Source organism: Streptomyces sp. NBC_01410, from assembly GCF_045040195.1.
In the GTDB taxonomy this organism is placed as follows: Bacteria; Actinomycetota; Actinomycetes; order Streptomycetales; family Streptomycetaceae; genus Streptomyces.
The window spans coordinates 283,827-398,857 of record NZ_CP109530.1 but is presented as its reverse complement, the minus strand read 5'-3'; the positions used below and the strand labels follow the sequence as shown (position 1 = coordinate 398,857).

The window sequence follows — 115,031 nt, the reverse complement described above, 5'->3', positions numbered from 1 at the left end:
GGATAGCGGAGGGGAGGGTGTGGTGGAGTTCCCACCACGCCAGGTCAGGGCTGCCTGCGCGTTGGTTCTGCAGGAACGTTGCGAGGAAGACGAAGGTGTGGTGGGCCTGTTCGGCTGTCCAGCGGGGTGGGTGGGTCTGGTGGGGGGTGTAGGCGGCGGGGATGAAGGCCCGGAAGAGGTGGGTGTTGATGGCGTCGTGGTCGGGGTAAACGGCTGTGTCACACAGTTCGTCCGGGTGCGGTGCCGACGGGGATGCGGTGGGTGTGCCGGGGCGGGGGTTGTAGATGGTGCGGGCCAGAAACAGGCCCAGCGGGGTGGCGAGCGCTTGTCCGACGGGGCTGGGGGTGCCCAGATGGGTGATCACGGTGTTCCACCGGCTGGCTGCGGGAGTGTGCTGGCCGCCGGCGTCGCGGCGCAGGTAGTCGGCGGCATCCTGGGCCTTGAGGGGGAGGAGTTGGATGGCGGCGGCGCTGTTGAGGCGGACGGTGGTGCCCGGCCGGGTCAGGGCCGTGCGGTAGGGGGTGGTGCGGCTGGTCAGGACCAGGGGCTGTTGGGCGGGCAGTGCGAGGTTGAGCTTGTCGAGTGCGGGGGCGTGCTGGGATGGCGGCAGTTCGTCGAAGCCGTCGAACAGGGGCAGGATGTGGCCCGCGTTGAGCAGGTGCAGGGCCAGATCACTGGGCTCGGCGTCGGCGGTGTCCGTGCGGGCGACCAAAGGCGGAGCTGCCGAGGCTAGGCCGGGGTGGGCGCGGCGTAGCTGGTCGGCCATCCATGTCTTCAGTGGCTGGTCGGGATCCCAGGAAGCCAGGGAAAACAACACCGGCACCGGGTCGCCGTTTATGCGGCGTGCGATGAGGTCCTGCAGCAGCCGGACCAGCAGCACGCTCTTGCCGGCGCCGGGTTCGCCCAAGATGACCAGGCGCTGTGTGGGTACCCGATCGGAGAACACCTGTCCGATCTCCGCATCCTGGCCTGCCAGCCCGGCGGCATCTGTAGGCCACAGGGTGGGGTTGCCCGGGGGGCCGCCGGGCAAGGCGCGGGCCTGGCTGGTCAGCAGCGGCCAGTCTTCGGCGAGGTCGTTGCCGGTTGCCCGCCAGGCCACGGGCAGCGGGTAGGGGTCGTTGACCCGGCGCACGGCCGCTTCGTTGTCCCACTGGGTCCTGACAGCCACCACCAACTGCTCCAGGACCTTGTCCATATCCACAGGGTCCGCTTCGGTGCGATCGGCATGAAACGCCGCCCAGGCAAGGTAACCCGGCGCCAGGGTGGGAAGCACAGCCGCAGCGGTTTGGGCCACTCCGAGATCAAAGCGCCGGGCCAGAACGAGCGCTGCGATCAGCGCGATCACCGACAACAGCAGATACACCCTGCCCGCACGCTCCGTCCCCGGGCCGCGCCCCCAATGTCCCATAACAGGAAATCATGGCCTAACTCCCGCAGGACAAGTGGCCGTTTGGCCATGCGGCCAAGCACAGTTTGCTAGCCAGGCCGCCCACTAAACGCCCCCGCGCACTGGCTCCTTGCACGGCGCATAGCGCTTTGAACTGTGGAAAGGGGATGTGACACAGCTTCTGAGGCTGCGAATAACGGCATGCCCCTTCGATCAGCACTCCAATAGGCTCACGACGTGAGCGGCCGAATACAGAAGATCGTGACGCAGTTGCCCGACCTGAAGAGCGTGACCAAGGTGTGGGCCACGGCCGAACGACGCCTCGCCAAGGGCGATGCCGCGTTCGTGGCCGACCTTGGTATCGCCTTGGCGAACAGGTATGGCTCCTCCGCCGCTGAAGTCTGGCAATACCGCAGCGTGCTTGACTATCTGCTCCGTCTGCTGACCACCACCCCAGGCCATGAACATGTCGAGCAGGCGGTGCGGCTTGTGTCCGCGGCCGGGTCCACCAGGCGGAAGCTGGCCCGGTCTGCGGCGTCGTTGCTCGCTGCGGGCCAGGTCCCGGAGAACCTGACCGCCATTTTCGCGGGCGGCAGCTCACGTGCCGGTGCTTCGGAGGAGCTCCGGATGTGCCTCGTGCACGAGTTGGTGCTCAGAGGGGTGACGATCGGGGAGATGCCGGAAATCGAGGGATGGGCGACGTCACCGCACTGGCGACGTCATCCGCTCGCATGGCTGCCGCTGGAACTTTCCGTGATTGAGGCGACGCCGCCCCTGCCGAGTTACTCGGTGGGTGGGAGCAGCTATTCGATGCCATACGGGCCCCAGGACGGCCCTGGCGTCACGCTCGGCAACGTCACGCATGTTCCACTGGCGACCGAGACGACGACAGAGCAGTTCGGCGCGGCCGTCGCTGCGGCTGTGGCCAGGATCGAAGAGTCGAACGGACGCGTCGAGGCTGGAACGTATGACCTGGCTGAGCCGGTCGAGACGGGATGCCTCCCCGACCTGTTGGCGACTCTGGGCCTGGATTGCTTGAACGGGGTGGGGTCACGCAAACGCCTCGCGCTCGCCTCCTGTCAGCCGGATCAGGTCTGGCGCATGCTCTTCGCGGCGGCATCGACCGGCGGTGCGTACAACCATGGCGAGTACGGCGCATACGGGCGACTGGCCGCCTGGCGTTCCCTCGCCGCTCTGTCCGGTACAGCCTCGGAGGCGCCGGTTGGCGAGGTGGAACGCAACGCCCAGGCGTGCGACTGGTACAGCTTCGGTGCCGCCACGAAGTGGTTCGAGCGCGTCGCCTGGGACATAGGTCTGGTCTCTGTTGCCCCGGGCTATCGGCGGCTCGCCGTCCTGGCCGCCACGGACACGGACTGATCGCGGCAGGTGATCCGCGCCTTGCCCCACCAGACGCAGGGGAATGTCAGCGCTATGCCGCTGACATTCTGAAGTACAGAAATGCTGACTCAGGCCGTCGCGGGTACGGATACGAGGTGGTCGATGTCGACGTCGGAGGCGGCGTACCAGGTGGCGCCGTCGTAGGGGGAGTACTACACCAACTCCTACTCCTGGACCGTCGCCGATAGGATGCGGCTGTTCCTGGCCCGGCACAGTGACGGTGTGTGCACACGGAGTCGAAGCAGCAGTACGCCAAGGTCGGGGATGTGGTCTTCTTCAACTGGGGTGGCAGAGGGGTCTGGGACTTCGCCGGCGTCGTCACCAAGATGGCCAACGGAAAGGCCTACGTCACCGCACACAGCGAGCGGCACGTGGGCGGACATTGCCCAGGTCAAGCCGGGGTGGTACTGGTGCGCGGACTCCTTGGACGCAATTGGGTCATGGCGGCGGTCCTGGCCCTGTGCCTGGGGGCGGCAGGCTCCGCTTGGTGGGTGCTTCGCGAGACCGCGCCCTATGCACTGGCGGATACACCCGCGGTGGATGTGACGGTCCGGCCCGTGGAGTCCCGATACCCCGAGGCGGGGGAGGTCGCCCGCGAGGTCGAACTGCTCGTCACGGTGTACGTGCAACGCCTTCAAGCCGGTGACGCCTCGGCCCTCGCCCGTATCGGCGCCCCGTGGTACACCGACAAGGAGAGCGGGCCGCACAGGGCCTGATCTCCAGGTACGGCACACACGCCGACGAGCCGGTCGAAGCAGTCGTATCAGACCCGTCACACCGGGTCTGGCCGCCGTCGAACTTCGCTTCGGCGACGGGCGGCGACAGGAAATGGACCTCACCCAGGACGACGATGTGTGGTGGCTGGCACTGGGGACGGGTGATCCTGTGAGGCCGTAGGTACCGGCCTCCCATGCGTGAGTGCAACCGCTGCCCACAAGTGCACTTGTGGGCAGCGGTTGCTGCATGTCCTCGATGCCCGGAGTGAGCCGTCACCGTAGGGGAGCGGGAGAGCGGCTGTCGAACGAGTGGCCCGTCAGCTGCCCGCCCCCTGTGGGTAGTTCTGCGCGATGTACATCCAGCGCGCGGCCCCCAGCGCCAGGAATACCACCGGCGGCGCCAGCCACCACGGCCCCAGGGCTTTTCTGCGCAACGGCAGCAGGGACAGCAGTAGCGTGGCTGCACCGGCCGCGATGACCATGGCGCACGCGGCCTCAATGCCCGTGAGCGTGCTCTCGTCCCAGGTCCCCTGCGGCTGTGTCACGAGTGCCGCGTAGGCGAGCCAGGCGGTCACGAGATGGGCGAGGAGGAGCAGCACTCCCCAGGGGCTGCGCAGTTCACGGATCATTTCAGGGCGCTCCTTGCCTCGTCCAAGTTGGTGTCGAAACCACGGCCGTACCCCTGAGCCTGGTCGTTCTGCCAGTAGGGGCCGCCGTTGTAGCGGGCCGCCAGTTCCTTGCGCTGCTCCCGGGTCATTTCTTCCGCCGGCACATCGGCGAAGCCGGACTCCTCCTTGAGCATGGCCAGATACTCCGAGGCGATGAACATGTTCTGCCCCGGATCCTGGAGGGCCGTTTCGATCGTGTCGCGCTGGCTCTCGGTGAGATGCGCTGGATCGTATCCGAGCACCTCCGCGGCGCGGCGTACCTGGATGGCGATGGGGCCGAAGGATGTCTCGTCCGGGTTACCGCCGAGCCGGTCGGGGAGTGCCTCCGGAGCCATGGGCAGCCATCCGTCCTTGGCGAGGCCCCGGACGGTGTCGACGCCGTCGTCCATCCATCCCCACTGGCCGCCGACCTCCTGCCAGGCGATTCCCGCGACCATGTCGGCCGGGAGTCCCGACCGCTCCGCCGCGGCCTTGATGATCTCCTTGTTGGCCGCGATCCATTCCCGGCGCTCCTCTGCGTTCCTCGGCACCGCCCAGTAGGCATCGGTCGCCTCGGGCAGCGAGGTCAGCTTCAGACGGATGTCCATCAGGGACGCGGACACATCGTCCTTGCCGACCCGCTTGGTGAACTCCGCCTTGGCGCCGCTGCCCTCCAGCCGCGTCAGGGAATCGGCGCGGGCCTCGGTGACTTCGGCGCGGAGCGCGGGCATGGCGGAAAGGAGGTCCTTGGCGTCGGCGAAGCCGCCGCCGCGGTAGTCCGGGAGCGCCTTGTAGGCCTGGTCGAGCGACGTGGTGCACGCCTCGCGGGCTCGGCTCTCCGCCGATTTGGCGACGTCGTAGTTCGCGCTGGCGTTGTCGTGCGCGCGGTTCGCGTCGTCCTTGATGTCGTCGATGTCGACCGTGAGTTCGGCGGCCCAGTCGAGGAAGCCCGTTGTGCCGCGCAGATCCTCCCACTGCCGCATGGGCCCGGCCTGCTGTGCCGTACGTGTGACGGCGTCGGCGACCTGGGCTATGAGGTCGGCGAGAGTCTGCTCGTCCGCCTTTCCGTTCGAGTAGTGCGCCTTCGCGGTCCGCAGCGCGGAGGCGTAGTGCATGAGCGCGCCCTGTGCCTTGTCGTAACCGTCCGCGAGATGGGTGACCAGGTCGCGGGCCTCACGCAGCCGTTTGTCGTAGGGCTTGCGGCCCTCGCTGATCCAGTGGGTGTGGGTGGCCGCGCGCTGTACGCCGGGCTTCGCCTCCAGGAGCAGATCGCGCAGTCTGCGGAACTCCAGGGCGTTGCGCTCGATGAGTGCGGGATTGCAGTCCTCGAGGAACTCGACGTCGTCCCGGTACGTGTAGGCCATTGTCGTCACCTGTCTTCCGGGGACACGTACTTGCCGGTTTCGAGGACGGCGTTCAGCAGTCCGCCGGCGACCTCGCCGTCGTACGTCACATACGTGCCCTTCGTCTCCCGCAGCCGGGTGGAGAGGGCGGCGAGCAGCGCGGTCGCGTCCTGGTACTGGTCGTCGGCGAAGCGGGCGAACCGGTCGACCTTCGCCGCGACATCGGGGTGCGAGCGGGGTACCCGTGCGGTGGTGCAGAGATCGCCGTCGGGTCGGCCCTCGTAGAGCAGACCGGCCAGTTCGATCAGCAGGTTCGAGTTGCCGTTGAGTGAGCTGTGACTGACGTCGATGCCGTCGCCCCCGCCCTTGCCGCCGGAATGCGGGCTCCCGCCCTCACCGCGGTCGGCCGGCACCTGGTCGATCTGCATCCGTGTGGCATGACGCTGGGCGGCCTCAGCCTTCAGCTGTTCCCATTCGTCCCATGGCATGGGTGTACGTCCTCGCTTCCCCCGGGCAGTCGTACGTGCGCACGAGCATCCGTTCTCCATGATCATGACTGATGACCGTGGCGGATCGGTTCCGCCAGTGCGGAAGATCACGAAAAGAGCACAGCGCCTGCTCGCGCCCTGCTCCAGATCGCTCCCGTGATGGGAGGAGATCGGCGTGGACGACCCGTACTGTCGCAGGGAGCCGGAGCTGGCCAGCCGCTGACCCCGGCAGGCCGTTCCGGAGCCGCTGGGCCAGCTAACCGCCAGCCGGGCAAGCCGTCACCGGTGGGCGGCCCGCGTGTCCCGGACGGGAAGGGGAGACCGGAGTGCGGTCCTTCGATGTCGGCGAGACGGTTGTGCGGGCACCATGTGCCGTACCCGCCGACGGGGTTCGACGCGCGCGACCGTCCCGCAATCCGGCCCATCAGACCCTCGAAGGATTCCTGCCAGCGAACAGGGTCTACGCCCGAGACCGCTGCTTGATCATTGATTGTCACACAACAACCATGATCAACGGCGGTCTCTGCACGTGCTCCACTTGACCCGGTAGTCCACGCCATCGACCCGGTAGCGGGCGCCGTCGACGAAGCGATTCGGCAGCCAATCTCCGGGCCGTGGCTGGTGCCTGACGGTGCGGCGTGAGCAAGTCGGTCAACTCGTCGTACCGAGCATCGATCCCCCCGCCACCGGGATGGCTATCCAGCCGGACCGCACCCGCCTGGCGTCGTTGCTCCCACCTGACGTAGATCGCCCACTGTTCTCGTTCCAGCGCCAGAGCATCCTCGCTGGCAGGCCGCACGCTGTATTCGTCATCGCCATCGAGGTGGTCGTCGTCGGGGCACTGGAACTAGTGCGGCACTACGTCGACGTCGGCGAGTCCCGCCCGAGGCCCGTCGTACCACTCCAACTCGACGTAGACGCGCTCGAAGCCGTCAGCTATCAACTGCTGTTCATCCCAGATCTGAGCCACGCGAGCAAGCTACCTGCGACCGATCCTCAAGCGCATGATCACGATCTACAGCTGGAGTATTAGGTCAGGCCTTAGCCCAGCGCACGAAATCACCGTAGTTGACCGTTACTGTCCGTCCTGAGTGGTGCGAAGTGGTGCGCGATTCGACAGCGGAAGTCGCCTGCGGCCCATCGAGGTCGGCTTCGCCGACGGGCTGCAACACCCGAGCATGTTGCAGCCGGTCTGTAACCTCTGTTGCGAGTGTCCGGGTGGATCTCACAGGTCAGAGCCTTAGCCAGACAGCCGGATCGTCCTTCGGCGACGCCTATGATGCGTCGGCCGCGCACGTACGCGCGGTTGTCTTCCGGTCGTGGCCGGAGGGCGGGAGGGACATCATGGGAACGAACGCACGGATACCCGGGTGGAGAAGAGTCGCTACGGCGCTGTTGGGCGCTCTCGCGTTGCTGGTGTCGATGGTCGCCGGCGCGGGAACCGCCCGGGCGGCGGAAGAGAGTGCGCTGCCCGGCGGCAAGAGCAATTGGGTCGTGTCGGTCGGAGGGCTGGACACGCCGACGGACGCCAGCGACAACGACAGCTGGGTCCGGCTCGGCACCTACGTATTCGGCACGGACGGCAAGGTCACCACCAAATACTGGGCGTGGCACCAAAGCCAAGAGCCAATGCGCAAGAACGCCCTCAAGACGGACTGCGGGGGCGACTTGCCCGGCTGTTGGGTGCGGACCGTGGATGGCTACGAAGCCGGAAATGAACCCACCGAAGGCTTCCGTGGCATCTACTCCGTCCAGGGCGGAATACTCGACGTGACCTGGCAGGAGGACATCAACGGCACGAGGCTGGACCAGGACCTGACCGAGCGCTGGGCCATCGGGACCGGTCTCGCCAAGGACGGTGTGGCCCGTATCAGCAGCCCCACGTTCTACGAGTACAACGGCGCAACGTTCAACACCAACGTGACCGTTCCGCAGAAGGGCACTCCAGGCGCCTTCTCCAACTACAGCGCCACCTTCGGCATCGGCTACGGCAGCAACTACTCGCTGCAGTCCGACAGCCGGGTGCCAATGAGCACGCTGCTCTCCGACCAGGAGTACCGGAAGCAGAAGTACCGGGGCGCGTTCGTCCGGGTGAACGGCCTCGCCGTAGGACGGGAAGGTACCGGCGGCGACTGGACCTTCAGCGGTCAGGACACCGATGAAACCGGTGACCCCGAGACCAAGGCGGAGAATCCGGCCGATCCGTGGCGGAAGTGTACGAGCGCTGAGTGCATCGGCTTCCTGCAGACCGGCACGAGCTGCCACAAGCAGGAGGACGACGGCGACCGGGTCCGGTACATCGCAGAGCTCGGGTCGGGACGGCGCAATCTCGAAGAGTACTGGTGCCAGGGACTGGCCGGAGTCAACAACACCGAGTGCTACCAGTGGAACTCCCACGCCCGGCCGATGCTCCAGGTGATCGACGATTCGGGCAGATTCCAGGGCTGGGTCGGCGTCGAGCCGTTCACGCACGTCAGCACGCAGACGGGCACGGGGGACCAGGCCTGGACGTCTGGCTACTGGGGCGTCTTCGACATGGTGTCGATGTCCCAGCTGAAGCCGACCATCCCCCCGACCCTGCCGGCGCGGACCTTCTCGAAATTCGACATCCCGTACGGAAACAGCTACGCGTCGGGCCACCTGATTTGGGATGCACTCAACAGGAAGGTGTCCTGGCTCGGGCACAACCGCGTCTACAGCGACTGCCGGTACATGGAGTTCACCTCCTGGACCGCGGGTGGGACGAAGCAGGTCACAGCATCGCCGCGCTGGTGTATCGGCGATTCGGACACACCGCCGCTGCTGCCAAACGGCAAGCCAGACGGCAAACCGAACAACAACATCTGGAAGAGCAACGGTACGCATACGTTCCCGTCCGCCGCGCCCAACCGGGTCCAGGTGACCTATTGGGCAGCCGGAAGCAAGGAAGGTGTTGCCGTACCGGTGGGCACAATGGAGTGCACCCCGCAGCTCGGCCGCTGCGTGCCGGCGACGCGGGACGGATGGCCGATCACAGGGTTCCGGCTCACCCACGGCGCCAGCATCGGCGCGGGCGCGATCACCTGGTATAACGAGTCCGCCGACATCTCTGGCAACAACCACGTGGCCAGCGGCTGCCGCTACATCGAGTTGACCGGGAGAGCGGCCGACGGATCGGTGCAGCGGAAGACGACGAGCCCGTGGTGTTCCTCCAGCGGCGCGGATCGCGCTTTCGGACCGACCAAGGTTGATTTCAGCTCTCAGGGTGTCGCGCTCTCGAGCATCATGGTGACCTACTGGGCGTCGGACGAGGGCGACCACTCCTACGCCACGAAGATGACGCAGATATGCACGCGCGCGGGCTGCACCACTGACAACGACGCACGGTACCCGGAGACCCAGTTCCAGGTGGCTCACGGCGCCAGTGCCACGACGGGGTCAATCACCTGGTACTACCAGTCTGCCGATGTCTCGGGCAACAACCATGTGGCGAGCGGCTGTCGCTACGCGGAGATTGTCGCCACCGCGGCCGACGGGTCGGTGCAGAAGAGGACGACCAGTCCGCTCTGTTCCTCCACCGGAGGGAACCTCGCCTTCGGCCCGGAGAAGTTCGACTTCCCCGGGGTAGAGAGCGGAATCGCACGCTTCGTCATCACCTATTGGGCGTCGGAGGACGGCGGACTGACCTACGCCACGAAGGAGGTCCAACTGTGCACGCGCGGCGGCTGCGTCAGCGACAGCACGGCGCGTGACGGCGTGACGGAGTTCCGTGTGACGTATGGCGCCAGTGTCGGTTCGGGCTCGGTCACATGGGTCAACCGGTCCGTCACCGTCCAGGGCAACAACCATGTCGCCAGCGGCTGCCGCTACGTCGAGATCATCGGTACCGGGGCCGACGGATCGACCAGAAGGGTCACGTCCAGCCCCTACTGCTCCGCCGGCGACCGGCCGTTCGGTGGGACTCAGGCCTACGTCCTGGACTTCTCCCAGGTGGACAACGGGGCAAGCAGCGTCCGCGTCAACTACTGGGCGGACGACGGCGGCGGCTACACCGTGAAGGACACCGCCGTATGCACGCGCACCGGCGGCTGCGTGTAACGCGCCAATAGTGTGCCCCTCGGGCGCCCCTGCCGCGGGTCTGCGGGAGGGGCGCCCTGCCATGTCGGCAGGCCCGTCAGCCGAGGCGGCAGGAGCGCCACCGCCGCCCGCTCCGGCTGATCACTCCGACTTGTTCCATCCGGAGGAGTTGATACGCCTCCGAGGAGACGACGGAACACGGCCGTTGGCGTCGGCAGGCAACCGGTGGACCGGGCGACTCAGGTCTCGGGGCAGTCGAGACCGTGATCGACCAGACGAGTCTTAGGTCCTGTCCGGTGGATCATGTGACCGTCTGAAGGCTGGGTCGTTGTGCTCGGCATGGGGCGGGGTGATCTCACGAACGCGGAGTGGGTGCGGCTGGAGCCGCATCTGCCTGTTGTCGGGCGGCGTGGAGGACGCTGGAGCGATCACCGCAAGGTGATCAACGGAATCCTGTTCCGAGTCCGAACCGGCATACCGTGGCGAGACCTTCCCGAGCGTTTCGGCAGTTGGAAGACCGTCTACGAGCGCCACCGGCGGTGGTCCGCCGATGGCACGTGGGACCTTGTCCTGCGCGCCGTTCAGGCCGACGCCGACCTGGCAGGCCGGGTCGACTGGAGCATGGTCAGCGTCGACTCGACCTCCTGCCGAGCTCACCAGCACGCGGCCGGGGCACGCAAGAAGGCGCCACGCGTCCCGAAAAAGGAGCACGCCCCGGCATTACCGCCCCGACGAGGGACTTGGACGGTCCCGGGGCGGTCTGACCTGCAAGATCCACCTCGCCGGGGAAGGCGGCTGCCGCCCACTGGCCTTCCTGGTCACGCGGCCAGTGGGGCGACGCGCCGCAGATGATCGAGGTCCTCCAAAGGATTCGGGTGTCCCGGCCACAGGGCGGCCATCCACGAACCCGGCCGGACCACGTTGGTGGCGACAAGGCATACAGCTCACGCCGCAACCGCCGCTACCTGCGAAGACGCCAGTTCAAGCACACGATCCCCGAGCCGAAGACCAACGGGCCAACCGCAGACGCCTGGGCAGCAAGGGCGGCCGGCCCACCGGCTTCGACAAGGGGATCTACAAGCGCCGCAACGAAGTCGAGCGCACGATCAACCGACTCAAGAACTACCGGGCCGTCGCGACCCGTTACGACAAACGCGCCTGCGTCTTCCACGGCACAGTCACCACAGCAGCAATCCAACTATGGCTCCGCCAATGATCCGCCGGACAGGCTCTAGTCCTCCTGGCACTCAGTCAGCGATGCCATCACCGGCACCGCGTCTGCTCGTGCCTCCAGGTGGCGATTGTGTGGCATCGCGCAGGTGCGGCCCACAGAAATCGACGTTTGGATGTTGCCGGAGACCGGTGGTGGCGGTGAAGCTTTCGGGACCGTGGAACCGCGGGGACCAAGACTGCCTGGGTTCCCGTAATCTCACGGCTTGTGAGTTTCATGCGAATGGTGCGGGGCGGCTCGGGGCTCAGCTGGGCCGAGGGCGGGGTGTCCGGGGTGTCGCGTTGGCAGCGGAGGGAGCTCGACTGCCTCCGTGACCTGTTCGAGGCAGGCGAGTACGAGGAGGCCGAGGCCCGGGCGAGAGCTCTGGCGGCCGCGCCACGGCGCGTCTGGGGCCGGAGCCCCATGGTGGTGTGGCTGGCCAAGGCCTTTGCCACGGCGGCGGCGGCCGCTCATGGGCGCGGGACCGAGGTGCTGGCCGAGATGGAGACTCTGATCGCGGAGTTGGAGCGGGCCGTTGGCGCCGAGCGGACACTGCTGTTGGCGGTCCGGGAGAACCGTGTGTCGGTCCTCGTCGACCAGGAAAGGCATACGGAGGCGGAGGCCGAGGCGCAGGACATACTGCGCGGCGCAGCCCGTCTCGCGCTCCTCACCGAGGTGTGGAGGGTCGAGCTCTCCGCATTGGCCAATCTGGCAGCTGCTTTGTGCGGGCAGGATCGCTACGAAGAGGCCGAGGCCATCGCCCGCGGGAATCTGCCCCGTGCGGAGGGGAATACGGCTGCCACCCTGCACCGTGTCCTGGTGCGCAGCCTGAGCGGGCAGGGCCGACACGAGGAGGCTTTGGCCGAGGCAGGTCGGCTCACGCCGCTTTGGGTCCGTGCCCAAACCGGAACTCTGAGCATGGCTACCGCCGCAGCCCTGCATGGCGTAGGCCGCCGCAGTGAGGCAGAAGCTGCCGCCCGTCAGGCGCTGACCGCCTGTGAGCAGTTCCTGCATCCGGCCCACCCCCGCATCCAGGAAGCCCGCACACTGCTGGCGCGCATTACCGCGACCGAGGATCCGCTCGCCTCGTGAAACCCCACATGATCGTGGATGGTTGACGCCCAAGTCGCTCTATCCGGGCCGGGAGTGGCGCGTGCCGTCGGTGCAGTCGGCGGGATCATCTTCCGGGGACGTCACTCAGGGGGTGACGTCTCTGGTGGTGGATCGGTAACAGGTCCCAGGGGCTCGAAGGCGACGATCACGGCGGGGTCCAGGCCGCACTCCGGGCAGCGCTCTTTGTCGCAGATCCCTTCATCGGGCCGTGGACTCGACCGGATTCGGGTCGCCTCGATGACGTGTCCGCAGTACAAGCGCAGCCGCCACCGATGCAGTTTCCACGCCGGGACTGGCGGGCCGAGGAGTTGGCGCAGCCGTTCCCGGCTCTCTCCTGAGGCGGAGGTGGGGAATTTGGCAACTTGACGTTGGACCCACCCGTGAATTCGTACCTTCTCTTTCTGCCGGCGGTGGTCGGCCTTGGTCAGCTGGTAGTCCCCCAAGGGCAGCCCGTGGCTCAGGTATTCGACTCCCATCTGGATGAGGCTAAGAGGTTGTTCACGTGGCAAGTTTCGCGAGCTTCTTGTAGCAGGTCAGAGCGGCGCCCATGGCCAGGCCTCGGCTCTGCCAGTCGTTGCGGACCACGTACGGGATCTTGAGACCACGAGCAGCCCATGGCAGGCTCATGCAGCATGATCGATGAATTCGCGAAAGACAACCTGCACGGGAGACTGCGGCGGGACCGCAAGGCGCTGCTCTGGAAACTCGACGGCTTGTCCGAATACGACGCCCGCCGGCCTTTGACAGCGACCGGGACCAACCTCCTCGGCCTGGTCAAACACGTGGCCACCGTCGAGGCCAGGTACTTCGGCGAGGTCTTCGACCGCCCTTCCCCGGAACCGCTGCCCCGGTGGCAGGACTCCAACGGCAGCGATCTGTGGGCGACCGAGGACGAGACCCGCGAGCAGATCATCGGGTTCTACCGGCGCACGTGGGAACACTCTGACGCGACGATCAACGAGCTTCCCCTCGACGCCCCCGGCCACGTGCCGTGGTGGCCGGAGCCTTATGCCGACACGAACCTGTTCGCCATCATGGTCCATGTCCTCGGCGAGTCCATCCGGCATGCCGGGCACGCCGATATCCTGCGCGAGGGCCTCGACGGCCGGACCGGGTTGCGCGCCGAACTCGAGAAGCAGATCGACGAGGAAGCCCGTGCAGCCTACTGCGCGAAGATCGAGCAGGCCGCCAGGTCGGCCGCACCAATCAAGGCTTGGAGGTTGTCTCACGTGACTTGATGTTCGTGCGGCATGATGCCGGTCGTGGGTGCTGATCTATCGAAGCGTCTGGTTCCTGATGAACTCTGGGAGCTGGCCGCCCCGTTGCCGCCGTCGTTCGCTGCTCGTCCGCAAGGTGGGGGGACCGCTCCGTGTGACGAGCGGGCCGTGTTCACGGCAGTGGTGTACGCGCTGACCAGCGGCTGTGCCTGGCGGCATCTGCCGCCGACGTTCGGCACGTCGCCCGCCACCGCGCATCGCCGCTTCACGGTATGGACCGAGGCCGGCCTGTGGCGTCGGCTGCACCGGGCGGTGCTGGACGAACTCGGGGCCCGGGGCGAGGTGGACTGGACCTCGGCGATCGTCGACGCGGCCTCCGTTCGCGCCAAAAGGGGGGATCGCTGACCGGGCCGAACCGGTCGATCGCGGGTGAGCATGCCGTCAGGGCAGAGTCAGCAGCCGGGGCCGATCGGCGGAGACGATGTCAGGGCGAGCGCGGCGGTCCGCAGCTCGGCCGCCCAAGTCCGCTGGTCAAGCCCCAACGTGTACTCAATGCAGCACCCGCATTGCGGGATCAGCGACACGAACGATCGCTCCGCCGCGGTTTCGACCTCTGTCTCCCACCAGTCGTCCGTCGCCAGGTCGGCGGGAGCGATTTCTCCATCGATGAGTCTCGCGGCCAGCCGACGCAGAGCGTGGCGCCGTGCCAGGCTCGGATCAGGCAACTCGATTCCGGACTCGGAGAGTGCTTGCTCGAATGCGTCGCGGATATCGCGGGCATCTGCGTGGCGAGGCCAACCGGCGAGCTCGCACAGCGTCGGGGTGTCTACCCCGGCCGTGAGTGCCTCAGCAGCGATCATCGGCAGGTCCTCGGGGCGTATCTCATCCGCCTGATAACGGCACGCCACCTCACCCAGAGAGGTGAGGCCGCTCTGCATTGAGGCTTTCGGTTCCGGTTTCGTTCCTGCTGCTCCCATGACTCGTACGATGCCAGCACTGTTCCCAACGAGGGTGCCCAGGGGTGCGGCCCGATGGTTGTTGCCTGAGCCGTCCCTGGCCCTCGACCAGCATGCGGCGAGCGTTGTCAGTTGCTGAGGGCACACTGGCGGTATGAGCTCCTCCTCGTCCACCGCAGCCGATACGTCCCATGCCTCCCTTGTCTGGGTGGATTCGATGGGCGGACCTTTGATCGTCATCCCCGTCTCCGCGCTGGGTGCTTGGCGCGGGTCCACGGGGAGCGGGATGGTCGCGGGGGATGCGACCGATGCGGACGACTACGACAGGGCCTGTGCGGTGGACGATCTGGCCGGTGCAATCGCCGTTGGTGGGAGCGGTGTGCAGGCGTTGGTGTTGGGGGACGAGCCCGCCACCAGCTGCTATCTGCCCGAGCATCGAGCCTTCCTGCGCTGGCTTGCCGCCGACTCCGCGGATGGGCTGAAGGCCGCGGCCGAAGCTGTCCTCGCCGATCCCGCCACCCGGTGGGAGGAATGCGGCACATGGGTCACGGACGGCCCGGCTGTGCTCATGGATTCCGCTGAGGCGGGTGCTGAACTGAACGTCGAGTATCCGGGTGGGGGGATGCCTGCGCAGGCACCGGTTCCACTGCCCGCCGGCCGCTGGAGGGTCCGCGCCTTCCATACCGAGGCGGACGAAGAGAACTGGGTTGGCCTGGTTCAGATCGTGCCCGTCGAGGACTGAACGGCAGATTCCGTGCTGGGGTGCTGTGTCAGGTGGTCGGGTTCCACCACAGACGCCGCTCGTCGAGGGTCCCGAACCGTACGCCTCCGCGAACAAGGCCAACGAGTATGGGCCAGCAGTCCAGTAGCCGTTGCCTCTCATCACGCGAGGCGAGGTACTGCACACACTTGTAAGGCACGATCAGGAGCCCGTTACTCTCGCGGACACGTTCTGTGTCGATGGCAAGGGCGGCTCGTCGTCGCGTTGGCTGCGTGCAAGGAACTCGACCGCGATTCGTAGGGCTTCTTGCTGTTCCATGATACGTCTCCAGTCCGTCGGCGGAACGCGCGGACAGCAGCACCATCTGGGCCCGCCGCCAGGTCGCCACCGAGCCGGTGCCTCTGCCGATGATCCGCAGCAGGCGCTTCCCTTCATCGCTGTCGATTTGACGGACGTGTACTGGTTCTGCCACCCGCGCAGTCTGGTGCGATGAGAGGAAGTGTGGGGGCAGACCCGGGAGACGGTGATTTCGATCGGTGTGTGGCGTCCACAGCAAGACCTCGGCGTGCCAGTGGCGTCGGGCGCTCGACGAGGCTCTCCGGAAACAGCAGAAGCCGACTCGGGATCGGCGCCCGCCCTGGCCGGACCTGAGGTGTTGGTCCGGCCAGGGCGGGAGTGACGCCGCGCTATCGATGACGGGCGACCCCACGTGGGGTGCGACGCGTCCGGAGAAGCACGATGCCTGCGATCAGCAGCACGGCTCCGGCCGCAGAAGGCCACAGCTGGGCGCCGGTAGCGGCAAGTCCTCCCTCTCCGGCCTGCTGCTCGCCGCCGCCGTCAGGTACCAGGTCGTTCTTGCCGACGGCCGGAGTCCTTTGCGCGCTCGGTGCGTTGGCACCGGGTCCAGTCGCATTCTTGGGCTGTTGGACGTCACCCGCGGTGTTGGGAGTGCCGTGCGGGTGCGGTGTGGTGGTACCCGGCCCGGCTGCATCCTTGGGCTGCTGCACCTCACCCGCGGTATTGGGAGTGCCTCGCGCGTTCGGTGTGCCGATACCCGACCCAGCCGCATCCTCGGGCTTCTGCACGTTGTCGACGGGAGGGGCGCCGGGGTCGCCGGGGCCGCACTCTTGTCCGTCGTTGATGCAGCTCACGATGTTCCGCATGAGGTCGTCGTCGAAGACATTGATGAAGTCGCCGTGATCGGTCACCGGCTTGTGCAGCTGCCCGGGGAAGGAATCGACCGCGAACACCGCCCGGTTGTCCCCCTCGAACACCGGCGACGGCACGTCGTAGACGATCCGCTGCACGACCTGCGGAATGGTCCGGAAGCCGTTGGGGCAGCTGCCGTTCTGGTCGGTGAAGGCCACGTGTGTGCGGTGGTTGGCACTGTCGGTGTTCTGACCGTCCCAGCAGCTCTGGAACTTGAAGGTCCGTACGACCTTGCTACCCCCGGGGCAGATCGGGTACTTGTCCTTCAGCTGGCGGTCCTCGAAACCGGTGCAGCTCCAGGAGGCATTGGCGTTCGCGTTGCCGTTGACGAACGCCTTGGCATCACCCGTGATGATCCGCAGAAAACGGGGCATGGCCGTGAGCTTGCCGACCGGACTTCCCACGAAATTCAGCGTGACCCGGGCGGGAGTCTGGATCTCGCCGACGTTCTTGTCCTTGCCGCCGCCGTCGGCCTGGGCGTCGTTCTCGTTCTGCCCGTTCTGCAGGCGCAGCACGGGCCAGTAGTAGGTCGACTTGTCACCCGGGTTGCGGCACGTGGTCTGACCGTTGGCGCGATCGTCGTCGCTCGCGAACGCGTCGTTGGCCTGGTTGCCCACGTAGTCGTGCATATGGTGCGCGCCATTGCTCACGCCGGGTGCAACGATCACGTTGTCGGGATTGAATTTACCATTCGCGTTTACACCGCAGTCGGTCCAGAAGGTACCGCGGGAGGCGTCGCGGACCGTGCGGGGAACCTGAACGCTGGCTGGACGGACTGGATATCGACGAAGTCCGAGGCCTCCGGCCCGTTGCCCGCCTCGCCGCCGCTGCCGTTCTCCTGTTGGCCGTTGCCCTGCTCGCCGTTGCCGTTGTTCTGGCCGCCGTCGCCTTTCTGGGCGTCGCCCTGGTCCTGCCCCTGGCCGTTGCCCCCATCGGTGTCGGCCTCGTCTGCGTCATCGACTTGCAGAGTGCAAGGGGCCATTGACTCCAGTCCCTGCGGATGCTGCCCGGTCACACGGCTGATGGCTATGGCTATGCGGTCGATGCTCGCGGCGCGCTTGTCCTTCAGCGGCCCGAGGACAGCGTTCTGGGCGAACAGCGGATCCCGCTCTACTTGTTCCTTCTCGTCGGCGAAACGCTGGTAGGCCTCGGTGATCTGGCTGTCCAGCGTGGCAAGTTCGCGGTCGACTTCCGCCCTGGCTCCATCCGGCACCTCGGGCAGCCCGTTGGCAACCTCAGGACACTTGATGGTGGACGCAGAGGGGCCGGCGCTCTGGGTCTGACTCTGCTGTTGCTCGTTCTGTTCTCCCGGCCATTGCCCCCATCCTTCGCTCGCGGAGGCGTACGAGTTGGTGGCGATGAGGCCACCCCCGCCCAGCATGAGCGCGATCGAGGCAGCGACGACTCTGTTGCCCTTTTTTGAGCGTCTTCGGGCTGTATATCTCAATGGGACTCCTATGCTGCGTTGCCGGTCGACCGCCAGGGTGAGCCGACTGTGAGGGAAGAGCCGTGCTACATACGGAAGAGACCCGCGGAATGTTCAATGCGAACAGCAATTCGTCGCATCCCTCAGCAAGGGGGGCACGGGGCAGGAATCAAGGGCTGTGCGCGGGCGCGCGCGAGACCCCACTCACGCCCAAAGCGGCCCGCCATGCGCCAGACGCTCGTCCGCGCCTTCTGGTGCTCTCGGGCCGGCCAGGCATGCGGCGTGGCAATGCCGTGATCAACGATGAACACATGACCGGTTGGCATTCACCCGCACTCTCGCGTTGGTCTGGGAGAAGATGACGGCGGCAGACCGAGTCAGGCCAGGAGGACTTCGATCTCATGCTTGGCGAGGAACTGCAGGATCTGCTCGAAGGTTGGGGATGCGTCGTGTGTGAGGGGGCGCGGACCGAGGCAGGTGCGGGCGATGTGGTGGTCGTCCCAGACGAGAGTGAACGGCCGCTGGAGTCCGCGGTTTTCCTCGAAGCAGTACTCGATGGTGCCGAAGCACGAGCCGAAGTACCCGCGTGGTCCGTGCATGGCCTCGCCGAGGGCAAGGCTGAAGGCCAGTACGTCGGTGACGTGCCTGCCGTCCAGGTGGTACGTGGCGCCCGATAGCGCCTCGGGCGTAGGTCGGGCCGAGAGATTTCTCTGCGCGGCTCTGGACCATGCGGCGCGGCCGGCCGTGCCAAGTGCGGCCCAGAGGTTGGGTTCGGTCGGCGGTCCGGCCGTCCAGAGCTCATGGGCTTCGCGAGCCCCTGCAGTCCGGAAGTCGTCGCACGAGACATTCAGCGTGAGGTCGACCTGTCCGGTTCCGGGAGTGGAGTAAGACCACGACTCGACATGCAGGCATGTCCGGTGTTCCTCGATGGCGCGGCCCATGCCGTCGAGCGGGCACAGATAGGCCCCGCCCAGGTCGAACTGGTCGTCACCTGATTCCAGTGCGGCGAGTAGTCGCCCGCTCGGCTCGCACCTCAGCAGCCGCAGCGGTATCGGGTCGGGCTCAGGCTGCTTGTCGATCAAGGCCACCTGCCTGCACGACCCCCAGGGCTCCTGGTTTCTGCTGTAGAGGTGGAAACCCTGGAACAGTGGGGGCACCTCCGGAATCTCCGGCTGCTCGTTCACTCCAGCCGCCACATTGTCCTGGCGTCCCTCGACAGTGATGTCGACCCGGGTCGGGTCGCCGAAGCTCGGGCGAACGTTCAGCACCCGCGCATCCCCGAGGCACCACACATCCCAGATGGGCTCGACGGGCCTTGCGTTCCGGTCCAGGGCATGCACCGTCAGCAGACCGAGCGGCGCAGAACCGTCGTTCTGTGCCTGAGCCGCCGCACTCGCCAGCTGTCCCTCAGGAGCGCAGTCCCGAAGTTCGTAGTGGTGGCGGGCGGGAGGCGGCGAGTCCACGTAGTACCCTTTGGCCTCTGCGCAGAGGGCCAACGTCTCCTCGGACTCGTCCCCGTTCTCGATCTCGCCGGTTATCCGGAACTGCACTTGCGGGCTCACCTCGCTGCGAAGGGCGTGAACGTCGGGACGATCTCCCTGCCGAACGGCAGAATCGAGACGCAATCAGCATGAAGTCGGCGATCCCCAACGAGACTTGGGATGATCGTAGTGCCCGGAAGCCAGCGGGATGCCGAGTGTCGGGTGTGTGCTCGAACGACACTGCGTGGGCAGCGAGGAAAACGGCCCGACACGCATTGACGAGCGACCACAACTCGGGCGTGGTTCCTCACCGAACTGAAGCGGACCGCCATGCGCATCGAAGCAGCCGTGCGGCCGCAGGCACCGGGTGTCGGCTTCGGCCCTTCCCCTTGAGGTCGCGGGTTTCGTGGACCCGGCCGTCGTTGGTCCACTGGCCGCCGAGGGGTCAGCCGCTCCAGTGGCCCGACGTGAAGGTCACCGCGAGCACCACGGCCAGCGGGGCCACCGCGCCGACATATGCCTCCTTTACCCAGCCGCGTCGCAGGCTCCAGTGGGCCAGGCCGGTCCACAGGGGCCACCAGAGCAGGGTGGCGCGGGGGATGGACAGATACCAGTACGACGTCCCCAGGGCCCAGAGGGTGAGCACGATGTAGACGGCCTCCGGCCAGCGGCGGCGGTACAGCAGCCAGGCCATCAGCAGGAGCCCGGTCGCCATCGCGGCCAGCTCCAGTTGGAACTCCCAGGCGTAGCCGGTGGTCTGGAGATGATCGAAGGCGTTGTGCCAGGTGTTCCGGAACGCTTCGGCGGGGGTGTGGAAGTTTCGGTTCCAGCCGCGTTCCTGGGCGTGCTTCCAGGCCATCCAGTCGCCGGTGTGCGCGTACAGGTAGGCGGTGTAGGCCGCGGCGGGCAGGACGGGCAGCGCGCACCAGAACAGGGAGCGCAGGCGGCGGTGCACGCGGCGGTCGTCCTGGGCCAACAGGAATTCGACCGTGATCGCGGCGGCCAGGAACAGACCGCTGACCCGGGCGGTGGTGGCCGCGGCGGTGAGGAGACCAGCGAGGGGCCACTTGCGGTTCTTCGCCGCGAGCCAGGCCGGCAGCGCGAACGCGAGGAAGAGGGATTCGGTGTATCCGACGGCCAGGAACACCGCGGCCGGCGACAACAGCAGGAAACCCGTGGCCCGTTGGCCGGCCAGGGCGCTGTCCGGTCGGCCGAGTCCGGCGATCCGGGCCAGGGCAACGACGGCCACCGCACCGCTCACCAGGGAGATCAGCAGGCCGGCCACGGTCCAGTCGGTGATGACGGTGTGTACGGCGCGCAAGGTGAGCGGGAAGCCCGGGAAGAACGCCACCAGGTTGTCGGATGCGCCTTCGTCCCTCGTGAAGGCGTCGAAGTATCCGTACTCGGCTATGTGTTGATAGTGCGCCCAGTCCCACTGCTCCCAGCGGGACAGCCAGCGGGCGGGTGTCTCGGCGTCGGATCCGGCGGGCGACAGCCAGGAAGTGCAGTAGGCGACGAGCCACAGCCCGAGGCGCGTGAACAGATAGAGCCGTAGCACCCTGAGGTCCGCGGGGGTCAACCGGTCGAGCAGCCGTCGCTGCACCGGAGCAACCGGGGGCTTCTTCCCTGTGGGGCTTAAAGGGTTCCGTTCGGCGACGGGCAGGGTCGTGGTCATCGGGCATCCATTCCTGAGTCCGTGTCCGTCGGCTACGGGACGCCGAGTTCGAAGAGGGCATAGCCCGCGTACGAGCCGGAGGCCAGAGCCGCGATGCCGAGCAGCGTGAACTGGCGGATTGCGCTGAGGCGGCGCAGGGCGAGGGCGAGCGGGAGGAAGAGCGGGAAGACGGGGAGCAGATAGCGGGAGACGTTGCCGAATATCTGCTGGCTGCCCAGAACGAGGACGAGGGTCAGGACGGTGTACACCACCAGTACGGCCGGGGGACGCAGCCGGATCAGCAGTGGGAGCAGCGCGAGTGCGAGCAGGACGACACCGACGCCGATCAGGTCCGCGAAGGGCCATGCGGAGAGGTAGTCGGAGTGGCCCACCGGGACGGACGTGAGGACGTCGAGGGTGTGCCTGCCGTAGTCGAACTCGTGGGCCCAGGCGCCGGACTGGAGCTTGAAGTAGCCTCCGTAGTCACCCATTTGGTGACCCACCCAGCCCAGGTAGGAGATGAGGCCGAGCGGTGCGACGGCCATCGCGGCCAGCGGGCGCAGGACGCCGTCCCGGTCCCGGTGCCGGTGGAGTGCGAGCAGGGCGGCGACAGCCAGGGCGGCGATCAGCGCCACGGCGGTGGGTCGGTTGAGCCCGGCCGCGCAGGTGAGGAGACCCGCGGCGAGCCAGCGGCGGCTCATGACGGCATGGCAGGCCCAAACGGCAAGGGCCACGTAGAGGGAGTCGGAGTAGACCGCCCACTCCACACCGGAACCGGGCCAGACGGCCCACAGTCCGGCCGCTGCCAGCCCGGCCCGCCTGCCTCCGAACCGCGCAGTGACGGCGTAGATTCCGAGGGCGGCGAAGATGGAGGCGACCACGGAGACCAGCAGGCCGGCGCCGTACAGGCCGAGGCCGGTGACCTCGGAGACCAGCCGAATCAGGGCCGGGTAGAGCGGGAAGAACGCGGCCGAGTTGCCCTTGAGGGTGATCAGGCCGGTGGCTCCGGGGATCTGGACGAGTTCGGGGTGGTACCCGTGCTCGGCGATCTGCTGGTACCACCAGCCGTCCCAGGTGGCCAGTACGTCCCAAGGGTGGTCGCCGCCGCCGAAACGCGGGTGCTTCTCCCGGTAGTCCCCGGCGGAGTCCAGCAGGTACATGAAGACGGAGAAGCCGATGAGTTTCAGCGTGCCGTACATGGCCAGGACGGGGCCGTAGCGCCTGGCTGCACGGCGCAGCAGCCCCCACCGGTCGGGAGGGCGATGGCCAAGGGGCTCGTCCGACAGCCTCGGGTTCAGGGCACTCGTGTGGGGGGTGGGCGGGTGAGTGGCGGTCGTCCGGGCGGCGGTCGCATCCATGCCGGTGGTCTTCATCAGGCCACGGACCCCGTCCGGTCACGACGTGGTCCGGCGCGGAACACCCACGCCCGGAAGAGCAGAAACCGCAGCAGTGTCCCAGCCAGGTTGGCGACGACCAGTACGGCGAGTTCGCTGCGGGGCGCGGCCGAAGGCACCACGTGGTGCAGAGCGGCGAGCGATCCACTGGTGAGCGCCAGTCCGGCCAGGAAGACCACCAGCCCCCTGCCCTGGTGGCGCAGCGCACCGCCGCGGCCGCGGAGCCCGAAGGTGAGCCGCCTGTTCGCGGCCGTGTTCGCGACGGCACAGACCAGCAGCGCGAGCGCGTTGGCGGCCTGGGATCCCGCCGCCGGGCGCAACGCCGCGTACAGCAGCAGGTGTCCGAGGGTGCTCACCGCTCCTACGGCGGCGAAGCGCGCGAGTTGGGTGACCAGGCCGCCCGGCGGCTCGCCGCCCCCGCCGCTGCGGTGCAGCGTGATCGGCAGGAGTGTGCCGCGGGCCAGCGCCGCGCCGATCCTGGCGATGCCGCGCAGGTCGCCCAGTGCCGTGGTGAGGATGTCGACCCGGCTGTCGGGATCGTCCACCCAGTCGACAGGCACCTCGTGGATACGCAGCCCAGCCCGCTCGGCGATCACCAGCAGTTCGGTGTCGAAGAACCACCCGGAGTCCCGCACCAGAGGCAGCAGCCGCTCGGCCACATCACGCCGCACCGCCTTGAAACCGCACTGCGCGTCGGAGAATCCCACGGCGAGGGTGGAGCGCAGGAGGGTGTTGTAGCAGCGGGAAGTGATCTCCCGCTTGAGGCCGCGCACCACCCGGGAACCGGGGGCCAGGCGGGTGCCGATGGCAACGTCGGAGTGCCCGGAGATCAGTGGGGCGACGAGCGGCAGCAGCGCGGCCAGTTCCGTGGACAGGTCCACGTCCACGTATGCGAGCACCGGGGCCCGCGACTGCGACCAGGCGGCGCGCAGCGCCCGGCCGCGCCCCTTCTCAGCGAGCCGCAGCCACTGCGCTTCGGGTAGTTCGTCGGCCAGCCGGGCGGCGATCTGCGGGGTCCGGTCCGTGCTGGCGTTGTCCGCGACGGTGATGCGGAACGGATAGGGGAAGGTCTCGCGCAGGTGTGCGTGGAGCCGCCGCACGCTCGACTCCAGATCCGTCTCCTCGTTGAACACCGGGACGACCACGTCCAGGACGGGCTCCGGGTGGTGCGTCGGCACCGGTGCGCGTTGCGGCAGACGGTTCAGATCCTGAACCGCGACCTGGTTCTTGTCCTTGAGGGCGAACAGCCCTTCATTTTCCATGATTTGTCCTTGTTGTGCTCTGATGCAGGGCATGCCGAAGGCACTCGGGGCAGTGCTCCGGGGAGCAGGGGTTACGGATTGCGGATGACGGCCGCGCGTTACGGGGTGTGGGTCGCGGGCTACGCATTCGGGGGGCGGGTTCGGCGCCCCGCCGGACCCGCTATCCGGACCCCGGCGACGGCGGCGGGCTCTGCGTGGTCGCCGTGCCCGAAGGCGGGGGTGGCGTCGAGAACGGTGGCGTGGTGACCGCGCTGCCGGACGGAGTGCCAGAGGTCGCGGTCGAACTGCCGGTAGTGGCAGGCGGTGTGGCCGTGGTCAGATCCGGGAGCGCGGGGGCGGTAGAGGTGGCCGAGGAGGAGGGCGCGCTCGGCGACACCTCCGGCGTCGCATCCGGCGCGGAGGGCGAGGGGCTCGTCGCGGGCTGTGGACGGGGACCGCTGGGCTCGACCCGGTCCGAGGCGTGGGGCAGAAGGAGCAGCCCGACGGCGAGTCCGGCGACAGCCAGGGCCGAGCCGGCGGCCCGCTGTGCGGTCCGGGTGCGACGGCGTGCCGAAATGCCTGCCTGGAGACGTTCCCCGTGCTTCGGCTCGAAGGATGCGGGTTCCTGGGTGTCGCGCATCATCTGCGCCAGCCGCCGCTCGAAGTGATCCATGGTTCCCCCTTCACCACACCGGGTCGATGACATCGGCCAGGATCTGCCGCAGTCGCGCCACTCCACGTGCGGCATGAGACCGAGCCGTGCCCACCGGGCACCCCAGCACCTCCGCCACATGCCGCTCGGGCAGATCCTGGTAATAGCGCAGCACCACAGCCACCCGCTGCCTCGGCGGCAACTGAGCCAGCGCGGCCTCCAGTCGAGAGCGCTCCGCCACGTCCGCGGACAGATCACCCACCATCGCCTCCTCGGGCAGCCGTTCGACGGGGCGTTCACCCCACCAACGCCGCAGGCCCGAGCGTGCCGCCGCGCGCACCATCACTTTGCGGACGTACGCCTCCGGCGCGTCCTCCGCGACCTTCGGCCAGACGAACCAGAGCTTGACCAAGGACTCCTGCAACAGATCCTCGGCCCGATGCCGATCGCCCCCGACGAGCAGACGGGCGAGGTGGACCAACGCCGACCAGCGGGCCGCCACGAACTCGTCGAACTCACCGGCCCGAGCCTGCTCCATTCGCACCCCCCACTCTCGCCAGTTGCCTACACCATGGGAAAGGCACTGGCACGCGCCTCGCTATGCACCCACTGCCCGTGATCTGGATCACGCAATTGCCGCACAAGGCCGCGGGCCCACGCCTGCACCGCACCTGTGGCAGCGCTTCGCCACCCCGGGTGTGACCCTCCTGGGACTGGTGGAGGCCTCCGCGCAGGCACAGGCGGACGTTGCTGACGTTTGTCCGGCCGCTTGCGCGGCCTGCCCAGCCCGATCCGGAGCACGCGGATCTTCTCCACCGGCGAGAACTGGATGCAATGAGCCCGCTGACCCGTCGTAATGACCAGCGACAACGGACGACACCCTCCGTCCGCGCTCAGGTGGACCTTGGTGGTGAACCGGACGCGGGAGCGGCCGAGTCCTTCACGTGCCGAACCACCTCCGCCAGGCGGGCGAGCAGGGTCGACCAACCGGTTCGCCCTGTTGGCCCGGCAGCGGGGCCCCTGTGACGCGGTGCCCGGCAGCGCAGGCGCCGCTACGCGAGCGCCGGGCGCGTGCTGATGGGCACTACTGAGCTTGAATTCGTGATGTCGTGCGAGCTCAGCCAGATGTGGTTGTCCATGCGCGGCCATGTCCGTCGTGGCGATCATCCCGCTCCACCGACAGCCGAGAATCGTCGTGTACCGGCAGTCCGCGTGCGGCGGCCGGAGGATCACGGCGAGCCGCCACGGGTGTGAGGAGGCACTCCGCGTGCGCCCTCAAGGACCTCCAGCTTCGCGCCCGACAGCTTTGCCCCGGTCAAGTCTGCGTTGCTCAGGTCTGCATGGGTCAGGTCTGCGCCGGTCAGGTCCGCGTCAGTCAAGTCCGCGTCGATCAGAATGACGCCGCGCAGGTCCGCGGTGCGCAGGTTCGCTCCGCCGAGGTCCGCGCCGGTCATGTCGGCCGCGCCCAAGCGCGCGTTGGTCAAATTGGCGCCCCCGAGAAATGCGTGCCGCAGGTCCGCATTTGGCAGCTTCACGCCGGACATGTTCGCGTTGTCGAGGGACGCGCCTGAGAGGTCGAAATTCTCGAGGCCTGCGTCTCGGAGATCCGCGCCGGTGAAGAACGCGAAGCGGAAGTTGCTGTGTCTGGGCATGCCGCCTTCTGTGAGCCCCACTTCGCGCTCCAGACCGCGCAGATCGACACTGCTCAGATCAGCTCGGCACAGCGGCTTCCCGTCCTGGGTCACCTCACGGTCGGCGGACCGGTTGCCCAGCACGGAAACTACAGCCGCTACGTCGGTAGGGGGTCTGTACTCCTCTGCCGGCTTGAAGCCACTGACCAGACCCTCCAGGCGCCGGGCAGGGCTGAGCGATGTCCGGGCGATCTTGTTTGGGCCCGAGACGCTGGGGGGAGTCTGGCTTCCTCCGTCCCGGCTGCGGGTTCAGCCGCTCTGGCTGAGGCTGCTCATGACGTCCTTCATGTCCTTGATCAGGAGTGGTTCGAGTTCCTTGGGAGTGGGAGGCAGGGACACGTCTCCCCTGGCCATGACGGTCAGCTCCAGCGTGAACTCGGCTCTGCCGTCGAGCACATTCAGTTGCATCCAGTGGAAGCCGTCCCCGAGTTCGTTGGTCACCAGATAGGCATGGTCCGCGAGGCCGGGCACACGGTGTACATCGGTCTTTCCCTCACCCCCGCCCGCCGCGAACCGCTTCCTGGTGCCTGCCCGCCTGGCCTCGAACTCGGCTGCCAGGTCAGTCTGTTTGTGCAGGACGACCGAGAGCTTAATCCGGCCGCGGTGCAGGTCCTTTCCGCTGGCCTGCAGCCCACCGAAGCAGTCCGCCGTGTCCATGGCGGTGTGCCTCGTCACCGAGGACGTCCAGTCCGTGTCCTTGGCGAACCGGGTACTCAGCCCCGGCAGGAGAGCCTCGTCGCACAGCCGGTCTGCGACGCGATAGTCGACCGTGTCGGGTGTACCGGGAAGCCCGAATGCGTAGAGCCCCGAACCCCACACGACCGACGCCGCCACGACGCCTCCCAGCCCGCCCAATATCCAGGCCTTGACCCGGGGTGTGCGGGGCGCTGATGGGGCTTCGTCGTCCGCGGTGTCCGGAGCGGGCGATTCCGGGAAGCCTCCAATGACCTCGGGCTCGCTGATTGCGTTCTGCTGTGGGCTGTCCATGGTCGTGAACCTATGTTGACCAGCGGCTTCCCAGGAGAGATCGCTGATAACGATGTGAAACGCCGAACATGATCGCCCGGACAAGTCCTACGCGCTGCCGCCAGATCGGCGACCTGCGGGTCGCCTGGGCTGGGAAGCCGTCCTTGTGCGGCTCAGTGGGGAGGGTTGACGAAGTCCAGGGCCTCACGGGCCAGTCCGTCCCAGCTGAGCTCCGAGCCGGGGTCCAGGCTGAGCCACTCGCGCATGAGCCGCCCGTGCCCCGGGTCGAAGCGCTCGCCCTCACCGGCATCCACCAGCTCGTCGACCCGGGCCCGCGGGAGCTTCACCACCAGACGGCCCTGCGCGAGCATCGCGAAAATCTTTCCGCCGACCTTGAGCGCAGCAGCGCCGAACTTTCCCTCCCGTCCCGGCTCGTCGCCAGGGATGGTCACCCCGTCCAGCTCCGCGAACTGCGCGACCAGCTGCTCGTACCGCTTTTCAGGAGAGACTGCCCGTCGTCGCTGCATCGGCTCCTCGACTCATTCCGGCCGGTGCGGGGTCTCCTGCCGACCTCCGCCATCTCGGCGTCCGGCAGCCTACTGTTGTGACCAGGCAGATCATAAAGAACAAGCTGAGACTGAAGTCGGCTTGCGTTGGCGACGTACCGCCGAACCCGCGCCCGAAGTGGATCTCCCGGGCATGCTTGGGCGGGAACGCGCTGAAGCCGGACCTGTCAGATGCCGCGTCGGCGTCGGGCGACCGTGTAGCCAATGGCTCCTACGGAGCAGAGGGCGAGACTGAGGCCGCTGCCTGTCTGAAGACCGGTGGGACCTGACGCTCCGCCGAGGCCGCCCTGGGCTCCGCGACTAGGACGTGTTTTAGAAGTCTCTGGCTTGGCGGGCCGTCCGGGGAAGTCGCGGGCGGCCATCCAGATGGTGAGGTCGCGGGCGATTCGGTCGATGCTGGTTTCGGCGGCGACGTCGTGTTCGCGTCGGGTGGTGTCGCGGCGGACTACCTCGTAGCCGCCGTCCTCCAGGACCGCGACGGATGTGAACCAGGCGGGGTCCTCCTCGTCGGGCTGGATGACGACGAACGTGTTGTCCCAGTCGTTGAGGTCGTCGATCAGCATGAACAGCGCGTCTTCAGACGGGTCGTCGATGTGATCGCCGTTCTCACTGTCGGCGCAGTAGTACGCGGCCCCCATCGAACCCGTCTCCCCTCGCCCCGCTGACCTGATCGCGATCAGGATGACACGCAGGGCCGACTCGTCCAGCAGGTCACAGCCATTCATTGATCGCGGCTATCTGGACGGTTGCCTCGAAGCGGACGGCGAGCTTGTCGAACCGGGTGGCCACCGCCCGGTTCCGCTTCAACCGGTTGATGCCGCGCTCGACAGCGTGCCGGGCCTTGTAGTCCTCGCGGTCAAAGGCCGGATGCCGCCCACCAGTCGTCCCCCGACGTCTGCGATGGCTGGCCTGATCGGCAGGTTCCGGGATCGTGCACCGGATTCCCCGCCGACGCAGATACGCGCGGTTCGCGCGGGACGAGTACGCCTTGTCGGCCCGCACCCGCAGTGGGCGGACGCGGGGCCGGCCCAGCCCGAGCCTGGGAACCGGGATAGCTTCCAGAACTGCCATGAACTGTGGGCTGTCTCCACGCTGTCCGGCTGTGACCAGCAGTGATAACGGTCGCTGCCCTTGTTCACAGGCGAGATGAATCTTCGTGGTCCAGCCTCCCCGAGACCGGCCCAGGCCGTGGTCGTTGGGTTCAGTACGGCTTCCGCCCGGCGGCTCCTTCTGGCCCTGCCCGTCCCGGCGAGCGCCAGCCGCGTGCTGATGAGCTCGGCAGATCGTGGAGTCGACGTTCACCTCCCAGGTGATTAACCCGGCTGCATCCGCCCGGGCTTGCAATCCGGTCAAGACCCATGACCAGACACCGTCCCGCTGCCAGCGGCGGAAGAGCCCGTAGACCGTCTGCCAAGGTCCGTACTCCGGTGGCAGGTCACGCCACGGGGCGCCAGTCCGCACCCGCCAGCGAATGCCATCGATCAACCGCCGCCGGCTCACCGACGGCCTGCCCATCACCGCGACCGGTAACAACGGTTCCAGTACCGCCCACTGGCCATCTGAAAGATCCCCTCGCCCCACACCGAGATCATCACCCCCGCAAGACGATCCACGGACCCACTTCTAAAACACGTCCTAGGCGCCACGAAAGCACCGAGGGCGAAATTTGCTGGGCCCCGGAGCTGGCGCGCCAGGTTCGGCAGAAGTCAGCGGTGTCCAGGTCGCTGAGACGTTGTGCTGAAGGGGCCGGTGGCGGTGTCGCAGGCCTCATCAGGTCTTGACGTGGCTGCCCAGGACACTGCTGATGGCCTACCAGTCGATCAGCATCACGCCGCCACTGGCGCCGCTGGCCATGCCGAACAAAGCCACCTGCATCCCTGGACGCAGCCGGCCCTCCTCGATGGCGAGGGCCAACTGGAGGGGGAGGGTGGCGGCGCCCATGTTCCCGGTGCGGTGGAAAGTGGGCACGATGGCGTCGGGATGGACACCGAGGCGTTCGCAGAATGTGCGGACGAAGGGGACGGACGGCTGGTGGACGCAGGCGAGGCGAAGTTGTTCCGGATCGGTGTGCTGTTCCTTCATCCACTGTGCGGCGCGGGTGTCCAGACCGAGGAAGGAGGCGAGCAGCTGGTCGGAGTCGATGTGCAGTCCTGCCGGCTTGCCGGGGGCCTGGTGGGGGTTGAACAGGGTGGCCGCGGGCCAGCCCGCGGAGTTCGCCATGAAGGTGCTGCCGGTGATCCCGGGTTGGGCGGAGGCTTCGAGAAGCAGGGCGGCGCCCATGTCTCCGCCGGTCAGGGAGGCGAGTCCGGTGCGTAGTGCGGTGGGGCTGGGCAGTGTCCATCGGCTGAGCCGGCTGAGCGTTTCTCCGCATGCGACGACGATGCGCCGGTAGCGGCCGCCGCGGATGAAGGCATCGGCAACCTCCAGGGCGTTCAGGACGCTGTTGCAGGCGTTGGAGATGTCGAAGACCGGGCAGCTCAGTCCGGTCCGGGCAGCGACGATGTGGCTGTTGGCGGGTTCCTGGACATCGGCGCTGACGGCGGCGAACAGCAGCAGGTCGATCTCGCCCGGGGCGAGGGCCGCCTGCTCCAGTGCGCGGTGGACGGCGCGGGAGGCGAGGTCGGACGGCAGGTCGCCTTCGACCGCGACGATGCGCTCGTCCAGTCCGTACAGCCTCCGCAGCAAGCCGGGCGGAATCCGCATGCCGGGGCTGTGCTCGCGCAGCCGGTCCTCGATGGCTTGCGAGCTCTCGCGGCCAGCGGGCAGGTGGACGGCGACCTGCGTGATACGGCTGTAGAGGCTCATGCCGCCCTCTTCCCAGCGCTGGCGCGCTGTGGGGCCCTGGGGGGCAGACCGGTGATCGTGTGTTTGACCCTGTCCGACAGCCACAGCGGTGACACCTCGTGCAGCGGTACGAGGAGGCGGGCGTCGAGACCGACGGAGTAACGGGCTTTGGGGCGGCGGGAGGACAGGGCCTTCTCGATGGTCCGGGCGACCGGCTGCGGGCCGGGGACGCGTTGGTTGACAGCCGTGAACAGAGCCCGCGACCGTTCGTAGCCGGCCCCGCCGCGATCCGCCCCGGCGAGATCGTCGACCGCCCGGTCCAGCATCGCGGTGGCAAACGCCCCGGGCTCCACCAAAGACACCCGGACACCCGCATGCGCCATCTCCATGCGCAGGCAGTGGGTGAGCGCGCTCAACGCGTGCTTGCTCGCGCTGTACCAGCCGCCCAACGGCCAGGGCACCCGCCCCAGACCGGACGACACATTCACGATCCGGCCCTCGCCCCGAAGGCGCATCCCCGGCAGGGCGAGGCGACAGATCCGCATGGCCCCCAGCAGGTTCACCTCCAGCAGATGACGCGCCTGCTCATCGGTCACGTCCTCCAACGACCCCGCCTGCGGCACACCGGCGTTGTTCACCACCGCCCACGCACCACCACCCGTCATGTCCACGATGCGCCCCATCGCCTCTACGCAGGAAGACGGCTCGGCGACATCCAGCACCACAGTCCTCAGCGACCGCCCGCGCGCCGCCGCAGCAGCGATCAGTACATCCGCCTTCTCCTGACTGCGCGCCGTGGCGATCACATCAAAACCACTACCGGCCAGCCGCAGCGCCGTCGCCGCACCGATGCCTCCGGTCGCCCCTGTGACCACCACACTGCGCTGTACCTGACGCCCCACTGAGCCATCCACCGCCACCCCTGATCCGCAGACGGCTCGCGCCCCTGTGCGCCACCGCACGGTGAGCAACGACCAGGAAGAAGCACAGTTGTGGCCCCGGCTACGGATTCGTCGGCGATCCCTGGCCCCCTGCACGGCGACCCATACGACGGACACAAGTCGGACCCGTTCGACAACAACGGCTTTCGCGACGACTACCAGGAACTGCAGCAGCAGCCGCGCACAGCCCGCGTCAGGCGCCCGGGGCTAAGGCGCCATCGCATGCCGCCGTTCGTGATGACGAAAGTGCACGACCGCTGCCCCGGGACGGCATGGCGCTGGTGTCTTCGATCGGGTGACAAGGCGGGGGAATCAGCGTGGTGCCGTGACGTGCCCGCGAGGCTCGGAGCATGCATATCGCGGTGCTGGATGTGGACGGGACCCTGATCGCCGGCACGCTGGCCGGTCCGTTGCCAACGATCCTGGCCGAGGCAGGGCTCGTTCCCCGCGATCGGCTCGAGCGGCTGCGCCGGGCACAGCTGACCTTGGATGCGGAGGACCCGCAGGCGGCGGCGCGGTTGAACGAGTTGTTCGCCGCGATGCTGACCGATGTGCCGTGCAGGGCGGTGTCCGCGGTGACGGCCCGGCTGTGGCAGCGGCAACGTGAGCGGCTGTTCGCCTTCGCCAGGCCGCTGACCGCGACGTTGAAGGAGGCCGGCCATGTGCCCCTGCTGATCTCGGGTGGCCCGCAGGAGATGCTGGCTCACCTTGCCCGTGAGCTGGGCGTGACCCACTACCGCGGCACACAGTTCGAGGCGGCTGACGGGCTGTTCACCGGCCGGGTTGCCTCCACGGTCGCCGACGGGAAGGACAGGGCTGCACAGGACCTGGTGGGCGCCGGGCGCATCGATTGGCCGGGTTCGCTGGCGGTGGGCAACTCCCTGGGCGACGTCTCGTCGATGAGCCGGGTCGGCCGGCCCGTGGCGTTCGAGCCCTCCCCCGCTCTCAGGATGCTGGCCCGCCACCACTCATGGCCCGTGTGTGACCGCACCAGCCTGCTCACCCACCTGCGCGACCAGGCCGCCCTGCCGGTATCCCCACCAGCCCCGGCCCGCGACCTGCCGCCGGCCCACCGCGCGGCGCTCGCACCGTCGGTGGGCAGCGCGTCCCGGCGGCTGACCGAACGGCTGCTTGCCCAGGTGGGCGGCCAGGGAGCCATTACGGGCGAGTGCTATAGCCGGGTCACCGAGTCGGCCCTGATGCTGACCCTGCTGCGCCGTCAAAAGGCCCTGCCCGGTGTGCAGAACCGACTGCACACCTACCTGTCACGCAACCGTACGGCCGCAGACGCCTTCGATGCCGCGGTCATCGACGCCACCCTGAACGGCATCGCGCCGACGGACCGGCACCGGCTCATCGAGCAGACCTTTGCCGGCGCCGCCCAACACTCCTCCGACCGAAAGAAGCTCGCCCTGGAGGCGATCCTCGCCGTCGTGGGACCCGAACCCTTCCACGTCGACGCCCCCTCCCACGCGTTCGAGCACCACAACGAGGCAACCTGGACCCGCCTGCGGCAAATCGCCATCCACCACCTGCACGTGCCGGACCCCGTCGCCCCGGAACTGACCACGCGCCTGCTGCGGCTGACCGAGCGCAGCCAGAGCCGCGGGATCATCGAGGGCAACGTGTTCGCGCACCTGTTCGCGCTGCTGTCGCTGCAACGGACCGTGCCCGACCACCGGGTCATCCACCACGGCATCACGGCCCTGACCAAAGCCCTCCGCGATGACGGCGGCATGCCGTTCATCGCCAGCGAGGAGATCTTCTCCACCGCCACCGCGGGCCTCGCCCTGGCGCGCGCAGGCGCCGACAGGCAGGTACTGCTCGCGATGGGCGACTACCTCGCCGCCCAGCAGGCCGACAACGGCGGCTGGGCATACGCCCAGGACGTCGTACAGACCGACGTGGACACCACCACCCACGTCCTGCCCTTCCTGCACACCCTCGACCCCGAGCGGTACCGGGCACCTATCACCCTCGCCCGGCAGTCGCTCACCGCGTACCTGGGCCAGGACGGCGGGATGCCCACCTACCTGCCCGGCCAGCCCTCCGAGCCGACCATGACCGCCAACACCCTCACCGCCTTACAGCCCTACCACTTCACCCACGCCCCCCTGCTGGAGCGGGCAACCGCCTATCTCCTCAACACGCAGAAACCCGACGGCACCTTCGAACGCAGCTGGAGCCTGAGCGAAGCCAACGCCATGCTCCGCGCCCTGAACGCCCTCACACTCGCCCACCGCCACAATCCCACAAGCCATCAAGGACGCCTTGCGCCGGCCATCGCCTCCATCCACCAGCGCCTGCTCGTCACCGCCAACCCCGACGGCGGCTGGGGCCAGACTCCCGGCGAAGACAGCGACCCGATGAGCACCGCCTACACCCTCACCGCCCTTGCCCCCACCCGCCGCAACCACCCGACCGTCCACGCCGGCCTGCACTACCTGCTACGCCAGCAGAAACCCGACGGCGGATACACCTCGCCCTCCGACCAAGCCGCCCCCCGCCCGCTGCGCTACACCATCCCCGTCCTCGCCGACGTCTTCGTTCTCCTCGCCCTCACCCACCTCGCCTGACACAGCGCCGAACGGGGAGAGGCCCAGCGGCTTCATCCTCGCCGTTCTGGTTACGCCTGCCGCACTTGCCACTCCTCCCGCCCTCACCTTTCGAGGGCTCGTAGGACCGACCGACGACTACCCAGGCCCTACGGGGATCCGGCGGCCGGAGAGTCTCCGGCGGTGATGAGGGCCAGCAATTCTTGCGCCTGGCGGATGCGTGGATGGGTGGGGTGAAGGAACTGCTTGCACTCGTCCAGTGCCTGATGAGCGGTCGCCTTGGCGTCGTCGCGGCGGCCCAGACCGTGTAGAGCGGCGGCGAGGACCATGGCCGACGCCCCGCTCCCGGCGCGGGACGCGGGCGGCGTCGGCTGTCGGGACTCGGCGAGCGCCTCCTCGTATCGGCCCTGGCCGTTCAGACTGTGCACCAGGAGGCACCGCAAGGAGGCGGCTCTGTTCTCCGTCGCGCGGGGCAGGTTGCCGCGCGCGATCGCTTCCCCCTCCTCGTATCGGCCCAGTCCGCACATGGCTTCCGCAAGGCACGCCAGAGCGGACAGCTCGATGTCCGCCACGTGGGTGAGATGTGCCAGGCGGGTCACCTCACGGAGGATGTCAGTGGCCTGGGACTCCGCCTCTGCGTAGCGCTCCTCACCGTTGAGAACGACCGCGCGAGCGACCTGCACGACCACCAGAATCTTCCGATCACCGCCGCTCGTCTGCTGCAACTCTGCTGCCAGCGAATCCAGTTCGGTGAGCACGTGCTCTCTGCGACCGTATAGAACCGCGGCGCTGAGGGCGTACGCCCTCGCCAGCCACACCGGCTCGGGGTGTCGCTCCCAGGCGCGTCGTGGCCGGGCCGCAAGAGCCTGCGCCTGGGCCTCGACCTCTTCGTACTCGCCCGTCTCGACCTGATCCAGGAGGCAGCGGAAGACTGTCGCCTGCGCTTGGGAGATCCCGCCCGTAGCCCGCCTGAACGAGCCGATGTTTCTCGATGTGAACTCCACGTGGTGGGACCTTACGGCGTCGCCCCAGTCCATGTCTTCAAGGGGCGGCCCCCGGCATCAATGTCGGTGCGTGCCGGAAGGAGGACCGTGCCCGCGGCGCCGAGGAGCGCGGTCGCCTCGGCGGAGGTCGTTCAGACGATCGCGGCGACCAGCAAACTACCTGCGGCGTTACCCCTCGCTCGCGAACATCTCCGTGCTCACGGCATGTGCGACCGAGGCGGGATGACCAATTCCGCTACGCCATCTCTTTGGCTGCGGATGCGGCAGCAACCCGCCGGGAGGCGGGAGGCCGCGCGCGCCACTGCGGCAGCAGCCCGGCAGCGAGAGCATGTGCGACCGTCGCCGAACCCGTTACCCGTGCCAGTCCGCGTCCTCGCACGTCTGGGGCAGTCAGCACGCTGATGTGAGCGGTCCAGCGGCGCCAGGCTTGATAGCCAGCAGCAGCCACCACCTTGCCGTGCTCGCGGACCACGAACACGGGCGACGTGATCTCGTCCAGAGAGGCCTCTGCAGCGTCCTCGTGACCCGCCGCCTTCTCCAGACTGCGCAGTGCTGGGTGGTGGACGGGCAGTTGCTCCACCGTCGATGAAGCGGCTACAGGGCGGAAGCATTCTGGGGACAAGTACGACAGCACCGCAGGACCGAGCACCCTAGCCACGGGCAGCACTTCACGGACCGAGCGGCATCCACAACAGCCTCTACCGGCAGCCCCGTCAGTGCGTCGCGCACCATCATGGCGGCGCTCTCGCTGGGCACGGTCACGATCGCCAATCCACCGAGAGCCACCACCCCGACCCAGCCAACCGGGCACATCCCCGATTCCGGGGACACAACCACGTTCACACCACCCGTCGGCGCGAACGACACCGGCACCCCAGCCAAGTCTTCCCATAGCCCCCGGGCTCTGGCCAGCACCGGATCAATCGACATGGCCTCGATCCTGCCAGTCGGAGCAGCCTGCTGACCCGGGGAATTGACCGGCCCCGGCATGAGAAACAGGTACTCACCGTCCGTGCAGGATGTTTCGTCCTCGGAGGTTCTTGGCGGGTGTGTTTTCCTGCCTCCGCACGGAAGGAGCGGGTCGTGCCGCCCCGCCGCCCCCGCCCCATCGAGTCCGACGCCCAGGGCCCTGGTCTTCGATCCCTCGCTCCTGGCGGGCGCTCACTCGCTGACCAGGTCCCGCAAGTCAGTGATCCGGTACCCGCGGGACTGGAAGGCTTCGATGATCCGTGGCAGCACCTCGGCGTCGAGGACGGGGCTCCGGTCGTCCGGAACGCCGATGTGCATCTGCAGGATCGCGCCGGGGCGCAGGCCGTCCAGGGCCCGCTGCACCGCCTTGTCCGCGGTCATCCCGCCGGCGGCGCCCAGGTAGCCGTTGGTGTCGGTAGTGAACTCGATGTCAGCAAAGCCCAGTTCGTTGACCTCCGCGATGTGCTGCAGGTTGGTCTCCCCGTACGGGAAGCGGAAGAACGGCAGCGGCACCGCCCCAGACGCGGTCCGGATGGCCCGGTTCGCGGCCAGCACCTCGCTCGCCCGCTCGTATGCGGTCAGGTCTACGAAGTTCGGGTGGCTGTATGAGTGGTTGCCCAGGCCGTGCCCGGCCGCCGAGATTCGGCGGACGGCATCCGGGTTGCGGTCGGCGAAGTCACCCGTGAGGAAAAAGGTGGCCGGGGCCTTGTGGCGGTCCAGGACGGAGAGCACAGTGTCCAGGCCCCGGTCGTTCCACGCCGCGTTGAATGTCAGCGCGACCACGCGCTGCTCGGTCCGGATCGTACGGTTCTCCGACCCGAACAGCGCCCGCAACCGGGCCTCGTCCCACCGCTGCGCGACCACCGCCGCCCGCTGCAATGCAGCGGGCCCCATGGCCGCGGGAGCGCCAACCGTGCTCACCACTGCCGCAGCCGCCACCAGTCCGGCGACCAGCAGCCGCCCGAACCTGAATCCTGCCTTCGAGAAGAGCGTCACACCCTCAAACATCGACGCAAGCGCGCTCCCGCTTGAGGGCCGCCAGGGCCGGATTTGCCACCCCGAACTCCCTGGCCTTCTACGTAGCCACCCTGAGTCGGTTCGGTGGCTGGTGGTCGGGCCGAGGGCGGGAGAAGTCGGTGGAACAGCGGGTAAGGGTGGGGCATGATCCGCTCATGGAACGAGTCGTTGATCTTGATCAGGCGGCCGCAGCGATTGCTGAGCGGGCCGCGCGATGGCTGGCGGCCGGTCTCAAGGCTGGGCGGTTGACTTGGCGGGACGAAGCCGCGTCGTGGCCTCAGCAGCTTGAGACTGACAGGGCACTCGTGCGTGATCCTGATTCGATCGGCGTGCTGATCTCCGGGCCGGCGGGCGCTGAGCTGTCCGTTGTGCTGTTCCGGGGCGGCTGGGCTGATGTGGACTTCGTTGCCAGCCTCGAAGACGCCGGAACGCTGCCGGCGTCCGACATCGATTCAGCAGCAGCATTCGGCACCCAGCTCGATCAGTGGGTTCCGCTCGTCTTCGGCGACCTCCGCGATAAGTAGTGCTGGAGGACTGGCTGCGAATCGCTTGCCGGACAGCACCTGCCCGGCCTTGGTCAGAGCGTAGCGCCGGGGGTGGCCCGGCTCGGGGATCGGTACGCGCCGTTGACCGTGTAGTCGGTGTTCGGCTGCCCGTCGTCATGGAAGGGGGAAAGTGTCACGGTGTGTGGTCGCGTCCGTCCCGTGGGGCGAAGGCTTTGAGGGCTTCTGCGTCGGTCGCGCGCGCGTGCAGGTAGTAGTCGGCCCACTCGCGAACATGCCACCGGGTGACCAGGCATGGTGGGAGAACCACTGGCGCCGACTGCAGCGCGTGGCACGAGAAGCGGGTAACGGCGGATCCCGCCCCACTGCGGTCGGCAACTCCCGGCGGACCGGCCACGTGATGCGGAGGCTGGCACCGCCCAGTAGCCCGCCAGGCGGGCACGCCCTCCAGCAGCCGTTGGAGATCTTCCTTGAATCGGCTCGGGCGCGACCGGAATCCATGAGACGGCGGTGGCCCCCCGGCTCGGGGGCCAGCCGCGTCCCTGCTGTCAGCACAGCACGCTGAGCGCCCCCGGCTGCACCCTGACAGTGACCGGCAGCGTCGCGTCGACCTCGCCGTCCGCGCCGTAGGGGATGTCCCGGTCGGCCTCGATGCGGATCTCCTTGCCCCGCAGCACCTCCACCTGCGGCCGCTGGAGGTGGGCGCCCGTCTTGAGCTCGTTCATCATCGCGAAGAACAGCCGCTTGGGCGCGTGCTGGATCACGACGACGTCCAGCAGCCCGTCGTCGAGCCGCGCGGCCGGGGCGATATTGCGGCCGAAGCCGTAGAAGCCCGAGTTCGCGGCGACAACCGTGTAGCCGCGCCGCTCGTGCGTCACGCCGTCGACCGTGATGCGGTACGCGGCGGGCCGCCACATCACCACGGCCCGCAGTCCGCCCGCGTAGTACGAGGCGGCACCGCGCAGCAGGCGGGAGGTGTTCGCGTGCCGGTTGGCCACCGCGTCGACGCCCGCGTACACACTGCCCAGTACGGACGTCCTGTCATGGACGGCCGATTCGACCTCGATGGTGTCGATCGGCTTCGGTGTGCCGTGCAGCAGCACCTCGGCGAGGGCCGCAGGGTCCGTGGGCAGTCCGAGCGCCCGGGCGAAGTCGTTGCCGCGGCCGGCCGGTACGAGCCCGAACACGGTGTCCGTGCCGCTGAGCACCCCGCCGATACAGCCGGCTATGCCGTCGCCGCCGACGGCGAGCACGATGTGCCCTTGCTCGCCGGCCTGCCGCGCCAGCTCCCCGGCGTGCTCCAGGCTGCGGCTGTATTGCGTGTCGATCTGAGCCCCGGCCTCCCGCAGGAGGCGAGCCAGCGGAAGCAGGGCCGCCGTACCGCTGGAACCCCCTGCGGCGGGGTTGACGACCGCGGTGAACTGTCGCATGTGTGCGCCTTTCGGACGGCGGGGGCTTTGAGGGAGGGTCAGCGGACGGGGATGAGCACGCCGGGGTTGAGGACCCCGGCCGGGTCGATTTCGGCCTTGACGGCTTGCAGGATGCGCACGCCGACCGGGCCGATCTCCTCGGTGTACCAGTCGCGGTGGTCAGTCCCCACACCGTGGTGGTGGCTGATGGTGCCGCCGGAAGCAAGGATGGCGTCGTTCGCAGCCTGCTTGGCCGGTGCCCAGTGTGCGACCGGATCGTCGCCCTGCGCCGAGACCACCGTGAAATACAGCGACGCGCCATTCTCGTACACATGGGAAATGTGGCACATCACCAGCGGCGGCGTGCCTCCATCGGTCAGTGCGGCGGTGAGCGCCTGGCGCACCGCGTCGTACAGCGCCGGAAGTGCGGACCAGAAGCCCGCGGTCTCCAGCGTCTCGGCGAACGCACCCGCGTCCAGCAGCGCGTCGCGCAGGTACGGGGCGTTGTAACGGCCGTGCGCCCAGCGGTCCCCAGGCTCCTCGCCCACGTACTCGCCGCCGCACGCGAGGAGCACCTCGCGTGCCCGCGCGCGGCTGTCCGCGGTGTTCTCGGCGGTGCCCTCGAATCCGGCGATCGCCATGCACCCGGCCGCCGCGGGTGCGTCCGAGTTCCCGATCTTGTCAGGCTGGGCCAGGCCGACGAACGTCTCTGTCTCGTCCGACAGTCGCAGCACGGTCGGTCGCGGACCGTCCTGGGCGAGCGTGCGCAGCGCAGCCGCGCCCGCCTCGAAGGAGGCGAAGCGCCACCCTTCGTAGATCCGGGTCGAGGGCAGCGGCCTGATCCGTACGGTCACCGAGGTGATCACGCCGAGCGCACCCTCGGAGCCGAGGATCAGCTGACGCAGATCAGGCCCGGCCGCCGAGCGTGGCGCCCGCCCCGCCTCCCAGGTGCCCTCAGGGGTGGCGACGGTGAGGCCGAGCACCATCTCGTCGAAGCGGCCGTAGCCGGCCGAGGCCTGACCGCTGGAGCGCGCCGCGGCGAAGCCGCCGATCGTTGCCCACTCGTACGACTGCGGGAAGTGGCCCAGCGTGAAGCCGCGCTCGTTCAGCAGCGCTTCCGCCTGCGGCGCGCGCAGCCCGGGCTGCAGCGTCGCGGTGCGCGAGACCTCGTCGAGCGCGAGCAGCCCGTCGAGGCGGCGCAGGTCCAGCGCGACGAAGCACCGCTTCACCTGCGGTGCGAGCCCGCCCACGACGGAGGTCCCGCCGCCGAACGGCACAGCCGCCACACCGTGTTCGGCGCAGACGCGCAGAACGGCCAGCACCTCGTCATGGCTGCCCGGCAACAGGACCGCCGCCGGGATGTCGTCGACCTCACCGGCCCGGATGCGCAGCAGGTCCGGGGTGGACTTGCCCCGGGTGTGCCGGATGCGGCTCTCGGCATCGGTGCGTACGTAGGCGCCGTCGCCCAGGCACTCGGCGAGCGCTCGGAGCGAGTCGTCGGCGAGCGGGGACGGGGGGACGGCGATGCCGTCGAGCTGCGCCGGCTCGGTCTCGCGCGGTGTGACGCCGAGCAGATCGCGCAGCAGACCGATCACCGAGTCGGGCAGCGGGGCCGCCTTGTCCGGGTCGCCCCAGCCGCTCCACAACATGTCCACCTGGGTCACTGGGTCGTTCCTCACCGTCGGTTTTGCCTGGCGCCGTGCCGTGCACCCGGCACTGGCATTACACTGTGACAGATGACGCCCATTCGTCACAACCAATCGGACGCAGACGCCGTCCTCGACGCGGCCCGCGACTGCGTCCTCGCCGTCGGCGTGCGCCGGACGACGCTCACCGACGTCGCCCGCCGCGCCGGGGTGTCCCGCATGACGCTCTACCGCCGATGGCCGGACGTGCGAACCCTGGTCGGCGACCTGATGACCCGGGAATGGATCGCGCTCGCCGTCGGCGCCATGCCCGATATCGATCCCGGTACCCCCACCCGCAGCCGCCTCGTCGACGGACTGGTCGCCGGCGTCACCGCCTTCCGCGCCCACCCGCTCTTCCACAAGATCCTCGACGTGGACCCCGAACTTCTCCTGCCCTACGTGCTCGACCGCCGCGGCGCCAGCCAGGACGCCCTGCTCGGACTCATCTCCGGCGCCCTGACCGAGGGCCACGCCGACGGATCCGTCCGCACCATGCACCCCGGCCTGCAGGCCCGCTCACTGCTGCTGGTCGTGCAGGCCTTCACGCTGTCGCTGCGCACGATGACCGACGAGGCCGACCCCGAACTCACCGAGACTGCCTTCCTCGGCGAACTGCGGACAATTCTGGAGAGGACCCTCACACCATGAGCAGCCCGACCGCCCCCGCGCCCGGCGCGTCGTCACTCAACGCCGCACGCCGCAGCCGCGAACTCGCCGAACTCTCCGACGGCACACAGGTCGACGTCCTCGTCGTCGGCCTCGGAGCCACCGGCGCGGGAGCCGCCCTCGACGCCGCCACCCGCGGACTGAGCGTCGCCGCGATCGACGCCCACGACCTCGCCTTCGGCACCTCCCGCTGGAGCTCCAAACTCATCCACGGCGGACTGCGCTACCTCGCCACCGGCCAGCTCGACGTCGCCCACGAAAGCGCCGTCGAACGTGGCATCCTCATGGAACGCACCGCCCCCCACCTGGTCCGGGCCCAGCCCTTCGTCCTGCCGCTCACCCCGCTCGTCTCCCGTGGTCAGGCCGCACTTGCCTGGGCCGGCTTCCGCGCCGGCGACCTGCTGCGCGCCTCAGCCCGCACCGCACGCGCCACCCTCCCCGCGCCGCGGACCCTGTCTGCTGTGGAGACCCGTCACATGGCCCCCGCGCTCCGGCCTGCCGGCCTGCGCGGCGGACTGCTGTCCTGGGACGGCCAACTCACCGACGACGCCCGCCTGGTGACCGCGATCGCCCGTACCGCGGCCGCCCATGGCGCGCGCATTCTCACCCGTACCCGCGCCCTCCACCTCAGCGGCGCCGGCGCCCGCGTACGCGACGAACTCACCGGCGAGGAACTGCTGATCCGGGCGCGTACGGTCATCAACGCCACAGGCGTCTGGGCCGGCGGCCTCGTCGAGGACATCCGCCTGCGCCCCTCCCGCGGCACCCATCTCGTCCTGCGTTCCGAGGACCTCGGCAGCCTCACCTCCGGCATGCACATCCCGATACCCGGCGAGAAGAACCGCTTCGTCCTCGTCCTGCCGCAGGGCGACGGCCGGGTGTACGTGGGGCTCACCGACGAACCCGTCGACGGCGACATCCCGGACGTACCCGAAGTGCCGGAGACCGACATCGGCTTCCTTCTGGATGTCCTCGGCTCCGCACTCGACGTCACGGTGACCCGGGACGACGTCGTGGGAGCCTTCGCGGGACTGCGCCCCCTCCTGGACACCACGTCAGACTCCGCACGCACCGCCGACATCTCCCGCAAGCACGCGGTGCTGACCTCACCCGACGGTGTCGTCACGGTCGTCGGCGGCAAGCTCACCACGTACCGGCGCATGGCCCAGGACGCCGTCGACGCCGCCGTCGGCGTACGCAACCTGGCTGCAGGACCCAGCCGTACGGCCACCCTCCCGCTCGTCGGAGCCGCCCGCCCCGGCACACTCGCCACCCTCGACGCCCCGCGCCGCCTCGTCCGCCGCTACGGGAGCGAAGCCCTCCAGATCCACGCCATCGGCCTCGCCGACCCCGCACTCGGCCGCCCCGTCATCCCCGGCCACCCCGTCACCGGAGCCGAACTCCTGTGGGCCGTACGCCACGAGGGAGCCCTCGACGAGTCCGACATCCTGGACCGCCGCACCCGCATCGGCCTGGTCCCGCACGACCGCGAGGCGGCGCACACCGCAGCCCGCGACGCGCTCACAACTGACGTGCCGCCCCGCTGACTTGCTGGAGGTCACAACGGCATACCGCTCTGCGGCAGGCGTCCGCCGAACAGACCGCCGAACACCTGAAGCGTGGGGGTCATGACTCCTGGTGCGGAGTACGGAAGGTGCGCCGGTAGCCCTGGGGTGTGATTCCCAGCCGCCGGGCGAAGTGGTGGCGCAGGTTGTCGACTGTGCCGAAGCCGGTACGCCGCGCGATGGCGGTGATCGGGTCGTCGGTGGTCTCCAGGTGGTGCTGGACGAGCAGGACGCGTTGTCCTGTCAGCCATTGCAGCGGGGTGGTTCCGGCTTCCTGCTGGAAGCGGCGGGCGAAGGTGCGCGGCGACAGGTGCGCGTGGCGCGCCATCGCCTCGACAGTCAGATTCTGGTCGAGGTTGGCCTCGATCCAGGCAAGGACGGGGGTGAGGGACCCGGTTCCTTCCCGCGGCTGCGGGCGTTCGCGGTACTGGCGCTGACCGCCTTCCCGGTGCGGGGGAGCGACCATGCGCCGGGCGATCGCGTTGGCAACGGCACTGCCGTGTTCCTTACGGACCACGTGGAGGCAGGTATCGACGCCGGCGGCAGTGCCGGCCCCCGTGATGATCGGGTCCTCGTCGACATAGAGCACGTCCGACTCGACCCGGGCGCGCGGGTGGCGGCGGGCGAGTTCCTCGGTGTAGCGCCAGTGGGTGGTGCAGCGCCGTCCGTCCAGCAGGCCTGCCTCGCCCAGGAGGAAGGCCCCGGTGCAGATGCTCAGGACACGGGCACCTCGCTCGGCGGCTGCACGCAGCTCGTCGGCCAGGCGGTCCGGCTGCGGCACCCCCAGATCGTAGGCGGGGACGCAGATGAGATCCGCGGAGGAGAGCCGCTCCAGGCCATGAGAGGTCCGCACGTCAAAGCCGTGCCGGGTGGGCACGGTGTCGCCCGTGGCCGAGACGAGGGCGAAGTCGTAGACGGGCAGCGCGTCGTCGCTCCGGTCGATGCCGAAGACTTCACAGAACACGCCCAGCTCGAAGGCGTGGCTGCCTTCGAGGGCCAGGACGGCGACATCGCTGAGCAACGGTTCACCGTCTCCTTCAGTCGACCAGCTGGCGGTAATTCCAGCCTACCTGTCATTTCTGCCACTGCCGCTGTCTTCCTGGGAGTGGAACGCTTGCTGCTGTTCCCTTCCATGCCCCCCGACAGCCAAGGGCCCCGATGACGACGAACCTCCCCTCCACCGGTACCACTGCACTTGCGTCAGAGGCTGGACAGGCCCTGCGGAGGCTCGCGCTCGACGAAGAGCTGAAGTGGCGCGTCCCGAAAGACCCGGTTCTGGGCCCCCTGGCCCGCAAGGTCGCCCGGCGCTTCGTGGCGGGCGAAAGCCTGACGGATGCGCTGGACCGTGCGCAGCGCATCCTCGCCGACGGTCACCGCGTGAATATCGAGTACATGGGCGAAAGCTGCCTCGATCGGCAGCGGGCGACGACGGAGACCGACGTGTTCCTCGACGCTGCCCGACTTCTCCCGCCCGGGTGCTCGATCTCCCTCGACCTCTCCCACATCGGTCTCGCTGTCGACGAAGAACTCGCCCTCGCCAACGCCTGCCGCATCGCGCAGGCCACCGCCGAGACCGGCCGGGAAATGGTGATCTCGGCCGAGGGCTCCGACCGCACCGACGCCGTGCTGGCCCTGCACCGGACCCTGTGCGAACGGTTCGACCACGTCGGCATCACCATCCAGGCGCGACTGCACCGCACGGCGGAAGACCTCCAGGAAGTCCTCGCACTTCCCGGCCGCATCCGCCTGGTCAAGGGCGCCTTCCTCGAGCCGGAGACCATCGCCTATTCACGCGAGGACACCGCCCTGGCCACCGCCTACGTCAACTACGCGGAACAACTGGCCGACTCGGGCCACCTGTGCTCCTTCGCCACCCACGACTGGGCCCTGATCCACCGCGTCGACCAGCACCTCGGCGGAACGGGCCATGAGACCGCTCCCTGGGAATTCGAAACCCTCCTCGGGCTCGGACCGGACCGTCTCAACGCCATGGCCAAGCAAGGCCACCCCACCCGCGAGTACGTCGTCTTCGGCACCGAATGGTGGCTCTACGTCTGCAACAGGCTCGCCGAAGATCCCCAGCGCCTACTCCAAGCCCTCATCGATGCAGCATCCTGAAAACCTACGCACCACTCCACTGCAGACAGCTCACCACCGCCCCGTTTCGGGACGAGCTCTCCATGAGCGAAGCCCTGGACGGTTGCTCCGTTGGTGCTCCCGCGGCCTCATCATCCGGAAGCCCGGCGCGCCCGGTTGGAAGAGTGAGCCATCGTCGGGAGGTCGCGTGGTCTGCCGGCCGAAGCCCGGGCCTACCCTGGCGGCCAGCGACCACGCTCCAAGTTGGCCTCGGACGCCACAGCGGATGCTCTGTCTCGAATGAGAACCCCTCGGACTGCCTCCTGAGAAGGACGTGAATGCCGGCCCGACTCAGGACACTTGCCACGGGAAGCGGAAGCCGGCACTAGACATCGTCGCGGAGTACCGGACGCAGGGCATCGATCACCGCGGCATCTTCGATGGTGGAAGGGAGTTCGGGGTCGCGGCCGTCGGCGATGTCGCGCATGGTGCGGCGCAGGATCTTTCCCGATCGCGTCTTGGGCAGCGCCGCGACCACGTCGACCCGGCGCAGCGCCGCCACGGGGCCGATCGTCTCCCTCACGGCGGTGACGAGTTCCGCGGCGATGTCACGCGCATCGCGGTCGGAGCCGGTCTTCAGCACGACGAAACCGCGCGGCACCTGTCCCTTGAGCGGGTCGGCCACGCCGACGACAGCACACTCGGCGACATCCGCGTGGGCCGCGAGCACCTCCTCCATCGCGCCGGTGGACAGCCGGTGCCCGGCAACGTTGATCACGTCGTCGATGCGGCCCATGATGTAGACGTAGCCGTCCTCATCCTTGCGGCCGCCATCGCCGCTGAGGTAGTAGCCGCTGTAGGTGGACAAGTACGAGCTGACGTACCGGACGTCGTCCTGCCACAACGTGGGCAGCGTTCCGGGCGGCAGTGGCAGCCGGATCGCCACTGCGCCGTCGGTGCCGGGGGGCGCTTCGCGGCCCGCTTCGTCGAGGATGCGCACGTCGTAGCCGGGCATCGGCACCGTCGGTGAGCCGGCCTTGATCGGGTGCGGCTCAAGGCCCATGGGATTGGCGACGATCGGCCAGCCGGTCTCGGTCTGCCACCAGTTGTCGACCACCGGCACACCGAGCAGGTCCGTCGCCCAGCGGTAGGTCTCCGGGTCCAGGCGCTCGCCGGCCAGGAACAGGTGGCGCAGCGATCCGATGTCGTGGGCGTGGAGAAGTGCTCCGCGCGGGTCCTCCTTCTTCACTGCGCGAATTGCGGTGGGCGCGGTGAACAGTGCCGTTACGCGGTGTTCGGCGATCACCCGCCACAACGCACCGGCGTCCGGGGTGCCGACCGGCTTGCCTTCGTAGAGCACGGTGGTGCAGCCGGTGAGCAGAGGCGCGTAGACGATGTACGAGTGGCCGACGACCCAGCCCACGTCGGACGCCGCCCAGAAGACTTCACCGGGGTGGGTGTCGTAGATGTTCTCCAGGGACCAGCGCAGCGCGACCGCGTGGCCGCCGTTGTCGCGCACCACGCCCTTGGGTCGGCCGGTGGTGCCGGAGGTGTAGAGGATGTAGAGCGGGTCGGTGGCGGCCACGGGGACGCAGTCCACCGGCTTGGCAGTAGCCAGGGCCTGGTCCCAGTCGAGGTCACGGTCGGTCAGGTCTGCCGTGAGTTGCGGCCGCTGGCGGATGATGCAGTGCTCCGGCTGGTGCTCGGCCAGGGCGAGTGCGGCGTCCAGCAGGGGCTTGTACGGCACGACGCGGGTCGGTTCGATGCCGCACGAAGCGGCGATGACGACTTTGGGGCGGGCGTCGTCGATGCGCACGGCGAGCTCGTGCGCGGCGAATCCGCCGAAGACGACGGAGTGGACGGCGCCGATGCGGGCGCAGGCCAGCATGGCGACGACCGCCTCGGGAATCATCGGCATATAGATCGCGACGCGGTCGCCCTTGGCCACACCGAGCCCCGCCAGCACTCCGGCGAACTGGGCGACCTGGTCGCGCAGCTCTCGATAGGTGAACGACGCCTTGCAGTCGGTGACCGGACTGTCGTAGACGAGTGCGAGTTGCTCGCCGCGCCCGGTGTCGACATGGCGGTCCAGTGCGTTGTAGCAGGTGTTCAATTGCCCGTCGGGGAACCACCGGTACAGCGGTGCCTGTGACTCGTCGAGGGCGCGGGTCGGCGCGACGGCCCAGTCGATGGCACGGGCGGCGTCCAGCCAGAAGCCTGCCGGATCCTCCAGACTGCGCCGGTACTCGGCCGCGTAGTTGCCCTGCTTCGGCGTCTGTGTCATGTCGATGTTCCCTTTCCTCGTTCCGGCTGGAGCCTGGAAGGATCGGCCCGCCGTATGCCCGCCCGTGCGGGCCGTGTCACGGTCAGTCCAGCGCATTCTTCCGCCGGGCGCCCGGGTAGCTCATCAGCCATTCGGTGACGGCTTCAGCACGCGTGCAGATTGGCTTCGCCCCTTCTCCGCGGTCGCTGAACGCGCGTCATCCGCCACGCCCGACGAAGTGATCTTATGGAACGATCGTGGTATGTGGACGGTCTCGTTCAGCAAGGGACCCCGAGCGGTGGCCACCGTGATCGACTCCCAGAGCCTGAAGGCCGCCGAGACCGTTTCCAAAGCCACCCGCGGCTATGACGCGGGCAAGAAAATCAACGGCCGCAAGCGCCACCTGGTCGTCGACACCCGAGGACTTCCACTGCTCATGGTCACACCCGCCGACCTGCACGACTCCGCCGCTGAGCGAAGGAAGTCCTGTTCCGGCTCCGCCTGATGCACCCCGAGATCACGATCGTGTGGGCCGACTCCGCCTACGCCGGGAAGCTCGTCGACTGGGCCAAACAGCACCTCAACCTCACCATCAAGCCGGTCAGCCGCCCCAAGGACGCCTTCGGCTTCGTCGTGCTGCCCCGCAGATGGGTCGTCGAACACAGCCCTTGCGTGGATGATGCACGCACGCCGCCATGCCCGGGACTACCAACGGCTCGTCCAGCCCTCCGAGACGCTGATCACCTGGGCCGGCATCACCCTCAGGACCAGACGCCTGGCCCGCAAGGGCGCCACCCCCAGCTGGACAAGGAAACCGGTGCCGGCCGACGCCTGAGTGAATCTTGAGATCCCTGGTCAGGCGAGGGTGAAGGAACGAAGGTCAGCATCCAACATGCGGATCAGTTCACCAACCCGTCCACCGCCACCCGGTGCCGCTGGGAAGCGTTTGAGCACGTCAACGACGACCAGTGTCGCGCGATGCACCGCTCGCTCAACGTGTTCGGCACCAATACTCGGATTGTCGCCAGCGACCAGTTCGGCTGCTCTGGCCGCGTGAGCGCCTGCTCCGAGTATGTGCTTGACCTGGGTGGCGTTGGCCAGCGGATGCAGGTAGGCGGCGCCTGCCGCAGACATCGCTGCCCGAGCTGCCTCGCGCGCAGCCGTAGTGTCCGCGCTCTTGGCTGCCTTGAGGGCCGCCCACGCTGTGTCGCGCAGAGGTTTTCCGCGCTCGCCACCCCGGGCGAACTCCCACGCGGCACCGATAGCGTCTCGAGGCCGCGAGTCGTCCGGCTGATCGGCCTCGAATACCTCGAGCACCACTTCCGCGCACGCCGCAGCGAACGCGGTGACCTCACGAAGGTCTTGCTTGCTCAGAGCGATCTCGCTTGCTTCTCCTGCCATGATTCCATCCTCGACCATTGTGCTGGACAGCATGGCGGCAGGGGCTCCGGGCCGCTGCGCGTTGGTCAGGGCCTCTTCGAGCAAGTCGATGCGGGCGCCTTTACGCGCGAGGCGCCTGAGGATCAGAAACACGCACTCCGTCCTCCGCGTTCACGTCGTGCTACTTCGGGTCGCGGTTGAACAGCGACGTGGACCAGTGGTAGCCGAGCACGGTCAGCCGAGGCACGAGGCGACGGCCAGCGACCCGTTGTGGCCGGTCTCGGTGCGGAGCAGCAGGCCGCGCAGCGTCTCGATGGCCGGGGTGAACCGCTTGCTTCTTGAAGCCTGGCAGCTCAGCGAACAAATAGTCGGTTGCCTGTTGGCGATGGTGGTGGATGCAATGTCCGGCATGGCCAGCCAGGTGCGCCCGCCACGGCGAGATGAGATGAACGCGTACTACTGGCCTTGCCACTCTGCGATCCGGGAAAGCTGCAGCCGAATCCGTCACACGGGAGACGCCAGCGCATGAATACGCCATCATCGCCACCTGGAGCGGAGCGGACTGACGGATCATCCGTTCAGATCGGCGCTCTCGTTCCGCTGACTCGGCCGGGCTGGGTCGAGGCAGGCCAACACTTGCTCGCTGGACTCGAGCTGGCCGTTCGCGAAGTCAATGACGCCGGCGGGATCCTCGGAAGACCACTCGAGCTGGTGGTCCGAGACACCGCGGCCGATCCACAGAGGGCCGCGGCGGCCGTAGATGAATTGGCTCGCCTGGGCGTAGCCGCCTTGGCGGGGGAGTACCACAGCGTCGTCGCTCGCGCCGCTGCCGCCAGGGCCGACGCCCTCGGCCTGCCGTTCCTCTGCTCGTCAGCGGTTCTCGACGCGCTCACCGAACAGCCAACGGAATGGGTCGCGCGCCTCGCCCCGGCGCAGTCCCACGGCTGGCAGATCTACGCAGACTTCCTCCTCAGCGCGGGACACAGCCGAATCGCCGTAGCAGCCGAGTCGAGTGTCTACTGGGCATCTGGCGCCCGCATTCTGCGGGACTATCTCGCTCCACGCGGCGGCACCGTCATCGAACTCGACATGCGCGCGCTCGCCCCCACAGCCATGTGCGACGAACTCGTCGACAGTCGCGCGAGCGCCCTCCTTCTTCTGGTCGGCCACCCGGAGCCGGCAGTGTCGATCGTCAAGTCTGTCCGCCGCGACCAGCGCCTCGCCGAGATCATGATTGGTGCTCCGGCCGGGCAACCGGAGTTCGCCGAATGGGCGACGTTGCTGGGCGACGACAGCGCCGCGATCCCGTTCTTGCGCTACCGGCCCGAGCGCCTCAGCCCGCTCGGTGCACGAGTCGAGACGGCCCTTCGTGAGCGGCTGGCCGAAGTGCCCTCCTTCGTCGCCTTCGAGGGCTACGACACGGTCGCCGTCCTCGCCGATGTGCTGCGTTCTCACGGCGCGGACCGTGCGCGCACTGCGGAATCCTGGCCGCGCGTTGCAGTCGAAGGCACCCGCGGGCAGATCCAGTTCTCCCGCACGCCAGGCATCAGCGTTTGGCAATGGGCTTGGACGCCAATCCAAGTCGTTGATCGAGATCCGGCGGAACCCGATCGCTTTCGGATCCTTCACGTCGGCTGAGAGAACACCGAGGTCCGACGGCCCAGATCTGTCCGGACTTGAGGCTGTCTACCTGTCTGCGTGTAAATACGGGATCTCAGCTTCGCGGCGGTGAGTTGATCTTGGTCGGTTAGCGCACTGGCCGGGGGCGCCCACGGGGGTTCGTGGAAAGCGCGCCAGGTGGTGGCGCACCCGGTCGGTGATGTGCCGATCGGGTGCGCACGGTCAGGCAGAAGTCCTGTCAGTAGTTGAACGATACGATCGCGTCGCGCGAGCAGAAGTCTGGGAGGGCATTGCGGTCGACGCACACGTGAATCGCGGCGCGTGCTGCGGTCGCTTCATGCCTCAGCCTGCGGGACAGGGGCCCGCTGGCGTGAGTGTGGGTTCGGGCGGACTCGCTGCTGCCCGCGCTTTCCCACTTGCCCTCCACGAGGAAGAAGAACTCCACCCTTACGAACGTGGGCATGCCATCGTTGCGCAGGTCACGCCAATTGGCGCCGACTGTCGCGTAGACACCCCCGTTGTTGGCGAAGTCTCCATCGGCGGAGCCGATGGCCGTATGGCCGCTCTTGGCGTAGATCGGCCCCCACCGCTTGCCGGCAGCATTGGCAGCAGGCGCCACCACCGTCGACGCGAGCAGTGACGCGGCGACCATCGCGGACGCCGTGAGAACGCCCCAGAAACCAACTCGTGCCATGATCCCTCCCAGATCAGCAAGGCGCATCGTCCGAATGCGCGAGCGGAGCATGGCACGGGCTCGGCTTGGCCGTGACGCGAATGAACCCGTTCAACCCGATCGGACCAGCCGATGGCCAAAACCCTATCTCCGTGGCGTACTTCGACGCGCTAGGTGTGCAGCTGACGGAGGCCTATGACAGTGGGTTCTGGGCTTTCTGTCGGAGGCGTTCGTAGGGTGTCTGGCCGGTGAGTGCGCCGTGGGGGCGATGGTAGTTGTAGTAGTCCTCCCATTCCTGGAGCTTGCTGTTGAACAGGTTGACGTCGTCGATGACCTGTCCCTCCAGGAGGCGGTAGAACTCTTCGGAGTCGATGCGGTGGGACCGTTCGACCTTGCCGTTCAGCCGCGGCGTGCGGGGCTTGATGCGGACGTGGCCGATGCCCTTGTCGAGCAGGTGCCAGTGGAACGCTGAGCCGAATTCCTGACCGTTGTCGGTCTGGACCTGCTCGACGGCGAACGGCAGCTTGGCCAGCACGTGGTCGATGAACTGGATGGCGGTCTTCTGGTCGTTGCGCGGGTAGGCGCGCAGGACCCGGAGCCGGGTGCAGTCGTCGATAGCGGTGTACTGGTAGTAGCGCTTCTTGCGGCCCGTCTGGCCGAGGGGCTCGATGAACTTGACGTCGACCTGCAGCTGATGGCCGGGCCGTTGCTTCTCGTAGCGCTTCCAGCGGGTGGAGCGGCGCTTGTAGCGCTGCGAGGCCGGCAATCGGTTGAGTCCCACCTTCTTCAGGATCCGCCAGACGCCGGACGAGCTGACCTTGACGTCGTGATACCGCTCCAAGTACATCGCGATCTTGGCCGGCCCGAAGTGATACTGCTGCCGCAGCCACAGGATCTTCTCCACCACGTCTGCCTTGGTGGCATGCGGCGTGTGGTGCGGCGCGCTTGAGCGGTCCTTCAGCCCCTCAAGCCCCTCGGCCTCGTAGCGTCGCAGCCATATGTAGTAGCACTGGCGGCTGATGCCGTAGTAGCGGCAGGTGGCGGCCACACTGCCGCTCACCTCCTCGACGTGGCGCAGCACCGAGAGCCGATGCCGGGCGCGCCTTTCAAGCTCGCGTTCAGTCATGCAGGTCTCCTAGATACGAGAGACCCACCTGTCAATAACGTCCGTCAGTTTTAGACAGAGGCCGAAGGCGAGGGTGATGCCTCTCTCGAGGAGTGGCGCGTTGGTCATCGGCGCTATTGGAGCCGCATGGGCACCCCCGTTGATGATCACACTCCTGTGGTGTGTTTGACCTTTCGGCTTGTCAAGGTTCCCTGACGGGACGGCACTCCGTCGCTGGGCATCAGACAGCGTGATGTGACCAGGAAGTCGCTTCGTCGTAGAGGGTGAGGGTCTTGAGGCAGCCGTGGAGGATGCCGACGAGGCGGTGCACCCGCAGGGATGGTCCTGCAGAGGGCCCGTCACCTCGGTGACGGGCCCTTCCGCTGTGTGCGGCCGTGTATGGCGTCAGGCGGCGACGGCTGCCTGACCTGCGATGAACGTGCGAGCGGTCTCCGCCACGCGGCCGCCGAGGTGCTGCGCGGTCGCGATGTCGGCCTTGTGTACGCCCTCAGGGCCCTCGTCGGAGTTCGTCTGGGCTGCGGCGCCGAAGAAGAAGCCGAGGCGGTTGAGGTCGTGCTCGGAGCCCTCGGTTGAGTTCCATCCGGGCTTCAGCCCGAGGTTCACCCAGTGCATGCCGTGCTGAGCGGCAAGCGTCGCGAAGTACTGCAGGGTGTTCAGCTTGTCGCCGCTCTTGGAGCCGGAGTTGGAGAAGCCGGCCGCCAGCTTGTTCTTCCAGGCGTCGGTGAACCAGCGCTTGGAGGAGTCCTCGGCGAACTTGTGGAACGCGCCGGAGGCGGTCCCCATGTAGGTGGGTGACCCGAAGACGATGGCGTCGGAGCCGTCGAGCAGCTCCCACTGGGCTTCGTCGATCTCGTCGACCTTGATCAGGTGGACGGTGGCGCCGGCGGCGGCCGCTCCGTCGCGGACGGCCTCGGCGATGACGGCGGTGTGGCCGTAGCCGGAGTGGTAGGCGATCGAGATAACAGGGGTGGTCACGGTAGGGGCTCCTCGAAAGCGATGTGCTCGTCGTTGGTGACCTCAGAGAAGCACTAACTTTTTTAAAGCGCAACCCCATGGGTAGCGCTGTGCGGGAGTATGGTTGCTCTATGGAGACCAGCGAGACCGGCACCCAGGACGCGAGCAGCGGAGCCGGTACGGCCGATGACCTCGCCTTTGATGTGTTTTCCCGCAACTGCCCGTCGCGGGGCACGCTGGAGCACGTCACCGGCCGTTGGGGCAGCCTCACGCTCGGAGCACTGCACGAAGGCACGTTCCGCTTCAACGAGCTGCGCCGCCGGGTCGACGGCGTGAGCGAGAAGATGCTGTCCCAGACCCTGCATGCCCTGGAGCGCGACGGTCTCGTACACCGGGAGGCGCAGGCGGCGAACCCGCCGCGGGTCGACTATGAGCTCACCCCACTGGGGCACGAGGTTGCCGAGCGGCTACTGGACTTCATCAACTGCCTGGAGGGCCGGATGCCCGAGGTGCTGGCGGCACGGGAGCGCTACGACGAGATGCGCGAGGGCATCCGCAGCCGCTGACACCGAGCGGGGGCGAGCGAGAGATGCCGTGGGGCGCTCGTAGTGGGCTGTGCACGGCCTGAGCCCAGTCAAGGCTTCATCCGCCTCGCGAGGACCCTGGCCGGTGCGTGCGGGTGCGGATTCCCATGGGGGAGGCGAAGCCGGTCCGAGGGCTGGACCTCAACCCGCCCTCGGGAAGGCGCCCGCGCGCGCCGGGCCGACTATGACCGTCACTCGCCGGCGGCACCCGGTGGCTCGCCGCAAGGCTGACCGCGGCACGCATCATGGGTCGCCTGGTGATCCGAGGGGTGGAAGGCAGGAACGCGCTCCTGCGGCGGGGCTCAGATCTGCTGGTCGTTGCTGTGGCGGCCGAGTGCGCGGCCGAAGCGTTCCGAGATGGCCGGCATCAGGCTCTCGCCGTCGGCTGGGCGGTCCAGGCCGAAGACGTAGCCGGGGAAGTCGAGGTTCTTCTGCACCGCCCAGATCCCGTCGTGGTCCTGGGGCGGAAGGATGCGTACCGGGTCGCCGACGGCGACCCAGCCGATCGGCACCATCGAGTCGGCGGGCAGCACGGTGCGCAGATGCACGATGCCGTTGATCCGCACCTCGGATCGGGTCCCGATCAGGGACCCGTTGAAGACGCGGCTGCCGGTGGCCAGGAAGACCTCGTCCCCAACCCGGCAGCCGGTCAGGTAGGAGGTGGGGCCCACAAGGACCTGCCGTCCCAGCGTCAGCGGATCCCGTCGGGTACCGCGCAGGACCGCGTTCTCCATCACGATGGTGCCCTCGCCCAGCTCCACTGGCCCGCCCTCGGCGGTGAGCACCGCACCGAACAGGACACGGCACCCGGCCCCGACCCGAACGTCCCCGCACAGCGTGGCCGTCGGAGCAACATAGGCCGTGGGGTGGACAGTCGGCGAACAACCCTCATGAGCAATCAGCATGGCCGCCATCATGCCGCTCCCTGCGGGGCGCTGGGGCGAGGAATGTGTCGGCGAAGGCTCCCTCGTGGAAGCCCGCACGGGGCTAAGACCTGTACCGCTGTTACCCAGTCCACCCGAGGCAGGCGCAGACAACCTCAAAGCCTGTGGCGCGCCCGGCGCATCCTTCGGCCCCTCCCGTGGGGATGGCCGGGAGGGACGGCGCGGCCCCGGGCTCGGGCTCCGGGCCGACCCGGTTTCAATGCGGGCTCGATCCCGCCGACGCATCGACGCGCATCTTGAGCACTGTGAAGGCTGCAGGGCGGCGCTTGCTCAGTGGCGTGCCGTGGCCGCGCTCGCCGGACGGCTGAGCACGGCGGACTTCGCCGATCTCGACCCCTATGTGCGTGATCGACTCATGGCGACATTCCGCGAGGCACGCCGACGCTAGTGAGATCTTCTACGGGCGGGTATTCGAGGGCAACCTCGTCCAGCGCGGCGATCTCACTGGCGACGTGCGGTTCCGCCGCATGCACGCCGTCTGGGAAGCAGCCTGCCAGGGCCCCGAAGGCTGCCGTGTCATGGCCGACGCACATCGACCCCGTCCTCAAAGGCGTCCACATGAATGTTGGCGAGGGCCCTCGCGACCAGAAGGACGACCCATGCCGAAGGGAGCGCGTGTCTGATGCGCTCAGATCCCCCAGCCCGTGCGGGATGACCCTGCCTCTCGGGTTTCGCCGCTGGGAGGCGGGGCGTGCCGAAATGCCGTGGAGTTGTGCTGGGCTGTTGCCGTAGCGTTCTCTGCGCCCGCACTCGTCCCGGCCGGAGATGGCGCACCATGAATGTACTTCTGTCAGGGATAGTCGGTTCCACCGCTTACGGACTGGCCGGGCCGGGATCCGACGTTGATCGTCTCGGTCTGTTTGCTGTGGACACGGCCGCACTCCACGGCCTGCACCGCCCGGCCGAGTCTCATGTCACCACGGCGCCGGACCGGACGCTGCACGAGGCGGCGAAGTGGTGCCACCTCGCCCTGCGCGGCAATCCCACCGTTACGGAACTCGTCTGGCTTCCCGACGACCTCTACGAAGTGCGCACTGCCTTGGGTGACGAACTCATCGAGCTGCGAAGTTCCCTGCTGTCCGCCAAGCGCGTCCGTGACGCCTATCTCGGCTATGCCACCCAGCAGTTCAAGCGGCTGTACGACCGGGGCGACGGATCCCTGTCGGCGGACACCCGCAAGCGGACCGCAAAGCATGCCCGGCACCTCATGCGCCTGTGCCAGCAGGGTTTCGAGCTGTACGCCACCGGCCGGCTGAACGTCCGCGTCGAGGACCCTGAGGCCTACCACGCCTTCGGCGATCAGGTCGCGGCGGACGCGATGGCGGCGCTTCCTCTCCTGCAGCGTTTCGAGGAGCGGTTCGACGGAACGAGGAGCGTCCTGCCGGATCAGCCGGATGAGGCTCCTGTGGAGGCGTGGCTGCACCGTGTCCGCGCCGCGCACTTCGCCCCCTGAGCGGCGGGGCCGCGCTGCGGACGCCGTGGCGCAGCGCGATCTCGCGGGCGATGGGCCGTGGGGGAGGGCTCTTGGCCATTGCAGATTCATCTGCGATCTCAGCCGGAGGTTTGCTGCTGAGCGTGTGGATTCTGGCAAGTGCGGCGACCGGATAGACACCAAAGCGGGGCGGGCGGTGGCGTGACCATCGCGAGGTGATCGACGCCATCGCGTGGAAGTTTCAGACCGGTTCGCAGTGGATCCATCTCCCCGAGAAGTACGGCTCCTGGAAGGGTGCCTACACGCGGCTGCGGAACTGGGCGATCGACGGGACATGGGAGCGCGTGTTCACCGCGCTGCTGGCCCAGGCCGACGCCGAAGAGGACCTGGACTGGGTGGTTGCGGTGGACTCCACCATCGTCCGCGCGCATCAGCACGCCGCCGGAGCCCGCAAAAAGGGGTCCTGGCCGGCGAGCCGGACGACCACGCCATCGGACGCTCCCGCGGCGGACTGACCACCAAAATCCACCTCGCTACGACAAAACCGCCACGGTCTACCGGGCCGGACTCCACCTCGCAGCCATCTTCCTTTGGTCCGCACGCTGATCAGAGCGCCACCTAGCATCATCTGCCATGAACACTCTGATCGTGACCGTCGGGCTGGCACTCGTCGGCTACTTGGCGACTTACCTCAACGGTGTGCGACTGGCACAGCGGCAAGCTCGTCTGGCGCGCGTCAACCTGCAGTTGAGCGACTTCTACGGGCCCTTGTTCGCGCTGATGGAAGCCAATAGCAGGACCTACGACTCCTTCTCTGAGAGATATGCCCGACCCGACGGCCGCGATCCCTTCGATCACGACATACCCCCACGGAGCATGAGCTCGCCGAGTGGCGCACGTGGGCCACCACAGTCTTCATCCCCAACATTCAGGCGATGCGCGACGTGGTGGTCACCAAGGCAGATCTCCTCATCGAGCAAGAGATGCCCCCGGCCCTGCTCCAGCTCTGCGCGCATGTCTCCGGCTACGAGATCACCGCTGCACGATGGGCACAGGGCCGCTACGAAGAGCACCTGTCGGTCATATCCTTCCCCGGCCGGGAGCTGAGGGACTACACCCGCGAAAGGTTCACGCGGCTCAAGAAGGAACAGGCGGTTCTGCTCGGCCACACCGCAACCGAGGGACGTCGGCCCATGCTGCTCGGCCGCCCGTGAAACCAGGCCAGCGGCCACGCCGAAGCGGCTGGCCCGCACTAACGCTTCGCCGCCACCGTGTGCGCGATCAACCCCGCCGGACCGATCGACTGGGGCGACCTCGCCGGTGGCGCAGGCTACTTCGACCAGGCCCACTTCGGCCACGAGTTCCGGGCGTTCACCGGGCTCACGCCGACCCGGTACGTCGAAGTCCGGCGACGGTTCCTGCGCGAACATCCCGGCCACGCGCTGGACGGCTGGCCGCTGCCGGCCGATTGATTTCTTACAAGAACGACAGCTCACGACACGCTAATTTGGGGCACCCCAAAGCAGAGGAGAGCACGGTGGGCAAGGTGGTCATGTACAGCTCGGTGTCGGTGGACGGCTTCGTCGCGGACGAGAATGACCAGCCCGGACCGCTGTTCGACTGGTTGTCCAGCGGTGACGTCCCGTTGGACGAGAGCGGCGAGCTGAAGGTGTCGCAGACGTCCTACGACTACACCCGGCCGTACTGGGACCAGATCGGAGTCACGATCGTCGGCCGCCACGTCTTCGACCTGACGGACGGCTGGGACGGGAAGCCTCCGGGCGGGATCGACCACGTGGTCGTCGTGACGCACCGGCCGGAGCCCGAGGGCTGGGACCCCGAGGCGCCGTTTCACTTCGTCGACGGCGTCGAGGCAGCCATGGCCAAGGCGCAGGAGCTTGCGGGTAACCGCATGGTCGAGGTCGCCGCTGGCGACGTCGGTGGCCAGGTGCTTGCCGCGGGCCTGATCGACGAGGTGCGCATGGACGTCGTACCCGTCGTGTTCGGGTCCGGCAAGCGCTACTTCGGGTCGGTCCACGCGCAGCACCTGTTGGAGGATCCTGACGTGGTGATTCAGGGCAACCGGGTGCTTCACCTGCGCTATCGGGTGCGCCGTTGACCGATCTGAGCGGGTACGCGAAGAAGTCCACTGCGAACGGTGACACAAGATCGGGCCTCCGGCTGCGTTTGCGCATCGCTGTCCCTGGTCGGGCAGCCGACGCCGATCCGCCCAGCACCTCACCTGCGGCAAGTTCAACTCAAGATCACTGGTTGCCGGTTTCCGTCGTATCTTTGGCCGACCCCCAGGAAGAGCGGCTCTTCACCAATGCAGGGTGTAGTCGGGGTCTGAATCCGCCTGTCTCGAGTAGGGATCGGGCGATGTAGTTGGTGAGGTTGCGGAAGCCGAGGGCGGAGCCGCGCAGGTGCTCCAGGCGGCCGTTGATCGCTTCGGTTGGACCGTTGCTGGTGCCGGGCCGGTCGAAGTAGGCCAGTACGTCAGCGGCTCGCTTGCTCAGGGTGCGGCCGAGCTTGGCGATCTCGACCAGCGGCCTGGGGACGCCGGCGCTGAGCGACTCGATCAGCTTGACCATCAGCTCGCGGTCCGCGGCTGGGTCGGGGTGCCGGTAGGCGGCGATCATCCGCTGGTAGATGCCCCAGGTGGCCTCGACCTTGACGCGCTCATCGATGGCGAACAGGGCCGTGAGTCGGGCGGCCTGCTTGTCGGTGAGCAGGTCGGCACCGGTGTGCAGGGTTCGCCGGGCACGGTAGAGCGGGTCGTTCTTACGGCCGCGGCGGCCGCGGGTGGTCTGCTGAACGCGGCGGCGGCAGTCGTTGAGGGCGTCGCCGGCCAGCGCACCACGTGGACCGGGTTGGGCAGTGCCGTGGCTGCGACCACTGCCCAACCCGGTGGCTTCACATCTGCGGTACGAGTACGGGGTGCTCGTGCTCGCAGGCGTCGTCGATGCCGTAGGTGTCCCACGCGGGGAACGGATCGGCAGCCGGAAGGCTTTCACCATCCTTCATGAGGCAGTCGGCAACGGCGGCCTGAAGTGCCTCGGTGCGCAGGCCGGTACCGATGAAGACCAGTTCCTGGCCCTGTGCGCTGTCCCCGTCCCGGTCCTGGGCGCCCGAGGGTTCGAAGCGGGCGACGGAGCCGGCCTGTGACCACAGGCCGGTCACGCCTGGGCGGCTCGCCAGCCAGAAGAACCCCTTGGAGCGCAGGATCTGACCGAAGCGGCCGCTGTCGAGTCCCTCGGTGACGAGCGTCCACAGGCGCCCCGGGTGGAACGGCACGTCGGAGTGGAAGACCGTACTGGAGATGCCGTACTCCTCGGTCTCCGGGACGTGGTCGCCGTTGAGTTCCATGACCCAGCCCGGAGCCTGTTGGGCGCGCTCCAGGTCGAACAGCCCGGTCCCGAGCACATCGCCGAGGTCCACGCGCCCGCGGGTGGCGGCCACGATCCGGGCCACCGGGTTGAGGCGGGTAAGGGCTGCTCGCAGCCGGTCGGCGCACTCGGCATCGACGAGGTCGAGCTTGTTGAGGACGATGACGTCGGCGAACTCGATCTGGTCCATCAGCAGGTCGCTGACGGTGCGTTCGTCGTCCTCGTACTGGTCGAGTCCCCGCTCGGCGAGTTCGTCCCCGCCTGCCAGTTCCGGCAGGAAGTTGGCGGCGTCGACGACCGTGACCATGGTGTCGAGGCGGGCCAGGTCGCCGAGGGTGGCGCCGTCGTCGCGGGGGAAGGCGAAGGTTGCTGCGACGGGCATCGGTTCGGAGATGCCGCTGGACTCGATGAGGAGGTAGTCGAAGCGGTCCTCGCGGGCGAGGCGGTCGACCTCCTCGAGCAGGTCGTCGCGCAGGGTGCAGCAGATGCACCCGTTGGTCATCTCGACCAGGCGTTCCTCGGTCCGCGACAGGGCGGCCTCGCCGCCGCGTACCAGCGCGGCGTCGATGTTGATCTCGCTCATGTCGTTGACGATGACCGCGACGCGCAGACCTTCGCGGTTGCTCAGAACATGGTTGAGCAGAGTGGTCTTGCCCGCTCCGAGGAAGCCGGACAGGACGGTGACGGGCAGTCGTTCGGCCATGCCCGTCAGCCTTCGGGGCGCAGCAGACCGCGCTCGTACGCCTTGGCCAGCCGCTGCGGCACCAGATGGGCGGTGCCGTCGACCGTGATCGGCACGAGTTGCGGCGTGCTGGCCTTCCACTGGGCGCGGCGGTGACGGGTGTTGCTGCGGGACATCTTCCGCTTGGGTACAGCCATTGTTTCGGGTCCTCTCTGGGCGGCGCGACGCAGATGCTACATGAAAATGGATTCCATTTCCAATGCGGGCTTTGTGTCACTGCGGCATCGGGATCTCGAAGTGCACGGTGCCGACACCAGGACCGTGCTCACCGGTCGTCCGGGCGTCGAAGACCTCCTTGGCCATGCTCCGCCAGAACGCTTCGGCGCCCTCCACATGGACGTTGGTGTGCAGATAGATGCTGTCGTAACCGGCCGTTGTTGCGGCGAAGTCGCATGCCCTGCGCACCAGGGTCCGCGCCAGACCGTGCCGCCGGTGCTCGGCTTTGACGTAGACACGGACGATCTGCGCGGTCGTGCCCGGTGGGTAGCGCTCGGCGAGCCGGCGCGGGTGCGGCGGATGAGCGGGACCGACCGATCGCACACCGGTCGTGGCCACCACCTCGTCGCAGCGCACGGCCACAAGCAGCAGATGTCGGGGGTCGTCCAGGTAGGTGCCCACGATGTCGACGACGTCGCGGTGCCATTCCGGTACGTAGCCGTAGCCGAATTCCCGGTAGAAGGTATCGAGCATCACGCGGCGCGCTCCCTCCACGTCGGACACCGTGGCGGGGCGCACGACGTACGCGGGGTGGGGTGCGTCCTGCGGCGCGTCGGCCATGGCGTAACTCCTTGTCGCTGAGGACTCATTCGTTGGGGACTCGGGGTGTCGGCAGACCTGGGCCGTCGCAGTGGACATCCGTCACCGGGACGGTCCCGTCGACCAGATACGCGGCGGCGGCGCTGTCCACGCACTTGTTGCCCCGGCTGGCGAACACGCCGTGCGAGTAGTCGTCGTGGAGTGTGACCAGGTGCGAGCCGGGCAGCCACTGCCGTAGCTGCCGGGCGCCCTCGATGGGTGTGACGGGGTCGTGTTCGGAGGCGATCAGTAGCACCGGAGGCGCCTCGGGGCTGCCGAGCAAGGTGCCGCGGGCGGGTATGTGCCAGTAGGCGCAGGCTGAGGCTTCGATGCCTGTGACGACCGGCTGCGGGTCGAGTCGCCGCAGTCGCCGGAGGTCGGCCGTGACGCGTCCGGGCGTCGGGCCGGGCCCGTCCGCGCACTTCACGACGCGGTTCGCGGACTCATAAGCGCGTGACACAGCGCCGCCGAAGGGAGCCGCGGGGCGCAGGAGTTCGGTGCTGTTGTCGTGCAGGTACGCGTGAATGCCTGCCGCGAGACCCTCCCAGCGTTCCGTTCGGCCAAGCGCTCGGTACACGGCACGGTCGAACTCGGCCGAACCGAAGCCGTTCACGGGGCGGGCTGCGAGGCCTTGGCGCGCCTGACGATAGGCGTCACGGACCCGGCCGGCGCTGCCGCCGAGACCGAAGCGCTCTTCGTACCGGGCGACCCAGGCGAAGAACACCTCGCGCTGGCGCAGCAGTGCCCGGCTCTGCCGCAGGTCGAAGTCGTACCACTCCCCGGGGCCGACGACGCTGTCGAGCACCATACGGCCGACGCGCTGCGGGAACAGTGCGGCATAGGCGGCGCCGAGGTAGCTGCCGTAGGAGACGCCCAGGAAGCCGATTCGCCGTTCGCCGAGTGCGGAGCGTATGGCGTCCATGTCCCGGGCGGTCTGAGTGGTCGACAGATGCTCCAGCGCGTCGCCGACGCCGGCCGCACAGTCGTCCGCCATACGCCTCAATGAGTTGAGGTATGCCTTTTCCGCGGTGTGGCCGGACGGTACGGGCTCCGCTCCGGGGCTGTCGAAAAGGCCGCCCATCGGGCCGCAGTTCGCGGGCGCGCTCTGTCCCGTGCCGCGCGGGTCGAAGCCGATGACGTCGTACGAGCGGCGCACGCTCTCGGGCAGCTTGGCCCGTTTGGTGACGGCGTATGCCAGCCCAGGGCCACCGGGCCCGCCCGGGTTCACCAGCAGAATGCCGCGCCGCTCCTTGGGTGGCCCCGAAGCGCGTACGCGCGATACGGCGATACGGATGTGCTCGCCGTCCGGGTGTTCCCGGTCGAGCGGGACGCTCAGCCATCCGCACTCCACCCGGTCGGGCGCGGCCGGGACCGGCATGGACTCCGGGCAGGGACGAAAACGCAGAGATGGATCGGGGGCGGTAGTGGCGTGGACCGGGGCGGCAGGGATCAGGGCGGCGGTGGTGGCCACGAGGGCGCAGAGCACGCCCCGGTGGCGAACAGCGGGAGTCACGGGTCTCGCATTCAGAGAATCGACACTGGATCAGATGACAATGAAAACGATTGTCGATAACGTGTCGTCGCGTCAAGGCGGACCGTCCCCGGACGGGTGCCGCCGACGCGTCATGCGTCCAACCCGCGTTCTGAGAAGAGGAAGTCGTGGCCCATCTGCTGATGGTCGAGAGCTGGGTCGGATCGATGAGCAGACTGCTGCCAAGAGCGATCCGCGAGGGCGGGCACCAGTTCACCTTCCTCACCCGTGACCTGCACCACTACCTGCGCTCCGCCCCTGAGGGCATCGGGCACCCGCTGCTCGCGGCCCACAACGTGCTGACCGCCGACACCAACGACATCGAGGCGTTGCTGCCCCTTGTCGAGCGCGCCCACGGTGCACTGGGTTTCGACGGGGTGATCACCTCGTGCGACTACTACCTTCCGACGGCCGCGCGGATCGCCGGACGTCTGGGGCTGCCGGGCCCCTCCTCCGCGGCGGTCGAGAACGCCTGCCGCAAGGACGCGACCCGCCGTGTCCTTGCCGATGCCGCAGTGCCGGGGCCGCGGTTCGCGGTCTGCGCGGACTGGGCCGAGGTCGCCGATGCCGCGCGGGAGATCGGCTACCCGCTGGTGCTCAAGCCCGTGGACCTGTGCGCCGGGATGTTCGTCCGACGCGTCGACGACGAGTCGGAGCTGACCCGCGCCTACAGGGCGCTCGCGGACTTCCCCGTCAACGCGCGAGGCCAGCGCCGCGAGCCCGTGGTCCTCCTCGAAGAGCTGCTCCGGGGGCCGGAAGTCAGCGTCGAGACCGTGTCGTTCGCCGGTGCCTCACATGTGATCGGAGTGACCGACAAGAGCATCGGCGGGGCGCCGGCCTTCATCGAGACCGGCCACATGTTCCCCGCGGCGCTCGCTGCCGCCGACGCCATGGCCGCTGCGGAGACGGCAGTTCAGGCGCTGAAGGCCCTCGGCCTGGACGGGGTCGTGGCGCACACCGAGATCAAGCTGACGCCCGGCGGGCCCCGGGTGGTGGAGGTCAACCCCCGCCCCGCCGGCAACCGCATCACCGAACTCATCCGTCATGTGACGGGGATCGACCTCGCCGCCGCCTGCGTCGACGTGGCCCTGGGCCTCGAACCGGACCTGTGCCGACGAGCCACCGGTCTGCGCAGCGCGGCCATCGGGTTCCTGGTGCCGGACACCGAGGGGGTGCTGGAGTCCATCGACGGCGCCGACGACGTGCGCACGGCAACGGGCCTGCTGGAGCTCCAACTCGCCGAGCCCGGCAAGGTCGTCAAGGCCGCGGGCAGCAACAACGAGTACCTGGGCCACGTCATGGCCGCCGACGCCGAGGGCCTCGGGGCCCGCGATCGGGTCGAGACCCTGCTCTCGGCACTCTGTCCGAAGGTGGTCGGCCGATGACAGTCATCACCCACACGAACATCACAGCGGCCTCGTACGACGAACTCGTCGACGGCGTACTCCGCGGAGGATTCGGACCCGACCCGAAGGCCCAGCGGATCGCCGTGGCGTTCACCACGCGCCAGGCCGTACGGCATGACGGGCGCGGCGGCGGCTACCGGAACGAAGTGCTGAGCCTGCGTCTGGCCGAAGCGGTGGGCTCCTGCGCGGTCGAACCCGGTGGGCTTCCGGACAGCGCGATCGACGACTGCGTCGGCGCTGATGTCGCCCGCCTCCTGGAGCATGAACTGCTGCCGGTACGGGTGGCCGCGCTCGACGCCTACCTGATGCACGTACTTCCCCATAGTTCGGGGAGCGGCGCACGCCCCTGTCCGCTGCCCGCCGGGAGTTCCCTGGAGAAGTCCCGGGCCAGGGCCGCGGCCGTCGTCGATCTCCTCCATGCCACCCCGGGGCGCACCGTGCTCGTCGTCGGCGTGGTCAATTCGCTGCTGGAGGCGCTGCGCGCACGCGGTCTGGCGTACATACCCTGCGACCTCAAGGGCGGCACGACGGAGTGGGGCGAGCCGGTACGCACCGACGCACTCATGGAACTGGAACGCTGTGACGCCGTCCTCGCCTCGGGCATGACACTCGGCAACGGCAGCTTCGAGCCGTTGCGCGAGCACGCACTGCGGCACGGCAAGCCGCTGGTGATGTTCGCCCAGACCGGCAGTGCGGTGCTGCCGCGCCTCATCGGCGCCGGAGTCAGCGCGGTGTGCGCGGAACCGTATCCCTTCTTCTGGCTCGACGGCGGTCCTGGGACCATCCACCGTTACGGCGGCAGTGAGCTCCCCGGAGCCGCCCTGTGACCACGGCCGTCCTCAGCCCCGCGGGCAACCGCGACCTGCTCGCCCTGCTCGGCCGTACCCCGCTCGCCCGCATCACCGTCGATCTGCCCTGCCCGCAGCCCGGCTTCTGGGCCAAGCTGGAAGGTCTCGGCGTCGGCGGCATGAAGGCGCGAGCAGCCGTATCCATGCTGCTCGGGGCCAAGGAGCGCGGCGAACTGCGCCCCGGTGCCCCGGTGGTGGAGTCCACCTCCGGAACGCTCGGTATCGGGCTGGCCTTCGCCGGTCAGGCCCTGGGGCATCCGGTCGTGCTGGTCGGCGACACGGAGCTGGAGCCCTCGATGCGACAGCTGCTGCGTGCATTCGGCGCCCGGCTGGAGCTGGTCGACTGCCCGGCGGCCGAAGGCGGATGGCAGGCCGCCCGGCTGGCCCGGTTGCGGGATCTGCTCTCGACGCTGCCGGACGCCTACTGGCCCGACCAGTACAACAACCCCGACAACATCGTCGGTTATGCCTCGCTCGCTGCCGAGCTGACCGCTCAGCTGGACCACCTGGACGTGCTGGTCTGCAGCGTCGGTACCGGCGGCCACAGCGCCGGCGTGATTGGACCGCTGCGGCGGCACTGGCCCGGGCTCCGGCTGATCGGCGTGGACGCCACCGGCTCGACGATCTTCGGCCAGCCCGCCAGGCCCCGCCTGATGCGCGGCCTGGGCAGCAGCATCCATCCGCGCAACGTCGCCTACGCCGCCTTCGACGAGGTCCATTGGGTCGGCCCGGCCGAGGCCGCCGGCGCCTGCCGGAAGCTCGCTGTCGGCAACTTCGTCAGCGGCGGCTGGAGCACCGGAGCCGTAGCGCTTGTGGCCGCCTGGGCCGCCCGTGTCCACCCGGGAGCCGTCGTCGCCACCGTCTTCCCCGACGGTCCCCACCGCTATCTCGGCAGCGTCTACGACGACGACTTCGCTGCCGCCCATGGGCTCGACCTGGCCACCGCTGCCAGGCGCCCGGTCGAGATCCCGCATCCGCGGGCCGTCGAGGCCACCGGCTGGGCACGATGCCGCGCCGTCACCGACCCGCTGCACAGCCGAACCCCACGCTTGGAAGAGAGCCCGTGAAGGTCAGTCAGCGCACTGTGCGTCTCCAACTCACCGAGCCGCTGCGCATATCCCGCTCGACGATGGCGGCCCGCGACGCCGTCTGGCTGTTCATCGAAGACGAAGGCCGGCTCGGCCGCGGAGAGGCCGTCACCAGCGTGTACTACGGCCTCGATGCCGACACACTCGGGAGACTGCTGCACGCGGAGTCCCAGTGGCTGGCACGCTTCGCCGAACCGGAGAGCGCCCTGGAGGCCCTGCGCAGCGGAGGCCGGGACAGCACCCCGCCCGCCGTGACCGCGGCCGTCGAGTCCGCGCTGCTCGATCTCCTGGGCAAGCGCGCAGGCATCCCCGTCCACGAACTGCTGGGCACCTCCGCCCAGCCGTCCGCCCCGACCGCCCGCACCATCGGCATCACGTCGCCGAGACAAGCCGAAGCCCAGGCCGCCCGCCTGGTACGGGACGGTTTCTCGGTCCTCAAGATCAAGGCCGGTTCCCCGGACCCCGCCGACGACATGGAACGCGTGCGGGCAGTGGGCGCCGCGGCTCCCCACGCCCGGCTGCTCCTGGACCCCAATGGAGCCTGGACCGTTGGCACGACGGAGAGGCTGCTGCCCCGCCTCGCGGAGCTGGGAATCGAGGCCGTGGAGCAGCCGATCGCACCCGGCGACCCCGAGGCGCTGGCGAAGCTCGCCGAACGCTCGCCGCTGCCTGTCATCGCCGACGAGGACGCGGTCGGTTTCGAGGACGCTCGCCGTCTCGCCGGGCGGGTGCAGGGCATCAACGTCAAGCTCGCCAAGTGCGGCGGCGTGACCGCAGCACTGCGGATCGCCGAACTGATCGCCGGTACCGGTACCGAGTTGATGCTCGGCTGTCTGACTGCCAGCACGCTCGGCATCGCCCCCGCCGTGCATCTCGCCGATCGCGCCCGGTGGATCGACCTCGACGGGCATCTGCTGCTCGCCCACGACCCGTGGACCGGTATCGGCGGCGCCGACGGCACCGTACGGGTAAGCCGCCACCCTGGCCTCGGCGTGCGCCCGCGCACCGAAGCGGAGAGTGAACGCGCGTGAGGACGTGGCACGAGATACGCGGCTTCCCCCTCGCGATACGGCTCCTCCTGGTCAACCAGCTCGGCGTCAACACCGGCTTCTACCTGCTCATCCCGTACCTCGCCGTGCATCTGAGCGAGGACCTCGGGCTGTCGGCCGCTGTTGTCGGCATCGTGCTCGGCGTACGCAACCTCAGCCAGCAGGGCCTGTTCCTCATCGGCGGTTCGGCTTCGGACCGGCTGGGCGCGCGCGGGGTCATCATCGCCGGATGCGCGCTGCGCACCGTCGGCTTCGGGCTGTTCGCCCTCGGCGACGGGCTGGCGGTGCTGCTCGCCGCGTCCGTACTCAGTGGGCTGGCCGGGGCGCTGTTCAACCCGGCCGTACGTGCGTATCTCGCCCTGGAGGCGGGGGAGTGCAAGGCCGAGGCGTTCGCTCTGTTCAACGTCTTCGCGACCACCGGCGCCCTGATAGGGCCTCTGCTCGGCAGCGCCCTGCTGCTGGTCGACTTCCGCGCCGCCGCGCTCACCGCGGCCGGGATCTTCGCTGTGCTCACGTTCGCCCAGGTTCTTGTCCTTCCGGCAGGCCAGGTAACTCCGTCCGCGAACAGCGTCCTCGGGGACTGGCGAGAGGTGATCGGCAACCGCGGCTTCATGGCGTTCGCCGTTGCCATGGTCGGCATGTTCACCATGGAGAACCAGCTGTATCTGCTGCTGCCGGACGGCGCGCGCCGGGCGACCGGCTGGGACGGCGCGGCCGGCATCGTCTTCCTCGTCGGCACTCTCACCAACCTCTTGCTGCAACTGCGCATCACGCGGGCGCTGAAGAGCCGGGGCACCCGGACGAGATGGATCGGCGTGGGGCTCATGCTGATGGGGCTGGCCTTCATACCGCCGATGACGGTGGCGGGGGCCGGGACACCGCACGGCGGTGTCGGCGACGTGGCGCTCGGTGCGCTGCCTGTCCTGGCCGGGGCGCTGCTGCTCCACCTGGGAGTCATGATCGCCCAGCCCTTCGTGATGGAGCTGATTCCCCGCTTCGGCCGGCCGGAGCTCACCGGCACGTACTTCGGGCTGTTCTACGTGGTCTCGGGCATCGCCGCGGCCGTCGGCAACACGGTCGTCGGCTGGGCCATGGATGCCGGTGAGCGCGCGGGGGCGCAGTGGCTGCCCTGGGCGTGCTGCTTGGTCCTCGGACTTGCCTCGGCCGCCGGCGTCGCTTGGCTGCACCGCCGGCGAGTGCTTCCCGCCCAAGTGGCGCACGTACCGGTGCTGGTGTGAGGAGACACAGATGAGGAACGCGAACCTGCTGACCGACAACCCGGCCCTGTACGAAGCCCGTTTCCCCGACGAGGCACGCCTGGCGGCGCGCTGGGCGGAAGACTGTCTGCGGCGGAACGGGGCCGGTCCGCGGGTCCTGGACATCGGCTGCGGCACCGGCCGGGATGCCGCGTATCTGCATGCGGCCGGCCGTATGGTCGTCGGCGCGGATCTGTCCGAGACGATGCTGGAGCACGCCCGCGCGCATCACCCCGGTCCGGAGTACGTCCAGGCAGACCTGCGTGGATTCGACCTCGCAGCACGGCCCTTCGACGCTGTTGTGTGCCTGGACAGTGCGTTGCTGTACTGCCACACCAACGACGAACTCGACGGCTTCCTGGCCTCCTGCCGCAACTCGCTGGCACCCGGCGGACTGCTCGTCGCGGAGATGCGCAACGGGGCCTTCTTCCTGGGCCGTACCGAACTGCTCGATACCGCGGCCGTCAATGAATTGAGCTGGCAGGGCATCACCTACCGGTCCACCACCACCCTGCTCGTCGACCGGACCGCCCAACTGCTGCGGCGCACCCGTGTATGGACCGCCGACGACGGATCGCCGCCCGTCGAGCAGCGCTCCGCATGGCGGCTGCTCTTCCCCCAGGAGCTGCGCCATCTCCTCGCCGTGCACGGCTTCGAGGTGCTCGCCCTGTCCGACGGGCCCGGTCCCCGTACGGAGCCGCCGTGGCGTGAGGGCGACCTGCCGGGCGCTACGGCCGATGCCGACCGGCTCCATCTCGTCGCCCGCCTCACGCGCGCCCGCTGAACCCCCCACGCCGTCGCCCCCCACGCCCGATATCCGCTCGCACAGCAAGGACACCCACATGAACGACGTCCCCGTCAACGACTCCCGGTTCCCCGGCCTGCGCCGCCGGGGCTTCCTCGCCGCAGCCTCAGGCGCGGCCGGACTTGGCGTGCTCGCGCTCGCCGGCTGCGCCGGCTCCGGAACCGCCGCCGACCCCGCCAAGGGCGACGGCAAGCCCAAGCGCGGCGGACGGCTGCGCGCCGCCTTCGCCGGCGGTGGTGCGAGCGAGACCCTCGACCCGCACCTGGCCAACCTCTTCGCCGATGCCGCCCGAGCCAAGGCACTGTTCGACAAGCTCGCCGACTACGGCCCCGACCTCTCCGCACAGCCCCGGCTCGCCTCGGCGTGGGAGCCGAACGCGGGCCTGGACCGCTGGAAGGTCACCCTGCGTAAGGCCGCCTTCCACGACGGCAAGCCGGTGACCGCCCAGGATGTCCTCTACAGCTACCGCCGTATCGCCGACCCGGCGAAGGCGTTCCGGGCCAAGGCGTCGCTGGAGCCCATCGACCTGAAGGCCAGCCGCGCTCTGGACGAGCGGACCATCGAGTTCGTCCTCAAGCGCCCGACCGCCGAATTCCCCAACGTCCTCGCGGCGTTCGGCGCGTACATCGTCCCCGACGGTCTCAAGGACTTCGACAAGAAGCCGGTCGGCAGCGGCCCGTTCCGCTTTGTGTCCTTCGCGCCCGGCAAGTCCGCCGTCTTCAAGCGCAACGACGCGTACTGGGACGGTGCCCCCTACCTCGACGAGCTGGAGTTCGTCGTCGCCAACGAGGAATCGGCGCGCGCCAACGCCCTGCTGGGCGGGCAGGTCGAGTACGCCCACGAGCTCAACCCCGCCACGGCCCGCGCCCACGAGAACAAGGGGCAGATCCAGATCGTCCGGCTCCAGGGCAGCGCCATGCAGGGCTTCGTCATGAAGACCGACCGGCCGCCGTTCGACGACAAGCGGGTCCGCGAGGCGTTCTTCCTGATCGCCGACCGCAAGGAGCTGGTCGACGGCGCCCTGTCCGGCGCCGGCGAGATCGGCAACGACCTGTTCGGCAAGGGCTACGAGTACTACGCCGGCAGCCTGCCGCAGCGCGAACAGGACCTCGACCGGGCCCGCAAGCTGCTGAAGGAGGCGGGCGCCGAGAAGCTCAAGGTCACCCTCGACACCTCACCTGTCGCCTCTGGCTTCACCGAGGCCGCGGCGATCTTCCGCGACCAGGCCGCCAAGGCCGGAGTGAGAATCGAGATCAGGACCGGCAGCAAGGACAGCTACTGGAAGGACATCCTCGACTCCGGGACCCTGGCCTCCTACCGCTCCGGCGCCATGCCCATCGAATCCCACATCTCCCAGCGCCTGCTCACAGGTTCGACCACCAACGCAACCCACTGGAAGCACAAGGACTTCGACGCCCTGTACCAGCAGGCACAGTCCACCAAGGACAAGAAGGACCGCGTCGCCGTCTACGAGCGCATGCAGCGCCGACTGCACGCCGAGGGCGGCTTCCTGATCTGGGGCTTCGCCGACTGGATCCTCGGCACCGCCCGCAGTGTCCGGGGCGTCGAGCAGAAGGCGCCCGCCAACTCCCTCGACTGGGCACGCTTCGACAAGGTCTGGCTGGCGTGATCGGACTACGGTCCTGGGTCGCCCGGCGGCTGCTGCTCGGCGTGGCGCAGACGGCAGCCGTCGTGCTGCTCGTCTTCGCTCTCACCGAGGCGCTGCCGGGCGACGCCGCCGTGGCGCTCGCCGGCGACCAGCCCGACCCGGAGCGGATCGCGGCCATCCGCGAGGCGCTGCACCTGGACCGGCCGGCGTACGAACGCCTGGCGGACTGGGCGGCCGGGCTGCTGCACGGCGACTTCGGCACATCCCTGACCTCGGGGCGGCCCGTCAGCTCGTACATCGCGGACGGCTTCGGGCCGACCGTGCTGCTCGCCGTGCTCACGATGGTGCTGCTGGTGCCGGCCGGGGTCGGCCTCGGTGTGCTGGCCGCCCGCCACGAGGGGCGGCTCGCGGACCGGCTCGTCAGTTCGGTGACGCTGGGGGTGTACGCGGTCCCGGAGTTCGCCTTCGGCGTGCTGCTGATCACCGTGTTCGCCCTGCGCCTCGGCTGGCTGCCGCCAACCGCCGTCGGCTACGGCACTGATCTGCTCGCCCACCCCGCGGCGCTGGTCCTCCCTGTCCTCGTCCTGCTGTCGCGGCCGGTGTGCTCACTGGCGCGCCTGGTAAGGGCAGGCATGATCGACGCACTTGCCTCGCCGTATGTCGCCCAGGCCCGCCGCTACGGAATCTCCGGCGCCCGGATCCAGTACGCGCATGCACTGCCCAACGCCATCGCGCCCGCCGCCCAGCAACTCGCCCGGACGATCGACTGGTTGCTGTGCGGGGTGATCGTCGTGGAGGCGCTGTATGTGATCCCCGGGCTGGGAACGGTGCTGATGAATGCGGTCGCGGAAAGGGACGTTCCCGTGGTGCAGGGCCTCGCGGTCGTCTTCGGACTGACCGCCGTAGTCCTCAATCTGGGCGCCGACCTGGTCGTCCACCGCTTCTCGCCCCGGGCGGGGGTGGCGGCATGAAAACGCTCGCAGGCATCCGGCCGGGACGCTTCACGCTCGGCCTGGTGATCGTTTTCGTACCGCTCGCCCTCGCGCTGCTCGGGCCGCTCTTCGCGGGCGAGCCCGGGCCACGAGCGCCCTCCTTCACGCTCGGCGGAGGACATTGGCTCGGCACCGACTTCGTCGGCCGGGATGTGTGGCAGCAGGTACTGCTCGGCGGGCGGTCCGTGGTCCTCGTCGCTCTGGCCGCGACGGCTCTGGCCTACCTGGTGGCCCTGCCGCTCGGACTCATCAGCGCGCTCACCCACCGGACATGGCTCGAAGAGCTGCTGATGCGGCCCGTGGACGTGCTGCTCGCCGTGCCGTCGCTGCTGTTGATCCTGCTGGTGGCCGCCGTCTTCTCGCCGGGTGCGGTGGGTCTCTCCCTGCTGGTGGCCCTGGTCAACTTCCCGGACGCGGCACGGATCGTCCGGGCGGCTGCGGCCGAGGCGGCCTCACGCCCGGCCGTCGAGGCGCTGCGTATGCAGGGAGAGACGTGGTGGCGCATGGCCGTCGGCCATGTCGGCAGGTCGATCGCGCGCACACTCGCCGCCGACGCGGGCGTACGGCTCACAGGGGTGCTCTACCTGGTGGCCACGGCGGCGTTCCTCGGCGTCGGCGTCGAGCCGGACGCCGCCGACTGGGCGGTGATGGTGGACCGCAACCGTACGGGGCTGTTCGTCCAGCCCTGGGCCGTGGTGGTGCCTGCCCTGCTGATCGTCGCCCTGACCATGGGGAGCAACCTGCTCTTCGACGCCGTACTGCAACGGAGGAAGCGGACGTGAACGCGGTCGCTGAGATCAAAGATCTACGCGTCGACATCGACGGCCGGCCGATCGTCGACGGCGTCAGCTTTCAGGTCCGGCCCGGGAAAATCACGGCACTCGTCGGCGCGTCCGGCAGCGGCAAGACGACCACGGGCCTCGCCCTGCTCGGCGAGTACCCGGCGGGCGCCCGGGTGACCGGCGACGTACGCGTACCCAACGGCCTCGTGGGATACGTACCCCAGCACCCCGGCGCCGTCCTCAACCCCGTACGCAGGGTTGGCGCACTGCTGCGGGACATCGCCCGCGACCAGGTGCGGAGCCTGCCCAGGCCCGAGCGCCGCGCTGCCGCCCGGACACGTATCCTGCACGCCGTCTCCGCCGCACAGCTCTCGGAGGGCGAGGCCCTGCTTCGCCGCTATCCGCACCAGCTCTCGGGTGGCCAGCAGCAGCGCGCCGTCCTGGCACAGGCACTGCTGCTCGGCGCCAGGGTGGTGGTCGCGGACGAGCCGACCACGGGGCAGGACGTGCTGACGAAGCGGCGCATCGTCGACCAGTTGGCTGCGGTCGCCCGGCAGGGCATCGCCGTGGTCCTGCTGAGCCACGACCTGGATGTCGTCCGGGCCCTGGCCGACGAGGTTCTGGTCATGCGCGGCGGCCGAGTGGTGGAGGCGGCTCCCGCGGAGCAACTGTGGCTCGCCCCGCGACATCCCTGGACCGCCGAACTCCTGGCAGCGGACGGGAAGACGGCCGACAGCCCGCCGACGCGCGAAGGACACACGGCACTCCAGGTACGTGGCCTCACCGCCCGGCACCGCGACGGCGCCGGTATCAAGGAAGTCGTACGCATCCCCGAACTCACCCTCCGCGCCGGCGAGTGCCTGGCCGTCGTCGGCCGCTCCGGCAGCGGCAAGACCACGCTCGCCCGCTGCCTGGCCGGACTCCACCGCGACTACGCAGGCGAAGTCCGGCTCGACGGCACCCCGCTCCCGCACAGCCTGCGCGCCCGGACCCGTGAACAACTGGCCGCGGTCCAGTACGTCTTCCAGGACGCCAACGCCGCGTTCGACGAACACCGACCGGTCCTGGACCAGGTGGCACGCACGGCGGTGCGGCTGCGAGGAACGCACCCGCAAGAGGCGCTTGCCGAGGCGCTGAACACCCTGACCGGCCTCGGCCTCACGGAGGAGCTGGTGCGGCGCAAGCCCGGCCGGCTGTCCGGCGGCGAACTCCAACGGGCCGCGCTCGCCCGGGCCCTGCTCGCCCGGCCGAGGGTGCTGATCTGCGACGAGATCACCTCCGGCCTCGACGCGGTTACCCGACGCGGCCTTCTGGACACGCTCGCCGTCCTGCTGCGTGACCGACCCGAACTGGCCCTGGTCCTGATCACCCATGACCTCGACACCGCGGCGACTGCCGCCCGGATCGCCGTACTGGACGCCGGTGAGCTCATCGAGCAGGGACCGGCACAGCAGGTGCTCACCACGCCGCGGCACGAGTTCACCGCTTCGCTCGTGGCAGGCTCGGCCCGCCTGGCAGCGGATCCGCGTCCCTGACTGCTTCAGTCTTCGTACTCGTTGTGTGGGGCAGGGACCGGTCTGGCTTGGCTGACATTGATGAACGGGATGACGCCGTCGTTGACGGGGTCTTTGGCCTGCTTGCCGGTGTAGGTGCCGGTGACTTCGAGCCACGTGTCGGGTTGCAGGACGGGGGGAATCTGTCCGGACAGGCCGATCTTGACGGGTTGGGCGTCGGCAGCACAGCAGTTGAGGACCATGCGGGTCAGGTAGGGCGCGCCGTTGCCGTCGAGGGTGACGAAGCCGGTGATTTTGATCGGCCGACCGTCGAGCGAGCGTCCGTGGTCGTAAACGGCGCGGCCGGCGTAGTCGACGACGCCGAGCCGGAGGGGGTCACCGGCGGGGAGGGTGGGGAAGCCCCCGCCCGCATGGGGCGGGTTCCTGGGCGGCGTGTTGCTCATGGGCGTCACCGGCGGACTTGCTGTGCTGAAGGCTCGGCATGCGGGGGAGTGTTGCGCAACCGCGCTGGTCTGAAGCGACGGCCGGATGCCATCCGGCCGGGTCGGGCCGGTCCCGTTGGTGGTCGTTGTTGGTTGTTGCTGTGCGTTGGCGTTCGGCGGCGTTTGCCGGCGTTTCATGGTGTCTGCCGTTGGCTGACCGGATCGTGTCCTATGCCGGGTCGTGCGCCGTCTGGTTGGCGGGGTACCGGCTACCGGCTACTGGCGATGGGTATGGCAGGAAGCCCACAGTCGGTGCGCGCGTGGCTGGGTGTCACAGTCCCAGGGAAATGGCCCATCGGGTGAGTTCGGCCGTGCTGTTGATGTTGACCTTGGCCCGGATACGGCGGAGATAGGTGTCGACCGTGTGCTTGGAGAGCCCCATCTGGCGGGCCGTTTGCAGGTAGGTGCACCCTGAGGCGATGTGTCGCAGGGTCTCCAGCTCACGGGGGGCCAGGGCAGGTGCCGGCACTCATGCGCCAGGCCCGCGCTATCGCCCCGGCCCACCCAGCGACAGAACCAGGCCCCTTCGACACCGCCCTTGACCTGTGTACGACACCCGCGCAGTTCGCGGGGCTCCTCCAACTGCTGTGGTCCCGCAGTGGCCTGTCCCTGCACGAGGTCCACCAGCGCGCTAAGAAGGGACGCCTCCGCGTTACCAAAAGCAGTCTCAAAGCCGCTCTTCACGGAACGGAACTGCCACGCACCGAAGTGCTGCAGGCGGTCCTGCACGCATGTCAATGCCCGAGCGAACAATGGCGAATGTGGCACCACACTCGCATCCGGCTGAAGCTGGCCCTGCTCGTCGCTGATGAGGAGAGACCCATGTCAAGGATCAGAAATCTGCGCGTTGACCCGTTACTGCGCGCTGCAGTCGTGTACCCGGCTGTCCTCTTCCTCGCCGTCGGCCAGCTCATGACTCTCTACGTCCTCCTGCACTAAGCGGTCTTGAGTATGTGCGTTGTGGTTGGTGCCACTGGCGTGGCTCGTCGCATCATCGCGTAATACATGCTCCGCAGCGGTGATGTCCTCGTGACACCGACCGGGGTTGCTTATCAAACGGGTCGACCCGTATCGTAAATGGGTATGAGTTCCTCTCCGTCCTCCAGGGGACGTCCCAGGGATCCCCGCTCGCACGAGGCGATCGTCAGTGCGGCCACAGAGCTGGTGATCGAGGTCGGCTACGCCGCGACATCGATCGGGGCGGTGGCTGCCCGTGCCGGTGTCGGCAAGGACACGGTCTACCGGCGGTGGCGGGGCAAGCCGGAGCTGGTCTTCGAGGCCGTGTTCACGACCACCGACGATGCTCCGGTCCCAGACACCGGAACGCTGGCCGGGGACCTGACCGCACTGCTGCGGGGCCTGGTCGACGAGTTCCACGCACCTGCCGCCGCAGCGGCGCTCCCGGGGCTGCTCGCTGACTTCGCCGCCGATCCGGTGCTGAAGGCGCGCATCCGCAGCGACTTCCTGGCCCCGTCGAAGGAGCGGCTGCTGATCGTCTTCGAGCGCGCCGTGGTGCGCGGGGAGATCGCGGCCGACACGCCCGTGGATCTGGTCCTGGACACGCTGGCAGGAGCCGTGTTCTTCCACGTCGGCCTGGTCGGGGAACACCCCGACCCTCAGCTGGCCGGCCGGCTGGCTGCTGTCATAGCCAAAGGAATCGAGATCCGATGAACGGCTGGCTTCTCGCAGCGGGCATCACCGCGTTCGGTGTCGCCGCAGCGCACATCGTCGGCGGGCACCGGGATGTGGTCCGCCCGCTGCTGTCCTGCGGACTCGCAGACGAACCCAAACGCGTCCTTCATGCCGTGTGGCACATGGTGAGCGTCGACCTGGTGCTCTCCGCAGCCGCCTTGGTCTACCTCGCGCTGGCGGACGATACGTCAGCGACCGGCCTGGTGGCGTGGTTCGTGGCTGCGCACTTCGTCGCGTACGCAGTCGCTTTCCTGGTCGTCACGCTGTCGGTCGGCTGGCCGAAGCCACTGCTCCGGCTGCCGCAGTGGATTCTGCTCCTGCCGGTCGCGGTCCTGACAGTGGCGGGCGCCGCGTAGCGACAGCCCCGGAGAGATACAGCAGCGGTGCCCGCGGGGCTGATCCGAGCCGCCAGCAGCCTCCCCACGCACAACGGCCTCGGTGATGCGGGCTGCGGTTCGGGCATGAGGCAGGGCAGGGAGGGGCTGCCCTGACATGCGGGCCGGTGAGTAACGGAACAGGAACAGGATGGGCCCGTCCGTGGTGCAGGTTGTCCGGGAGGGGTGCCGATTTGCTTGCGTCCGGGTTCACTTGGCGGGTACGGACCGGCGGTGGGCGAGCGGACCTGCTTGCTCTGAGGGCCTGGGGGTGCCTGCATGCGATGGATGGGCAAGCGGCAAAGGAGCACACCGCAGCCGGACGAAGGGCCCGGAACGACACCAAGTCCCGGGGTGCTTGCCCGGCTGCAGACCGAGAGTGCTACGGCCGAGCAGGCGGGACGCGGGGGCAGAGCCGGTGAAGCGGTGAGGCGTTATCGCGACCTGGTCGCTCAGGCGGACAGTGCACTGGGGCCGGACGACACCACCACCCTTGCACTGCGGCATCAACTGGCGCACTGGACAGGCGAGTCTGGGGAGCCGGAGAGCGCTGTGGAGTTGTTCGGTCAACTCTTGCGTGACCGGATCTCACACCAAGGGCCGCGTCACCCGGACACCGAACTGGCCCGCCACCAACTGGCCCACTGGCACGGCCGGGCCGGGCGCTGCCAGGAGGCCGCCCGGCGCTATGAGGAGATGCACACCACGGCCCAGCGGGAGGGCCGCACAGAGACGGCGCTCAGCATGCTGTGCGACATGGGCCACTGGCAGCAGGAGGCCGGTGACACGGCTGCCGCGCTGCGCACGTACACCCAGATGCTGCGAACCGCCGAAGGGGAACTCGGCTCGGCGCACCAGCTCACCGGCATGGCCCGTCAGCGCTACGCCGAGCTCGCCGGAGGGCTGCCCTTCGGCCACGACCAAGGCCACGACGGGCTGCAGAACCTGATCATGGCGGCGGCGGAGGTCGAGCAGTCCGGCGACTTCCCACGGGCGAGCCGGATGTACGAACAGATAGCCGACCAGAGCGAGCAGCTGTACGGCGCGGGCAGCGCCCAGGTACTGGGCGCACGCGTCTCGCAGGCCAAAGCCGCGATGAAGTCGGAGAATCTCGCGGAGGCTGCCGCCTGCTTCCAGAAAGTGCTCGACTGCATGGCGCTGCAGGGCCAGGGGCCGGGCACACCCGAGTACGACACGCTGTGCGCGCAGCGGGACGAGCTCGCCAGCGCGGCTCGGCGCACGGACCTCCACATCGGACAGGGCGCGGGAACCTTGCTCGCTCGCGAGGTGGACGCCGCGCCCGATACGGCCTTCGGCATCCTCACCCGCGAAACGAGGGCCCGGCTGGTGACCCGCATCCTCACCATCCGTACTCGAGTGGGCGGTGAGGGACCGCAGGAGGTCACCTCGGAGCAATGGTCCGGGATCATCCAGCACCTGGCGGACCAGGGATATGAGGCTCGTGCCCTCTATTTCGCCCGCGCGGACCGCTGTCCGACGCCTGCGGAGGGCGCCCTGTGCGAACGGCTCGGACTGCTCGGCGTCTACGTGTCCTGCCCCAGCCCGGGCAACGTGCAGGTGCAGGCCTACGCGTTCCACGGGGACAACCCGGTAGGGGTGCCGATCGTGGTGGTGGACGACGATCGGGCAGAGGCAAAGCCCGCCACGATGCGCCCCTCGAGCGAGCGCAGCGTGTTCAACCCGCAGGCCGAGGCCCTCGGTGGCTGGCGGGAGTTGAAGCGGGCTCGGCCCGCCCGCGCAGCGGACGACCCCTGGGCCTTCGGCCCGTACCAGGTGCTGGAACGTGTGGGAGAGGGCGGCTTCGGGCGCGTCTACCTCTGCCAGGACACAGCCGGCGTCATGGTGGCCGTCAAGACCCTGCATGCTCAGTACGCGGCCGACCCGTCGATCCGGCAGGCCTTCGCCCACGAGGTGCAGGCGGCCCAGCGGGTGAGCGGACGCTTCACAGTCCCGGTCATCGCCGCCGACGGGGACAGCGACACGCCGTGGATGGCCGTACCCTACGTCGCGGCACCGTCGTTGCAGGAGCTGGTCAAACGCTGCGGCGTGCTGGACACCGCGACGGTCCGCAGCCTGGGGGCCGGCGTCGCCACGGCACTGACCGCCATCCACGCGCAGGGCATCGTCCATCTCGACCTGAAACCCGCCAACGTGTTGCTGACCGAGGACGGCCCGCGTGTCATCGACTTCGGCATCGCACAGATCGAACGGCTGACGGAACCCCGCCGCGGGTTCGCGGGGACATACGCCTACGCCTCGCCCGAACAACTTCGAGAGCACGAGCACTTCACACCCGCCAGCGACGTGTTCTCCCTCGGGACCCTGCTCGCCCGCCTCGCGCTGGGCCGCATTCCCTGGGGGAGCGACGCCCCGGCAATGATGGTCACCATCTGCGAGGGCACGCCCGACCTGACCGGCCTGCCGGACGAACTGGAGGACGTGGTGCGCGCCTGTCTCAGCGTCAACCCAGCCGACCGGCCGACCCCAACGCAAGTGGCCGAGGCCCTCGTCCCAGGCGCGGCGGAGGACGGAATCGCCCCGCCTGTGCTGCCGGAGGACGCGAAGACGATCATCGCGGAGCATGCCACCGTGCCGGCCACCCGCGCCTACAAGACACAGGCGTACACCCGCGGCGCGGACACCGCCGGGGCGGACGAAGACCGAGCAGGTCCGTGAGGTGCGTACGTACCTCGATACCGGCCACGAGCGACAGCGCTTCACGAAGGTGGACGTCCCCCGCCTGACAAGAGACGGCCCCGTCCACCGTGCCGACATTGCGGTTGTGGTGAGCAATGGGGCCTGTACGCGCGATGCGAAGGTGTGGGGCGAACGGCACGGGATCCACTGGGTCGACCGGGACCGGCTCCGTGCCTGGGCCGAGCACGGCACCCCACTCCACCAAGCGCGCGCGGCACCACAAATACATGAGTTTCGCCGCCCCGACTGTGGCCACATTCAAGGGAACTAACGCGGGGGAGCGGGCTGCGGTTTGTCTGCAGCGCCGCTGTCGCCCCGGCATGCCCCGTTAGCTGTCTCCTGGCACCGTGATGAGGCGAAATGGACGGGGATCAGCTGGCGGGTGCCTGGTAGAGGCCGCGGCCGGCACGCTGGGCGCGCGATGTGGCCACGAGGCGGTCGAGTGTGCTGCGGACGGTGTTGATGCCGTTGAGTGTGTCGTCGCGGCCCAAGGCCTCTGCGACATCACGGGCCCGGACCGCCTTGCCGCCAGACTTTGAGAGAACCGCCAGGACCTGCTCGGTCAGGCCTCCGGTCTCTGTAGGGGCCACAGCGCGCGTGGTGCGCTTCGCAGCGGTCGTCTTTGCCGGCTTCGCTGTCTTCGGCGCTTTCGCAGGCTTCGCGGATGCCGCCTTCTTCGCTGGACGCCTGCTCTGCTTCTGTGTAGCGGCCTTCTTCGCCGGCCCCTTGCGGGCGGCTGATGCGCGAGTGCCGGAGCGCTCAGGAGTGGCGTCGGATGTGCTGTTCTCCTGCGCTGTCACCGGTGGTGCAGGGGTATCGCTGACGGTCTCGGTATCGGCCGAGGAGGCAGGCGGGGGCACTGTTTCCGCGTCTGAGGTGGGCGTCAGCAGTTGGGCGGTGCCGGACAGGGCCTGCAGTGCGGCGAGTGCGGTGCGCACCGAGCCCAGCCGGTCGGTGACAGAGGCGAGTTCCTTCTCGAGCATCTGCTGGTGCTCTTCCAGGCGAGGAAGTTCCTCTTCCAGCAACGCTGTTGTGGCGGTGATGCTCTCAGGTGTGTTGGCTGTTGTGGTCATGGGGATTCCCTTCGATCCAGGTCACCGCCGCTATCTCGTGTCAGTGACTCCTGTGGTGCAGGGTACGGCCGGTAGTTGGGAAAAGAACATCCAGCACTCGAAAGAGATCCTGAGGACACAGTGGTGTCGACGGGTAGTTGATCACGGCGCCCGTCCTGGGGGATCCTCCGGAACCACACTGCGCCCTGCCAACGGCCGGTCCGTCAGTCCTGCACGGGGCACTGGCGCTGAAAGGTCCCCAACGTCTGTCGCTTTTGCATCATGGCGACGAGAAATGCATAACGTTGGTAGGGTGTGAATGTGGCGATGACAGTGAGGCAGACGTTGCAGTTGACAGTGGCGGCGCTGATGCAAGCAACAGGGGATTCGCAGCACGACGTTGCGCAGTCTCTGGGGCTGACGCAGACGCAGGTCTCGCGACGCCAGGCCGGCCGCACCGCCTGGGCACTGGACGACTGCGATGCCCTGGCCCTTCACTTCGGGCTCCCCGTGCTGGACTTGCTGGGCGGACCCACCAGGGCATGCGAGGCGCTGTCTGCCGAGCGGCGCCGTGACCGTAGCTGATCCGCGGGTTCTCCATGGGGCAACGCCCGCGGCTACCTCCCCACCTGCACCTGCCTGAACCCAACGCCGGAGAGACCGTGATGGACGCCCAGACCTACACCACCGCTCTCGCCGAGCTGCGCACCCTGCGCGACGAGGTCAAGAAGGCACAAGCCGCGCTTGCCAGGCTCGAGACGCAGCGGGACAAGCAGATCTTCGCCCTGGCCGGCTACGAGAAGGCCAAGGCCGAACGCATCGCGCCCGCGGCCGGGCTCAGCCTCGCCGACATCGTCCGCATCGCTCCCCACCTCGCCCCGCAACCGCTCACCACCAGCTCCGGTCCGCCAGGTACCACTGTGCCTGCGCCGGTCAGTGACAACCCCGCAGTCACCGACGTGCCCGCCCCAACTGCCGAGCCCGCCGCGGCCGTCACGACACCGGGCGCGCTCGCCCCGTCCCTCAACACGAGCTCCTCCGCACCGCAGCCCTCCACGAAGCCTGTGCCGGAGCCCGCACCACCGGCCCACCCCATGTCGGCACCGGATGCCCTGACGGCGCAAGCGCAAGAGCCACGCACCCTGCCGTCGATCCCCGAAGGCCCGGAGGGGGATCGGTGGTTCGCGCACACGCCGAACCTGGCCTCCACCCATCCCAACTTCACTCAGCAGGCCCGCTCCACCGTCTTTCTCGACACACAGACTGGTGTGCTGGTCCACCGGGACCAGACGATCCGGCTCGACCTGCACGCGGTCACCGCCGCAGCAATCCTGGAAGCCGTCTTCAACGTCATCCCCGACGGCCTGGAGCGGATCTACATCACCGCAGGCGATCCCTGGCACGCCCAGGCCGACCGGCACCCCTTCCTCCGGGACGCGGTCGCCGCCTGGCTCAACGCACCCATCCCGGGCTGGCGTACCGACACGGGGCGCGGCAAGGACCGGATGGCCGGCCACTTCGTCCACGCCCGCAACCCCGTCGGCCGCTACCAGCGCGAAAACGGCGAGGCGCATGTCGAGATCCGGTCGGTGGGGGAGTGGTTCGACGCCGCGGGCGCGTCCCCGGCGATTGTGAGGGACGCGTTCGTTCTGCTGTGGAAGGCGCTGCGCGCCCACTGGCCCGACGCCGTCCTGATGGGCTCACCCTCCCAGACCGGCCGTGATCTGTGGACCCGCACCATCCCCACCAAGGGCCAGTGGGCGGACGGCTACCCGGTCCTCTCGGAGGAACTGCGCGGTCTGCTGCACGCCACCGCGGGACAAGGTCGCACCGAACTGATCACTCCGCCAGACGTTCCCGAACAGCTCCCGGGCCTGGTCGAGTACGACCGCACCTTCGCCTACGCCAAGCACACCTGGAAGTCCGGCGTCGGCACCCCTGAGCGGGTCACCGCCCGCCGCTTCGCCTCCTGGAGCGAGAAGGAACAGACCAAGGCCCTGTTCGGCTGCGGCCACTGGCACGTCCGCGTCACCGTCCCCGACACCTGGAACCACGTCGGCATCCTCCCCGCCCCGGCCCCGGGTGAACGAGCCTGGCACTACCCCCGCACCCTCGGCACGACCTTCACCACCTGGGCCGGTGGCCCCGAAATCCACACCGCGCTGGCCAACCCCATCCAGCCGTGGAAGATCGAAATCCTCGACGGCCTGCTGTGGACCGACGGCAAACCGCTGGACGACTGGTCCAGGAAGCTCAAGGAAGCCTGGAGCAGCCTCGCCGCCCAGGCCGAACTCCACGGCGATGCCGACCAGCGCACCGCCGCCCACCTCGCCTCCCGCGCGGTACGCGCCCTGCTCCTGTACGGCATCGGCTCCTTCGCCCAACGCCCCCGCATGGTCACCGGCACCACCCCCCGCACCGCCGAACGCGACGTCCCGCCCGACGCCGAAATCATCGGCTTCGACAACGACACCATCACCTGGCAGCGCCCCACCGGCTTCACCCGCGACCCCAACGCCCACCCCGAATGGGCCGCCAGCATCTGGTCCGGCGCCCGCGCCGCCCTCCTCTCCCAGCGCATGCGCGAGGACAACACCCACGTCGGCGCCCTGCACGCCCCGCCCGGCACCGTCGTCGCCTTCCGTACCGACGCCGTCTACCTCACCCAGCCCCAGAATTGGCCCTACCACGGACAGCCCGGCGACTACCTCCGCAAAGGCCAGCTCACCGGCCCGGTGCCCGCACCCACCACCGAAGACGAACTCCTCGCCCTGCGCGACAGAGGCCGCGCCGCCCTCCAGGCCGCCCACACCACCGGGCGGGCATGATGACGCCCCGTAACCGCCGCCCCGCAACACGCCAGTTGAACGAGGCCGCACGCCTCGCCGACCAACTCCAGGCCGCAGGCCTCACCAAGCGGGACATCGCGCACATCATCAACCGCGACCCCTCCCTCGTCTCCCAGTTCTACACACGAAACAAAGGCGCCGCCTTCGTCCCCGCCCTCACCCACGTCCTCGCTGCCGTCCAGACCGCCGGCATCACCGACCCAAGCGAACTCGCCACCATCGCCGCCCCCCGCATCACCCGCCGCACCACCGCTTCCGGCGCCCGTGCACGGGTCCGCACCAAAGCCGTCCTCATCACCCCCACCGGCACCGGCACCGGCCGCGCAGGCGCCCAAGCCATCGCCTCAGGCTCCGCCCGCCTGCGCCCCCTCATCGCCGAAGCAGCCCGCCAAGGCCTGCGATTGGCGTTCACCGTCCGCATGCCGAAGACCGGCTACATCCTCGGCTCAGGCAGCCGCACCGACTCACCCGGCATCCGCCGCGACGTCATCCAGCGCGCCGACCACACCGAAGAACGCTCCTATGGCTCCGCCCCGACTGGCGGATTCGACGCCGCAGACTTCGCCCGCCGCGTCGACGCAGCCGCCGGCGACGTCACCGCAGCCGTCCAACAGTGGCTCGTTGAGACAGGCCGCATCCACGTAGGCGCCCACATCACCCACCTCGAAATCCGCACCTGGCGTCCTCGCTGAAGGGCGTTCGCCAGCACCCCTTTGCTGTCGCGGCGGGAAGTGAAGAGGCGCTGAACGAGCTGCGGTCTGGCCTGCAACGACGGCGCAGCAGAAAAGAATGGCGGTGCCAGCTCTAACCGGCCGGATCGAAGCCACCCGCCTTGGGCCCGTTGGGCAGCGGAGGTACCGGGCGGCGCCATCGGGCTGTTGGCGCCGAGGTAATCGGTCAGGGCAGCGATGTCATCGCTGCACGCGGGCTCGTTCAGATCGTCGGTCAGCGAGGGCGACGCGCTGGCGAGTCGTGATAGGTGGTCGACGGCATTCCCGGCACGAGCCTGACGGAGGTGGCGAACGCCGCGCACCGGGCAACGGCGACAGCCAGCGCCCGTACTCGCGGTACTCGGCCACCCTCGCTGCGGCCGATGCGGCGTCGGCCGACCCAGGGCGCACAGCTCCAGCCCCCTGTAGTGCCTGCGCTCCGCGGAGCTCGGCACCGTCACTGTGGGCTTATGCCCCGATTCGCCCCGTTTTCGAGGGTCCTCTGACGTGACGTGATGGGCTCGGCGCTGTTTGTTTTTTTCTCTTGGCCAGGCGGTTGACATCCTCTGGCCCTTGACTCATGCTCTCTCTCAACTGGTCATGACCAGACACTACCAGCGAGAAACCGGCCGGTCTATGCCGCTCGCTGCGACGCGGTGGGGCCGTGCCGCAACGGCTCGCTACTCAAAGCCGCTGAGCAGCCCCGAAGGTCTGAGAAAGGCACGAGTGTTGGACATGCGAATAGGTCTCATCGGCGCAGGCGCTCTGGGCGCCCTCCACGCGGTGAACCTTTCGGAGGTGCCGGACTGCCGATTGATGGCGGTCGCTTCGGAGCAGGTCTCGCCCGCCGCTCTGGAAGCCATCCGCTCCGCAGGTGCCGACACGGTGGGCGTTGAGGAAGTCCTCGACCCGGAGCGTGTCGACGCGGTCATCATCGCGACGCCGACGGACACGCACGCCTACTACGCGCTTCTCGCGATCGAAGCCGGGCTGCCGGTGTTCGTCGAGAAGCCGCTTGCGAGGACGCCTGCCGAGGCGCGCCTGGTCCGTGACCGTGCCGCCACCCAGGGTGTGAAGCTGGCCGTAGGTCACGTCGTGCGCTACTTCCCCGAGTACGCCGCGGCTAGCGACCTGGTCCGGTATGGCGAGCTCGGCTCCCCGTCCGTGGCCCGCCTGGCCCGGTGGAACACGGCTCCGGCAGGTGTCGGCAAGTGGTACGGCGACGTGGCCAGGAGCGGCGGTCTCCTGCTCGACATGGCGATCCACGACGTCGACTGGTGCCTGTGGACCTTCGGTCCGGCTGCCCGTGTGTACGCGGTATCAGCAGGCGGCCCGGACGGCCCCGTCATGGCTCTGACCATCCGTCATGCCGCTGGCACCATCTCGTACATCGACGCGAGCTGGCGGGGGGAATCCTTCACCGCCCGCCTCGAGGTGGCCGGCACGCAAGGCATCTACCGCGCGGACGGTTCCGGAAGCGCAGGATTCGCGTCCACACGCGGCAATGCGCCGACCTATCTCCCCCCGGCGTCGGCGAGCGAGGACCCCTATGTGATGGAGCTGCGGGCGGCGATCGACTGGTTCCGCGGTGGGCCGCCGCCGCGCGCCACCGCCGCCGACGCGTGCGACACCGTCGAGGTCATCGAGGCTGCCCAGCGCAGCATCGACACCGGTCGCCCCATCGCCCTGGAAAGTGCCCTGGCGTGATCAAGATCGGTTTCCTCGGCTGCGCCCATGTGCATGCTGCCACCTACTGCGAAGAGCTGCGCCTTTCGCAGCAGGGACGCTCCGTCGTTGTCTTCGACCCCGACCGTGCCCGCGCGGACGCCTTTGCCGCCGACCACGATCTGGCTGTCGCCCCGACCCCCGCGGACCTGTGCGCCATGGTCTCGGCGGCCATCATCACCGGCGAGGACGTGGCCTACCCCGCATACGTGACCGCGGCCATCACCGCCGGTGTTCCCGTGCTCTGTGGGAAGGCCCTCGGTACTTCGGCCGAGGCCGCCAAGGCCATCTTGAGTTCGGGTGCCTGGCTTTCGATGGCTTTTCCGGTGCGATACGCCCAGCCCGTGCGGCAGGCGAAGGCGGTGATCGAGAACGGATCGCTCGGCGCATTCGTCGCCATGAGCGGAACCAATCACGCGGCCGTCCACGGTGGATTCTTCGGCACCCGCAGCGAGTTGGGCGGCGGCGCCCTCATCGACCACGTGGTCCATCTGGCCGACGCTCTGCGCTGGCTGACCGGGTGTGAGTACCGGACCGTCTATGCGGAGGCCGGCAGATTCAGCCGGGTCGGTCACGTGGAGGACGCGGGGCAGGTCGTCGTCACGACCACCGGCGGCGCCTGGGCGAGCATCTGCCCGAGCTGGTCACGTCCGGCCGGTATGCACGGGGCCAACGACCCGGTGATGACCCTGTGGTTCGAGAACGGCCGGCTCTCGATCGACGCCTTCGCACGCTATGGCTCGCTCGTCGACGAGGACGGCGCCGTCACGCACGTGCGGTACGGCCGAAGCATGGACGCAGAGCTTCTTGACGACTGGCTCACCGCGATCCGGCTCGGCTCGGCACCACCCGTCCCGATGGACGACGGCTGGAAGGCCACCCAGGTCGCGCTCGCCGCCCAGACATCAGCTCGGTACGGAACAGTCGTCGACATTACGGACCAGGAGGACGGGTCGGAATGAAGAGCAGTGCAAAGAGAAGTGGTCTCCTGAGGCGCTTTGGTCTCTGGCTGGTGTTCGCACTCGTCACGAGCGTCCTGATGGCCGTATCCCCGACGTTCCGCTCCTCGGTCAACCTGGAAAACATCCTGGAGCAGAACGCCATCATCGGCATCGTCGCCTGCGGCATGGCCGTCATGATGATCTCCGGCGGCTTTGACCTCTCCGTCGGAGCCGTCGGAGCCACCACATCGGTCGTCGGGGCAGTCGTCGCCAGCCGCGGCAATGGAGCCATCGTGACCATCGGCGCCGGCCTCGCCGCAGGCATTGCGGTCGGTGTCGCCAACGGCATGCTGATCGCGAAGGTCCGTATCAACGCCTTCGTCGCCACCTTCGCCATGGCCAGTATCGTCTCCGGCCTGCTGTTCGTCGCCACCGGCGCAGAGTCCAAGCAGGGAGTGACACCCCTGCTGGAGACCGCTGCCAACGCACGGGTCGCCGGCATCCCGGTGATCTTCGCCGTCTTCATGTGCTGCCTGCTTGCTGTGTGGTTCCTACTGACCCGCACCAAGTACGGGCACTACATCTACAGCGTCGGCGGCAACGCCGAGGCCAGCCACCTGTCGGGCGTCCCCGTTCAGCGCGTGCAGATTTTCGCCTTCGCCATGGGCGGCCTGATGGCTGCAGGCGCCGGCCTGCTGCTTCTCGGCCAGACGATGGTCGGGCAGCCCTCGGCCGCGGCCGACTGGCCCCTGGAAGCCATCGCCATCTGCGTGGTGGGCGGCATCGCCTTGACCGGTGGCGTCGGGCGCATCGAGGACGTCCTCGCTGCGACCCTCCTCCTCGGCGTCATCTCCAACGGGCTCAACCAGCTCAACGTCTCGCCCTACTGGAAGCCCACCGTCACCGGACTGGTGATCCTCATGGCAGTCGTCATCGACCGCTACAGCCGGCTCCACAACGGCGCCGGGCGCGGCAGCAGGAACTCCCCGACCTCTGCTGCGCCCGGCGCGCCCACCACCACCCCACTGACCCCGTCGGCCTCGACCTGATCGCCGACTGGTACGTCCCTGCGCGGCGCACGCGCTGAGGACACGCACAAATCCGCACCCAACCAAGTCCTCCGCGGACTTCCGCACAACACGCCCCAAGGGAGCACCATGTCCGCATCCATCCCAGCCCGCCGCACCTTCAGACGTTGCCTGGCCGCTGCGACCGCCATCGTGTCGCTGACCGTGCTCACGGCCGCCTGCGGCGACACCGACAGCAGTAGCACCGCCGCCGGTGGCAAGGGCAAGACCTTCACCATCGGTCTTGCCAACGCCGATACCACGATCCCCTTCCTCGCCTCCATGAACTCCGCCTTCGAGGCCGAGGCGAAGCGGCTCGGCATGAAGACCGTCACCCTCAACGGCGGCCTTGACAACGCCAAGCAGGCCGCCAATGTGCAGACTCTGGCGGCCCGCCATGTGGACCTGATCCTGGTGTGTTCCTCCAGCCCGACCGCCGTCCTCCCCGCCATCAAGCAGGCCAACCGCGCCGGCATCCCGGTGATGGCGCTCAACGCTCAGCTCAGCCCCGGCGCCGACCTGGTGACCTACATCGGGGCCTCGGACCGCCAGTTTGGACAAGGTGAGGGCAAGCTCATCGTCCAGGCGCTTCCCAAGGGCGGGAAGATCGCAATCACGCTCGGAACGCTCGGCTCCACTCCGCAGGTCGAGCGACTCAAGGGCATCAAGGACGTCCTCAAGAATCACCCCAACATCAAGATCGTCGCCACGCCCGTCGACAACTTCAAGAACAGCGAAAACCTGTCCGTGACCCAGGACCTCCTCTCGAGGTACCCCAAGGGGAAGCTGGACGCGATCGTCGCCCAAGGCCCCCAGATGTACGTAGGCGCCCAGTACGCACGCAAGATCGGACGCAACGAGATCCGCTTCATCGCCGGCGACTACTCCAAGCAGGTTGAGGCCGCCATCAAGTCCGGCGACCTTTACGGCACCGTCAACCAGAGCCCCGTCCTGGAAGGCAAGCTCGGCGCCCAGTACGCCAATTACTGGCTGACCGGCCAGAAGGACAAGGTCAAGCAGCCCACCTACTACATCCCGCTGCCACTGATCACCAAGGACAACGTGGATACCAACCCCGCTGAGTGGAGCGGCTGACCTGATTGCCCTGCGCGCCTGACACCACGTACCGCTGGCGCGCAGGGCGGGCCGCCCTCCACTACCGGCCAACCGGGCCGATCGCCCGCCCCCGGTATCTCCGCCACTTCAGACGTCCCGACGCATATACAGAGGAATGAGTGTCCATGCCCAGCGACATCAGGCTCCAGCTCTCGGGCGTATCCAAACGGTTCGGTCCGGTCATGGTGCTCGATCACGTCGACTTCCAGGTGCGCGCCGGACAAGTCCACGGACTCATCGGACAGAACGGTGCGGGCAAGTCGACCCTGGTCAAGACACTGGCTGGTCTGTACCCGGACCACGGCGGTGTTATCACTGTCGACGGCAAGCGCGCGACGGTCGGCAGCCCACGCCAGTCCAGGGCGGAGGGAATCGCCGTCATCCACCAGGAGTTCAGCCTGGTGTCCGAGATGACCATCGCCGACAACCTCCTCCTCGGACAGGAGCCCGGACGGTGGCGCTACAGCCGACGTGCAGTCCACAACCGGGCCGAGGCCCTGGTCGAGCAAGTCGGCATCGAGATCGGCGAGAGCCTCGATGCGAGCGTCGGCACACTCAGCCCGGCCATCCGGCAACGCATCGAGATCGTGAAAGCCCTCGCGGACGATGTGAAGGTACTCGTCATGGACGAGCCGACCGCCCGCCTGTCCGAGGCCGAACGGCAGTCCCTCTTCCGCGTCGTACGGGAACTGGCCGACCGCGGCGTGGGGCTGGTGTTCATCTCCCACTTCCTCGAGGAGGTCCGGGAGGCGACCGACTGGCTCACCGTGATGCGCAACGGCAAGGCCATTGCGTCGGAGCCCACAAAGTCGTTGTCGGTGGTCCAGATGGCCGAGCTGATGCTGGGGGAGAAGTTCAAACAGACCTTGGACGAAGAAGTCGCCTCCCACCACGCCGACGATCAGCAGCCGGTCCTCCTGGAAGCGGATTCGGTCAGCTGCGGACCCCGCCTCCGCGACGTCACCATCAGCCTGCGCGCGGGCGAGATCATGGGCGTGGCCGGTCTCGTCGGCTCCGGCCGGACCAGGCTCTGCAGAGTGCTCAGCGGTGCCGAGAAGCCCACGAGCGGTCGCCTTCGCCTCCGTGGCAACCAGGTGACCTTCACAACCCCGCGCCGGGCCATCGCCCATGGCGTGGCACTCATACCGGAGGACCGCAAACACCAAGGACTGAGCCTCTCCGCACCACTGACGTGGAACCTGTGCCTCATGGCCATGCACCGCCGACTGGGCCACTGGGGGGTCGTACCACGCCGTGCGGTCCGGCGCCTGAGTACCCGTCTCGTCGAGGACCTGGAAATCTCTCCGGCCGATATCGACGCCAACGCCGCGACACTCAGCGGCGGCAACCAGCAGAAGGTCGTCCTCGGCAAGACGTTCGCCGCCGATCCCGACGTGCTCGTCATCGACCAGCCCACCGCCGGCGTCGACATCGGCACAAAAGCACAGATCCACCGTCTGCTGCGCGAGCGCGCCGACGCCGGCGCCGCCGTCCTCGTCGTCTCGGACGACTTGGAAGAGCTGTACGCGCTCGGCGACCGCTTCCACGTCCTACGGCAAGGCCGAACCGTCTGGCAGGGCACCTCGGCCGACGTCACCCACGAGCAACTTGTGCAGCTCATCTCCTCAGGTTCGTCGCAGCAAAGCGCCTGACCAACTCGTCGCCCCGCGGCAACGAGCTGTGGACCGGTGACGCCCTGCACGGTCCGAAGATCGGCGGCCGGAAGACGTACTTGTTTGCCTTCATCGACGACCACTCCCGGGCGATCGTCGGGCTCCGGTTCGGGTTGGTCGAGGACAGGCCTGTGCGTCCCTGGCGATCCGGCTCACCCACTCCAAGCCCGGACGCCCACAGGGCCGAGGGAATATCGACCGCTTCCTCCGCACCGAGCGCGATCAGTTCCTGACAAGGCCAAGGCCGAACACAGCCAGGCCGGCTGACCAGGCACCACACAGGAGGAGGCGCCCGACAGCCAGCCCGGCCACAGACCCCCGCGACCGGGCGTGAGCGTCGGGCCCTTCGTGTACGTCACCCGTTCCGGGACGACATCCCCACACGGCCGGCCGACGGCCCCTTTCCGCACGGTCGACTGAAGTACTTCGCTTGTCCGGCGATCTCTTTGTCGGAACCGCCGCCGTCCGGGGACGCCTCCCCGGCCTGCCCGACCCGGCCCCAGGCCGCCACTCGCGGCCGGCTCCGCACAGCCGGACCTGGCAGACGTCGAGCGGCATCCCGGGTATCTATCGTCGAAGTAACCGCCTTGGGCGGCCTGGCGTATTGCCGGGCCGCCCAACGGTTGACGGTGCGCAGAGGCTCCACCCCCGATCCACGGGTGTGGAGCCTCTTTGCCGAACAGCTGACCTTAGGGGAGTTCGGTCACCCGCTCGGTGCCGGGTGGGGCGACTGGGCCGTTGTCGTTGAGGTAGTCGGTCAGGGCGGCGATGTCGTCCCCGCCGCCGACCGGGTCGGTGCCCTTCGCGAAGGTGGTGAAGCCGTCGCCCCCCGCCGCGAGGAAGGTGTTGGCGGTCACCCGGTAGGCGGCATCGGGCTTCAGCGTTTCGCCGTTGAGCTTTATTGACGCCGGGTCGATGCGGTCGCCAACGGGGGCGCTGCTGGAGTAGGAGTACGTCAGGCCCTTGGAGACGCCCAGGATGAGGGTGGGCGCCCGGGTGCCGGAGTCGTTGAACTGCTCCTCCAGGATCTTCTCGATCTGTGCTCCCGTCAGGTCCACGGAGACCAGGGATCCGGCGAAGGGCTGCACGGCGAAGGCCTCGGCGTACGTGATCTCACCCGGCGCCGCACCGTCCGTCGACGAGGAGTACACCAGGTCCGCCCGGACACCGCCCGGGTTCATCAGGGCGATCTGGGCGCCGCCCTTCTCCGGTGCAGAGGTCGCCGCGAGCTGTGCGTCAGCGACCAGGTTCGCCAGGTCGGACTCGACGTCGCGGGTCTCGGAGCGGGTGATGTCGGTGGTGACCTTGCCTACGATCCGGTTGGCCAGCGGCGCCGACAGCGCCTTCCACTTGTCGATGACCGCTGTCTGGTCGGCGTCCTTGGTGCCGGTACGGGTGACGAGGTGGTTCATCGCGGCGACCTGGTCGCGGACGACGTCCCCGGTGCGGCGGTCGACGGGCAGCCGGGTCTCGGTGACCACGCGGCCGAAGGACGAGGCCGACGTGACCATGCGCGGCTTGCCGGCCGGGTCGGGCAGCGAGCAGACGTACGGCTGGTGGGTGTGGCCGGTGACCACGGCGTCGATCGCCGGGTCCAGGTGCTTGGCGATGTCGACGATCGGCCCGGAGATCCCGTCGCACTGGCCGTAGCTGCCGGCCTGGACGCCGCCCTCGTGCAGCAGGACGACGATCGCCTCGACGCCGCGCTTTTGCAGTGCGCGGGCCGAGGCGTTGGCGGTCTTGACCTCGTCCAGGAAGCGCACGGACCTGATTCCGGACTGGCCGGTGACCTCGGGGGTGCCCTCCAGGGTCATGCCGATGAAGCCGACCTTCGCCCCGTCCACCTTCTTGACCCAGGTGGGCGCCAGGAGGGGCTTGCCGGAGGAGCGGTCGACGACGTTGGCGGCCAGCCAGGGGAACTGCGCGCCGTCGTACGGCTCGCCCTTGATGTAGCAGCCGTCCTTCGGGTGGCAGCCGCCGTTCTGCATGCGCAGCAGTTCGTCGGTGCCTTCGTCGAACTCGTGGTTGCCGACGCTGGTGACGTCCAGGTGGAGCTTCTCCATGGACTCGACGGTCGGTTCGTCGTGGAAGAGGCCGGAGAGGAACGGGCTGGCGCCGATGATGTCGCCGGCGGCGACCGTCAGCGAGACGTCGGTGCCCTCCCGGAGCTGGCCCAGCTTGGCCGCGAGGTATTCCGCGCCGCCGACCGTCGTGGACTTCGGGTCCAGCGTGGAGCCGAGGTTGGCGTCGCGTCCGGTGGGCGGTTCCAGGTTGCCGTGGAAGTCGTTGAAGGACAGCAGTTGCACGTCGACGACGGACGAGGGCTTCGGGGCGGTCGGGAAGTCGTGGGTGTACGACGTCCAGAGCTTGATGTCCTTGCCGTCCGTACGGCCGTTGCGGTCCAGGTCACCGGCTGGGCCGGCCTTCTTGACGGCGGCCAGGTCCCTGCCGTTGACCGTGCCGTCGCCGTTGACATCCGGAGTGTGGGCCGCGAGGAGCCCCGGGCGGACGGACAGTAGGTGGAACTTGGTGACGCTGCCGTTGAAGCCGAAGTTGTCGTCGGCGACCAGGACGAGGGAGCCGGAGCCGTCGGGCAGGACCGGGCCCCAGGTGATGCCCTCGACGTTGTCGGCGCTGGTGCCGGTGGTGGTGAAGTCGTACAGCAGTTTCTTCGGCATCGGCCTCTCGGAGCCGGACAGCTTCTCCTTGCCGCCGACGTCGGTGGCGCCGATGGTGCTGGTCCAGTATAGGCGGATGGAGAAGCCGACGCCGGAGGCGAAGGAGCGCTCGACGGTGATGTAGTCGGTCTCGTTGATCGCGAGGATCTCGGAGACTCCCCGGTCCGCGGAGTAGGTGCCGACGGGGGCGGGCAGCGGGGCGGTGGGCGCGTCGGAGATCGGGTCGGCCTCGTAGACGTGCTCGGCCTTTGCCGCACCGGTCCTGCGGTCCGTCACCAGCAGCCGGGAGGGGCTCTTCGCGGTCAGTCCGGCGGTGGGGCCGTCTTGGACGAGGGCGTTCTCGGTGATGGTGACGGCATTGCTGCCGTCCGGGGAGAGCGTGAGGCCTTCGAGGGCCTGGTTGTTGCGGACGCCCGCGGTGAGCGTGCCCGACGCGTTGCGGACCGGTGCGTACGCCTTGGGCAGCGGCAGTTCGCGCGCGTAGTCGCCGGAGGTGCTCGCCTCACGGACGAACGCGGGCTGACCGGAGGAGGAGGCGCCCTCGCTGGTCCACAGCAGGGCCGCTGCGCCGGGCGTCCAGCGGATCGCTTCGGGGTCGACCGCCTTGGTGGCGAAGGGTTCGCCGTTCGTGTCGTCGAGCACGGTCAGGGTGTCGAGGTCGGGCTTGTCGTGCGCGAACGCGTCGCCGTCCAGGGGCAGTCGCAGGGTGTAGAAGCGGGCCTTGCCGTTCTCCGAGCGGTCGTCGCTGAGGGCGACGTACTTGCCGGACTTCGTGTCGTAGTCGATGCCGGACAGACCGCCGAACGGCATGCCCAGCTCGCTGGTCCCGGCGGGCACGGTCAGGGTGTCGAGCAGCCGTATGCCGTGCTGCTCGACGGCGGCGCCTGCCCCGGGCTCCGCCGCGAACCCGTTGGCGAGGGTTGTTCCGGCGAGGAGCGCGGCCGCGGCGAGGCCGCTCAGGAGCGCGCGTCTGCGGCGCGTCCGGAGCCTGTGTTGCATGGTGTTGTCTTCCGTGGGTTGGTCGTGCAGGAGAGGTGGTCGTCGTGAGGGGTGCGGAACGTGCGCAGGCAAGGGTGAGCCGAGCCCTCGGCCGCGCGCCGGGAGGTGACGGTGCCGGTCGGGTGTCGGGTGGTGTTGCCGGGTGTGGGACGTCAGGACGTCAGAGCGAGGCGGCGACTGCTCTGGCGAGCCCCTTGCGCTTGCGGTGCCATGCATACAGGGCGAGCGCCACCAGTCCGTACGGGATCGTCGACACCAGCGAAGAGCATCGTCGTTGTGAAGACACGCGCCCTGGCCTCACTCATCCGGTGCTTGACGGCAGTAGGTAGAGGCTCATGGCCTCTACCTACTGCCTGCCGCACCGGTCTTCCCTGGGCGAAAGGGGAGTGTGGGAGCTCGAGTGGGGGAGGGGCCCGGCTGCGGCGGCCGTGACTACGGGCTGTCGGGTGTGTAGGGATTCGTAGGCGGCCAGGGCGGTTTGGAGAGTACGCAGTCCTGTCTCTCCGTCGGGGTGGGCTCGCTGGCCGGTGCGGGCGGCGGTGAGGAAGCTGTCGAGCATGGCGGCGTCGAGGTTGATGGCGCCGGGCTCCCAGCGGGTGGTGGCTTGGGCGGTGTCGTAGCCGTCGAGGAGTGGCGGGAAGGCGTCGAACTCGACGAGGGCGCGCTGCCCGACACATGCGAGGCTCAGGCCGCCCCAGTTGGGGTGGGAGGACGGGTGGCTCCAGCTGCAGTCGATAGTAGCCACGAGCCCGCGGGCGTAGGTGAGGGTGAGGAGGCCGGCGGACTCCACCTTCGGTTCGTCCGCTCCACCTCGTGTCAGGAGTGTGTTGGCGACGGCGTAGACCTGTGCGGGCTGCTCGCCGTCCAGGAGGACGTCCAGGAGATCCGCGATGTGCAGGGTGTGGTCCATGACTGCGCCGCCGCCCGCAAAGGTTGGATCGGCGAACCAGGGGGCGGTCAGGCCGGGGGGACGGGAATTGTTGACGCCGTGGACGCTGAGAAGGGGCCCGACGGAGCCGTCGGCGAGGGCGTGTCGCAGTGCTGTGAATGCCGGGTGGAAGCGAACCGGGTAGGCGGTCATGAGGCTGACCCCTGCCTGCTCACAGGCTTCGATCATGGCGCGTGCGTCGTGTTCGGTGGTGGCCAGTGGTTTCTCGCACAGGATGTGTGCGCCTGCGGCGGCGGCTTGTTCGACGAGCTGCCGGTGCCGAGTGTTCTCGCTCGTGACGATGACGGCCCTGGGGCATTCGGCGAAGGCCTCTTCATAGTCGGCCCTGTAGGTGACACCCAGTTCGTCGGCCAGGGCCTTGCCTCGCGTCGGGTCGCCGGGCGGGGCGTCGGGGTCGGTGGTGATGAGCTCGATGTCGCTACGGTCGCGCAGCAGCTCTATGTACGTTGCGGCGTGCACGTGGGCGAAGGACAGGATGGCGACCTTCATCAGTGGCTTCCCTCCATGAGTTTGCGCGAAGACGCGTCTTCGACCGCTACGGCCAGGCCGGTTGCTACGGACTGGCGGGCGGCTGCGGCGATTTGGACGGCTGCCACACCGTCCAATGCGGTGACCCTTGGGGCGGGGCCGCCCTGGAAGGCGGCTGCGAACTCGCGGATCTCGGCGGCGAACGGGTCTTCTCCGAAGTCACCGGTGGGCACGCCGTCGTCTTCGGCGTCGGCTCCGCCGACCAGGCGAAGAGAGGGGTGGGCGAGGGAGTCGTGGGTGAGGGTGCCGTTGGAGCCGGCGACGTGGAATGTGTAGCGGAACGGCGTGGCCGGCGGGCCCCATACGCCCAGGACCTGGGAGATCACGCCGGAGGCGTGGGTGAGGGTTGCGCTGCCCGTGGCCACGGCTTCCTCGGGCGTAGGGGCAGGGTGGTGGCCGCGCTGGGTGGCGTGGATGGTGACGACTTCCCCGAAGAGCCACCTGGCGATGTCCATGTCGTGGAGCATCTGGTCGGTCACGATGCCGCCGGAGAGCGCGGGGTCCGCGAACCAGGGGCTCCATGTCGGGTAGCGGCCGGTGCGGGTGAAGCGGGCGACCGCAACGCGGCCGAGCGCACCGGAGTTGATGGCGTCGTGGAGCCGGACGTAGGCGGGGAAGAACCGTACGACGTGTCCGGGGTACAGGTGCCGACCTGCCTTCGCTGCGGCGTGCGTCATCGCCAGTGCATCCGAGGGGGCGAGCGCCAGCGGTTTCTCGCACAGCACCTCCGCCCCTGCCGCGAAGGCGGCCAGAGCGATGTCGCGATGGGTGGCCGTGGGCGTGCAGATGTCAACGACCGTGGCCCACTCCAGCGCCTCTTCGAGGGTGGAGGCCTCGGTGATTCCGAACTCTGCAGCAAGACGGGCGGCCTGGCTGTCGGTCGAAAAGACGCGCACTCGTGCCCCGAGGGCGATCCAGGCCGGCAAATGGGTCCGCGCGATAAAGCCGGCACCGATCATCGCCACGTCGAGTCTCTTCATGCTTCGGCCTCCTGGTCGTTGCTTCCCCGGGCCACTGTTTTCGCGCCGATGGAGCTGCGTATGTGCTGTAGGTGTCGGGGGGTGAGATCGGGGACGGTCCAGCGCGCTCCGGCACGGGTGAGATCAGCTGCGGCGGTGGTGGTGGTGACGCCCACGATGTCCCGCACACCAGCAGCGACAAGCGCGTGGATCCCCGAGGGCGAATCCTCGAAGGCGAGGCATTGTTCAGGCCGCGCCCGCAGGGCTGCGCAAGCCCTCAGGTAGCCCTCCGGAGACGGCTTGCCGCTGGTGATTTCCTCGGAGGTGATGATCACGTCGATCAGGTCGCGCACGCCGAGGACGTCTTTGAGGAGGTGCTGGGCCCACTGGGCTCCGGCGCTGGTCACCACGGATATGGGGTACTTCACGCGCAGCTGTTGGATGAGAGTGGCGGCGCCCGGTACGACCTTCACGCTGTCTGCATGCTCCAGTGTGAAGGCGGTCATCGTGGCGAGGGCGGCTGCCGCGTCTGTCCCTGTCCAGGGTCCCGGTACGCCCGTAATGACGTCGCTGGGGCGTCGTCCCATGTAGTGCTGCTCGTAGTCGGCGTCGGTGATGGCCACGCCCCACGTATCGAAGAACGCTTGCCAGGCACGCCGGTGCACGTCCTCGCTGAACACCAGAGTGCCGTCCAGGTCCATGAGGACCGCCTCGCACGCCGGGTCGGACCTCGGTATCAGGCCGAAGCCGGCGGCCGTCACGATGCGGTCCAGCTGAACATGAGTGCTCCGGCCTGGATCAGCCCGGTGACGGCGGGCGGTTGCGCGGATCCGGGCTGGGAGTCGAGCACGACGACAGGGCATATCGCGGACAGGCCGTGTGCTCGAACCGCGACAGGATCAAAGGTGATCACGGCATGGCCGACCTCGACCTGCTCGCCTTCCGCCACACGCGTGCGGAAGCATTCTCCCTTCAGCCGCACCGTGTCGATGCCCACGTGCACCAGAACGCCTGTCCCGCTGCTGGTACGGATCACGAACGCGTGCGGATGCAGTTTGACGACAACGCCCGTGACAGGTGCCACGACCTCGACGGGCCCGGTGTCAGGAGAAGGTTCCACCGCCAGTCCCGAGCCCACCATCTGAGCTGCGAAGACCGGGTCGGGGACTTTGCCGAGCGCCGCGAGGGCCCCGGACAGGGGGGCGTAGACGGCGAGGCTCACAGCATCTCCTTGATGTCCTCAGCCAGGCAGTCGGCCTCCGCGCCGACGACGACCTGCACGACGCGGGCCGAGACGAGGACCCCGACGGCTCCTGCCCTCTTGAGGGCATTGACGTCGACGGCGTCCGCGTTGTTTACCTCGGTGCGGAGCCTGGTGATGCAGGCTTCGATGTCAGCGATGTTTTCCGCCCCGCCGAGCCCCTCGACGATCAGCCGCGCCTTGGACATGAGTTGCCCCTCCATATGGATCACCGTGTGGTGGATGCAGCGCAGCACAGCGCTCACCGTACTGGTAATAACCAGTCAGTGCCAGACGGTACCTCTCTGCGCGCCCCCGCGCAATACCGAAGAGGTGATGATCGTGTTCATGTCAAATCAGGGAGGAGGGTGAGGCGGCTGTGCTCACCTCGGGGAGTTCCCGAGGCTGCTGAATCACCGGTCGGCGAGTGTCATGTGTAGCTGGTACCGGTCGGCCCGGAACCATGAGTACGCATGCTCAATGGCTTGATCGCCGCTGTAGGCGATGCGGTCGAAGGTCATGACGGCAGCGCCCGTGCGGATGCCCAGCAGTGCGGCCGTTTCCGATGAGGCCGGCCCGGCCCCGACTGTCTGCTCCGCGCGGTCGATGGGATATCCGAAGCGTGTGGCCAAGGTTTCGTAGATCGAGACCGTGAAGTCCACGCTGTCCAGCTCTGGCAGGAGATCGGCGCTGTACCACGCGTCGTCGATGGAGATGGGCGTTCCGTCGGCAAGTCGGAGGCGGCGGACATGCCACGCCTGCTGCTTCTCGGTCATCTGAAGTACTGCGGCGGTGACAGGGGATGGGGCGTCCTGATCGATGGACAGAACGACGGTGCCCGGCTCCAGGCCGAGGCGGCGCATGTCCTCATGGAACGAGGCCAGGCGGAGTTCCGAGCGGTGCGCCCGCTCGGCCACGAAGGTTCCGCGCCCATGGACGCGGACGGCCAGGCCGTCGGCCACGAGCTGGCCGAGCGCTTCGCGTACCGTCACGCGGCTGACTCCATGGTCGAGGCACAGCTGACGCTCACTGGGCAGTGCGTCGCCCGGCGACAGCTGATTGGTGCACATGTCAACAAGGATCGCGCGGAGCTGCGCGTGCTTGGGCACCATGCCCTTGCCGACAATCTGCCGTGTAGTCACTGCGGCCCCACTTTCGGTCCAGGGGAGGTGTCAGCCTCCCCTACTGGTTATTACCAGTATGCATCACACGTCTACTTTACCGTTCAGCCGCCGGCGGTGGGGCGTGGTCAGGGCCGGGGCTGCACAAGCCTCGCCAGTGGTGCCATCGCTTTCTGCAATCTCGGCCGCCGTAAGCATTGACACCCGTCCGGCCGCAGGGCCATGCTACCGGCACTGGTCATGACCAGATGATACCGGTCACGTCCACTGTGCGTTTCAGTCGCCCGGGGCTGGGCCCCGCCCGGCTCCTCTTGCGCTCCCGCCCTTCCTGCACACCTTTGAGGTCGTCATGAGCCCCAGCACATCCCCCTCCGCCGGCCGCCGCCCGGGCCTGGCGGGCCTGCAGAAACTCGGCCGCAGCCTGATGCTGCCGATCGCCACGCTCCCCGCCGCCGGTCTCCTGCTGCGGCTGGGGCAGGACGACGTCCTCGGCCGGTTCCCCGCACTCCAAGACACCGCACACGTCATTTCCGCCGCCGGCGGTGCGCTGTTCACCCACCTGCCGCTGATCTTCGCTGTCGGCATCGCCATCGGATTCGCGAAGAAGGCAGACGGTTCCACCGCGCTGGCCGCCGTGGTGGGGTACCTCGTCCTGGAGGGCGTCTTCACGGCTATGTCGCCCATCGTCCTCAAGGGCCAGAAGGACCTGGCAGGGGCCCAGGCCGTGGTCAACTTCGGTGTCCTGGGCGGCATCGTCATCGGCCTGCTGGCGGCGATGCTGTGGCAGCGCTTCTACCGCACCACGCTCCCGCCCTATCTGGGCTTCTTCAGCGGACGCCGGCTCGTTCCCATCCTCACGGCCCTGGCCGCTCTCGTTGTCGGCGTTTTGATGAGCCTGATCTATCCGGTGTTCAACGACGGCCTGACCTCAGTCGGCGAAGCCGTTGACGACAACAGCATCGTGGGCGGCGCCATCTACGGCACCGCGAACAAGCTGCTGATCCCCCTCGGCCTGCACCACATCCTCAACTCCGTTGTGTGGTTCATCCTCGGCGACTACAACGGCGCCCACGGCGACCTGAACCGCTTCTTCGCGGGCGACCCGCAGGCCGGCATCTTCATGACCGGCTTCTTCCCCATCATGATGTTCGCTCTTCCGGCCGCAGCTCTGGCCATCTGGCGCGAAGCCCGCCCCGAGCACCGCAAGGCCGTCGGCGGCATCATGCTCTCCGCCGCACTCACCAGCTTCCTCACCGGCATCACCGAACCGATCGAGTTCGCCTTCCTCTTCGTCGCCTGGCCCCTCTACCTCGTGCACGCCGTGCTGACCGGCACCTCCCTCGCCCTGGTCAACGCCCTCGGCATCCACCACGGGTTCACCTTCTCCTCCGGACTCATCGACTACGTCCTCAACTGGGGCAAGGCCACCCATCCCCTGCTGCTGATCCCCATAGGCCTGGCCTACGCCGCCATCTACTACACGCTGTTCCGGTTCGTCATCCGCCGCTGGAACCTGCGCACCCCCGGCCGTGAGGAGGAGAACCCCGATACCACCCAGGAACGCCTGCCCGAACGCGCGGCCTGACAGCAACCTCCCAGACACCTTCAACTCTAAGGAACCGCCCATGGCGCAGCGCGTCGTCTCCATCGGCTCACGCAGCGGACTGCACGCCCGGCCCGCCGCCACCTTCGTCCAGGCCGCCGCCCAGGCGCCAGTCCCCGTGACCATCGCTGTCGACGGCAAGCCCCCGGTCCCCGCCGGCAGCCTGCTGGGCGTCATGACGCTCGGCGCCGGCTACGGCGACCAGGTCACCCTGACCGCAGAGGGAGACCAGGCGGAGGCCGTACTGGAAGAGCTGGCAGACCTGCTGAGCAAGGAGCTCGACGCGTGAGCGCCTACTCCACAACGTCCGGCTACGGCGTCAGCCCGGGGCTGGTGTGCGCACCACTAATCCGCATGACGCCACCGGTCATCACCGACCCCGGCGAAGCACCGGGCGACGATTCCAGACGCGAAGGTACCCCGGTCCGTGACGCACTCGTCCGACTCGCCCCATGCAGCGGTGCAAGCACCTGGCCGCGAGCGCGCTCTACGCCAGGGAACCGGACACAGCACACACAACCGCACAGCGGAACAGTGACGCCCCTCGCCGCAGCGAGCGAACGGCAGGTGGCGTGACATGGAGGTGGTGATCCGCCCCGACGCCGAAGACGCCGGCCGCACCGTCGCCGGCATCATCCACCAGGCGATCGTCGAAGGTACGAAGGCTCTGGGGCTGGCCACGGGCGCCTCGCCCCTGGGCGTCTACCGTGACCTGGTCCGCCGCCACCGGCAGGAGGGCCTGAGTTTCGCCGGCGTCGATGCTTTCCTGCTCGACGAGTATGTCGGGCTCCCGCCCTCCCATCCGCAGTCCTATGCCCAGGTGATTCGCCGCGAGCTGGTCGACCATGTCGACCTCGACCCCGCCCGGGTACACGTCCCCCAGGGCACCGCATCCGACCCGCAGCAAGAGGCCCGCCGTTTCGACAGCGTCCTCACCGCGGCGGGACCGGTCGGCGTGCAGATCCTCGGGATCGGCGTCAACGGCCACATCGGCTTCAACGAGCCGGGCTCGTCCCTCGCCTCTTGCACGCGGCTCAAAACCCTCACCGACGACACCCGACGCGACAACGCACGTTTCTTCGGCGGGATCGAGCAGGTGCCCCGGCATGTCATCACCCAGGGGCTGGCCACGATCGGCGCGGCATCCCATCTCGTACTGATCGCCACCGGCCCGCACAAGGCTCGCGCGGTGGCTGCCGCCATCGAAGGCGCCGTCAGCGCGATGTGCCCCGCTTCCATTCTCCAGTTGCATCCGCATGCCACGGTTGTGGTGGACGAGCTCGCCGCAGGCCGACTGGAACAGCAGGCCTACTACCGGCACATCGCCCAGCACAAGCCCGCCGGTCAGGGGTACTGATGAGCCGCCCGGCCAATGTTGTCGCCATTGACCTCGGCGGCACCACCATCAAGGCCGCGCGGTTCAACGCGCAGGGGGTGACCGAGGAGTCGCTGCGGCTGGCCACCCCTTCCTCCGAGGGGCCCGACGCGGTTGTCGCCGCCGTCGTGCGGACCGCCACTGCTCTCGTCCGTCTCGGCACCCGAGCCGTCGGCGTGTGCGCCCCGGGATTGATCGACGACGCCGCCGGTGTGGTCCGGTTCGCCTCGAATCTCGGATTGCGCGACACGCCACTCGCTGCAGCTGTGGCAGACAGGCTCTGCCTCCCCGTGACACTCGAGCATGATGTCCGGGCAGCGTGTCTGGCTGAGCAGAGGCTCGGACTCGGCACCGGCGTACAGGACCTGCTCGTCGTCGTACTCGGAACGGGCGTGGCCGCGGGGATCGTCAGCAATGGCCAACTCGTACGAGGGACCAGTGGTTTCGCCGGCGAATTCGGCCACATCCCCGTCCACGCGGACGGTGAGCACTGCGCCTGCGGCCAGCACGGCTGCCTGGAGGCCTACCTGTCGGCCAGTGCCCTGGTCCGCCGCTACCGCCGCACCGGAGGCACCGCCGACAACGCAGCCGACATCACGGCACGGTTGAAAACAGACCCGGATGCCGCACAACTGTGGGCCGAGGGAACCGACGCCCTCGGAAGGGCGCTCGTCACCTCGACCGTGCTGCTGGACCACCAGCGCATCGTCCTGGCAGGCGGAATCACCGCGGCCGGAGAAGCACTCACCAACCCCGTCCGACGCGCCCTGCAGCGCGGACTCGCCTGGCGTGCCGCGCCGTCCGTCGACATCTCGCCACTGGGCGTGGATGCGGGACTCCTCGGAGCTGCCTTGCGGGCGACAGAAGCCTCAGGGCTCTCTGGCAGCGACGGCGTTGCGCCACCGGCACGTCGACCTCGGATGAAAGGAGCAGGTCACCGTGTGGCCCCGAAGACGAAATCAGCAACCTCCCCGGCGGCTGAAGCCCGAGCTCGATGACGGGCCGCTGGTCCGCGCCCTGACACATCTGGAAGCGCAGATAGCGGCCCAGGGCAACAACTTGGCCGAGTGCAACGACCGAGGTGCCCTCACCTATCCGATAGAGCAGGCACTTCGGGATCCGGGAGAGGACTGGGACCGGCGGATGCACCGCCTGCTCGTGTTCAGCACTCTTCCCGACGCGCACGTCCTGGCCGGCCAGTGGCGCGCCTGGAGTCCCGCCAGTGCTGACGCCATGCTTCTTCAGGCCTTTGCCGACATCGCCCGAGCGCGGGCGGGCGGCGCAAGCAGCGATCTGGGCGCAACGGTCTCCCTGTGCCGGGATGCCGCCGAGCTGGCGCCGTCGGACCCTGCCCCATGGGTCGGGCTGCTGAGCTACTACCGTCTGCTGCGGGCACCCTGGGCTCAGGTACACCCCATTTGGACGGCCGTGAAGACGCGTGATCCGTGGAACCGGGAGGCTCACTGGCAGATGCTGCACTACGTCTCCCCGGAGGAATGCGGTTCCAACGTCCTGACCGTCCAGTTCACCGACTCGGTCGCTGCCTGCGAGCCCTTGGGTTCCCCCATAGCGGCCATAAGCCTCGTTGCCAGCCTCAACCGGTACCGGAGGGCTCTGTCAGCCGGAGGAATCACGGGGCTGACCGCACGCCGCCACTGGGACCAGCCCCACGAACGCGCCCTGGTCGACAACGCCTTCGCGACCTGGACCCAGCCCGGCTTCCTCAGGCACGCAGCAGCGCTCGCCGACCTGAACCTCCTCACATACGTGCTGACGAAAGCTGCACGCCTAAGAGACGCCTGGCCGGTCTTCGAGGCCACCGCGGCGGTCGCCACCTCCTGGCCCTGGGAACTGGACGGTGACCCACTGACGGAGGTACGGGAGTGGCACTCTCGGGCTTTTAGAGCCAGGAATCAGCGGCCACGGTAACCCTGTGTAGTACCGAAACGCAGCGTGTTCCTATCAGGTGTGACCGCAACCCTGTCGCGGAAGTCCAGCCTCAAAACCGCCTCGGGACGAGGCTGCGCCAAGGCGACTGGATCAGCACCGATAGCCCCATTTAGCCACTAAATCCGCAGAAATTTCGGCGCATCTTTTTCGATATCGAAATTGACAACCTCACTCCGGGTGTCGCAAACTGGTCATATCTGGTAATTACCAGTTTGCTCAGCGGCCGCGACGACCGCTCGCCGCATCCGCGGAAACCCGAGGTTGTGATGACTACTCAAGCACCCCCTGAATCGGCTGGGTCGGTCGAACTGCTCGCGCCGAACAGGCACCGCAGGAATAGGCCCGTGGCAGACGATGAGCGTGACCGGTACCTCGCACTCGCGAGCGCCGATGCCAGAGACGTCGGCCGGATACGGTGCCTCGCGAAGGAATTTCTTTCGGACCTCAAAAACGTATCGCCCACAACACGTGACGATGCCCTGCTCATCATCTCCGAACTCGTCACCAACGCAGTACTCCATGCCCTGCCGCCGGCCGCTCTGCGACTGCGCTGCATCCAGCACCATGTCCTGCGGATCGAAGTCACCGACGGCGGTCCGCGCCCCAATCCACCGCCGAAAACCGACCAATTTGAAGAACACGGCCGCGGCATGATCATCGTTGCCGCCATGGCGGTGCGGTGCGGCACGATCACCCACGCAGTCGGATCCACCAGCTGGGCGGAGCTGAACCCCTGATGGGCGGGCAGCCAGCCCCGGCAGACCGGCAAAATCGACCACCCGGTCAACAGGCGCGTCGCCTGGAAGGTTTACCGGTAACTGCTGATCACGGCGCACCAGCAGCCCGGAGACCCGATCGTGCTTCAGGTCCACCGCCAGGGCGAGCCGGTTGTCGGCGGCCTTGGGCCGTGGCAGCACCGCCAGGGCACGGCGTAGCTGAACCGTTGGCGAATTGGGTCAGGGGTCCGAGGGTGGGGCCGTGCTACTGAGTTTCGCCGCTCAATGTCGCGGGGTGGTGCGAACCGAGCTGCGCAAAGAGGCTTTCAGCAGGTGGCATCACTCAGAGAGCATTAGCTGCCCGTTGCTGGTCGGGCAGCCTGCGGCGCCGCGTCCAGCTCTACCTGGCCGGTCGCCCGACCGCACATGAGGCCGAACGTCTACTCAATCCTGATTTGGCCCTGGTCGGAGTTTGCCGCCCAGGGCCAGAACTCATCCACCAGTCGGTGGGCCTGCAGCTTGCAGCGTCGCCGGCGGCGTTGTGCGGGCTGGCCAGCTTCGCGCGTCGCCGATGCCGTACACGAGGGCGAGGATGATGCCCAGCAGCAGGAACGGCGCGGAGAAGAAGCTCCACAAGGCGGCTGGCAAGACAGTCCCGGTTGCCGAGCCGCGTAGGGGGCGGTCCAGGGCGATGACGCCGATCGGGTCGCCGGGCTGCCGGTTGCCGCAGTAGCGGCTGGTCTCGTGCCGACCGCCGTCCCAGGGGTCCGTCCAGGTAATCAGGCAGGTGTCTGCGGCACCGTGTCCGGTCGTTGCGACGTGGGCGGTGGCCGGGCGGCCCAAACCGTAGACGAAAGCGACTGGCAGCAGCAGGGCAGCACCCACCAGGAGGAGGGCGACGGGCTCGCCGCCCAGGAAACGCCAGAGTGGCGACCCTGCCCGAGCTGGAGCATGTGGAGCGCTCTCCTGCACTGCCGGAGCCGTGGTGATCATCGCCAGCAGGGTCCGTGAGTGCGGCGTGGGCACCCAGATCCGGACGGCACCGCCCTCTGGCACAGGTAGATAGTCGACCTCCCGATGCCCCCACATGCCGCCGCTGCCGCCCCACTTCACCTTGCTCACCTGCTGCACGGTGCCGCCGCACGCCAGCCGCAGGGCCGCGCGCCCGTACGGCCGGAATTCCACGACGCCCGCCTGGGGCAGCAGCCGCACGCGTCCGCGGACGAAGCGCCGGGGGTAGGGCGGCGCGAAGCCATGCAGCCTGCACCAGATCCGGACCTCGTGCCCCGCGGCGGCTCTCCGCGCCATCCAACGGCCCCATACCGCCATCGCCAGACCAACGAGCAGCAACCAGCCCAGCGCGAGAAGTGGGCCGCTGCCGGACGGCAGCCACGTGAATTCCATGACGGCATACATACAGCCTGACCTGCTCGTGACGACAGGCGCGGGAACAAGCATGATCGCCGGAGCGTGGCTGCGAGAACCCGGCAACGAGGCCTATCCCCTACAAAAGCGGCCCGACGGGAGGTACGGCGCAGCCTCGCCCCACGCTGCCCGCCTTTCGGACACGGCTCACCACGCAACCTCTTATCGCCGCACCACCCGCCGGCTGCGGCTGCGCGCGGAGGCGGCGGGCTCCGCTCACTAATGATCTCTGTGTGATGCCACCCGCTGAAAGCCCGTTTACGCAGTTCAGTTCGCATCACTCCGCGACATTGCGCGGCGAAACTCAGTAAGCGCGTCCGTCTGCCCCCCTCAGTCCTTCCCGCCCTTCCCTCCGCCCTTCTTCGGAGGCTCTTCCTTCTCTTCTTCGTCCTTGCCGTCATCGAAGGAGGATGACGACAGGTCGGGAGAAGGCGTGGCCGACGGGGCGCCCGGGAGGCGAGCCTCACTGGGGGGCGTAGAGGTGGAGGGCACCGTGCTGCCCGGCGAAGGAGAGGTGGGAACGGCGTCGCCGGAATTCACAGAAGCACCAATGACCGCTGCCACGGCGAACGCGACCGCTCCGGCGACACCGATCACGGCTTTGGACGGCGTCCCGGTGGGCCGGGAACGCGAGGGTCGAAGCGGTCGCGCAGGGGCTGGGGGGATGGGAGGGAAGGCCTGGGGCGCCGTGCTGGTCGGCGGCGCCTGGTCCGAGTGCGCTTCCACGGCGAGCCAGCCCGCTGCCTGCTCGGCGGTCGGGCGTTGCGCCGGGTCCTTGGCCAGCAGGAGCAGGAGGTGGTCAGCCAGTGATCGCGGTATCTCGGGGCGCAGATGGTCGGGCGGGACGGGGGCGGCATGGACGTGCTGCTGGACGACGGCCGGTGTGTTCTCACCGCGGAAAGGGGGGCGGCCGGTGAGTAGTTCGTACAGCACGCAGCCCAGTGCGTAGACGTCCGAGGCGGGCACGGCGGGGCTTCCCACGGCGCGTTCGGGTGCCAGGTAGGAGCCGGTGCCCAGGATCTTGCCGGTGGCGGTGAAGGTGTGGGACGCGTCGTCGGCGAAGCGCGCGATCCCGAAGTCGGTGATCTTCACGATGCGGTCGGTGGTGAGCATGATGTTGCCGGGCTTGATGTCGCGGTGGATCACGCCTTGAAGGTGCGCCGCGGACAAGCCTGCCGCCATCTGAGCGCCGATCGCTCCGGCCTCCTGGGGATCCAGGAGCCCGTGCACGGCCAGTTCCTGGGCCAGGCTCCAGCCATCGACCAGCTCCATCACCAGGTAGAACCGGCCGTCGTGGCAGCCGGAGTCGTACATGCTGACCACGTGGGGGTGGTTGAGGCGGGCCGCAGTCTGCGCCTCCATCCGGAGCCGCTCGGCCGCCGCGTCGCCATCGTCCGCGCGGAGCAGCTTCACCGCCACCGGCCGGCCCAGCGCTTGGTCGGTGGCGCGCCAGACCTCGCCCATGGCACCGCGCCCCAGAGGCTCGTCCAGCCGGTACCGCTCCGCAACCAGCACACCCACACTCGCCCTCCGACCGCGGCGACGCCGACAGGCGCAGCCAGCCAATGTGACATGGGAGCTTCCGGCGGCATAGCCGGCCCCGCACTCCTGCCACACCACGCAGAAGAGCAAGGGGCAGGCAGACGACGGGGGGACGCCCGGCCTGCCCCTTGCATGGATGCCCGCACGGGGGGAACGGGCACCACACCCGACCTTGCGCAGTCGGGCTCTTTTCATAACTGCGCGGGGAGCGCTGTTAACGTCACACCCTCCGCGCCGACGGGGCAGATGATGGTGCGGCCTGCTGGCGCGAAGCCGACCTGGTGGCCGTGCTGCGGGCGGGGGCTGAGGGGTTGACCCTGGCCGCGCCGCCCCTAGGGTGGGGCCTCCGGTGAGGAGCCTGGGGAGCGGGGGACAGCGGAGGACTTGTGGGCAAGAGAAGGCGCGCCGCGCGCAGCAGAACGAACCCCGCCGTGATCGGCGGGGTGGTCGCGGTGGTCGTGGGCGGTGCGGGGTTCGCCGGGTACAGCATGTACAGCGGCGACGCGGCGGGCGAGGACAGCACATCCAATCGCCCTGCGAAGACCCTCACAGCAGGCCCGGTGAAGGCCGCGGAGGTCCAGGCCACGGCCGACGGGTTCCTCACCGCCTGGCAGCGGGGCGACGCCGCGAAGGCCTCGGCGTTCACGGACCGGACAGCGGCGGCACGGGCCGCGCTGTCCGGGTACCGCAAGGACGCGCACATCGACGAGGTGACGCTGACCCGCGGCAAGGCGTCCGGGCCGAAGGTGACGTTCAGGGTCTCGGCCACGGTCTCGTACAAGGGAAAGAGCAAGCCCCTCACCTACGGCTCCGAGCTCACAGTCGTCCGGGCCGAGGACGGCAAACCGCTCGTCCACTGGCAGCCGTCCGTCGTGCACCCGGACCTCAAAGAGAATGACACGCTGGTCACAGACGGGGCCGGGGACCCGCCGGTCAAGGCAGTGGACCGGAACGGCGCGGAGCTCACCACGGCGAAATACCCCTCGCTCGGCACCGTCCTGGACAACCTGCGGGAAAAGTACGGCAGAAAGGCCGGGGGTAAGGCAGGAATCGAACTGCGGGTGGTCCGCGGGGACAGCGCGAAAAAGAGTGAGCATCGCGCGGAGGAGAGCCTGGACCAGCCCCCCAGCAAGACGCTGCTGACGCTGTCCAAGGGCATACCCGGAACGCTGCGGACCACGCTCAGCGCGACCGCCCAGACGGTCGCCGAGCGCGAAGTGGGCGAACGCGAGCGGGCATCCGTCGTCGTCATGAAGCCGTCGACGGGCGAGATCCTCGCCGCGGCCAATTCGGGCCATGGCTACAACACGGCGCTCCAGGGGTCCCTGGCGCCCGGTTCCACGATGAAGATCGTGACTGCGTCGATGCTGCTGGAGAAGGACCTCACGTCGATCGACAAGCAGCATCCGTGCCCCAAGTACGCGTCGTACGGCGGCTGGAAGTTCCAGAACGTGGAGAACTTCGAGATCAAGAACGGTACGTTCCGTTCGAGCTTCGCGGCGTCCTGCAACACCGCCTTCATCACGCAGGCGGGGAAGCTCGACGACGACGATCTGACCAAGCAGGCCCAGCAGGTCTTCGGGCTGGGCCTGAACGACTGGTCGACAGGGGTGTCGAGCTTCGACGGCGCGGTGCCGGTGCAGAGCAACGCACAGATGGCGTCATCGCTCATCGGGCAGGGCGGGGTACGGATGAACCCGCTCAATGTCGCGTCCATCATCTCGACGGCCAAGACCGGCATCTTCCGGCAGCCGTATCTGGTCTCGCCCGACGTCGACGACCGGTCGCTCGCGACGGCCCAGCGCAAGCTGGACGCGTCCGCGCAGACGCAGCTGCACGAACTGCTGAGCTACACCGCGACGTCAGGCTCCGCCGCCGAGGCCATGGCGGGCCTGGGCCCGGACATCGGAGGCAAGACGGGCTCGGCCGAGGTCGACGGCCAGAAGAAGCCCAACGGCTGGTTCACCGCGTGGCGCGGCGACCTGGCCGCGGCGGCGGTGGTGCAACAGGGCGGGCGCGGAGGCAAGTCAGCGGGGCCGCTGGTGGCAGCGGTACTTCGGTCGGCTGGCTGACGCCCGCGGCGCCGTACAGGCGGCGCTGGCCTGCGGCCTGCCCGAGGCGGAGCTTGAGGCTGCGCGGGCGGGGCAGGCGAGTCTGCCGGATGTGTTCTGGGGGCAATTGAGCTGGGTGCGGCGGTGGCTGCGGTCGGGCCAGGGCCTCGACCACCTGCGAGATCAGAGATCAGCGGACCAGCGGCGTTCAGACGCTTGTTGGCTGCAGCTCCTGCACACCCGCCCCGATCATCACGATGCGCATACATCCCCCGGGGATGGGCGCCATGACCCCGCCCAGGGTCACTCCCAACAGCGCGCCGCACGTCAGAAGTGTCACGGGTGGACGGAGATGGTCGCGAGACCGACACCCTTATGAAGGCACGCACTTGTCGCCATCATGGCTTGGTCGCGAATCGCGCACATACCGGGCCGGGGGCCGTGATGGCAGCTCGAGCAACCTCCTCCATTTCATCCGGAAAAGTGTCCTGGCGCGCGAATATTTGGGTAAGTGCCTGAATAGGCAGCCATATTTGGGTCATCGCGGACGGCGGTGTAACACGGAAGCGCATGCGGAACGCAGAAGCAGGCATAAGCGGGGCGACGACTCGGGCTGAATTTCGACACCTGGAGCGACCGCGCCGACATGGCACTACGTCGATCGGATTTCCTGTGAGCAACATCGACCCGGTTCCCGGATATCAGACGCACAACCAGCCCTCGGGCCCGGACCGCTCCGCGCGCAACCAGGCCGCCGCACGGCGCACGGCTCTCACCGTCTGCACGATCGCCGACATCGCGGCAGGTCTGCTTGGCCTGTGGATCCTGTTGTTCCTGCTCGATGCGAACCAAGCGAATGTGTTCGTCGAGTTCGTGCGGGGAACGGCGGACTGGCTGGCCTGGTGGTCGCAGGACATTTTCACGATGGACACAGAGGGTCTACGAGTTGTCCTCAATTATGGTCTCCCGGCTGTCATGTATTTGCTGATCGGCCATGGGATCGCTGCCCGGCTCAACCGAGCCTGACAGCGGACCGGCCTTTATCGATCGCCACACACCGCTGCCGCCAGCGCCTTCCTCGCCGAGGACCCTGCAGGGACGTGACGGCAGCCGAAGGGCCGACTGTGACACGCACCTCCACTCAAAACGATCACCTGCCGATCTGTGAAGACCTGGTACGCGAACGCGGTGACGCCGTTGCCGAAGCTCAACTGGCGGCCGAGCACACGCAGCATGAGGCAGCGGAACTACCGACCGGACGGGATGCGGCCCAGCAAGCCCATCGCCGGGACGACGACACCAGAGCCGCTGCGGGTGGTCAGCCGGAGTAGAGCGGGTCGCTGCCGTAGGCGAACTCGGCGCGGATACGTCCGTCTGTCCCCCCTGCTCCCGCCGCCGTATGGCGTGCGGCCGAAACGGATCGGAGTTCGCCAGCCATGTGTCAGCCGCGAGCAACGGCCCCAGCCGATGGAAGGGACAGGAGGCAGAGCCCGTGAGTCCCCGCTACGAAGGCCAAGTCCTGCTGCACCACATCGGCCGGTGGTGGGCCCCTTAGACACCGTGTCACTTGGCGCCGGTGATGGCTTATGGGTCCTCTGTCAGCGTTCGGTGCCAACCACGGGGGGCATGCTCCCCGCCGGGCGGCGGGCAGGTAGTCGCAGGGCACGGCCGCGAGCACTTCGGGCACAAGCAGCGGTTGAGGGCCGCGCCCCGCGCTGGGGTGCGGCCCTCGGCACATGTGCTTACGAGGTCCAGCCGCCGTACGGCACGGTGATGAGTTCCATGGCGTGGCCCACCGGGTCCATGAAGTACACGCCGCGGCCGCCGTCGTTGTGGTTGATCGTGCCGGGCTGTTGCTGGCGCGGGTCGGCGTAGTGCTCGATGCCGCGCTGTGTGATCTGCGCGTACGCCGCGTCGAACTCCTCTTCTGAGATCAAGAAGGCGTAGTGCTGGGGAGTGATCTTGTCCGCGGGGATCGTGGCGAAGTCCAGCGTGACGCCGTTGCTCAGTTCGACCGCGATGAACGGGCCCCACTCGGCGGTGATTTCAAGGCCCAGCAGGTCCGCGAAGCACTCTGCGGACTCCCTGTTGTCCCGGGCGTGGACGATCGTGTGGTTCAACTCAACTGTCAAGGAATGCCTCCGAGGGCATCTCCTGACACCTCCATGCCTCACCCAGCCGGTGATCGACACGTGATGTCGCGGTAGATCCTAGTCGCTGTTGTCTATGAAGTGAGTCGGCGGCAGCGGAGCCATCTGCGCAGGTGGTCGTAGTCGTAGCCCTTGTCCGCATGGAGCTTGGCCGGACGCCGACGACGCGGGCCGCGTCGGGAGCGGACGGGCGGGATCCCACGCACCAGTGGTTTCAGGCCGAGGCTGTCGTACATGTTGGCACCGGAGATGCCCAGCGACAGGGGCAATCCGCTCCATGCATCTGGGCGAGGAGTACCGAAGGAACTCGAAGGTGGGACTTTCGAATCCGAGCAATGCCGTGCACATTCCGGCGTGCAGACGTCTCCGTAACCTCTGGAGATTGCTGTCCGGCGGCAGCGTCACGTCCTGGCTAAAGATGGGTGTTGGACCCGATGGTCCGCGCTTGGTGCTGCGGGTGATGGTGGGGTTGAGGAACACCCCTACGGCTCCATCCGGCTGCTGTATTGAGGAGTGTCGCGGCGGGCTGGTGCTGTGTGTTCACGGCCACGGCACGAACGGAGTCCGCGCCGATGACTACTCCAGGGCCCCGCACGTATCTGCATCCATACCGCTCACTCGTTCATCCGGTCTGTAACTGTGGGGCGAGTGCGCCGTGAGTGTCACGGCGTGGCTGACGGTCGCTGTGTTCGCCACCGTCTACGTGCTGATCGCGACCGAGCGGGTGCATCGGGTCACCGCGGCGCTCGGGGGCGCGGTGGTGATGCTGGTGCTCGGGGCGACGAGCCCCGAGCACGCGTTCTTCTCGGACGTGACCGGCATCGACTGGAACGTCATCTTCCTGCTGCTGGGGATGATGCTGGTCGTCGCGGTGCTCAAGCGGACCGGGTTGTTCGAGTTCGTGGCGATCTGGGCGGTGAAGCGGGCCCGGGGTCGGCCCTACCGGCTGATGGTGCTGCTCATCCTGGCTACGGCGTTCCTCTCCGCCTGGCTGGACAACGTCACGACGGTGCTGTTGATCGCCCCCGTCACCATCGTGGTGTGCCGGCGGCTCGGCGTTCCTGTCGTTCCGTACCTGATCGCTGAGGTGATGGCCTGCAACATCGGCGGTGCCGCCACACTGATCGGCGACCCGCCCAACATCATGATCGGCTCACGGGCCGGATTGTCCTTCAACGACTTCCTGCTGCACATGGCACCGATCGCGACGCTGCTGGTCCTGGTCTTCGCCGTGATGAGCCGGTGGCTGTTCCGCTCCGCGTTCCGCTACGACCCCAAGCGCGCGAAGCAGATCATGGAGATGCGTGAACGGGACGCCATCACGGACACCCGGCTCCTGGCCGTCAGCGGCGTGGTCATCACGATCGTGATGGTCTGCTTCGTCCTGCACACCACCCTGCACCTGGAGCCCTCGGTTGTCGCCATCTCCGGCGGCCTCGTTCTCCTGGCCGTCTCCCGGCTGAACGCCAGGGAGGTGGTCGCCGATGTGGAGTGGGAGACGCTGGCGTTCTTCACGGGGCTGTTCGTCATGGTCGGTGCGATGGTGCAGACCGGGATCATCACCGACCTGGGTGAGGCAGCGGCCCGGGCCACCGAGGGCCAGGTGTTCGGCGCCTCGATGGCCCTGCTCTTCGGCTCGGTGGTGCCCTCGGCCGTCATCGACAACATCCCCTTCGTCGCTTCGGTCAGCCCGATCGTGTCCGAGATCGTCGAATCCTCCGGCGGGCTCAAGGAAGCCGGGGTGCTCTGGTGGGCGTTCGCGCTCGGCGCGGACCTCGGCGGCAACGCCACGATCATCGCCTCCTCGGCCAATGTCGTCGTCGTGGGCATCGCCGACCGCAGCGGGTACCACATCTCCTTCTGGCAGTTCAGCCGCTACGGCCTCGTCGTCACCGCCGTCACGATCGCCATCTCGGGCCTGTACGTGTGGCTGCGCTACTTCGCCCTGGCCTGATGCCCCAGGGAAGCAAGAGCCGTGCCAACCTGCGCACCGCACGCGAGAGACAGGACGGGCCGCCCCGGGGGGGCGAGGAGGAGAGATGTCGCATTCGGACGACGAGAAGATCGCGGACCTGGAAGCCAGGCTCTGGCATGACGATCCCCGCTTCGCCCGGGCACTGGGCTCGGGCCGCCCCCGCCGGCCACGTGAGTACCGGCGGGGACGTGCCTGGCTGACGCTGACCCTTGCCATCGCAGTGCTGGTGGTGGGCGCCGTCCTGGCACAGGGGCTGCTGCTGGCGGCCGGCCTCGTCATGGCCGGAGCCGCCGTGAGCCTTTTCGACCCCGCCCGCCGCCGGCGCCGGGCTCAGCCGCCGAAGCCCTGATCCTGCCCAGGCGAGAGCGAGGACTCCTGCCATGACTCTTCAGCAGCTGTATCTGGTCCTGCTGATCGGCGGCGCCGTGCTGATGGCCAGCATCGCCGCCGCCCGCGCCGCCCACCGCATCGGCCTGCCCAGCCTTCTGCTGTTCCTCACCGTCGGTGTCATCCTCGGCGAGGACGTGATCGGCCTGGAGTTCGACGACGCCCAGCTCGCCCAGTCCCTCGGCACCGCGGGCCTTGCCGTCATCCTCGTCGAGGGCGGACTGACCACTCAATGGGCCGATGTCCGGCGGCTGCTGGCCCCAGCGGGAGTGCTGGCGACCGCGGGAGTGGCCGTCTCGGTCGCCGTAACGGCTGCCGGAGCCCATCTGCTGCTCGGCATGGACTGGCACTTGGCGCTGCTGCTCGGCGCGATCGTCTCCTCCACCGATGCAGCGGCAGTCTTCGCAGTACTGCGCGCCTTGCCATTGCCGCAGAAGGTCACCGGATTGCTGGAGGCCGAGTCGGGATTCAACGACGCCCCGACCATCATCCTGGTACTGGTCTTCTCCACCGCCGCCGCTGACCTGCCAAGTCCCGTGTCCATCACCGGGAATGTGCTCTACCAGCTCGTGGTCGGCGGGGTGCTCGGTCTTCTGATCGGCCGGGTGGGGGTCGCCGCGCTGCGGCACATCGCACTGCCCGCCACCGGCCTCTACCCGCTCGCCACCGTCGGTTTCGGGATCATCGCGTTCGCCGCGGCCGGCGCCGTAAACGCCAGCGGCATCATCGCCGCCTACCTGTCCGGGCTGGTCCTGGGCAACTCGAACCTCCCGCACCGGGCCGCGACCCGCTCCTTCGCCGAGGGCACCGGATGGCTCGCCCAGATCGGCCTGTTCGTCATGCTCGGCCTGCTCGTCGACCCGAGCGAGCTGCCCTCTGCGGTCCTGCCCGCCCTCGCGGTCGGGCTGGTTCTGCTCCTCCTCGCGCGGCCGGTCTCCGTCGCGGCCTGCCTGTTGCCCTTCCGTACGCCATGGCGTGAGCAGGCGTTCATCTCCTGGGCCGGACTGCGTGGCGCGGTGCCCATCGTGCTGGCCACGTTCCCGATCGTGGCCGCGGTCGACGGAGCCCGGCATCTGCTGAACATCGTCTTCGTCCTGGTCGTCATCTTCACCCTGGTCCAGGGCCCGACCCTTCCTGCCGTTGCCCGCCGGCTCGGGCTGACCCGGCCGGGCGCGCTGCGCGAGATCCAGGTCGAGAGCGCGCCCCTGGATATTCTGGACGCCGATCTGCTGACCGTCGCCATCCCGCCCGGCTCACGCCTCCACGGCGTCGCGGTCTTCGAACTGCGGCTGCCGCCACCAGCCGTGATTACCCTCATCGTGCGCGACGGCACCACCCTTGTACCGCGCCCCGACACCGTGCTCAGGGCGGGAGACGAGCTTCTCCTCGTCACAACCCCTGCCTCCCGCATGCCCACCGAGCAACGCCTGAGAGCCATCGGACGCCGCGGCAAACTCGCCCGTTGGCTCGGCGAACACGGACATCCCGAAACCGCG

At 68.4% G+C, this 115,031-nt stretch carries 97 protein-coding genes and 11 pseudogenes (2 of these 108 cut by a window edge); 54 read left to right on the top strand and 54 right to left on the bottom strand.

Going from position 1 to position 115,031, the window contains the following annotated elements:
• A protein-coding gene (locus OG741_RS01870; RefSeq protein ID WP_405594415.1) for an NACHT domain-containing protein crosses the window boundary here: on the bottom strand, window positions 1–1,363 show its 5' portion. The gene continues 773 nt to the left of window position 1, outside the view; 1,363 of the gene's 2,136 nt are visible here — the first part of the coding sequence; its start codon is at window positions 1,361–1,363; the stop codon falls past the left edge of the window.
• A gap of 261 nt (window positions 1,364–1,624) precedes the next feature.
• Between OG741_RS01870 and OG741_RS01865 the strand changes: the two genes are divergently transcribed.
• Together OG741_RS01865 and OG741_RS01860 are read left to right on the top strand one after the other, a co-directional pair.
• Window positions 1,625–2,764 (top strand): DUF6183 family protein, encoded by a 1,140-nt coding sequence (locus OG741_RS01865; protein ID WP_405594413.1) that lies wholly within the window; start codon window positions 1,625–1,627, stop codon window positions 2,762–2,764.
• Window positions 2,765–3,009: 245 nt separating this feature from the next.
• Entirely contained in the window at window positions 3,010–3,501 is a 492-nt protein-coding gene (locus tag OG741_RS01860; protein ID WP_405594410.1) for a hypothetical protein, read from the top strand.
• A 317-nt stretch (window positions 3,502–3,818) separates the two neighbouring features.
• Here OG741_RS01860 and OG741_RS01855 read toward each other — a convergent pair whose 3' ends face one another.
• The 4 genes from OG741_RS01855 to OG741_RS01840 form a co-directional block, all read right to left on the bottom strand.
• Window positions 3,819–4,130, bottom strand: coding sequence for a hypothetical protein (locus OG741_RS01855; protein ID WP_405594407.1), 312 nt, complete (start codon window positions 4,128–4,130; stop codon window positions 3,819–3,821).
• Window positions 4,127–5,512 (bottom strand): hypothetical protein, encoded by a 1,386-nt coding sequence (locus OG741_RS01850; RefSeq protein ID WP_405594405.1) that lies wholly within the window; start codon window positions 5,510–5,512, stop codon window positions 4,127–4,129. Before OG741_RS01850 ends, OG741_RS01855 begins: the two co-directional genes overlap by 4 nt.
• A 5-nt stretch (window positions 5,513–5,517) precedes the next feature.
• Entirely contained in the window at window positions 5,518–5,979 is a 462-nt protein-coding gene (locus OG741_RS01845; RefSeq protein ID WP_405594403.1) for a hypothetical protein, read from the bottom strand.
• An 847-nt stretch (window positions 5,980–6,826) separates the two neighbouring features.
• On the bottom strand, window positions 6,827–6,949 hold the full coding sequence (locus OG741_RS01840; protein WP_405594401.1) for a hypothetical protein: 123 nt from the start codon (window positions 6,947–6,949) through the stop codon (window positions 6,827–6,829).
• A 374-nt stretch (window positions 6,950–7,323) separates the two neighbouring features.
• Between OG741_RS01840 and OG741_RS01835 the strand changes: the two genes are divergently transcribed.
• The 3 genes and pseudogenes from OG741_RS01835 (at window position 7,324) to OG741_RS01825 (ending at window position 12,337) form a co-directional block, all read left to right on the top strand.
• Entirely contained in the window at window positions 7,324–10,056 is a 2,733-nt protein-coding gene (locus OG741_RS01835) for a hypothetical protein (RefSeq protein ID WP_405594399.1), read from the top strand.
• A 318-nt stretch (window positions 10,057–10,374) separates the two neighbouring features.
• Window positions 10,375–11,251: pseudogene (locus OG741_RS01830) on the top strand (IS5 family transposase).
• A 231-nt stretch (window positions 11,252–11,482) separates the two neighbouring features.
• Window positions 11,483–12,337, top strand: a complete 855-nt coding sequence (locus OG741_RS01825; protein WP_405605345.1) for a tetratricopeptide repeat protein — start codon at window positions 11,483–11,485, stop codon at window positions 12,335–12,337.
• Window positions 12,338–12,856: 519 nt separating this feature from the next.
• Here OG741_RS01825 and OG741_RS01820 read toward each other — a convergent pair.
• A complete protein-coding gene (locus tag OG741_RS01820) occupies window positions 12,857–12,985 on the bottom strand; it encodes a hypothetical protein (RefSeq protein WP_405594396.1) in 129 nt (42 codons plus the stop codon).
• Between the two features lie 5 nt (window positions 12,986–12,990).
• Here OG741_RS01820 and OG741_RS01815 point away from each other — a divergent pair, with 5 nt between their 5' ends.
• On the top strand, window positions 12,991–13,596 hold the full coding sequence (locus tag OG741_RS01815) for a DinB family protein (RefSeq protein ID WP_405594393.1): 606 nt from the start codon (window positions 12,991–12,993) through the stop codon (window positions 13,594–13,596).
• A 12-nt stretch (window positions 13,597–13,608) separates the two neighbouring features.
• Entirely contained in the window at window positions 13,609–13,980 is a 372-nt protein-coding gene (locus OG741_RS01810; RefSeq protein ID WP_405594391.1) for a transposase, read from the top strand.
• A 47-nt stretch (window positions 13,981–14,027) separates the two neighbouring features.
• On the opposite strand, the gene OG741_RS01805 is transcribed toward OG741_RS01810, so the two are convergent.
• Complete coding sequence (locus OG741_RS01805; protein WP_405594389.1) at window positions 14,028–14,552, bottom strand: hypothetical protein; 525 nt, start codon at window positions 14,550–14,552, stop codon at window positions 14,028–14,030.
• A gap of 133 nt (window positions 14,553–14,685) precedes the next feature.
• On the opposite strand from OG741_RS01805, the gene OG741_RS01800 reads away from it, so the two are divergent.
• A complete protein-coding gene (locus OG741_RS01800; protein WP_405594387.1) occupies window positions 14,686–15,273 on the top strand; it encodes an immunity 21 family protein in 588 nt (195 codons plus the stop codon).
• A gap of 322 nt (window positions 15,274–15,595) precedes the next feature.
• Here the strand turns inward: OG741_RS01800 and OG741_RS01795 are convergent.
• The 15 genes and pseudogenes from OG741_RS01795 to OG741_RS01725 form a co-directional block, all read right to left on the bottom strand.
• Window positions 15,596–15,724, bottom strand: a pseudogene (locus OG741_RS01795) (IS630 family transposase); the annotation flags it as partial.
• 649 nt (window positions 15,725–16,373) lie between these two features.
• A pseudogene (locus OG741_RS01790) lies at window positions 16,374–17,908 on the bottom strand (DUF1996 domain-containing protein); the annotation flags it as partial.
• Between the two features lie 356 nt (window positions 17,909–18,264).
• On the bottom strand, window positions 18,265–19,437 hold the full coding sequence (locus tag OG741_RS01785; protein ID WP_405594385.1) for a hypothetical protein: 1,173 nt from the start codon (window positions 19,435–19,437) through the stop codon (window positions 18,265–18,267).
• A gap of 376 nt (window positions 19,438–19,813) precedes the next feature.
• Window positions 19,814–21,043 (bottom strand): mannosyltransferase family protein, encoded by a 1,230-nt coding sequence (locus OG741_RS01780; RefSeq protein WP_405594383.1) that lies wholly within the window; start codon window positions 21,041–21,043, stop codon window positions 19,814–19,816.
• A 32-nt stretch (window positions 21,044–21,075) separates the two neighbouring features.
• A complete protein-coding gene (locus OG741_RS01775) occupies window positions 21,076–22,395 on the bottom strand; it encodes a hypothetical protein (protein WP_405594381.1) in 1,320 nt (439 codons plus the stop codon).
• Window positions 22,395–23,678, bottom strand: coding sequence for a glycosyltransferase (locus OG741_RS01770; RefSeq protein ID WP_405594379.1), 1,284 nt, complete (start codon window positions 23,676–23,678; stop codon window positions 22,395–22,397). Before OG741_RS01770 ends, OG741_RS01775 begins: the two co-directional genes overlap by 1 nt.
• 160 nt (window positions 23,679–23,838) lie before the next feature.
• Window positions 23,839–24,330, bottom strand: coding sequence for a hypothetical protein (locus OG741_RS01765; protein ID WP_405594376.1), 492 nt, complete (start codon window positions 24,328–24,330; stop codon window positions 23,839–23,841).
• Window positions 24,331–24,340: 10 nt separating this feature from the next.
• Entirely contained in the window at window positions 24,341–24,847 is a 507-nt protein-coding gene (locus OG741_RS01760; RefSeq protein WP_405594374.1) for a SigE family RNA polymerase sigma factor, read from the bottom strand.
• 691 nt (window positions 24,848–25,538) lie between these two features.
• Window positions 25,539–26,084, bottom strand: a complete 546-nt coding sequence (locus tag OG741_RS01755) for a pentapeptide repeat-containing protein (RefSeq protein ID WP_405594371.1) — start codon at window positions 26,082–26,084, stop codon at window positions 25,539–25,541.
• Between the two features lie 165 nt (window positions 26,085–26,249).
• Complete coding sequence (locus OG741_RS01750; RefSeq protein ID WP_405594368.1) at window positions 26,250–26,987, bottom strand: hypothetical protein; 738 nt, start codon at window positions 26,985–26,987, stop codon at window positions 26,250–26,252.
• Between the two features lie 152 nt (window positions 26,988–27,139).
• Entirely contained in the window at window positions 27,140–27,493 is a 354-nt protein-coding gene (locus tag OG741_RS01745) for a hypothetical protein (protein WP_405594366.1), read from the bottom strand.
• Between the two features lie 365 nt (window positions 27,494–27,858).
• Window positions 27,859–28,170 (bottom strand): annotated as a pseudogene (locus tag OG741_RS01740) (hypothetical protein); the annotation flags it as partial.
• A 73-nt stretch (window positions 28,171–28,243) separates the two neighbouring features.
• The gene (locus tag OG741_RS01735; RefSeq protein ID WP_405594364.1) at window positions 28,244–29,113 is read right to left on the bottom strand and encodes an IS5 family transposase; all 870 of its coding nucleotides are present in this window, start codon (window positions 29,111–29,113) and stop codon (window positions 28,244–28,246) included.
• A gap of 228 nt (window positions 29,114–29,341) precedes the next feature.
• Window positions 29,342–30,337: a 3-oxoacyl-ACP synthase III family protein gene (locus OG741_RS01730; protein ID WP_405594362.1), complete on the bottom strand. Its 996-nt coding sequence runs from the start codon at window positions 30,335–30,337 to the stop codon at window positions 29,342–29,344.
• Window positions 30,334–31,218, bottom strand: a complete 885-nt coding sequence (locus OG741_RS01725; protein ID WP_405594360.1) for an SDR family oxidoreductase — start codon at window positions 31,216–31,218, stop codon at window positions 30,334–30,336. The genes OG741_RS01730 and OG741_RS01725 overlap by 4 nt, the downstream gene beginning before the upstream one ends.
• 389 nt (window positions 31,219–31,607) lie before the next feature.
• Here OG741_RS01725 and OG741_RS01720 point away from each other — a divergent pair, with 389 nt between their 5' ends.
• Window positions 31,608–33,833, top strand: a complete 2,226-nt coding sequence (locus OG741_RS01720; RefSeq protein ID WP_405594357.1) for a haloacid dehalogenase-like hydrolase — start codon at window positions 31,608–31,610, stop codon at window positions 33,831–33,833.
• 128 nt (window positions 33,834–33,961) lie between these two features.
• Here the strand turns inward: OG741_RS01720 and OG741_RS01715 are convergent, their stop codons facing one another.
• The 3 genes from OG741_RS01715 to OG741_RS01705 form a co-directional block, all read right to left on the bottom strand.
• Window positions 33,962–34,816 carry a hypothetical protein gene (locus OG741_RS01715; protein ID WP_405594354.1) on the bottom strand — a complete coding sequence of 285 codons (855 nt, stop codon included), beginning with the start codon at window positions 34,814–34,816 and terminating at the stop codon, window positions 33,962–33,964.
• Window positions 34,817–35,051: 235 nt separating this feature from the next.
• Entirely contained in the window at window positions 35,052–35,708 is a 657-nt protein-coding gene (locus tag OG741_RS01710; RefSeq protein WP_405594352.1) for a GNAT family N-acetyltransferase, read from the bottom strand.
• A gap of 269 nt (window positions 35,709–35,977) precedes the next feature.
• Window positions 35,978–36,781, bottom strand: coding sequence for a polysaccharide deacetylase family protein (locus OG741_RS01705; protein WP_405594350.1), 804 nt, complete (start codon window positions 36,779–36,781; stop codon window positions 35,978–35,980).
• Between the two features lie 176 nt (window positions 36,782–36,957).
• Here OG741_RS01705 and OG741_RS01700 point away from each other — a divergent pair, with 176 nt between their 5' ends.
• Window positions 36,958–37,326 (top strand): hypothetical protein, encoded by a 369-nt coding sequence (locus OG741_RS01700; RefSeq protein WP_405594348.1) that lies wholly within the window; start codon window positions 36,958–36,960, stop codon window positions 37,324–37,326.
• Between the two features lie 527 nt (window positions 37,327–37,853).
• Here OG741_RS01700 and OG741_RS01695 read toward each other — a convergent pair.
• Window positions 37,854–38,735 (bottom strand): diacylglycerol/lipid kinase family protein, encoded by an 882-nt coding sequence (locus tag OG741_RS01695; RefSeq protein ID WP_405594346.1) that lies wholly within the window; start codon window positions 38,733–38,735, stop codon window positions 37,854–37,856.
• Window positions 38,736–38,773: 38 nt separating this feature from the next.
• The gene (locus OG741_RS01690; RefSeq protein WP_405605343.1) at window positions 38,774–40,369 is read right to left on the bottom strand and encodes an FAD-binding oxidoreductase; all 1,596 of its coding nucleotides are present in this window, start codon (window positions 40,367–40,369) and stop codon (window positions 38,774–38,776) included.
• 81 nt (window positions 40,370–40,450) lie between these two features.
• Here OG741_RS01690 and OG741_RS01685 point away from each other — a divergent pair, with 81 nt between their 5' ends.
• Both OG741_RS01685 and OG741_RS01680 read left to right on the top strand, forming a co-directional pair.
• Window positions 40,451–41,050: a TetR/AcrR family transcriptional regulator gene (locus OG741_RS01685; protein ID WP_405594344.1), complete on the top strand. Its 600-nt coding sequence runs from the start codon at window positions 40,451–40,453 to the stop codon at window positions 41,048–41,050.
• Window positions 41,047–42,615 carry a glycerol-3-phosphate dehydrogenase/oxidase gene (locus OG741_RS01680; RefSeq protein ID WP_405594342.1) on the top strand — a complete coding sequence of 523 codons (1,569 nt, stop codon included), beginning with the start codon at window positions 41,047–41,049 and terminating at the stop codon, window positions 42,613–42,615. The genes OG741_RS01685 and OG741_RS01680 overlap by 4 nt, the downstream gene beginning before the upstream one ends.
• Window positions 42,616–42,694: 79 nt before the next feature.
• Here the strand turns inward: OG741_RS01680 and OG741_RS01675 are convergent, their stop codons facing one another.
• Window positions 42,695–43,654, bottom strand: coding sequence for a GlxA family transcriptional regulator (locus OG741_RS01675; protein WP_405594340.1), 960 nt, complete (start codon window positions 43,652–43,654; stop codon window positions 42,695–42,697).
• A gap of 137 nt (window positions 43,655–43,791) precedes the next feature.
• Between OG741_RS01675 and OG741_RS01670 the strand changes: the two genes are divergently transcribed.
• A complete protein-coding gene (locus OG741_RS01670; protein WP_405594338.1) occupies window positions 43,792–44,751 on the top strand; it encodes a proline dehydrogenase family protein in 960 nt (319 codons plus the stop codon).
• Window positions 44,752–45,094: 343 nt separating this feature from the next.
• On the opposite strand, the gene OG741_RS01665 is transcribed toward OG741_RS01670, so the two are convergent.
• The gene (locus OG741_RS01665; protein ID WP_405594336.1) at window positions 45,095–46,993 is read right to left on the bottom strand and encodes a propionyl-CoA synthetase; all 1,899 of its coding nucleotides are present in this window, start codon (window positions 46,991–46,993) and stop codon (window positions 45,095–45,097) included.
• 262 nt (window positions 46,994–47,255) lie between these two features.
• On the opposite strand from OG741_RS01665, the pseudogene OG741_RS01660 reads away from it, so the two are divergent.
• Window positions 47,256–47,789 (top strand): annotated as a pseudogene (locus OG741_RS01660) (transposase); the annotation flags it as partial.
• 38 nt (window positions 47,790–47,827) lie between these two features.
• Here the strand turns inward: OG741_RS01660 and OG741_RS01655 are convergent.
• Window positions 47,828–48,505, bottom strand: coding sequence for a putative immunity protein (locus tag OG741_RS01655; RefSeq protein WP_405594334.1), 678 nt, complete (start codon window positions 48,503–48,505; stop codon window positions 47,828–47,830).
• A gap of 28 nt (window positions 48,506–48,533) precedes the next feature.
• Window positions 48,534–48,679 (bottom strand): annotated as a pseudogene (locus OG741_RS01650) (ABC transporter permease); the annotation flags it as partial.
• Window positions 48,680–48,877: 198 nt separating this feature from the next.
• On the opposite strand from OG741_RS01650, the gene OG741_RS01645 reads away from it, so the two are divergent.
• Complete coding sequence (locus tag OG741_RS01645; RefSeq protein ID WP_405594332.1) at window positions 48,878–49,990, top strand: ABC transporter substrate-binding protein; 1,113 nt, start codon at window positions 48,878–48,880, stop codon at window positions 49,988–49,990.
• A gap of 220 nt (window positions 49,991–50,210) precedes the next feature.
• Here OG741_RS01645 and OG741_RS01640 read toward each other — a convergent pair whose 3' ends face one another.
• The 3 genes from OG741_RS01640 to OG741_RS01630 all read right to left on the bottom strand — a co-directional run bounded on the left by OG741_RS01640 (window position 50,211) and on the right by OG741_RS01630 (window position 52,746).
• Window positions 50,211–50,666: a hypothetical protein gene (locus OG741_RS01640; protein ID WP_405594330.1), complete on the bottom strand. Its 456-nt coding sequence runs from the start codon at window positions 50,664–50,666 to the stop codon at window positions 50,211–50,213.
• A 172-nt stretch (window positions 50,667–50,838) separates the two neighbouring features.
• The gene (locus OG741_RS01635; protein ID WP_405594160.1) at window positions 50,839–51,771 is read right to left on the bottom strand and encodes an IS481 family transposase; all 933 of its coding nucleotides are present in this window, start codon (window positions 51,769–51,771) and stop codon (window positions 50,839–50,841) included.
• Window positions 51,772–52,155: 384 nt separating this feature from the next.
• Entirely contained in the window at window positions 52,156–52,746 is a 591-nt protein-coding gene (locus OG741_RS01630) for a flavodoxin family protein (protein ID WP_405594328.1), read from the bottom strand.
• Window positions 52,747–52,856: 110 nt separating this feature from the next.
• Between OG741_RS01630 and OG741_RS01625 the strand changes: the two genes are divergently transcribed.
• Window positions 52,857–53,291, top strand: a complete 435-nt coding sequence (locus tag OG741_RS01625) for a winged helix-turn-helix transcriptional regulator (protein WP_405594326.1) — start codon at window positions 52,857–52,859, stop codon at window positions 53,289–53,291.
• 320 nt (window positions 53,292–53,611) lie between these two features.
• Here the strand turns inward: OG741_RS01625 and OG741_RS01620 are convergent, their stop codons facing one another.
• Window positions 53,612–54,214 (bottom strand): gamma carbonic anhydrase family protein, encoded by a 603-nt coding sequence (locus OG741_RS01620; RefSeq protein WP_405594324.1) that lies wholly within the window; start codon window positions 54,212–54,214, stop codon window positions 53,612–53,614.
• An 814-nt stretch (window positions 54,215–55,028) separates the two neighbouring features.
• Between OG741_RS01620 and OG741_RS01615 the strand changes: the two genes are divergently transcribed.
• From OG741_RS01615 to OG741_RS01595, 5 genes and pseudogenes are all read left to right on the top strand, one after another.
• The gene (locus OG741_RS01615) at window positions 55,029–55,706 is read left to right on the top strand and encodes a DNA polymerase beta superfamily protein (RefSeq protein ID WP_405594322.1); all 678 of its coding nucleotides are present in this window, start codon (window positions 55,029–55,031) and stop codon (window positions 55,704–55,706) included.
• A gap of 158 nt (window positions 55,707–55,864) precedes the next feature.
• Window positions 55,865–56,220 (top strand): annotated as a pseudogene (locus OG741_RS01610) (IS5 family transposase); the annotation flags it as partial.
• A 400-nt stretch (window positions 56,221–56,620) separates the two neighbouring features.
• Window positions 56,621–56,899 carry a hypothetical protein gene (locus tag OG741_RS01605; protein WP_405594319.1) on the top strand — a complete coding sequence of 93 codons (279 nt, stop codon included), beginning with the start codon at window positions 56,621–56,623 and terminating at the stop codon, window positions 56,897–56,899.
• A 57-nt stretch (window positions 56,900–56,956) separates the two neighbouring features.
• The gene (locus OG741_RS01600; protein WP_405594317.1) at window positions 56,957–57,157 is read left to right on the top strand and encodes a hypothetical protein; all 201 of its coding nucleotides are present in this window, start codon (window positions 56,957–56,959) and stop codon (window positions 57,155–57,157) included.
• A gap of 65 nt (window positions 57,158–57,222) precedes the next feature.
• On the top strand, window positions 57,223–57,804 hold the full coding sequence (locus OG741_RS01595; protein WP_405594315.1) for a dihydrofolate reductase family protein: 582 nt from the start codon (window positions 57,223–57,225) through the stop codon (window positions 57,802–57,804).
• Between the two features lie 145 nt (window positions 57,805–57,949).
• Here OG741_RS01595 and OG741_RS01590 read toward each other — a convergent pair.
• The 5 genes and pseudogenes from OG741_RS01590 to OG741_RS01570 form a co-directional block, all read right to left on the bottom strand.
• A pseudogene (locus OG741_RS01590) lies at window positions 57,950–58,572 on the bottom strand (transposase); the annotation flags it as partial.
• 26 nt (window positions 58,573–58,598) lie between these two features.
• Window positions 58,599–59,774: a GTP-binding protein gene (locus OG741_RS01585; RefSeq protein ID WP_405594313.1), complete on the bottom strand. Its 1,176-nt coding sequence runs from the start codon at window positions 59,772–59,774 to the stop codon at window positions 58,599–58,601.
• Between the two features lie 5 nt (window positions 59,775–59,779).
• Window positions 59,780–59,950: a 50S ribosomal protein L32 gene (gene rpmF, locus OG741_RS01580; protein WP_405594310.1), complete on the bottom strand. Its 171-nt coding sequence runs from the start codon at window positions 59,948–59,950 to the stop codon at window positions 59,780–59,782.
• Window positions 59,951–60,026: 76 nt separating this feature from the next.
• Window positions 60,027–60,590: a GNAT family N-acetyltransferase gene (locus OG741_RS01575; RefSeq protein ID WP_405594307.1), complete on the bottom strand. Its 564-nt coding sequence runs from the start codon at window positions 60,588–60,590 to the stop codon at window positions 60,027–60,029.
• Between the two features lie 25 nt (window positions 60,591–60,615).
• Window positions 60,616–62,121 carry an alpha/beta hydrolase gene (locus OG741_RS01570; RefSeq protein WP_405594305.1) on the bottom strand — a complete coding sequence of 502 codons (1,506 nt, stop codon included), beginning with the start codon at window positions 62,119–62,121 and terminating at the stop codon, window positions 60,616–60,618.
• Window positions 62,122–62,267: 146 nt separating this feature from the next.
• Here OG741_RS01570 and OG741_RS01565 point away from each other — a divergent pair, with 146 nt between their 5' ends.
• From OG741_RS01565 to OG741_RS01520, 10 genes are read left to right on the top strand one after another with little or no spacing between them, the layout of a single operon-like run.
• Window positions 62,268–63,524, top strand: a complete 1,257-nt coding sequence (locus tag OG741_RS01565; protein ID WP_405594303.1) for an ATP-grasp domain-containing protein — start codon at window positions 62,268–62,270, stop codon at window positions 63,522–63,524.
• Window positions 63,521–64,372, top strand: coding sequence for a Rossmann-like domain-containing protein (locus OG741_RS01560; protein WP_405594301.1), 852 nt, complete (start codon window positions 63,521–63,523; stop codon window positions 64,370–64,372). The genes OG741_RS01565 and OG741_RS01560 overlap by 4 nt, the downstream gene beginning before the upstream one ends.
• The gene (locus OG741_RS01555) at window positions 64,369–65,460 is read left to right on the top strand and encodes a PLP-dependent cysteine synthase family protein (RefSeq protein WP_405594299.1); all 1,092 of its coding nucleotides are present in this window, start codon (window positions 64,369–64,371) and stop codon (window positions 65,458–65,460) included. Before OG741_RS01560 ends, OG741_RS01555 begins: the two co-directional genes overlap by 4 nt.
• Entirely contained in the window at window positions 65,457–66,512 is a 1,056-nt protein-coding gene (locus OG741_RS01550; RefSeq protein ID WP_405594297.1) for a dipeptide epimerase, read from the top strand. Before OG741_RS01555 ends, OG741_RS01550 begins: the two co-directional genes overlap by 4 nt.
• Complete coding sequence (locus tag OG741_RS01545; protein ID WP_405594295.1) at window positions 66,509–67,768, top strand: MFS transporter; 1,260 nt, start codon at window positions 66,509–66,511, stop codon at window positions 67,766–67,768. The genes OG741_RS01550 and OG741_RS01545 overlap by 4 nt, the downstream gene beginning before the upstream one ends.
• A gap of 10 nt (window positions 67,769–67,778) precedes the next feature.
• Entirely contained in the window at window positions 67,779–68,570 is a 792-nt protein-coding gene (locus OG741_RS01540) for a class I SAM-dependent DNA methyltransferase (RefSeq protein ID WP_405594293.1), read from the top strand.
• A 58-nt stretch (window positions 68,571–68,628) separates the two neighbouring features.
• Window positions 68,629–70,221 (top strand): ABC transporter substrate-binding protein, encoded by a 1,593-nt coding sequence (locus OG741_RS01535; RefSeq protein WP_405594291.1) that lies wholly within the window; start codon window positions 68,629–68,631, stop codon window positions 70,219–70,221.
• Window positions 70,218–71,171 carry an ABC transporter permease gene (locus tag OG741_RS01530; protein ID WP_405594289.1) on the top strand — a complete coding sequence of 318 codons (954 nt, stop codon included), beginning with the start codon at window positions 70,218–70,220 and terminating at the stop codon, window positions 71,169–71,171. The genes OG741_RS01535 and OG741_RS01530 overlap by 4 nt, the downstream gene beginning before the upstream one ends.
• Entirely contained in the window at window positions 71,168–71,974 is an 807-nt protein-coding gene (locus OG741_RS01525; protein WP_405594287.1) for an ABC transporter permease subunit, read from the top strand. The genes OG741_RS01530 and OG741_RS01525 overlap by 4 nt, the downstream gene beginning before the upstream one ends.
• On the top strand, window positions 71,971–73,509 hold the full coding sequence (locus OG741_RS01520) for an ABC transporter ATP-binding protein (protein ID WP_405594285.1): 1,539 nt from the start codon (window positions 71,971–71,973) through the stop codon (window positions 73,507–73,509). Before OG741_RS01525 ends, OG741_RS01520 begins: the two co-directional genes overlap by 4 nt.
• A 5-nt stretch (window positions 73,510–73,514) precedes the next feature.
• On the opposite strand, the pseudogene OG741_RS01515 reads toward OG741_RS01520, so the two are convergent.
• Window positions 73,515–73,889, bottom strand: a pseudogene (locus OG741_RS01515) (TIGR03943 family putative permease subunit); the annotation flags it as partial.
• A 352-nt stretch (window positions 73,890–74,241) separates the two neighbouring features.
• The gene (locus OG741_RS01510; RefSeq protein WP_405594282.1) at window positions 74,242–74,439 is read right to left on the bottom strand and encodes a response regulator transcription factor; all 198 of its coding nucleotides are present in this window, start codon (window positions 74,437–74,439) and stop codon (window positions 74,242–74,244) included.
• A gap of 614 nt (window positions 74,440–75,053) precedes the next feature.
• Here OG741_RS01510 and OG741_RS01505 point away from each other — a divergent pair.
• From OG741_RS01505 to OG741_RS01490, 4 genes and pseudogenes are all read left to right on the top strand, one after another.
• On the top strand, window positions 75,054–75,641 hold the full coding sequence (locus tag OG741_RS01505) for a TetR/AcrR family transcriptional regulator (protein ID WP_405594280.1): 588 nt from the start codon (window positions 75,054–75,056) through the stop codon (window positions 75,639–75,641).
• Window positions 75,638–76,018 (top strand): hypothetical protein, encoded by a 381-nt coding sequence (locus OG741_RS01500; protein WP_214926545.1) that lies wholly within the window; start codon window positions 75,638–75,640, stop codon window positions 76,016–76,018. Before OG741_RS01505 ends, OG741_RS01500 begins: the two co-directional genes overlap by 4 nt.
• Before the next feature lie 444 nt (window positions 76,019–76,462).
• Complete coding sequence (locus OG741_RS01495) at window positions 76,463–78,733, top strand: protein kinase domain-containing protein (protein WP_405594278.1); 2,271 nt, start codon at window positions 76,463–76,465, stop codon at window positions 78,731–78,733.
• 76 nt (window positions 78,734–78,809) lie between these two features.
• Window positions 78,810–79,025: pseudogene (locus tag OG741_RS01490) on the top strand (hypothetical protein); the annotation flags it as partial.
• Between the two features lie 100 nt (window positions 79,026–79,125).
• Here the strand turns inward: OG741_RS01490 and OG741_RS01485 are convergent.
• On the bottom strand, window positions 79,126–79,827 hold the full coding sequence (locus OG741_RS01485) for a hypothetical protein (RefSeq protein ID WP_405594276.1): 702 nt from the start codon (window positions 79,825–79,827) through the stop codon (window positions 79,126–79,128).
• A 306-nt stretch (window positions 79,828–80,133) separates the two neighbouring features.
• Between OG741_RS01485 and OG741_RS01480 the strand changes: the two genes are divergently transcribed.
• The 8 genes from OG741_RS01480 to OG741_RS01445 all read left to right on the top strand — a co-directional run bounded on the left by OG741_RS01480 (window position 80,134) and on the right by OG741_RS01445 (window position 89,866).
• Window positions 80,134–80,391, top strand: coding sequence for a helix-turn-helix domain-containing protein (locus tag OG741_RS01480; RefSeq protein ID WP_405605341.1), 258 nt, complete (start codon window positions 80,134–80,136; stop codon window positions 80,389–80,391).
• 80 nt (window positions 80,392–80,471) lie between these two features.
• Window positions 80,472–82,634 (top strand): hypothetical protein, encoded by a 2,163-nt coding sequence (locus OG741_RS01475; RefSeq protein WP_405594274.1) that lies wholly within the window; start codon window positions 80,472–80,474, stop codon window positions 82,632–82,634.
• Entirely contained in the window at window positions 82,634–83,347 is a 714-nt protein-coding gene (locus OG741_RS01470) for a helix-turn-helix domain containing protein (protein WP_405605339.1), read from the top strand. Before OG741_RS01475 ends, OG741_RS01470 begins: the two co-directional genes overlap by 1 nt.
• A 753-nt stretch (window positions 83,348–84,100) precedes the next feature.
• On the top strand, window positions 84,101–85,072 hold the full coding sequence (locus tag OG741_RS01465; RefSeq protein WP_405594272.1) for a Gfo/Idh/MocA family protein: 972 nt from the start codon (window positions 84,101–84,103) through the stop codon (window positions 85,070–85,072).
• Window positions 85,069–86,052 (top strand): Gfo/Idh/MocA family protein, encoded by a 984-nt coding sequence (locus tag OG741_RS01460; protein WP_405594270.1) that lies wholly within the window; start codon window positions 85,069–85,071, stop codon window positions 86,050–86,052. Before OG741_RS01465 ends, OG741_RS01460 begins: the two co-directional genes overlap by 4 nt.
• Before the next feature lie 50 nt (window positions 86,053–86,102).
• On the top strand, window positions 86,103–87,080 hold the full coding sequence (locus OG741_RS01455; RefSeq protein WP_405594268.1) for an ABC transporter permease: 978 nt from the start codon (window positions 86,103–86,105) through the stop codon (window positions 87,078–87,080).
• Between the two features lie 108 nt (window positions 87,081–87,188).
• Window positions 87,189–88,193: a sugar ABC transporter substrate-binding protein gene (locus OG741_RS01450; protein ID WP_405594266.1), complete on the top strand. Its 1,005-nt coding sequence runs from the start codon at window positions 87,189–87,191 to the stop codon at window positions 88,191–88,193.
• Window positions 88,194–88,339: 146 nt separating this feature from the next.
• A complete protein-coding gene (locus tag OG741_RS01445; protein WP_405594264.1) occupies window positions 88,340–89,866 on the top strand; it encodes a sugar ABC transporter ATP-binding protein in 1,527 nt (508 codons plus the stop codon).
• Between the two features lie 710 nt (window positions 89,867–90,576).
• Here the strand turns inward: OG741_RS01445 and OG741_RS01440 are convergent.
• The 7 genes from OG741_RS01440 to OG741_RS01410 all read right to left on the bottom strand — a co-directional run bounded on the left by OG741_RS01440 (window position 90,577) and on the right by OG741_RS01410 (window position 98,382).
• Window positions 90,577–93,564: an esterase-like activity of phytase family protein gene (locus OG741_RS01440; RefSeq protein ID WP_405594262.1), complete on the bottom strand. Its 2,988-nt coding sequence runs from the start codon at window positions 93,562–93,564 to the stop codon at window positions 90,577–90,579.
• 346 nt (window positions 93,565–93,910) lie between these two features.
• Window positions 93,911–95,002, bottom strand: a complete 1,092-nt coding sequence (locus OG741_RS01435) for a Gfo/Idh/MocA family protein (protein ID WP_405594260.1) — start codon at window positions 95,000–95,002, stop codon at window positions 93,911–93,913.
• Entirely contained in the window at window positions 95,002–96,021 is a 1,020-nt protein-coding gene (locus OG741_RS01430; protein WP_405594258.1) for a Gfo/Idh/MocA family protein, read from the bottom strand. The genes OG741_RS01435 and OG741_RS01430 overlap by 1 nt, the downstream gene beginning before the upstream one ends.
• Window positions 96,018–96,761, bottom strand: a complete 744-nt coding sequence (locus OG741_RS01425) for an HAD family hydrolase (protein ID WP_405594255.1) — start codon at window positions 96,759–96,761, stop codon at window positions 96,018–96,020. Before OG741_RS01425 ends, OG741_RS01430 begins: the two co-directional genes overlap by 4 nt.
• Window positions 96,758–97,222 (bottom strand): PTS glucose transporter subunit IIA, encoded by a 465-nt coding sequence (locus OG741_RS01420; protein ID WP_405594253.1) that lies wholly within the window; start codon window positions 97,220–97,222, stop codon window positions 96,758–96,760. The genes OG741_RS01425 and OG741_RS01420 overlap by 4 nt, the downstream gene beginning before the upstream one ends.
• Window positions 97,219–97,464 carry a glucose PTS transporter subunit EIIB gene (locus tag OG741_RS01415; protein WP_405605337.1) on the bottom strand — a complete coding sequence of 82 codons (246 nt, stop codon included), beginning with the start codon at window positions 97,462–97,464 and terminating at the stop codon, window positions 97,219–97,221. Before OG741_RS01415 ends, OG741_RS01420 begins: the two co-directional genes overlap by 4 nt.
• A gap of 189 nt (window positions 97,465–97,653) precedes the next feature.
• The gene (locus tag OG741_RS01410; RefSeq protein ID WP_405594251.1) at window positions 97,654–98,382 is read right to left on the bottom strand and encodes a GntR family transcriptional regulator; all 729 of its coding nucleotides are present in this window, start codon (window positions 98,380–98,382) and stop codon (window positions 97,654–97,656) included.
• A 328-nt stretch (window positions 98,383–98,710) separates the two neighbouring features.
• Here OG741_RS01410 and OG741_RS01405 point away from each other — a divergent pair, with 328 nt between their 5' ends.
• The 6 genes from OG741_RS01405 (at window position 98,711) to OG741_RS01380 (ending at window position 104,026) form a co-directional block, all read left to right on the top strand.
• Window positions 98,711–99,946, top strand: coding sequence for a PTS transporter subunit EIIC (locus OG741_RS01405; protein ID WP_405594249.1), 1,236 nt, complete (start codon window positions 98,711–98,713; stop codon window positions 99,944–99,946).
• 40 nt (window positions 99,947–99,986) lie between these two features.
• Window positions 99,987–100,253 (top strand): HPr family phosphocarrier protein, encoded by a 267-nt coding sequence (locus OG741_RS01400; RefSeq protein WP_405594247.1) that lies wholly within the window; start codon window positions 99,987–99,989, stop codon window positions 100,251–100,253.
• 288 nt (window positions 100,254–100,541) lie between these two features.
• Window positions 100,542–101,321 (top strand): glucosamine-6-phosphate deaminase, encoded by a 780-nt coding sequence (gene nagB / locus OG741_RS01395; RefSeq protein WP_405594245.1) that lies wholly within the window; start codon window positions 100,542–100,544, stop codon window positions 101,319–101,321.
• Window positions 101,321–102,337: an ROK family protein gene (locus OG741_RS01390; RefSeq protein ID WP_405594243.1), complete on the top strand. Its 1,017-nt coding sequence runs from the start codon at window positions 101,321–101,323 to the stop codon at window positions 102,335–102,337. The genes nagB and OG741_RS01390 overlap by 1 nt, the downstream gene beginning before the upstream one ends.
• Window positions 102,279–103,268 (top strand): hypothetical protein, encoded by a 990-nt coding sequence (locus OG741_RS01385; RefSeq protein WP_405594241.1) that lies wholly within the window; start codon window positions 102,279–102,281, stop codon window positions 103,266–103,268. The genes OG741_RS01390 and OG741_RS01385 overlap by 59 nt, the downstream gene beginning before the upstream one ends.
• Before the next feature lie 365 nt (window positions 103,269–103,633).
• Window positions 103,634–104,026: an ATP-binding protein gene (locus tag OG741_RS01380; RefSeq protein ID WP_405594239.1), complete on the top strand. Its 393-nt coding sequence runs from the start codon at window positions 103,634–103,636 to the stop codon at window positions 104,024–104,026.
• Between the two features lie 471 nt (window positions 104,027–104,497).
• Here OG741_RS01380 and OG741_RS01375 read toward each other — a convergent pair whose 3' ends face one another.
• Window positions 104,498–105,409, bottom strand: a complete 912-nt coding sequence (locus OG741_RS01375) for a hypothetical protein (protein WP_405594236.1) — start codon at window positions 105,407–105,409, stop codon at window positions 104,498–104,500.
• A 351-nt stretch (window positions 105,410–105,760) separates the two neighbouring features.
• Window positions 105,761–106,951, bottom strand: coding sequence for a serine/threonine-protein kinase (locus OG741_RS01370; protein WP_405594234.1), 1,191 nt, complete (start codon window positions 106,949–106,951; stop codon window positions 105,761–105,763).
• Between the two features lie 407 nt (window positions 106,952–107,358).
• On the opposite strand from OG741_RS01370, the gene OG741_RS01365 reads away from it, so the two are divergent.
• Window positions 107,359–109,044 carry a penicillin-binding transpeptidase domain-containing protein gene (locus OG741_RS01365; protein WP_405594232.1) on the top strand — a complete coding sequence of 562 codons (1,686 nt, stop codon included), beginning with the start codon at window positions 107,359–107,361 and terminating at the stop codon, window positions 109,042–109,044.
• 651 nt (window positions 109,045–109,695) lie between these two features.
• Window positions 109,696–110,049, top strand: a complete 354-nt coding sequence (locus OG741_RS01360) for a hypothetical protein (protein WP_405594230.1) — start codon at window positions 109,696–109,698, stop codon at window positions 110,047–110,049.
• A gap of 716 nt (window positions 110,050–110,765) precedes the next feature.
• Here the strand turns inward: OG741_RS01360 and OG741_RS01355 are convergent.
• Entirely contained in the window at window positions 110,766–111,155 is a 390-nt protein-coding gene (locus OG741_RS01355) for a VOC family protein (protein ID WP_405594228.1), read from the bottom strand.
• A gap of 107 nt (window positions 111,156–111,262) precedes the next feature.
• A pseudogene (locus tag OG741_RS01350) lies at window positions 111,263–111,445 on the bottom strand (IS5/IS1182 family transposase); the annotation flags it as partial.
• Window positions 111,446–111,828: 383 nt separating this feature from the next.
• Here OG741_RS01350 and OG741_RS01345 point away from each other — a divergent pair.
• From OG741_RS01345 to OG741_RS01335, 3 genes are all read left to right on the top strand, one after another.
• Window positions 111,829–113,127, top strand: coding sequence for an SLC13 family permease (locus OG741_RS01345; RefSeq protein WP_405594225.1), 1,299 nt, complete (start codon window positions 111,829–111,831; stop codon window positions 113,125–113,127).
• Between the two features lie 85 nt (window positions 113,128–113,212).
• Window positions 113,213–113,497, top strand: a complete 285-nt coding sequence (locus tag OG741_RS01340) for a DUF3040 domain-containing protein (RefSeq protein WP_405594223.1) — start codon at window positions 113,213–113,215, stop codon at window positions 113,495–113,497.
• Window positions 113,498–113,528: 31 nt separating this feature from the next.
• Window positions 113,529–115,031, top strand: the 5' portion of a protein-coding gene (locus tag OG741_RS01335) for a potassium/proton antiporter (RefSeq protein WP_405594221.1). Its footprint extends 18 nt past the window's final position; 1,503 of the gene's 1,521 nt are visible here — the first part of the coding sequence; the start codon lies at window positions 113,529–113,531; its stop codon lies beyond the right edge, outside the window.

What these genes read in the sequence shown, in the direction of transcription:
- OG741_RS01470 (WP_405605339.1), top strand. Translation starts at nt 82,634, where the DNA reads ATGACGCCCCGTAACCGCCGCCCCGCAACACGCCAGTTGAACGAGGCC.
- OG741_RS01340 (WP_405594223.1), top strand. Translation starts at nt 113,213, where the DNA reads ATGTCGCATTCGGACGACGAGAAGATCGCGGACCTGGAAGCCAGGCTC.
- OG741_RS01645 (WP_405594332.1), top strand. Translation starts at nt 48,878, where the DNA reads ATGAATACGCCATCATCGCCACCTGGAGCGGAGCGGACTGACGGATCA.
- OG741_RS01760 (WP_405594374.1), bottom strand. Translation starts at nt 24,847, where the DNA reads ATGGAGCAGGCTCGGGCCGGTGAGTTCGACGAGTTCGTGGCGGCCCGC.
- OG741_RS01700 (WP_405594348.1), top strand. Translation starts at nt 36,958, where the DNA reads ATGGAACGAGTCGTTGATCTTGATCAGGCGGCCGCAGCGATTGCTGAG.
- OG741_RS01670 (WP_405594338.1), top strand. Translation starts at nt 43,792, where the DNA reads ATGACGACGAACCTCCCCTCCACCGGTACCACTGCACTTGCGTCAGAG.
- OG741_RS01405 (WP_405594249.1), top strand. Translation starts at nt 98,711, where the DNA reads ATGAGCCCCAGCACATCCCCCTCCGCCGGCCGCCGCCCGGGCCTGGCG.
- OG741_RS01390 (WP_405594243.1), top strand. Translation starts at nt 101,321, where the DNA reads ATGAGCCGCCCGGCCAATGTTGTCGCCATTGACCTCGGCGGCACCACC.
- OG741_RS01855 (WP_405594407.1), bottom strand. Translation starts at nt 4,130, where the DNA reads ATGATCCGTGAACTGCGCAGCCCCTGGGGAGTGCTGCTCCTCCTCGCC.
- OG741_RS01835 (WP_405594399.1), top strand. Translation starts at nt 7,324, where the DNA reads ATGGGAACGAACGCACGGATACCCGGGTGGAGAAGAGTCGCTACGGCG.
- OG741_RS01720 (WP_405594357.1), top strand. Translation starts at nt 31,608, where the DNA reads ATGCATATCGCGGTGCTGGATGTGGACGGGACCCTGATCGCCGGCACG.
- OG741_RS01540 (WP_405594293.1), top strand. Translation starts at nt 67,779, where the DNA reads ATGAGGAACGCGAACCTGCTGACCGACAACCCGGCCCTGTACGAAGCC.
- OG741_RS01400 (WP_405594247.1), top strand. Translation starts at nt 99,987, where the DNA reads ATGGCGCAGCGCGTCGTCTCCATCGGCTCACGCAGCGGACTGCACGCC.
- OG741_RS01815 (WP_405594393.1), top strand. Translation starts at nt 12,991, where the DNA reads ATGATCGATGAATTCGCGAAAGACAACCTGCACGGGAGACTGCGGCGG.
- OG741_RS01500 (WP_214926545.1), top strand. Translation starts at nt 75,638, where the DNA reads ATGAACGGCTGGCTTCTCGCAGCGGGCATCACCGCGTTCGGTGTCGCC.
- OG741_RS01480 (WP_405605341.1), top strand. Translation starts at nt 80,134, where the DNA reads ATGACAGTGAGGCAGACGTTGCAGTTGACAGTGGCGGCGCTGATGCAA.
- OG741_RS01805 (WP_405594389.1), bottom strand. Translation starts at nt 14,552, where the DNA reads ATGGGAGCAGCAGGAACGAAACCGGAACCGAAAGCCTCAATGCAGAGC.
- OG741_RS01745 (WP_405594366.1), bottom strand. Translation starts at nt 27,493, where the DNA reads ATGCAGCGACGACGGGCAGTCTCTCCTGAAAAGCGGTACGAGCAGCTG.
- OG741_RS01765 (WP_405594376.1), bottom strand. Translation starts at nt 24,330, where the DNA reads ATGGATCACTTCGAGCGGCGGCTGGCGCAGATGATGCGCGACACCCAG.
- OG741_RS01635 (WP_405594160.1), bottom strand. Translation starts at nt 51,771, where the DNA reads ATGACTGAACGCGAGCTTGAAAGGCGCGCCCGGCATCGGCTCTCGGTG.
- OG741_RS01430 (WP_405594258.1), bottom strand. Translation starts at nt 96,021, where the DNA reads ATGAAGAGACTCGACGTGGCGATGATCGGTGCCGGCTTTATCGCGCGG.
- OG741_RS01730 (WP_405594362.1), bottom strand. Translation starts at nt 30,337, where the DNA reads ATGAGCCTCTACAGCCGTATCACGCAGGTCGCCGTCCACCTGCCCGCT.
- OG741_RS01800 (WP_405594387.1), top strand. Translation starts at nt 14,686, where the DNA reads ATGAGCTCCTCCTCGTCCACCGCAGCCGATACGTCCCATGCCTCCCTT.
- OG741_RS01440 (WP_405594262.1), bottom strand. Translation starts at nt 93,564, where the DNA reads ATGCAACACAGGCTCCGGACGCGCCGCAGACGCGCGCTCCTGAGCGGC.
- OG741_RS01465 (WP_405594272.1), top strand. Translation starts at nt 84,101, where the DNA reads ATGCGAATAGGTCTCATCGGCGCAGGCGCTCTGGGCGCCCTCCACGCG.
- rpmF (WP_405594310.1), bottom strand. Translation starts at nt 59,950, where the DNA reads ATGGCTGTACCCAAGCGGAAGATGTCCCGCAGCAACACCCGTCACCGC.
- OG741_RS01685 (WP_405594344.1), top strand. Translation starts at nt 40,451, where the DNA reads ATGACGCCCATTCGTCACAACCAATCGGACGCAGACGCCGTCCTCGAC.
- OG741_RS01625 (WP_405594326.1), top strand. Translation starts at nt 52,857, where the DNA reads ATGGAGACCAGCGAGACCGGCACCCAGGACGCGAGCAGCGGAGCCGGT.
- OG741_RS01810 (WP_405594391.1), top strand. Translation starts at nt 13,609, where the DNA reads ATGATGCCGGTCGTGGGTGCTGATCTATCGAAGCGTCTGGTTCCTGAT.
- OG741_RS01575 (WP_405594307.1), bottom strand. Translation starts at nt 60,590, where the DNA reads ATGGCCGACGCGCCGCAGGACGCACCCCACCCCGCGTACGTCGTGCGC.
- OG741_RS01485 (WP_405594276.1), bottom strand. Translation starts at nt 79,827, where the DNA reads ATGACCACAACAGCCAACACACCTGAGAGCATCACCGCCACAACAGCG.
- OG741_RS01415 (WP_405605337.1), bottom strand. Translation starts at nt 97,464, where the DNA reads ATGGAGGGGCAACTCATGTCCAAGGCGCGGCTGATCGTCGAGGGGCTC.
- OG741_RS01615 (WP_405594322.1), top strand. Translation starts at nt 55,029, where the DNA reads ATGAATGTACTTCTGTCAGGGATAGTCGGTTCCACCGCTTACGGACTG.
- OG741_RS01605 (WP_405594319.1), top strand. Translation starts at nt 56,621, where the DNA reads ATGCGCGACGTGGTGGTCACCAAGGCAGATCTCCTCATCGAGCAAGAG.
- OG741_RS01845 (WP_405594403.1), bottom strand. Translation starts at nt 5,979, where the DNA reads ATGCCATGGGACGAATGGGAACAGCTGAAGGCTGAGGCCGCCCAGCGT.
- OG741_RS01560 (WP_405594301.1), top strand. Translation starts at nt 63,521, where the DNA reads ATGACAGTCATCACCCACACGAACATCACAGCGGCCTCGTACGACGAA.
- OG741_RS01695 (WP_405594346.1), bottom strand. Translation starts at nt 38,735, where the DNA reads ATGCGACAGTTCACCGCGGTCGTCAACCCCGCCGCAGGGGGTTCCAGC.
- OG741_RS01375 (WP_405594236.1), bottom strand. Translation starts at nt 105,409, where the DNA reads ATGGAATTCACGTGGCTGCCGTCCGGCAGCGGCCCACTTCTCGCGCTG.
- OG741_RS01640 (WP_405594330.1), bottom strand. Translation starts at nt 50,666, where the DNA reads ATGGCACGAGTTGGTTTCTGGGGCGTTCTCACGGCGTCCGCGATGGTC.
- OG741_RS01535 (WP_405594291.1), top strand. Translation starts at nt 68,629, where the DNA reads ATGAACGACGTCCCCGTCAACGACTCCCGGTTCCCCGGCCTGCGCCGC.
- OG741_RS01665 (WP_405594336.1), bottom strand. Translation starts at nt 46,993, where the DNA reads ATGACACAGACGCCGAAGCAGGGCAACTACGCGGCCGAGTACCGGCGC.
- OG741_RS01435 (WP_405594260.1), bottom strand. Translation starts at nt 95,002, where the DNA reads ATGAAGGTCGCCATCCTGTCCTTCGCCCACGTGCACGCCGCAACGTAC.
- nagB (WP_405594245.1), top strand. Translation starts at nt 100,542, where the DNA reads ATGGAGGTGGTGATCCGCCCCGACGCCGAAGACGCCGGCCGCACCGTC.
- OG741_RS01750 (WP_405594368.1), bottom strand. Translation starts at nt 26,987, where the DNA reads ATGGACAGCCCACAGCAGAACGCAATCAGCGAGCCCGAGGTCATTGGA.
- OG741_RS01450 (WP_405594266.1), top strand. Translation starts at nt 87,189, where the DNA reads ATGTCCGCATCCATCCCAGCCCGCCGCACCTTCAGACGTTGCCTGGCC.
- OG741_RS01775 (WP_405594381.1), bottom strand. Translation starts at nt 22,395, where the DNA reads ATGAAGACCACCGGCATGGATGCGACCGCCGCCCGGACGACCGCCACT.
- OG741_RS01585 (WP_405594313.1), bottom strand. Translation starts at nt 59,774, where the DNA reads ATGGCCGAACGACTGCCCGTCACCGTCCTGTCCGGCTTCCTCGGAGCG.
- OG741_RS01825 (WP_405605345.1), top strand. Translation starts at nt 11,483, where the DNA reads ATGCGAATGGTGCGGGGCGGCTCGGGGCTCAGCTGGGCCGAGGGCGGG.
- OG741_RS01525 (WP_405594287.1), top strand. Translation starts at nt 71,168, where the DNA reads ATGAAAACGCTCGCAGGCATCCGGCCGGGACGCTTCACGCTCGGCCTG.
- OG741_RS01680 (WP_405594342.1), top strand. Translation starts at nt 41,047, where the DNA reads ATGAGCAGCCCGACCGCCCCCGCGCCCGGCGCGTCGTCACTCAACGCC.
- OG741_RS01850 (WP_405594405.1), bottom strand. Translation starts at nt 5,512, where the DNA reads ATGGCCTACACGTACCGGGACGACGTCGAGTTCCTCGAGGACTGCAAT.
- OG741_RS01780 (WP_405594383.1), bottom strand. Translation starts at nt 21,043, where the DNA reads ATGACCACGACCCTGCCCGTCGCCGAACGGAACCCTTTAAGCCCCACA.
- OG741_RS01620 (WP_405594324.1), bottom strand. Translation starts at nt 54,214, where the DNA reads ATGCTGATTGCTCATGAGGGTTGTTCGCCGACTGTCCACCCCACGGCC.
- OG741_RS01445 (WP_405594264.1), top strand. Translation starts at nt 88,340, where the DNA reads ATGCCCAGCGACATCAGGCTCCAGCTCTCGGGCGTATCCAAACGGTTC.
- OG741_RS01710 (WP_405594352.1), bottom strand. Translation starts at nt 35,708, where the DNA reads ATGGGAAGACTTGGCTGGGGTGCCGGTGTCGTTCGCGCCGACGGGTGG.
- OG741_RS01475 (WP_405594274.1), top strand. Translation starts at nt 80,472, where the DNA reads ATGGACGCCCAGACCTACACCACCGCTCTCGCCGAGCTGCGCACCCTG.
- OG741_RS01820 (WP_405594396.1), bottom strand. Translation starts at nt 12,985, where the DNA reads ATGAGCCTGCCATGGGCTGCTCGTGGTCTCAAGATCCCGTACGTGGTC.
- OG741_RS01505 (WP_405594280.1), top strand. Translation starts at nt 75,054, where the DNA reads ATGAGTTCCTCTCCGTCCTCCAGGGGACGTCCCAGGGATCCCCGCTCG.
- OG741_RS01770 (WP_405594379.1), bottom strand. Translation starts at nt 23,678, where the DNA reads ATGGAAAATGAAGGGCTGTTCGCCCTCAAGGACAAGAACCAGGTCGCG.